We start from the raw sequence: 115,343 nt of genomic DNA on the forward strand, positions 1-115,343 counted from the left end.
TCCACCGGCTCAACGACCATCCAGATTTGTCCAACATGAGCAATCAGTCCAGACATTTCAACAATTCGCCCAGCCATTGCGGCGATATATTCGCCGGCACTTCAAGTGTATGACCGCCTGAACAACGCAGCCTCAAGTAATCTGTAACCGGCACAGCCGGTGTAATCGTCACCGGTACCATTGATCCCGGTTGACTAAGCAATTGCGTTCTCCGATAAACCCGCAGCCAGTTTCCAAAAGTCTTGCTGTTCAGGCCATGCTTGCGACAATAAGACGTCTGCGACAATCCGCTCGACTGCCACGCCCTGATATGACGTAACTGTTGTTCCTGTGTTGTCATCGCTCATCCTCCTTTGAAAATGCCCGAGGATAAACAGATCTGATTCTAATTTATAGATGGCGGGGTCGGACGGTTACTGAGGAATGACATTCACCGTCAAAATTACGCCACGCGTACAACAAGACCTCAAAAATATCGGGCGTTAACACGCTGCAAAAATGGGGTAAAAAGAAACGAGACAGCTATCTACGTGATCTTGACCGACGTTTCCGGTGGTTAGCTGAAAATCCTAAATTAGGTAAACGTAGAATTGATATGAAGAAGACTATTACTGCTATTTGCAAGGATCACACTTGATATTCTATACAATTGGTGAAAATTGTATTCGCATCATCAGCATACCGCACCAAGCCATGGATGTATTAAACTACTTTGATCCAAATTAGCTTTTCATATAAAAATAGCCTGCGGGAACAAAACCAGTATTTTCATTATTTTTCAATATGTTGGGCGATTCAAGCTTTCTTCCCCCAAAAATATTAGGAAGATAATCCAACCAGAACAATAAGTTAATAAATGGTGCCGACACCAAGAATCGAACTCGGGACCTTCTGATTACAAATTCTAAAATATACCATTTTAAGCTGTTTTAACATTTTTGAAATTGTTTTAAAGTCATTGTTTTGTATTGATTTTTACTGTTATATTGTTTTATACTCCATTCCATAGTTTTACGCCTACTGTCTACATAGTGTCTACATGGCGTCTACATGAAAGGAAGCTGAAACAATGACCATACCTCGCGCGCAGCCGCTATCGCATAAAATTACCAAGTCGTATGTAGACAGACTGTCTACACCAGAAACTGGTCAGACATTTGTGCGGGATTCCGAGTTAAAAGGTTTTGCCGTCCGCATTACTTCAACCGGCGCAAAATCATTTATTCTGGAAAAAAGAATTGATGGCAGGGTTAAGCGATTGACGTTAGGTCGCTATCCAGAATTAACCGTCGAGCAGGCCAGAAAAGAAGCGCATAAGTTACTGGGACAAATTGCTATAGGGCGCAACCCTCTCGCTGAAAAGAAATCCGAAGCATTACAGGGCACAACATTGCAACAGGCTTTTGATGATTTCGTTGCCGTTAGAAAAAAACTGAAAGCCCGCACGCTCTATGATTATCAGCGCATCATGAAAACCGTGTTTGCCGACTGGCAAAAAAAGGCCATGTTGAAGATTAATAAAGACATGGTTGCCAAACGTCACAGTAAAATCGGCGCTGAACATGGTGAAGCCTATGCCAATTTATCCATGCGTTTTTTACGCGCTTTGTTCAATTTTGCCATTGCACAGTATGAAGACGGCAACGGTCATTCAATTTTGCGAGAAAACCCCGTGATACGACTCACCCAGACCCGCGCCTGGTATCGCGTGGAGCGCCGCCAGACCGTTATCAAACCGCATGAACTTGAACCCTGGTTTAACACGGTCATGAATCAAAAAAATGATGTCACCAGCCAAAACCGCGAAACCATTCGAGATTATCTTTTACTGGTACTTTTTACCGGATTAAGGCGCGAAGAAGCCGCACGGATGACCTGGAACAATATCGATCTGAAAGCCAGAACTTTAAAAGTGACCGATACCAAAAACCATCAGGATCATACCCTGCCCTTATCCGATTTTCTTTTTGATCTGCTGCAACAACGAAAAAATAACGCTATCAACGAATTCGTATTTCAGAGAGCCAATGGAACCGGCTATATTTCTGAACAACGCAAGCAGCTTGCCAAAATCATCAAAGAATCCGGTGTATCGTTCACGATTCATGATTTGCGCCGGACGTTTGTAACCGTTGCCGAAAGTCTGGATATTTCAGCTTATGCAGTGAAGCGCCTGGTCAACCACAAAATGAGCAGCGATATTACAGCCGGTTACATCGTAACTGACGTAGAACGATTAAGACAGCCGATGCAAAAAATCACTGATTATATGCTTAAATGTGCTGGTTATAAGCCATCTGCAACCGTAACCGATTTAAACCAAATACAATCCAACAAAATATCTTGACTTCATACGGCAATGCCGTATTATTAAAAGCTAATGTACACCATTGCAGAAACGGAAATCTTCAGTCGTTATGTCAGTGATTACTGGACTGAGGAAGAACGCGCCGCATTTGCTGCCTGGATTGCAGAACATTATGATGCAGGAGATATTATTCGCGGCTCTGGAGGTTGCCGGAAAGTACGCTGGTCACGCAAAGGAAAAGGCAAAAGCGGCGGTATACGCGTAATCTATTACAACACGCTTGAAGATGGCACGATCTGGCTGTTGCTGATTTACGCCAAAAACAAATACGAAAATGTTCCTGCACATTTACTGAAAGCAATTAAGGAAAAGATAACATGCCCATGACTGAAAAAGAATTAAAGAAACGCGATGAAGAACGCGACCTTGGGGCGGAACTGCTGGAATCAGTTAAACAAATGAAAGCAGGACGCGCCAGCCGAATTCACAAGGTTGAGGTTTCACCCATTGTTTCCGCACGCATAAAATCCGGTTTGTCACAAACAGACTTTGCAAAACTCCTAGGCGTATCGGTAAGAACCCTGCAAGACTGGGAACAGGGCCGCCGACAACCCAGTGGCGCAGCTAAAACATTGATTGCCATCGCCGAGCGTCGCCCAGATGTTTTAAAGGAAATTTCGGTTTAACTGTCCATTGCCTGGAAACAGCACAAAGCTTTAATATTCCAAAAGACATGAAACCCACAAAACCATTGACCACCCCAGAACTGGAAGCCTGGGAAAACAGCCGAAACCTTGAAGCCGAATTGCTGGAATCCGTGCGTCAAATGATCGCAAGAAAAGGTCGTGTCGTCTTCTCACCCAACACATCTATAAAAAAGAAATCGACCAATAACAATAGCGTTGCGTAGGCTAAACGCCAGCTTAATCCATAATTTCATTCAAACCAGTTGCCACCGCGAAGCGGCTTGCCCTTGACAGGCTGCCGCCGCTCAAGATAATGAGCCGTACAGGAAGGATTGAAGCGCCGCCTTTGCTGTTTGCACAACCGACAAAACAAGAAATACAGTTATTTTTCCCAGCATCCAATCACACAACTTCAATCCTTCATGCAAAACAACGCTTTGGAGCGGCGGCAGCCTGTCAAGGGTGGCATTTAATACGAAATACCAGAAATGATTTCTTCTTAAGAGTGACATGCATTGGCCGTCAATTATTCTATCGACTAATAACGCGATTAATTGGCTATGTCTATTAAAGATAATCCAGATTTTAAAACTGTCTGGCAACTGGCGCATGACTGGACAGGTGAAGAATCCGACAAAACCGATCCCAATGCAATTTCGCCCGAACTGAGAATTGCAATTGATCGCCTGATACGTGCAATCGGCGGCAAAGAAATTTCTGGCAGGTGGAAAGGTTATCGAATTTTCTTCGATAATTCTATTTTTTCATTTATTTTTGAAATCAGGCATGTCATACAGTTTTATCGGTTCCTTATACACAACAATATCAGCAGGAATTACCTGGATAATCTGTATGTAAAGCGAAATGAGGTAATCAATTGGTGTGAGAATATAGCCCTGCTTGATCCTCCACCTTGCTGGGCGTTAAAGAAACTTTCCGATTCAGAAAATTCAAATAGTATTCCAGAAGATGAAAATATTACGGGCTGGTATGATCGATTGACTGAACAAAGAAAGATGAAAGTTGCGTGCCTTGAATTGGCTAAAATGCTATGGAAAGAAAATCCAAACCAGACTTATGAAGAAATTCGCACCCATCCCGTTATGCGACAATACGGAAACCCCTCTGTTTTTACTCCTGAATCATTCCGAAATTGGGCAAAAAATGTTTCATCTGAATATGCCAAAAAAGGTGGAAGGAGAAAATAATCAGGCTGTTAGTAAAAATAAAAACCTTTTTAAAAAAATAAATACCTTTCTATTTTTTTAGCATCTTTTTTTAACTGCCAAATTCCCGCAAATTGCTTCCATTTGATTAATTCACTGGAGGCAATTTATGCAAACCCAATTACTCACCACTAAAGAAGCTGCACAGATTTTAGGCGTCAGTGTCGCATTCCTTGAACGTGACCGCTGGGCAGGTGCGCGTGTGCCATTTATCAAAGTCGGCAGCCGGGCAGTTCGCTATCGTTATAGCGATCTGCTCGCCTATATAGAGTCGTGTGCCTTTCATTCAACCAGTCAGTACTGAGGTGAGCTATGCACACGTCAGTACGCTGCAACGGAAAACTGCTCACACCCAGCGAACTCATTGCTGAAAATATCCTTGAATTACTCGATGAACCCGATTCCAGCGATCGGAACTGGCGTTTGCCGATATTCCGCCAATTGCCGGTACGTATTGCTGAGAATGCAGCCTATGAGTATAAAGAAACCTATATTTTCGATGGCAGGCGTATTGCCAATATTTTTCTGCTTGAAACTTTTGGCAGGCCGACAAAGCACAGCATACCGCTGAATGCTTCCGATGATGACCTGCAAGCATTGGCCAAGCGTATCGTTCTGGAAATAAAAAGTTTTCATAACGTTTTGCTGAACCAAAAGAGCAAGATAGCCAGTCTGCTGCATTTCGCACAAAAATATGCAGTCAGACTGCCCGATCTGGACGATCCCAGTAAGACAGAAAAAGGCATTTATGGACGCCTGACCGATGAAAACTGGTGGCTGCCTCGTTTGCGTAAAATACACGCAAAGAAACTGGAAAAGGAAGCCATCCGTTCCGGCCTGGTGCATCAACGCAAAGGCAAATACGTCAGCGATGAAACCCTGCAACGGCGCAGAGAACAGAAAAAACGTAACCGGCGTATCCTGGATGGGTTTTATGCCATCAACGAACTGGGAGAAGGTTTTACACTCAGCGAACTGGCTGAACATGGTCTGGCCAATCCACGTGTACGCCGCAGTGAGTTAATGGTGCGTATTTTTGGCTTTGAATACATAGCCAATGAATTAGGTCATGCCGGTGAATTCTATACCATTACCTGTCCATCAAGAATGCATGCGCGGTTATTAAAAAGCTGCAAACCCAATCCAAAATATGACGGCACCACGCCGGAACAAGCACAAGAATATCTCAATAAAGTCTGGGCCAGAATCCGCGCAAAACTTGATCGTGAAGACATACACACCTATGGCTTCCGAATTGCTGAACCGCAACATGACGGCACTCCACATTGGCACCTGCTGTTATTCATGCCACCAAACCACACCGAAAAAGTCAGAGAAGTCATCGAGCATTATGCACTGGAAACCGATGGCGACGAACTCGGTGCAAAAGGGCATCGTTTTACCGCCGAAACGATTGATAAAAGCAAAGGCACAGCAGTTGGCTATGTCGCCAAATATATTTCAAAGAACATCGATGGTTACGGCCTTGAGCATGATTCTGACGGCAAACCAATAAAAGATGCAGCCGAACGGGTGGAAGCCTGGGCGTCGACCTGGGGAATCCGGCAATTTCAGCAAATTGGTGGTGCGCCGGTCAGTATCTGGCGTGAATTGCGCCGGATCAACGATGCACCTGAAGGCATCCTGCAACAAGCGCAACAGGCGGCCGATCAAGGCCAGTGGTGGCAGTTCATTCAATTAATGGGCGGCACCGCTGCGAAACGCAAAGATAACCCGATCCGGTTAATGAAAGAAAAATGCGCGGATCTGGGTAAGTATGGCGATCCAATTGGAGAAAAAATCTGTGGTGTTAAAACCGACACCATAGAACTGCCGACACGCTTGCATCAATGGCGTATTGAAAGATTTACAGTAAATACTGAATCAGAGAATCGGCATGCCGCAATGCGCCCGAACGGGAGCGGCAGCGACCGTGAGGCCGCATTTGCGGCGCAGCCGCCTTGGAGTTCTGTTAATAACTGTACGTAACGGGAGTACATTATGCGCGAAATACAAACCATACTGAATTGACGCATTTATACTTTAGTATTTCAGGATTGGCTAAGTTAAAATTTAACTGATTCTTAGTTTGTTTAATCGTAGTGCTTTGTGCTGTATGTGTATAGATCAAGATTGTTTTCAGATCCATGTGTCCTAGTAATTCCTGGATTGTGCGAATATCATAATTTCTCTGCAACAATACCTTAATACAAGCACTGTGGGGTTGATAGATGATATTTAAGATGTTCAAAAAAGAACCAAAAGTACATGTCAGTATGGATACTAAGCAATTTGTCAGTAAAGATGATCTTGAACCATATATACAACCAATGGTTTTTCTCTTTGATTTTGAAGAGGATGTTGTAGGAAAGTTAAAGGATTTACGAATCAACTGCTACGAAGGAAGCTTTGGTGCTACTGTAAAGGTAAATAATAAAAAACATGAGGAAAAGCTCCTAAAGCTTAATCATGACTATCCGGCAAACCTTCATGAGTTTGATGTCGTTATGTTGGATTTAACAAACAATCAGTCTGAAAACTATGACCCCAGCAAGCATCAGTTGAGTAACACATCAGGGAATACTGCTCATGCATTATTGAGCACATATCCAGAGCAGATTTTCGATCCTCGTCCTCTCTCTATTGATATTGTCTCTAGGGATCTAATTGAGCTTTCTAAAAAGAAATCGGTAATTATTGCCTTTTGTGGATCTGAAAATATTTCAGAGTACCAATTTGTAGAAATTACGAGGCACGGACCTAGCATAACAAGCCGAAAGGAGTTGTCTAATTTTTTGTTCTACCAAGATTTTCCTGGTCATATATCTCGCAATGGAAGAAAAGTAAAGCTGCCCACAAATGAATCAAAGTTATCACCGCTATTTCTAAAGCATCTGGATAACATTAACTTCAAAACGGTTTTTTACCATCCAACGGAATGGAGAGACAAAAAAAATCAACCTATAGAAGATTTTGTTCCGCTACTGCTTAACGAGAGAGATGAAATAGTTAGTTATGCTCATATTGTTGATAAATCTACTGTTTTTGTTTTTCCTGATATAACGGATAAACCAAATTTCGTATCTGAGCTATTCAAAACCTACCTTCCGGAGGTTGTTCCTGAAATCTTCCCTTTTCACGGAGAGTTTAAGTGGCTTAATGATGGCGACTATCCGCTCCCCGGTGAAAACAAATTATTGCTGGAAAGGGCCGAACTCGAGGACAAATTCAATAAAAATATTGCTGAGATTGAAGAAAAGCTGGCTTCGTTGAAAGTCAAATATAAATTTTTGTCTGATTTGATAACTGAGACTGGAGATACTCTAGTTTCCGCTGTGGAAACATACTTGAATTGGCTAGGTTTCGAATCTGTTGTTAATCTAGATGATACTAACCCGGATATCCTTGAAGAGGATATTCAAGTTGATTGCAAAGACCGTTTTTTAGTTGTTGAAATTAAGGGCATTGGCGGCACGTCGACAGACAAAGATTGCTCACAGATAAGCAAAATCAAATATAGACGTGCTGAGCAACGGGGTAAATTCGATGTGTTTGGCCTATATATTGTCAATCACCAGCGATACATGCCACCAAAATCAAGAGCTACCACCCCGTTCACCGAGAATCAAATCAAAGATGCTGGTCACGACAAGCGGGGGCTTTTAACGACATATGATCTTTATAAAGCATACTTTCTAATTGAAGAAGGCATCATGCAAAAAGCAGATGTTAGAGAGTCACTTTTTAAAGCAGGTTTAATTGTATTAGAACCGGAAAACATAGAATCCATTGGTGTCCCGCATGAGCTCTTCATGGATGGTCAAGTTGCTATTGTAAACTTAAATGGCACAACGTTATCTGTAGGCGACACTTTGATCGTAAAAAAACAAGGAGTTTACTCAAAAGCAACAATCGAATCATTGCAGGTTAATGATAATGGTGTAGATACCTTTAATGGAGGAGAGGTTGGCATAAAGTTAGATAGAAAATTAAAGAAGAATTCTGAGCTGTTTGTTAGAAACAAGGTATAACAAATTGCTGCACATGGAAAATCACTCGCTGCGTTCCTCATTTTCCGGTGAACGAGGCGTTAGATTGAAAAAATGAACGAATTGAATGAGTTTTGGAAAGGGTGTTTTGGAAGTTTCCATTAAACTCTGATGAATTGAAGCACCATTTCAAAGCGAGAGTAGTAATTTTTTAGTTGAAAGAAATCTCGATTTTCTGTCTACATTACGTCTACATGAAAATTTATTAAATACTAAACCAAACGTAACTTATTGAATTTTTGGTGCCGACACCAAGAATCGAACTCGGGACCTTCTGATTACAAATCAGCTGCTCTACCATCTGAGCTATGCCGGCTTTTGATGACATTCACTACAATGCTGTGAATTTATGTTTGTTCGCTATTTTACCAAGTGCAAATTAGCTCTGCCTTTTTTATCAGGCTTCGTTTGGTCTGATGATTTAACCAGTTTATTTTTATTTTTGATATTTAATTTGTCCGTTACTTCCTTTTCTCCAGTCAAATCATTCTCAGGAAATGAAATACCCTGATTAACTTCTCGAGCAAAGATACCATTGACTGCTTCCGTGGGAAATGCAATTTGTTTTGCTACACCCCCAAATCGGGCTGAGAAGCTGATTATATCATTTCCAATAATCAGATTGTGTACTGCACTATCATGAATGTTGAAAATGATTTCACCATTCTGGATTTTATCCGACGGAAAATCTGCCTGGGGAATTGCTTTGACAGATAACAGTGGCGTGTATCCACATTCATTGCACCACTCGTAGATTGCGCGGATTAAATATGGTTTCGTCGATGGCAACTTCATTATTTCCGCATGACCTTTTCGGATGCTGATAACGCATCGATAAACAACGGTCTGCTAAATAAGCGCTCAGAGTATTTTAATAATGGGGCCGCCTGCTTGGGCAGCTTAATACCGTAATGCTCAAGCCGCCAAAGTAAAGGCGCTATCGCCACATCCAGCATGGAAAACTCGTCACCGAGCATAAATTTTTGTTTCTCAAAAATCGGCGCAATAATCGTCAGGTTTTCCGCAACTGCCGTGCGGGCTTTTTCCGCCGATTTTCCATCGGTATCTTCAATGGCGTCTATATAGCAAAACAGCTCCTGTTCAAAGCGGTATAACAATAACCTGGCACGTGCCCGCATGACCGGATCAGCAGGCATGAGCTGCGGATGTGGAAAGCGATCATCTATATATTCATTGATGATATTAGATTCATAGAGCACCAGATCGCGCTCGACCAGAATCGGCGCTTTCCCATACGGACTCATGACCGCGAGATCTTCAGGTTTGTTGTTGGGATCAACGTCAATTACTTCAAAGTCCATGTCCTTCTCGTGCAGAACAATACGGCAGCGATGGCTATACGGACATGTAATTGTTGAATACAAAGTCATCATGGCTATAATTTCACAACATTATCACTAAGAATGAAAATTACTTCATGCTCAATGTATGTCTTTCCAGTACTCGCGATATAATACATAGGTCAATCCCAGCATACCAAACAGAAATATCATTACCAATATACCTAATTGTTTGCGATCATTTGCAGCCGGTTCACTAAGGTAAACCATATAATTTACCAGATCAGCTACATATCGATCATATTCGGATACCGTCATCGTGCCTGGCTTGGCTAGTTCTAGGCTTTTTACTTCTTTACCCGCCACTGTTTCTACAACCAGTTCTTGTTCCCCCTGCAGCTCGTATAAAACATGAGGCATGGCAACACGATCAAAAACAAGATTGTTCCATCCGGATACTGTGGATTCATCTCGGTAAAAGGCACGCAGATAGGTATACAACCAGTCTGCACCTTTTGCGCGCGCAATGACAGACAGATCCGGAGGAGCAACTCCAAACCATTCTTCTCCCTCATATTTACGCATGGCAGACAACATCAAATCGCCCGGTTTTTGTCCCGTTAATATCAATTTCTCGGTAACTTCAGCTTCATTTTCCAAACCTATGTCCCGATGGCGGTTATAACGCATAAAGCTTGCGCCATGGCATGTCAGGCAATAGTTTACAAAAGTCTCTGCACCTCGCTGTAACGACTCGTTATCAGTTTGATTAATTGGCGCACTATCTAATGGCATTCCGGGCTCTGCGGCGAACAAACTCAATGGAGCCAAACACAAGACAATCAGAAATATTTTTATTCTATTCATTTGGTCACTCTTTTAGGCTCAGGTTTTGTTTTATCTATTTTGCTATACCAAGGCATTAAAATGAAGAATGCAAAATAAATAACCGAAAAAATTTGGGCTAATAGCGTGTATAACGGTGTTGGTTGCTGTGTGCCCAACCATCCAAGAACGAAAAAACTGATAACAAAGAGCGTTAAAGCGAATTTGAAAATCGGGCCTTTATAGCGAATGGATTTTACGGGGCTTCTGTCCAGCCACGGCAGAAAACAGAAAATGGCAACACCCGCGACCATTAAGAATACACCCCACAACTTCGCGTCGACCCACAGAAAATTCACAGTTACAGCGCGTAACATTGAATAATATGGTGTGAAATACCAGACCGGTGCAATATGGTCCGGCGTTTTTAAAGTATCTGCTGGTATAAAATTATTGTGTTCGAGGAAATACCCGCCCATCTCCGGCGCAAAGAAAATGATGCCGCAAAAAACTATCAGAAAAACAACAACACCAAAAATATCTTTTACAGTGTAGTAAGGATGAAATGGTATTCCATCAACTGGGATTTTTGTTTCAGGGTTTTTGTTTTCCTTGATTTCAATACCATCCGGGTTATTTGAACCTACCTCATGTAAAGCAATGATATGGACAAACACCAGCACGACAATCAATACCGGCAGTGTCACAACATGATATGCAAAGAAACGGTTCAAGGCCGCATCTGACAGCATGAAATCGCCCAGAATCCAGTTATGCAGCGTCTCGCCAATAAATGGAATCGCTTCGAACATGCTAACAATTACCTGCGCACCCCAGTAAGACATTTGGCCCCATGGCAATATGTATCCGGTAAAGGCCAGGCTCATTAATACAAAAAATATTGCCATACCAATCAGCCATAGCAGCTCACGAGGTTTACGATATGAACCATACATCATTCCACGGAACATATGCAGGTACACAACCACGAAGAACATCGAAGCTCCCGTTGAATGCATGTAGCGAATCAGCCAGCCAAACTCGACATCACGCATGATATATTCAACTGAGGCGAATGCCAGACTTGCGTCAGGCTTATAGCTCATTGTGAGAAAAATTCCCGTAACCAGCTGATTTACCAATACGAGTAACGCTAACGATCCAAAAAAATACCAGAAGTTAAAGTTCTTGGGTGCATAATACTCTGTAAAATGCTCTTTCCAAGTAGAAACCAATGGAAAACGCTTGTCTATCCATTCAAGAAACGAATTATTTTGCTTGCTCATTTATGCTGATTCCTTGCTTTCTGCCCCAATTAAAAGGACGTTATCACTTAAATAAGTATGCGGCGGCACTACCAAATTCGTTGGTGCAGGAACACTTTTGTATACTCGGCCCGCCAGATCAAACTTCGAACCATGACAAGGACAGAAAAAACCACCCAACCAATCGGAACCAAGATCCTCTGGTGCTATATCTTTCCTGAAGACTGGAGAGCAACCCAGATGAGTACAAATACCCTCCACTACTAAAATCTCGGGTTTAATAGAACGCGTTCTGTTTTTTGCGTAATCAGGCTGTTGATTTTTTTCTGAATTTGGATCAGCCAGCTTAGGTTCGAGCTTTTCCAGGGTCGCCAACATAGAAGGCGTTCGTTCGAGAACCCAGACTACTCGTCCACGCCACTCCACCATCAGCAACATGCCTTCTTCGAGCTTCGAAATGTCGACTTCTACTGGCGCACCTGCGGCCTTGGCTCGCTCACTTGGCATCATGCTCAAAACAAAAGGCGTTGCAATGCCTACGCCCGCAACGCCTCCCGCCACAGAAGTCGCAGCAACCAGAAACTTCCTTCTCCCACTCATTTTACTATCAATGCTGAAACTATCTGCCATATCTTAAATTCCACCAATTATTTTTTTCATTAAATATCAATTAGTTGATAGATTACTATCATAAACACAATCGTTAAAGAATCTTTCTCTCTCCTGCCCGTATTTTTTTAATTCCTGCAGAATTTCGAGATAAGAAGCATTTCTCTATACAGCATTTACATAGAGCCGCCTCAAGGAATGAATGCAGTCTTATGAAAAAAGAAAAATATTAGCAATTTGTTTCGCTAAATGCTAATAATCCAATTCATAAGCCAGTGGAATTTAAGCGCGCCAACACGTTCCAGCTCGTTCCAACACGTTCTTTCCAAACCTCATAGGAATACGTGTTTTTTTATTATAAAGACAGCCCGTTGAATAAATGGGTTATTATACCATAATCATGACAGGGAAATACTAAAAAACTTTATGGCATGTAAAATCTGGTTTTTAATGAACGTGAAGCAGCCCAGTGATTAAGATTTCAAAGCAACCATCCATTGCTAGTATTGCAAGAAAAAAGAGGAAGCGGCAGAATCAATATTTTATCGTATCAAGTTTTTGATACGCTTTATAGTGAGATAGGGTATCCAGTGCCTACAAAGCACTACCACAGCAACATCCATAACCAGCAACATTTGCATTTCAGAGTCCGGACAGCGTTGTTCACTCGAAAAATTACAAACCAGCACCCCAAGAAAAACGATTTACAATTGACGTGGTTTTACTGAAGACAGTTTGTGGCTGCTTGCTACCCTGCCTAACTATGATCGAACCTGGCTATCAGCATTCACCTGCTGTCGTAGTCGAAAATTTTTCCTGCCCCCCCCCCAGGAGAATAATCCTATTCCATATTATCGCACACCGGAAAATTTCGCCAGGCATCAAACTTATTTGTCAGCACTCATCTGATCGAGCACTGCACTACTTTATCTTGCCATGACACTGCTTGTATTTCTTACCCGACCCACAAGGGCATGGTTGATTACGCCCGATTTTACTTCCCTGACGCACAAAGGGCTGCGCTTTTTCATCTGGACCCTCGCCACCTTCCATTCCACCTGACGCGCTATCGTGGTGAAATTCCATATTCTCGGGCGTTTTGAGTGTTTCTGTTACTGCCTCTACCTGCTGCTCGTTTTTGATCTGAACGGTAAGCAATATTCTGGTCACCTCAGCCTTAATCTCCTCGAGCATGTTGGTAAACAGTTCAAACGCCTCTCGCTTATACTCCTGTTTCGGATTCTTTTGTGCGTAACCGCGCAGATGTATACCATGACGCAAATGATCGAGCGCCGCCAGATGCTCGCGCCAGTGCGTATCAATTACCTGCAGCATCAGTGCACGCTCATACTGGTGCATGATATCAGCACCAATCTGATCAACTTTGCTTTGGTAATGCTGCGCAGCAATGTCGATGATTCGTTCACACAGCGATTCTTCATGCAAATCGGGCTCTTCCTCCAACCATTGCTGAATTGGCAAATGCAATTGGTATTCAGCGGCCAGCGCTTTTTCCAGGCCCGGCGCATCCCATTGTTCTTCAACACTTTGAGGCGGGATATATTGGCCAAACAGGCCGGTTAATACACTTTCACGTATAGCAGTTATGGTTTCCGCTATATCATGGTCTGTTTCCAGCAGATCGTTACGCTGCTGATATATAACACTGCGCTGGTCATTTGCAACATCATCGTAATCCAACAACTGTTTTCGTATATCAAAATTACGTGCTTCTACTTTTCGCTGCGCATTTTCAATAGCCCGTGTAACCCATGGATGTTCGATTGCCTCACCTTCTGGCATTTTAAGGCGCGTCATGATATTGGCGACCCGGTCAGATGCAAAAATGCGTAACAATGGATCTTCCAGCGACAGATAAAACCGGCTTGAACCGGCATCGCCTTGTCGGCCAGAGCGTCCTCGCAACTGATTATCCACCCGACGCGACTCATGCCGCTCTGTACCGATAATATGCAATCCGCCATTCTTCAATACTTCATCATGCACAACCTGCCATTTTTCGTAGATTTCCTTGATGCGCTTTTCTTTCTCTGCATCATTTAATTTGTCGTCATGACGAATACTTTCAACTTCCGGTTCAGGATTCCCGCCTAATACAATATCCGTTCCACGACCCGCCATATTGGTTGCAATCGTTATCATTTTCGGGCGCCCCGCCTGAACGATAATATTAGCCTCTTTGTCATGTTGTTTTGCATTCAGCACCTGGTGAGGCAGCTTTGCACGGTCCAGCAATTTTGAAAGCAGTAGATTATTTTCGATGGATGTTGTGCCAACAAGGACTGGCTGACCTTTGTCATAGCACTCTTTGATGCCTTCAATAACAGCATTGTTTTTTTCATCCATCGTACGAAACACCAGATCCATGCGGTCATCACGAATCATAGGACGATGCGTTGGTATGATTACGGTCTCGAGACCATAGATTTGCTGGAATTCTGCCGCTTCGGTATCAGCCGTGCCGGTCATGCCCGCCAGCTTCTGGTACATGCGAAAATAATTCTGAAAGGTTATAGAGGCCAGAGTCTGGTTTTCTTTCTGAATTGCAACGCCCTCTTTTGCCTCCACTGCCTGATGCAGTCCATCCGACCAGCGCCTGCCGGGCATCAAACGTCCGGTAAACTCATCGACAATAACAACTTCCCCATTCTGAATGACATAGTGCTGATCAAGGAAGTAAAGGGCATGCGCGCGCAGACCCGCTGTTAAATGATGTATCAGATTGACATTAGCCGGATCGTAGAGACTCGAACCGGATTTGAGCAGACCGGCCTCGGCCAGCAGTTTTTCAGCATGCTCGAAACCCTCCTCACTCAAGATTACCTGATGCGCCTTTTCATCTACACTATAATCACCCGGCGCATCCTCTTTTTCCTGGCGCGTTAATTTTGGAATTAATTTGTTGATACGAACATATATTTCAGTATCACCTTCGGCTTGTCCTGAAATAATTAACGGAGTCCGCGCTTCATCAATCAATATCGAGTCGACCTCATCCACAATAGCGAAGTTAAGATGACGCTGAACACGCTCCGCTTGATGAGTCACCATATTGTCACGCAGGTAATCAAAGCCATATTCATTATTGGTGCCATAAATGATATCCGCCGCATACGCAGTCTTTTTGTCCTCATGCGGCATATGACCGTAAATGACGCCGACACTGACGCCCAGGTATTCATAGATTTTTCCCATCCAGCCCGCATCACGTTTGGCCAGATAATCATTGACAGTCACCACATGCACCCCATGACCGGTCAATGCATTCAGATAAGCCGGCAGCGTTGCCATCAGCGTTTTACCCTCGCCCGTGCGCATTTCTGAAATCTTGCCATCATGCAACACCATGCCGCCGATCAATTGCACGTCAAAATGACGCATACTCAGTACACGTTTACTCGCTTCGCGAACTACGGCAAAAGCTTCGGGCAAAATCGCATCCAAAGTTTCTCCATTTTCAACGCGCTGCTTAAATTCTGCAGTTTTGGCACGTAAATCAGCATCCGTTAATTGCTCGATATCTGCTTCAAGCGAATTAATTTTATTGACTGTTTTTTCATACTGCTTGATGATACGTTCATTACGGCTTCCAAAAACCTTTTTAAGTAGATTACCTAACATAACGAGCTGTTTAAAATTAAAATCCGGAAAAACAAAGAGCGAGACAAGGTGTCTCACTCAATTTCACTCTTGTATAAAAGAAAAAGTAGCGCAAAGACAGCGTTTAGCATGGAGCAGCCAAAATGCAATCAAACGCTTAGCATATTTTGAAGAATAACACTATTACACAAATGGTGTAATAGCGGTGCAAAGCATATTAATGCAGTTGACGCTATTGATCAGTCCGGTTTTTTCAGAAACCGTGATGGATTCTGCGGCACATCCTTATGCCTGATTTCGAAATGCAGATGCGGGCCAGTCGAACGACCGGTACTGCCTACCTCAGCGATCTTCTGCCCTTGCGTAACAACTTGACCCACTTCGACATGCAGCTTTGAGGCATGCGCGTAACGGCTGATCATTTCATCACCATGATCAATTTCAACCATATTACCATACTCGGAATGTCGATCGGAATAAACAACCACACCTCCGGCTGTTGCACGTATGGGTGTACCTGTTTTTGCGGGAAAATCGACTCCCTCATGAAAAGCACGCCTGCCTGTAAATGGATCTCTTCGAAAACCGAACCCCGACGAATACCAGTCAGTTTCAATCGGCATAACCGAAGGCATCACACGTTTTGACAGCCGTTCGCCGCGTAACAGCATTTCGAGCGCGCTCAACTTGTCCGACCGATCCTCCAGCATAACGGACAATGTTTGCAGTTCACGCTCAAATCTGGCAAAAGAAAGGGCCTCGGTGTGCATACCGGTATATGCGCCGCCCTGACCCGGTAACTGATCTAGCATAAAATCGTCCGACTCCAGCTCGGAAATCTCCAGTAGTTGAGCGCTCACGGCATCCAATCGCAACAACTGCGCCTGCATTTCACCGAGTTTAGCGGCCATGACGCTTAAGTTATCATGCAATTGCGATTGTATTTTCTGGTGTCTTTTTTCTTGCGGGCTGACAAGCAGGGCCTTCAGAACCGGTGCTTCGATGCGGTCTGCATAGCGTAATGAGAAGAAATTCAGACTCAGTGCCAGCAACAGCACAATTGTTAATAGTGCACCTGTAAAAATTGCAAGGTGCAGTTTAGTCAATACTATTTTCTTTGCTTGCGCTGATTGACTGGAAATCAAGATAATATTCATAATATTAATTCCGAAGAATGAATCAAAGCAGCCATGGCTTCCAAGAAATTAAACTTATACCTTCACGCCATTGGTAGAAATTCTGAATATACGGCGTTATTCAACCATGCTCTTCAGCTAAACAAAATAAAACATATGTTAGCCGAGTCTGCCGCTATTCCAGAACACCTGGCCAAACACTGCGAACTCGGTCCGTTATCCAGAAGCCGGCTTACATTATTGGCCGCAAATGCCTCAGTTGCTGCCAGGCTGAAGCATATGGCGCCTTCTATTCTGCAAAAAATTCAAAAAAAAGGATGGCAAATTTCCTCGATTAAAGTACAGATACAAAAACCCGCATTTGGCAATTGCGCCGAGTCGATTCCAAAACAAAAAACGCGCTCCTTAAAGCCCAAAATCAGCAGTACGGGTCTTAAAAGTCTGAATCGTCTTGCGCTCTCGTTACCCGATTCCGAGCTTAAAACCAGCATCCGGCGACTGTTAAAAAAATCCAGTGTCGATTGACTATTCTAGGATAACTCAAAATCAATGTCATACGTTTCTTTTAAGTTTTCCGGCATTGTTTGCAACGGGGTTGTGAGCAAACGCCAAGGTTCGCTTTGCCTGCCTGCCTGCCTGCCTGCCAGATCATGCGTCGCCGAAGTGCAAATCGCTTCGAATAACTTTTTCTATTTTTTTCAAGACATTTTCACACACCTGCAACTCTTATTTGGCTATGCACAGCCTTTTTTCCCACCGCCAGCCTATCCTCTTCGTATATAATCATCATAACAAACATCAGACAGTTCACAGATCAAATGCATCGATTGCAGACATAAACTACAGCAAACAGTTTTGGGCTGAAGTTTAATGTTAGGCAACTTCTAGATCAATTTTCTATCCAAACAATCGAGTTAGTAAAAGCCATCGCATGGTATGAATGTTTTTTATGAAGAATCCGGCAGCTTTAAGGTAGGCACCGTACTCGCCGACAACACCACTTCCTTGCAGGTCGAAGCAATACATGGCAAGCGTTCAAAAATTAAAGCAGCTTCCGTTCTGCTACGCTTTGAAACACCGGCATTAAACGATTTCATGAACCTGGCCCAGAAAATTGCGGATGAGCTGGATCCCGACTTTCTGTGGGAATGCTGCGCACAGGATACAGAATTTGAAAGCGAATCTCTCGCGACAGATTATTTCGGCCACAAACCCGATCCGGTAGAGGCTGCAGCAACGCTTATTCTGCTGCACAGCGCTCCGATGTATTTTTACAAAAAGGGAAAAGGCCGCTACAAAGCGGCGCCACCTGATGCGCTTAAAGCTGCAATAGCCAGCCAGGAAAAAAAACGGCTTCTGGCGGAGCTTAAAACACGTTATACAGAACAGCTATGCACTGGCAGATTACCGGAAGAATTCAAAGCCAACATTGCTCAATTATTGTATAAACCAGATAAAAACTCCATCGAATGGAAAGCACTCGAAGCCGCGAGCACTCAAGCAAAGCAGTCCGTACTCAGTATTCTGGAAAATTGCGGTGCAATACCATCAACACATGATTACCATTACCATCGATTTCTTTGGGAGCACTTTCCGAACGGTATCGATTTCAGTGAAACCGACAGGCAATTGATACCGGATAACCTGGATGATCTACCAACGGCCGATGTTGCCGCTTTCAGTATCGATGATGCTTCCACGACAGAAATAGACGATGCCTTTTCTATCACACCACTGAAACTGGGCAGTTTTAGAATCGGGATCCATATCGCAGCGCCCGCCCTTGGCATCCAACCGAACACCCCTTTGGATAAAACCGCTGCCGGACGCCTGTCGACCGTCTATATTCCGGGCAAGAAAATCACCATGCTGCCAGACACTGCCATTGACTACTACACACTTGGCGAGAATCGGTTATGCCCGGCAGTTTCGTTGTACCTGGAAGTTGCGGATGACTATACGGTTACACACGTCGAGAATCGAATCGAAAAAATAAATATTGTGAAAAACCTGCGGCATGACACACTGGAAACGTATTTCAATGAAAGGACGCTGAACAAAGAACCTATCAACCAGCCTTTCATCAAGGAGCTACGTATCCTGTGGCACTTTGCCTGTAAAATGGAATCGCTGCGTGGCAAATCCAGCGATACCAACAATGATAAAATTGACTACAGCTTTGATGTAGAAAACGACCATGTTACGATCAAGGCGCGGCGTCGTGGTTCACCAATCGACAAGGTTGTCTCCGAACTTATGATTTTCGCCAATACTGAATGGGGCAGACAGCTTGCGGAAACCAATATTGCCGGCATATACCGCGCTCAGGGTAACAGCAAGGTAAAAATGACCACTTCGCCAGCACCACACCAGGGACTTGGCGTTGCCCAATACGCATGGATCAGTTCGCCCATGCGCCGCTATGTCGATTTAATCAACCAACGGCAGCTGGTTGCAATGATTCGCGGAGAAACACCGCCTTACGCACGCGACAGTGACGGTTTACTGATTGCAATGCAGGATTTTGAAACTGCGCACAGTATTTACAGCGACTTTCAGCGATCCATGGAATACTACTGGTGCCTGCGCTGGTTATTACAGGAAAACATACAAACCATTCATGCGCAGGTAATCAAGGAAAACCTGGTCAGATTCGAACCGATACCGCTAGTAATGCGAATCCCTTCATTACCCAACATCGCGCCCGACACATACGTAAAACTGGATATCCAGAGTATTGATTTGCTCGAGTGCAACATACAGGCGAAATTTGTTGAAAAACTGGCTTCGTAAACGAGGTAAAAAATGGACGCAAACATACCGTTATTGTTATGACAAGTTTTCAGAAGTTGCCTAAAATGAGGTACGTCACTATTATTGTTTAATTTTATTTAAGGTCTAATCGTTGTCGGCAGCAATTAATTTTTTCAACGAACAATCGTCGCTTTCCTACGAGAACAGGCAAACACGCCGTTTGTCGGGCATGATGGTATTTTCCCTGGTTTTGCACCTGACCGTTCTGTTTGGTGTGACATTTGAATTTCCGACACCCGATTTTGAAAGAATCGCTTCATCGCTTGAAGTCGTACTGGTGAACAGCAAATCCCGGTTAACTCCCGTCGATACCGAGCTGCTTGCACAATCAAATCTTGACGGCGGCGGCAATGTCGACGCGGACCAACGTGCAAAAACACCTTTTCCGGTATTGCCTCAGAGCAAACCATCACGACCTTCTCTTGCTGCAGAGGAAAAAGTCAAACAACTGGAACAGGAAACACAAAAACTGATAACCGCCTTGCAAAGCGAGAAAAGCATTGAATCTGTCGAGACCAATCCCGAGCAAATCGAGAAGCAGCTTCCCACTGAGGACCCGGTTTCTTCCGATTTACTGCAGCGCAGTCTCGATATCGCACGCCTGAAAGCACAGATCGCGGAAGATCATAACGCCTATCAAAAACGTCCTAAAAGAAAATTCGTCGGCGCCCGTGCTACAGAATACCGTTTCGCACGCTATGTCGAGGACTGGCGCTTGAAGGTTGAGCGCATTGGCAACCTGAATTATCCAGAAGACGCCAAACGGGAAAAGATATATGGTAATTTGCAATTGACCGTTGGCATCCGCGCCGATGGCAGTCTTGAATCCATCGGCATTAACCGGTCTTCTGGATTTAAAATCCTTGATGATGCCGCTATCCGGATTGTCAGGCTGGCTGGAAAAAACGGTTTTGCACCGTTTCCGCCCGATATCAGCCGCGACACAGACATTCTTCATATAACCCGCACATGGGTTTTTGCGCGATCAGACACATTAACCAGCCGGTAAACGTTACCACATTGACACCATTATGACAGACCGTTATGCCGTTGTCGGCAACCCTATCAGTCACAGCAAATCGCCGCGAATTCACATGGCTTTCGCCAAACAGGCACAGCAAGACATCCACTATGAGGCTATACTCGCGCCGCAAAATGAATTTCACTCAACCGTGAACACTTTTCGTCAACAAGGCGGCAAAGGCATGAATATCACCGTACCATTCAAACAGGAAGCCTGCCAAATTGCCGCCAGTCTAACAGAACGCGCCCGTATTGCCGGTGCTGTCAATACGTTCAAGTTCGAGGATGACCATATTCAGGGGGACAATACAGACGGTGCAGGACTGATCCGCGACATTACGATTAATTTAAAAATCCCGGTAACTGATAAACGCATCCTGCTCATGGGAGCAGGCGGTGCTGCACGCGGAGTCATACTGCCGTTGTTACAACAGCACCCGACCAGGCTTGTAATCGCCAACCGCACACCTCAAAAAGCCCAGCTACTGCAACAACAATTTTCAGAATTTGGTCCTATAATAGCCTGCAGTTATATGGATCTCCCGGGTGAGTGCTTTGATATTATTATCAACGCCACCTCCGCGAGCCTGAATAACGCATTACCGGAACTGCCATCCGGAATTTTCGCCACCGATACGCTGGCCTATGACATGATGTACGGCACTGAACCGACACGATTCCTCAACTATGCGGCGCAACAGGGTGCTCGGCATCTCGCTGACGGTATTGGCATGCTGGTCGAACAGGCAGCCGAATCGTTTTACCTGTGGCGCGGTATCAGACCCGATACCAGAAACATTATCACCAATCTTAAAAAGATCTGACATCTGATACTGTCACATCCATCATTTATAAATCTTCAACCTGTTCATTTTTATCGATTTCCTGGAAATATAAAAAAAGATTGACCCCTTATTTTTATCGGCGTAGAGTGATTAAAAAGACATTTATCATGTTTTTGGTCTTTGATGTTCATACACATCCGTATACCGAATTAGGAGGGTTTTGTAATGACTGAATATCATGCTCTTCCAGCACAACGACTGTCCGGTGTTGTCTGTGTTTTTCAGCCTGCGCCTGCCAAACGCGTCACGCTTCAGTCGCCAGCACTCGATATCATGACTGACCTGCGCCATAGTCATGTAGCAACGATTGGACCGAATGAAAGTATCGATCTGGCAAACCTGTACATGAAACAGCGCGGCGTTCGCTCGCTGTTTGTTATCAGTGGCAATCACACGCTTCAGGGCGTTATTACAGCGACTGATATTCTCGGAGAAAAACCGATGCGTTTTAACCAGGAACGTCACCTGAAACACAGTGAAATTCTGGTTTCAGACATTATGACCCCGCTAAACAGCCTGGAAGCGATCTCCATGGAGGATGTACGGCATGCCAAAGTTGGTCATATTATCACCAGCCTGTGTAATGCCGGGCGCCAACACACGCTGGTGATGGATCATGAGAGCAACGGCAGCGTGATCATTTGCGGCATTTTTTCGCTGACACAAATCGAGAAACAACTGGGCAAAACCATTCCACTTGCCGAAGTCGCCAAAACTTTCGCAGAAATTGAAGCAACAGTCATTTCAAATTAAACCGCGCTGCATAATGCGATTAAATCAGCAGTTTGTCGCAGCCTGGCAAATAAAAAAGCCTTCTTCCAGTGAAGAAGGCTGAAATTACAGAAGCTGTTAACAATTCTACAATACGAGTAAGTATAGCCATTCCAGATACATCATCGCCAGAAAAATTACTGGCGCTAAAAAATACGGCAGCGCATCACTGTTGAACAAACTGCGCAAATAAGTCTGCACCCCCCGTTTCATTCTTTGAAACAGCCCGTGCATCTCCGGCCGTGTTTGTTTATCGCTTTTTTTTGCGATAACAATTTTAAAACGTAAGCTCGGCATCTTCAGATAATTGTTCTCAGTGATAAAAAACAGGAAATCATGCTTTTATTATCCACGATAAAAAATTCGAGCTAAGCAGAATAAAAACAACTAAAACACGCCAATTCAATCGATTGGCCGCTGCCTGGTCATCACAACCGCATTACCTGCCAGCCGGCACATCATTGGGAATTACTGCGACACAGCCAGTTCTATATATTCTTTTAGCGCAACGGCGTGATTATGCTCCGGATCCTTTGCTGCGTATAAAAGCACCACATCGGATTGATTGATATAGCCCAGCAGTTCACCAACGGCTTCTGTCCCGGCATCCAGTTCGGCAAAATACTTATTCTTGAATACCTTCCATTTCCGAGCGTCATGCTGAAACCAGCGGCGAAGTTCGGTTGACGGCGCTACAGACTTCAGCCAGACGTCAAGGGCTGCATCTTCCTTTGAGAGCCCTCTTGGCCAAAGCCGGTCGACCAGTATTCTCAGACCGTCCTTCGGGTCAGGTTTGTCGTAAACTCGCTTGACTGCCAGTGTCATCAAATCGATCGTTGATTATCGGTTCAGCATTGACGACGTCAGGCCACCATTCAATACATTCATAACCGCTAATCCTGGTTGGCGGATTTTTTTGCTTTTCTCTTTTTGGCATTACCGCCGGAATGTTTCCCGATGCTCTGCGGCTTGCCCTGTTTCCCGCCATTAAGTCTCTGTAGAAACGCCTGTTTATCAACGGGCGATACAAGAATCGCTTTATTCGTACCGTATTTTATTTCCAGACGATCCAGCGACAATGCCGGACTTGCGCCGGCCCGACGGGTTTCCTGAACAGAGGTAATCGAATCAATCGGTATAGTCCATGAAAACGGCCCGCTGGTTATTTTAAGATTATTGTCATTGACGATATATTGTGTAGATACCAGTATCCACACCGGAAAACACGCACCGATCAACAATGTGACAGCGGCCAGAACGTTATTGAACATACCGCCGACTTCCAGCATCACAGATGCGCCCATCAGGCATGCGATCACTGAAAATACCAGCAGGAATACCAGCGATTTGTCGATTTTAGATTTAAATGCATACATAAATTTAAAGCCGTTATTTTTTGTAGTTTACATTCCGCACAACAATCGATTACACATTGCTGCCCAACTGCCTGACACATTATGTCATACCGGAAATTACAAAAAAATATTAATAAGCAGTATAAACTGCATTGCAAATTTATTTGCAGTTTGCAACCAATACTGGTTAGATAACAATTGCGTGCTTCGCACTCCTCCAATTAGAGAGGAAAAACGTTTCATGTAGATGCATTTATGTTCACTGCCAGCCGTTGAGGAATGATGTCAGACGGCCGGATACGTTGACTGGAGGTGGAACTATGCAACCTATTGGCGCTAATGCACAGCTTCTTTCTAATGATGCGCTGGCAAAATGGCTGGTCGAGGATTTTCCGTTTCGTATACAGCTTTCATCTATTTTTCCGTTCATTCCCGTTTCAGGTCATTCACTCCGTTATGCCACGACAGACGCCTTGATGCCGGGCAACGCTATCGGGCAGAACAGTCCAATCCCCGAAGACACCAAACAGCCGAACGATCCGAATCGCGTTTACCGGTTTGCCGAAATTGCCACTCACTTCCGCGTCAGCTATAAAGCGCAGGATATTTTCTCATCCAATGCAAATGACCAGGTTGCCGTTCAGATGGCGCTTGCTGTCAGGGAACTGTTATACAGGTTCTGGATATTGTTTGAGAGGGGCGATGCTTCCACTAATCCGGAAGAATTTGACGGATTGCTCAGCCTGGTCAATCCAGGCAACACAATTGACCTTCAGGGGCGCCCGCTTACACTGGAAGACCTGGACAGAACCAAAGAGCTGGTGCGCGCCAATGACGGGCGCTGCGTGGTCATATTTACCAGCAGCATTGGCAAACGCGCCATCAATGCATCCCACTATGTCAGAGGGCTCAGGCCGGACAGTGAAGAAATGGAGTTTGCCTGTCCTGATGGCACAACAAAATTTGAGCATGTACTCAAGTTTGACGGCGCACCGGTGTATATCAATGATTTGAATCAGGTATACGAGTGCGGTCACAATCATGTCGGGGCAGCCATATCTCCGGAGAACGTTCTTGAGCTCAATGGCATGGAGCCGCCTTTGGCAACGAATATCTGGTTTTTATCGCTGGGACCGGGCAACCTGCACGGTATTAAGCCGGAAAAAGCGCAAAACATTATTACGCGTTCAACGATTCTGGCCGATGCGTCCACGCTGGTCTACCACTTGTCGATGCCAGCTGGCATTGCATTGGGCAGCTCAGCCGCATTGTCGGTAATCAGGAATGCGACCATTCCGGTTTGCGGCAAATAATCCTGTCAGTGCCTGAACACAGCGCATCACGGTAAAGTCAAAGAGTGAATCGTTATGGTTAAAGAAAGAGAAGAATGTCAGTGTTCTGAAGCGGACGTCGACACGCCTCATTCTTTGGAGAACCCCCTGGGCATTTCTCCCGGAACGCGAAAACTGTTACGATCGGCAAATATTCCGCTCGAATTCAGAAACAGTGTCCAGACAACTGACTGGCCAGCCACAATGCATCCCATTGAAGACGAAGATCTGGCGATTCTTTCCGGCGCAGAGGACGCTTACAGCGAGCCGACAACAGCAGCAACATTCGCAGAATTCGAATGGCGGAAACCTGACGAAATTCTGCATGAAACCTGGCCGCCACCGGAGACTGACACAGACCGCGTGGACGAAACAGAATGGGAACCGCCGCCCGAGGATGTCGATGTTGCATCATCGAAAATCAGTTATCTGTCAGACTTAACGCTGAATATGACCGGTGTAACCCACATGACGCCGGGTTTACAGAGTCTGGCCGACATCCCGATCGGCGGCCTGGTCAGCGCCAGCTATTCGGCATTCTGGCTGCCGCCCGGCAATGGCATGCTATATACCGATACCGATGATTACGGCAGAACGGTTGTACGCAACAAATGCGAAATGACCGTTTTCTTTCAGATCGAAATTCTAAAGGAAGGCAAAGTCCACGTACTAAGAACCCGGTTCAGTGATTTCAGACCGGAACTGAGGCTCTATAAAGGCGCCAGTCTTCGTATGCATATATCGGCAAGAGACATTAAAGGGTTGCCGGGAAAACTGATCATCGAATGGCAGCGAAATGGCAGGCCCGTCAAGTTCGTTAATATCAAGAAGCCCGGTCAGCAGGCTCAAGAACAGGATCAATTGGAAATCAGCGCGAAAGATAAAGAAGACCTGGAAGCGAAGATCAAAAAAATAGAGAAGGAAGGCTGGGTATTTCTGGTACCGCCACCGCAACCGTTACCCAAACACCCCGCAACAACTCAGGAAATGCTTGTCGGTACTATCAAGCTTATTCCCGACAACGACCCACAGAACCCCTGCGAAGACAGCGACAGGCTGAGCGTAATCTGGAGCGCAGCCGAAAAATCCGGCAGTTCTTCTCACGAAGGCCCTCGTTCCTTTTATGCCGGAAGCAATTTGATACAGATAGCGGAGCAGCCCAGAGATTACACACGCGAAGGAACGCAGTATAAGATTTTTGATCTGGAGCTTTACTGGGCTGTCAAGAATCCACTCAATTGCTGCAAGACCGGACATCCCTATGCGGTGATCCAATTTGCCTGGGCCAGGGCGCTGATTAAGCAACAAGGCAAATTCAGAAAACAGGTGCTCGGTCATGACTGGACGCTGGACATTCTGGACTCGGAAAAAAGTCTGGCCCGCAACGGAAACGCATACGACCCCAGGTTCACCAACAACCCCCGGAATACACGGCCACAGACCAAACCCGACATCAGGCCCGGCAAAACACCCAACCGATCCGGCAATAAAAAAAATTCCAAACCAGCCATCGTGCAGCAGGACTCTCCGGGTATTTCCTTCAGTCATTTCTTTGGCGAAAGGGGCGAAGACAGTAAATTCATTCCAGGGCTTTCAGGCAGGGGCGGATGCGTGATTATAGATTTCGTCGCGTTTCTCGTTTGCGACAATCCGGCATTCCAGCAGGGCAATCCTGCCGAAAACTATAAACGCGCCACGGTCGAGAAAAGGATACAGTACAGAATTATTTTCAAATTCAATGGAAACGCTCAGGCACCGAATGTCATTCCTAAAATCATCAGTGTATATGATAAGAAAGGGTGCAAAAAACCATTAGAATATTATTTAAAAAAAGTTAGAGAATTGCAACAAGCTTACAGCAGACCACTGGAAAGCCTGCTGGAAGAAGATGAAAAATACAAAAAAGAAAACGAAAAGGTTACGTTCGAAGGCTGTTGAATCACAACACCTCTGTTTTGGTTGATGAGGTGCAGTAGCGCCTATTTATTTGGCGATCCGATATTGACGATCTGATATTGTCCGCTCTATACGGTACGCTAAGGCTTAACCCCGGTAACAATACTATGATAACCAAACGCTTTATAAATCTGAATCTCCTGGAAACCAATTTTATCGAGCATTTCTGTCAATTCTTGCCCAGTATACTGTTTGCCTTCCGTCCATCCCATCATCACCATACTATAGGCGGCAGCAGTAAACGGGCCCGTTTTATCATCATCATAGAGCATCTCATGAATCACAATCCTTCCGCCGGGCTCAAGGCTTGTGAAGCTTTTAGCTGTTAAAAAATGGCATTTATCGGGCATCCAGTCATGATACATGTTTGAGAAAAAATGAAGATCAGCCGCTGGCCAATGATCCTGCCATATGTTGGCTGCATGTGTTTTAACACGATCCTGCACGCCAAACTGGACAATATATTCTTCCGCCACTTCGCAGACCTGTGAGAAATCCAGTATCAACGTCTGTTTCAGATTTGGCAGCTTCAATACCGCGCCAATCGAATGTGCTCCGGAGCCCCCACCGATATCGAGCATAATGCGGTGTTTGGAAAAATCCAGCAGCGTTGGCCATACCAGCGCTGATGTAATGCTGATACTGTGCATACCCGCTGTAAACCGGCGCAGCAATTCAATCTGCTCCTCATGTGTTTTAAAAATATCGCCGCCGCCATACGCCTGCGGCGCATCAGTGAGTACAGCTTTTTCAAGACCTGCAATTGAGGCGATCTGATAATTATCTATCATCATGTCCCAGAAAAAACCGAAGTAATTCGGGCTATCCTCAAGCAAATACGTTTCGGTAACCGCTGTCAGACTGTAACGTCCATTCTCAAGCGTCAAAAAACCCAGCGCGGTTGCTGTTGTCAGCATAGCTTCTGCAGGACGCTGTTTCAGGTTAAGTGCATCACAGATTTCAGGCAACGTACGTGCTTTTTCAGCAAGAATGGAAAAAATCTTGAGACGATGCGCCAAAAGCAGCGCCGGATAACCATATATTCCAAAAATAACATCCCACAGCGGGCGATCATCCACCTGGGGTATTTGAAGATCGGAAATTTTATCTTGTGCCATCACACTTTTCCTTTTGACTGGTTCATCTGATAATTTAGCGGGTTGCCGCCGATGAATGTATTATCTCATTCAAGCGCGATAGCTACTTTTACTTATCGTTTTATCCCGCTGATAGAATTATTTAAAATTAGTTTGTTAGTTAGCCAGATTTAAGTTTCTCAGCCTCAGCCAACCGTTTGATATTCTGAACCGTTCTTCCAACGCCATCCTTAATGGTTGCTCTCACCAGTCCTTCCAATGGACGCATAATCGCCAGCAATTCAAGCAACTCAAATGTAAACGTCAACTTCGTTGCAGTTTCAACATCGATTGTCTGCAGCTCATACGAACAACGATAAGGATCGGATACACCGATAAACGTTAACCGTTCTCCTGCAGAAAAATCGGATATTTTAAAGCGCGATTCTGAACGCCGTCCCTGATCGACACGAACCTGGCGCCCGATCGTTCCCAGTTGTACCGGGCCAGGTGTAATTTGTTCAAGCTCCTTGACCTCGGGGGACCATTTGGGATAATTCTGGAACAGGTCTTCTCCTATGTATCGAAACAGTTTGCTGGACGAGCACCTGACAACGATAGAAGCGCTGCCTATGACAGGTTCTGTAGAACCCAGATTCAACATGGAGCCTAAATTGAACATTATATTTATCCTTATTCCGGAATATTAACCGGCTTTGCAAAGAAGCTGTAATGTATATTTATTCGCTTTGCCGCTGGAAAAGCATACATCATTCACCTCCTGTTATGTTTGTTCGCCACCAGCATTGGTGCATAAACCATAGCCGAGTCGTCAACACAGTGCAAGCAAGGCGGCATTCAATCTTCATAAAGTTCCATTATAAACAATCCCAAACCGTGACAGACAATCATATAAACTGTAATATCAACCGGTTTCAGATTGATTAAGTTAAATTGCTGGCAAACAGCCGCAGGAAAGCAGGTACGCTTCATTCATCACCCCAATATCGTATACATTGAAACAATCCATGCCAAATGAAAATCTTCAGGACCGGGCCAAAGGTGCCATTTTGGGCGCTTTTATCGGCGATGCATTGGCCCTTGGTCCACACTGGTACTATAACCTAGATGAGCTTCGTCGTGATTACGGAGACTGGATCGACGGTTATACCGACCCCAGACCTGAACGTTATCATGCCGGAATGAAAGCCGGGCAGCTGTCACAAGCCGGTTTTATACTGAATCTGATGATCCGTTCACTTATCAAGTGCAATGGCTACGACAAGACCGATTTCTGCCAGCGTATGGATGAAACGCTGTTTCCGCTGCTGGACGGAACGCCCGTCTGCGGCCCTGGAAAATATACCAGCCAATCCATTCGAGAAGTCTGGCGGCAGCGCATACAACAGAATTTATCCTGGGAACAGACCGGCAGCCACGCGGACACCACTGAAGCCATAGAGCGCACGCTTGCCATTGCCGTGCGCTATGCACTGCAGCCGGGGCTGCTCGCTTCGGCCATCACCGAGAACACCCTGCTCACCCAATCCGATGAAACCGTCGTATCAATGACTGTCGCATACGGCGCCGTGCTGAGTTTACTGGTCCAGGGGCATACGCTGGATACAGAGCTTTCGAACAAGCTGCTGAAACTGGTCAAAAACGGCAAGCTGCCCTTTCATGTTGTGACGCGCGATAATCTGCAGAATCCACGACCCGGCGACCCCGACCCGCCCCGCGCAGGGCGCTTTGCCTCACCCGATGCTCTGCTCACCCCATCCTATATGGCAGCTGCGGCAGCGGACCCTGATATTCATATTGAACCGGCATGGAAGGTATCGATGGTTTACGGCATGCCCTGCGCTATTTATCATCAACTGCCAGCAGCCTACTACCTTGCTGCCCGCTTCAATAACAACTTCGAATCGGCCGTATTGCATGCCGTCAACGGAGGTGGACAAAACCAGGCGCGTGCGATTCTGACTGGCGCACTGGCTGGTGCCCAGACTGGTCTGTCAAATATTCCCTGGCGTTTCATTCATGAACTGGAACAATCAACTATACTGGTGAAACTGGCTACCGATCTGGCCGTTGCAATCGAGTAATTGTATATTCCATATGCCGTTTAAAATTTGCCGACCGAACATCGTTATTTTGTCTGATACAATGACTTTCAGCTGCTTTCAAGCAGATAACCGAAATAAAGGTCAATGCATCTGTAGCTGCTGTGCACTGGACCACCGATCGATACAATAGATATGAAGGAAGTTACAGAAATAAAACAATACCACCGTATCAGCGAAACGATCATCAACATCGCCCGGCGTCTGCATCAAAAAAACATGCTTGCAGCCGCCGACGGCAATATATCCTGCCGCGTAAACGAGAATGAAATACTCATCACACCTTCCGGCATCTCGAAAGCGTTTATGACGCCTGAAGAAATGGCGTTAATCAGTCTGGATAATCAGACCATACAGGGAGAACCATCTTCAGAAAAGATAATGCACCTGACGGTATACAGGCAAAACCCGCTGGCAAAAGCAGTGGTTCACGCACACCCGCCCACCGCAATTGCCTGGTCTGTTGCCCGACCCGATTTGAAATACTTACCATCACACGCTGTCAGCGAGACCATTCTGGCCTGTGGCGACATTCCCTTTGTTCCGTACGCGCGCCCCGGAACTCAGGCTATGGGCGATAATTTAAAACAATTTCTGCCCCATTGCAGAGCACTGATTTTATCACGACGCGGTGCGCTGAGCTGGGGTGAAACACTTGAGGAAGCATGGATGGGAATGGAACGTATCGAGCACTCCTCGGAAATATTATGGAAAGCGCATGCACTCGGTGGACTCACCTTTCTGCCTGACGAAGAGATCGCAGAACTCAGAGCCTTGCGGCAGCGTATTGGCAATCGATTACTGTAACAATATTATTTGGTGAAGCAGCCTGAACAGCAATGAAAGCAAACGAAAAAATCACCATACCACACAATACAAAAATTTGCTTTTGCGGTCTTTTAATACTATAGCCAGGAGAACTTTAGGCATGACTCAACTGGAATCGCTGGCACTTCGTTTTACGCGCACACCGCATCAAACAGAACTCTGGATTCTGGACCAGACCCTGTTGCCCCTGAAAGAAGAATGGGTTCAGCTCACTACTGTCGGAGAGACCATTGAAGCCATTAAAACGCTTAAAGTCAGAGGCGCGCCTTTTATCGGCGTAGTGGCAGCGCTGGGTCTGGGGCAATCGGCAATTAAAGGGACACGCCTGGAACAACTCGAAGACGAGGCGCAAGCACTGTATGCAGCCCGCCCGACGGCAGTCAACCTGATGATATGCATGAACCGGATGATTGCCGGCATTCGATCAAATAAATCGCCCGAGGCGTTGCTGAGTATTGCAGTAGATTTGTTTACCGAGGATCTCTCGCTTTGCGAAGCTATCGCTCAAAATGGCGCCGAATTGATAGAAAGCGGCGATCATATTCTCACGCACTGCAATACCGGCGGTCTGGCAACGGCAGGTATTGGCACCGCACTCGGAGTTATCAGAAAATGCCATCAGCAGGGGAAGAAAGTTCACGTGTATGTCGACGAAACACGGCCATTGCTGCAGGGTGCACGATTAACGACTTGGGAATTGAAGAAACTGGATATCCCCTACACTTTGATCACCGACAATATGGCCGGGCACCTGATGCAGCAGAACAAGGTTCAGAAAATTATAGTCGGTTGCGATCGAATAGCCGCAAACGGCGATTTCGCGAATAAAATAGGCACCTATTCACTGGCGGTTCTCGCGCAATATCATACTGTTCCTTTTTATGTTGCCGGCCCTTACACAACTATGGACTGGCATTGCGCAAACGGCGGCCACATACCGATCGAGCAACGCAAAGCAAGCGAGGTATCCGGAGTTGCTGGCGTTTTTGGCCACATTTGCTGGGCCACTGAGGATACACGAATTTACAATCCGGCGTTTGACGTAACACCCGCAGAACTGGTTTCCGGCTGGATACTCGACTGTGGCGTCTTTACCAGAACGGATTTTCAACAGCGAAAAGTCAGACAATGCATGCCACTATTAGCGGAACAGGTTTCATAAACCAGTAGTTTTTATTTCCAGTGCATTACATAGCCATCAGTTAGAAGGAGATTGAACAATTCTGAGACAGTCTTACAGCTTTAAAAACGTAAAAGCAGAAAGACCTTCGTAGTGCGCACTTTATTTTTTCTTAAACCATCAGAATACATGCTAAACAGCCTTATATGATGAGCCTATGTAATGTTTCCGGAGGCGCAAAATGAAAAACTTACCGCCAGAAAAAATTTCCGCGTTTCTAACTCAATCTGAACCGGATTCAGCGGGAATTGTAACAGTTCCCTCAATGGATCTGATTTCTGGCATGGAAACAATTCTGGACCAGAACAGCACCTATATTTTCATAAAAGATATCGCGGGACGCTATATCTTTGTAAACCAGGCTGTTAAGGAGCTTTTCAACAAACCGCTTGAGGAAATTATTGGCTATGATGACAGCCATTTTTTCGATTTGGGGCTGTCAAACGAATTGATGCTCAACGATCGCCATGTCATCGAGCAGGGCGAAACAATAGAGAGGGAAGAAAAAAGTATCGTCAAATCTACCGGTGAGGAAATAATTTACTGGACAGTCAAAAAGCCCGTTCGCAATGATCAGAACGAGATTATCGGCATGTGTGGCATCTCCACCGACATCACTGAACGCAAACGGACAGAAACCGCACTTTGCACACTTAACAAAAGACTGGAATTTCTTCTCTCCTCATCACCTGCTGTCATCTACACCTGCAAGGCTGAGCCGCCATATGCTGCCACATTTGTCAGCAACAATCTGACCCAAATGCTGGGTTATACAGCGGAAAAATTTCTCAGTGAGCCAGATTTCTGGGCTGAGCACATCCATCCGCAGGACCGGTATCGCGTGTTGGCCAGTTTATGTGATTTCTCCACGCATAACAAACATATCCTTGAATACCGATTCAAGCATTGTGAAGGCCACTGGTTATGGATGAGAGATGTGATCTATGCAGTGACAAACCCCGAAGGCAATCATACCGAATTAATTGGTTACTTTATTGAAATTACAGATCGCAAAGAGAAAGAACAGGCACTGATAGAATCCCGCAATTTACTCAAAACTGTAATCGATACTGCACCGGTACGTATTTTCTGGAAAGATCTGGAGTCCCGGTTTCTGGGTTGCAATCGCGCCTTTGCACAAGATGCCGGAGAAAATTGCCCTGAAAAAATAATCGGTAAAAAAGATTCCCAGTTAATTTGGAAAGAACAGGCAACACGCTACTGTAACGATGATCAGCAGGTGATCAGAACAGGTATTCCCAAGCTTGACTATGAAGAACCGCAAACGACTCCCAATGGCGATACAATCTGTCTGCGGACATCAAAAGTGCCATTGCGTAACGCCGATGATGAAATAATCGGTGTACTCGGCGTTTACCAGGACATCACCAAGCAAAAAGAAAATGAAGACTGCATGGCGATGGCGGCTACGATTTATAAATTGAGCAATGAAGCCATCATGGTAACGGATGAAAATAATCTTATTATGGCAATCAATCCGGCATTCACACGCATTACCGGTTATGAGCTTGCAGATGTAATAGGGAAAAATCCCAGAATCTTTCAATCCGGGCGTCACAATAATTCCTTTTACAAAAAAATGTGGCAGAAGCTGCAAACAGAGGGTCACTGGCAGGGTGAAATATGGGACTGCCACAAGAACGGTCACGTACATGCGAAATGGCTGAACATAAGCGTCATCCTCAACACTGATAACAGCGTGTATTGTTATGTCGGTCAGTTTTCAGATATTACTGAAAAGAAAAAACAGGACGAACTGCTATTTAAACAGGCAAATTATGACCTGCTTACCGGTCTGCCCAATCGTAATTTTTTTAAAGACCGCCTAACCAGGGAAATCAAAAAATCGCAACGAAATGACCAACAGATGTCATTGCTGTTTCTTGATTTGGACCGTTTTAAGGATATCAATGACACGCTGGGTCATGACAAAGGTGACAAGCTACTCAGGGAAGTCGCCCTGCGTCTTACATCGTGCGTACGGAAAACCGATACCATAGCACGACTGGGAGGGGATGAATTCGCCATTATTCTGCCGGAAATTGATGACAAAGCACGTATCGAGGCAATCGCCAGAAATATCATTCACAAACTGAGTATTCCATTCAAGCTTGATAAAAAACAAGTTAATTATTATATTTCAACCAGTATCGGCATTGCCGTCTATCCGGGTGATGGAATTGATATGAAGACTTTGATGAAGCACGCAGATCAGGCGATGTACGCAGCAAAACTGGCCGGACGCAACCGTTTCAATTACTTTACCCGTTCAATGCAGCAGGCAGCATATGAAAAAATGGTGCTGACTCATGATCTGCGGCAGGCGTTATCACGCAACGAATTACAAGTCTACTACCAGCCTATTCTGGACCTCAGACATGGCCTGATCTGTAAAGCTGAAGCACTGCTGCGCTGGAAACATCCTGAACGCGGCATGATCAGCCCTCATACCTTCATTCCCCTGGCTGAAGAAAGCGGGTTAATTCAACAAATCGGTGAAATGGTGTTTACTACAACGGTTGCCAACATCAAACAATGGCAAAACCAGTTCGGTTATCTCCTGCAAGTCAGCATCAATATGTCTGTCACACAACTCAGTTCATTAAAAAAGAATCAGTTGACGGATTATCTGATTCAACAGGAAATGCCAGGCAACTGCATAAACGTGGAAATTACCGAAAGCCTGCTGCTGAAAAACACACCTGTCGTTAAAAAACGATTACTGGAATTTCTGAATGATGGAATAGAAGTATCCATTGATGATTTTGGCACCGGTTTTTCTTCGCTTTCCTATCTTAAAAAATTTGATATCGATTACCTTAAAATAGATAAGTCCTTTATTCAGCAACTAGCTGACAATACCACCGATAGCGCGCTGGTCAACGCCATTGTTGTCATGGCGCACAAACTGGATATAAAGACAATTGCTGAAGGCGTGGAAACCGAATTACAACGGGACCTGCTGGTAGATATCGGCTGCGATTTCGAACAGGGTTTCCGTTACTCGCCTGCCGTTACCGTTGAGGAATTTACCCTATTACTTCAAAAGCAACAGAACCAGGCAGAGAAAATACAGGATTTATTTGACCGGCACTGAAACAGATGAAAAATAACTGAAGAACATGCTTTGCATTGTATTTGTTCAGTTCTCAATGTATGTCTGCATAGCATCAACCATGTTGCGGTGACTGCAGTCCAAGCGATATGACGGCAGCAACAAAGCAGGCAACTCCCGCCGGAACGAAAGCCCACAGGTAGCTGCCCGTCATGTCGAAAACACTGCCAGCAAGTATGGGTCCGGCGATGCCGGCAACACCATACGCCGTGAACATGAGCCCGTAGTTAATGCCAACATGTCTGGTTCCAAAAAAATCCGCGGTAGTCGCGGGAAACAGCGCGAGATTTCCGCCAAAATTGAACCCTACCCAAGCGGCAGCAATAGACAGTGTCATTTCGGTTGATCCCATTTTTATCAGGGCGAGCATCATGACACCTTGCAGCAGAAACATAAACATCATCGCATTTTTCCTGCCTATCCTGTCTGATGTCGCGCCCCAGACGATGCGCCCGGCTCCATTAAACAAGGCCAGAACACCGACAGCATGCGCGGCCGCCGTAGCGCTCAACCCGCTGTGGATCCCAAAAGGTTTCAATATCCCGATCACCAGCAACCCGGCGGCCGCACCAAATACAAACATCAGCCAGAGCATCCAGAACTGCCTGTGTCTGACCATGTCCCGCCACTCAAAATCCATCGCCACTGCAGTTGTTGAATTCGACACGGGCGGCTGCCAGCCGGCAGGTATCCAGCCAGCAGGCGGATTGCGGAGCAGTTGCGCACCTGTTACAACCGCCACCATGAATATCACACCCAGATACATAAACGCCGACGACAGACCATAGGCGTCGATAAAACCAGATGCAACTTTTGCAAACAGCCACGCGCCGGCACCAAAACCTGCCACAGCAAAACCGGTTACCATACCACGTTTGTCAGGAAACCACTTGACACAAGCGGCAATAGGACATACGTAAGCAAAACCAATACCAGCACCGCCGATGATACCCACTGATAAGGCAAGCAGCAGAAAATTGTCGCCACTGAACGCAGCCAGCAGATATCCAGCCCCAAGTACGATACCACCCAGCGTTGCTACGGTGCGCGGACCTTTTTTATCCTGCAATTTGCCTGCAAAAATCATTACCAGCGCAAATGCAGCCAGGGCCAGAGAAAAAATCGCCTGAGTCTGTGTGGTCGTAAAAGAAAAAGCGTCTTTGAGTGGATTCACAAATACACTCCAGCTGTAAATAGCACCCAGACAAATTTGAATGATCATCGCGCCTGCCACTACCAGCCAGCGGTTTTCGTGGATTGCCATTTTAAGAACGGGTGTAGGTATTTGAGGTAATTGTCACTGTACAAAATTTAATTGAACGGATAGAACAATCCTGCACGACAAGTTTGAGCGAACTATACGTCAAGCCCGACAACCAGTCAAACGCGTTACCGAACGAACCCGATAATTATTGATCCCGTCTAGCAACATTGACAAACGGCGTCACATCGTCTGTTTGAGCAGCCGGCGTAATGCTTTCAATGAACGTGTATTAAGTACATCGCCTTTCTCCAGCCAGCCGCGTCGCGCCTGCCCGATGCCAAACCGCAGATTGGCAAAATCTTGCGTACTGTGGGCGTCGGAATTGATGCTGATCAGCACACCCTCTTCTTTGGCCATCTGGCAATAAGTATCCAGCAAGTCCAATCGTTCAGGATGCGCGTTGAGTTCCAGAAAACAACCACGGTTTCTGGCTTCACGTATAATACGCGCCATATCCACGTCATACGGTGCGCGTCGCTGAATCAACCGTCCGGTCGGATGTGCCAGCATGGTGAAATGCGGATGTTCCAGCGCACGCAGTATACGCTCTGTCTGCCTGGCGCGGGACAGATCGAATTTACTATGCACCGCCCCGACAACAAGATCGAGTTTGGCAAGCACGTTATCCGGTAAATCGAGGCTTCCATCCTCAAGAATATCCACCTCGATTCCCTTGAGCAGCGTGATTTCATCGATTTCTGCATTTAGTTTGTCAATCTCTGCGCACTGGCGCGAAAGCTGCAGCGGATCAAGACCGTGGGCGACAGTCAGTCGCCGCGAATGTTCTGTGATCGCCAGATATTCGAAACCATACGATTTCGCAGCATGTGCCATTTCCCGCAATGAATTATGTCCATCGGTAGCATTAGTGTGTGCATGCAGGTCGCCGCGCAGATCGCTCTGCTCAACCAGTTGCGGCAGACGCCCAGCCTGCGCCAGCGTAATCTCTCCGCGGTTTTCACGCAATTCAGGCGGAATATATGCCAGACCGATTGCGGCATAGACGGATTCTTCGTTTTGTCCTGAAATCTGCCTATTGCCTTGATAGACCCCATATTCGTTGATCTTGAGTCCTTTTTTCCGGGCAATCCGTCTGACGGCAATATTATGCGACTTGGAACCAGTGAAATAATGCAGCGCCGCACCGAAACTTTTTACTTTGACAACACGCAAATCCACCTGTATGCCGCATTTAAGAATAACACTGGCACGGGTCGCGCCAGCCGACAGGATTTTGGCAACTTCGCGGTATTCGATAAAATGCTGTATTACCGGACGAGAAATCTCGGCCACTACCAGTATATCCAGATCGCCAACCGTTTCACGCATGCGCCGGTAGCTGCCGGCTATCGTCACCCGACTGACACCAGACACTGTTGCAAGCGACTGTTCTAACGCCTCAGCGTACTGAACTGCCGTCATCAGCTTGAAACGCTGCGTCTGATTGGCATGCGCTTCCACGGACTGCAGAATATTCAGTTCAATCTTTTCACCAAAACCGGGCAATTCGCGAATACGACCATCGCGCGCGGCACGGTACAACTGCTCGACGGTCTGCACGGCGAGATCATGATACAACGCTTTTACGCGTTTTGGGCCGATTCCCGGTATTTTCAACAGATCGCCAATCGTAGCGGGCATTTTCTTGTGCAGCCGATCAAGCAGGCTGCAACGGCCGCTGGACACGATTTCCTCAATTTTAGCGGCCAGATCTTTCCCTACCCCCGATAAACGGGTTAAATCCTCGCCTTTCCTCAGTATCGTGGCGACATCCCGGGAATGATCGTTTAATATACGGGTGGCATTGCGGCAGGCACGTACGCGAAACGGATTGGCGTCCTGAATTTCAAGCAGGTTGGCAATTTCTTCAAAGATGGCGGCGATATCGGCATTATGTCGGGGCATAGATACCTCCTGATTGGTTCGTTATTACGCTATCATTTGCTCTTTTCCATTATGCTACAGAAATAAAACGCGCATGACACGCTATCGTCCGCCGCAACCCAAAAGTTCGGCCTATATCACCAAATCGGGGCACGAAGCATTACGCCAGGAGCTCAGGGACTTATGGATAACTCGCCGTGAAGTCACCACGGCATTAGCTGCAGCCGCGGCTGAAGGCGACCGTTCAGAGAATGCCGAATATATTTACCGCAAAAAGCAATTGCGCGAAATTGACCGGCGTATCCGCTATCTGCAAAAACGTCTGGATGAATTGATCGTGGTTGACCAGCCGCCCACGAATCAGGATCAGGTGTTTTTCGGTGCGTGGGTCGAGCTCGAAGATGAAGCAGGCGAATGCGTCACTTACCGTATCGTCGGCCCTGATGAATTTAATGTCGAGAAAGGCTGGATCAGCATGGATTCGCCCGTGGGCCGCGCCCTGATGAGAAAACATCTCGATGACGAAATAACTGTGCAGCGCCCTGCCGGCCGGGCACGATATGCTATTACCGCTATCCGGTATACCGAGAATGATAGCTAAATTGTGGTGTCACAGAAATGTCAGTTGCCACCCTGTTCTCGCAAGCGACAGTCGGAGACACAAACAGTCCGCAACAAAGCACTGCATGCTGGCAACCTCGATCAAGCAGCATTCATTATTATTTCTCAAAACATCAATAATTTGCCGTCAAACCAGGCGTTGGATTTAAAGGATTTCTGACAGCAGGCAAACTCTGCACATAATATAAACAAATACAATTGCAAAATGAAAATCATCAGCCTATTCTTATCAGAATAGCCACCCCCCTCATACCTTATAAGAAAGAAAAGGGATCAGTGTATGAAAGAAAAACTGTTTATTCCAAAACTTTGCTCCGTTGGGCTCGTTTTTATTCTGTCGCACAACATTTCTCATGCGATGCCGGGGATGCATGAGTCAGGCGATAGCGCAGCCACTGAATCACCGCATGCCACAGAAAACCTGGGGGAACCCATCAATTCATCTGGGACGGAACTCGAGATCACCTACAGCGCGGACGGCAAAACGGCCATTTTTGTTTCTACTCGTGAAGGCAGTATCGAATCGCCCGGCAGTCCTTATAACTTCGACATCTGGATGTCTTACTACGAGAATGACGCCTGGAAGCCGCCCATTCATTTAGGGCCTGCGATTGATTCGAGCATGGGACCGAATATCAATACCCCTGCCTGGGAACTGGAACCGAGTTTTTCCGACGACGGCAATGTCATATATTTCACGCGTTACGAGCCGGGCAATATGCTGTCAGGTGACCTCTATGTCGTTCAGAAAATCGATGGCGTCTGGCAAACCGCCAAAAACTGGAACGATGTACCGGAGTTGCCGAATATCAACACGCCAACCGGTGAGGAACACTGCCCGATCATAGCTTCCGACAGCCTGATTTACTACAGTTATCATCAACCGGGAGTCACCCAGGACAGCGATATCTGGAAAGTCGAGAAAAAGGACGGTGTATGGCAGGAGCCAGAAAGCCTGGGACCGAAAATCAACTCTCCCTACCGCGACCATATGCACTGGACAGGACTGTCGAAAGACGGCAAAAGCCTGATCATTACCAGCATGCGGCCTGACCTGGGGTCACGGGGCGGACACGACGAATGGATTGCGCATCAGGATGAAAGCGGCGAATGGCAGGAACCGATAAATCTGGGCGATACAATTAATACAGACGGCGAGGATATGTGCTGGACATTTACGCCGGATGGCAGGAAATTCACCGGAAGTTGGGGGCCCCACGGCACTTACGATATGGATATCCGCTGGGTTTACAAGGATGACATTCCGCTGCTAAGAGATTTCGAACCGATCGGCCCACCGCCAAATCTGCTGATCAACAGCACGGCAAAACCGGTTACAGACTAACCAACGCAACCGTAGATTCAAACGCCGGTTTATTCTTAAACGGACAACTGGGAACAGCTGTCATGTTAATAAACCCGCTTTTTGCGCAGGAAAATGCAATTTACCGACTTATACATTGCGCAAAAATCTGGCCCTCGAACAAGCAATGCAGTGTCGTGTAGAGGCCATGACCAGCACGGAAACCACGCCGCCAGTATTGGTGCTGGCACCGAAGGGTGCAACGAAGGCCTGCCTGAATCAAGCACCAATTTTCTGAGTAACATCAAGGCGATTTATCACAGATCGCAACAGCATCGCCGTAACCAGGCTAGTCAGGATAATCAATAAAAAGGTTGCATCCTTCCAGGCAGGAATTTTTGACAAATTCAAAGTAATCGCACTCATAGCCAAACAAAGCAACAACAGCATTATTTTCACGAAAATACGCACTTGTCTGTATGTTGCCATGCAGAACATGCCATTCATTCCAAAGCGTTTGAATTTAACCAAATCGATCCTTAAATTTACGCGATCATTTGCTTTCATTTATTTTCCAGAACCGTCAAGTTGAATGAAAAGTGTCGAGACAGTTTACAATTCGTTACACCTTCTACTACCAGCAATTATCAATCTACTGATATATATAAAAAATTTGCAGATGGAATAAAAATTGCTTGATTAACAGTATACAGACAGTATTCGATGATCTGTGATGCGATTCACTGATACAAAAAATAGTTTAATTGTACAAAAGAACGGAAAATCAACACGAAACTGTGTCAATAAGGATTTTCGTATCAGAATTGTATTTTCAACGACAGTGATTTCAGGAGTGTGCGGCATCGATCCCTGAATCACACACAACGCATCGCATATATTGTTTGTGACGCTTGCTGCAGTAACCGCATTTTTGCAGTTGCGCTACTGGGATTAATATTTCCAATAATATTTTCCTGGCCAGTAGTTTAATCTTGTGGTGATTTTGCAGGATTTGATTTAACAATCACTGCGCCAGGTAATCATTGCGGAGGGTTTTTATGATGAACAAGGAATATAGTGTTGAAAACAATGATGACGATATAGCTGATGGCTTGGCCCCGGACAGCAGAATTGTCGAAATTATAAATAAAATTGAATTGGCCAAGAACGAGCACGACAATTATGAAATCGTTTTTTTAAAGCAGGTATTGTAACCTGAGAATTTACGGGCTGAGACTAATCATTGCTTGTAGCTGGGTAGATGGCCTTTAAAAGGCTTATCTGCAGCTACAAGCAATGCATATCATTAGGGTCAAGTCTATTTATTAATTTATTCTCTATTTTATGATGTATTTTTACCAAGTAATAAGTTGATATGTTGTGTACGATTTCGATTAAAAATAGGCCAGGGATAAACGAGAATGCGACAACCCCTATAATTAATCAGCAGACTTGACCCTTTATCTTTGATTTATGCGATGCCAGACTTCCAGTTGATCAAATTGACTAAATTGGATCAATCAGACTGATTACAGCCCCAATTTCTCCCACATCGTATCCACCTTCTGCTTAACCGCCTCATCCATCACAATCGGCGTACCCCATTCGCGGTTGGTTTCGCCGGGCCATTTGTTGGTCGCATCAAGTCCCATTTTGCCGCCGAGACCGGAGATCGGGCTGGCGAAATCGAGGTAATCGATAGGGGTGTTTTCGACGATAAGCGTATCTCTGGCCGGATCGACACGGGTGGTGATGGCCCAGATGACTTCTTTCCAGTCGCGGATGTTAACGTCGTCATCGGTGACGATAATGAATTTGGTGTACATGAACTGGCGCAGGAAGCTCCAAATACCGAACATCACGCGCTTGCTGTGTCCGGCATATTGTTTCTTCATGCTGACCACCGCCATACGGTACGAGCAGCCTTCGGGCGGCAAATAGAAATCGGTGATTTCAGGAAATTGTTTTTGCAATAGCGGCACGAACACTTCGTTCAATGCCACCCCGAGAATCGCGGGCTCGTCGGGTGGCTTGCCCGTATAGGTAGAGTGGTATATCGGATCACGACGCAGAGTGATGCGTTCAATCGTGAGCACCGGAAAAGTTTCCTGCTCGTTATAATAGCCGGTATGGTCGCCGTACGGACCTTCGAGCGCGGTTTCATCGGGATAAATCACACCCTCGAGTACAATCTCGGCGCTTGCCGGCACTTGCAGGTCGCTACCAATGCATTTGATCACCTCGGTTTTGGAGCCACGCAGCAGTCCGGCAAACTGGTATTCGCTGAGGGTATCAGGTACGGGTGTTACCGCGCCGAGTATTGTCGCCGGATCAGCACCCAGCGCAACGGCAACAGGATAAGGCTGACCGGGGTTTTTCAGGCAGAATTCACGAAAATCGAGTGCGCCGCCGCGATGCGCGAGCCAGCGCATGATCACTTTATTGGGGGCAATCACTTGCTGGCGATAAATGCCTAGATTCTGTCGAGTTTTGCTGGGTCCACGTGTCACGGTCAACCCCCAGGTAATCAGCGGCGCAATATCACCCGGCCAGCAGGTTTGAATCGGTATTTTGCCAAGATCAACCTGATCGCCTTCCCAGACAATTTCCTGACACGGTGCGCTGCTTAACACTTTTGGTGCCATGTTCAATACCTGCTTAAGTACCGGCAATTTATCCCAGGCGTCTTTCAGTCCTTTCGGTGGATCGGGTTCTTTCAGATAAGCCAGCAGCTTGCCGACTTCACGCAACGCTTCAACCGACGTCTGCCCCATGCCCATCGCAACCCTTTTCGGTGTGCCGAACAGATTGCCGAGAACCGGCATGTCATGACCCTTGGGCCTCTCGAACAATACCGCAGGTCCTTCGGCTTTCAGGATGCGGTCGCAAATTTCGGTCATTTCGAGTTGCGGATCAACTTCTATTGGAATGCGTTTGAGCTCGCCGATGGTTTCGAGTTGTGCGATAAAATCACGCAGGTCTTTATATTTCATAGCATCGTTTACGGAATCAGAAAATCGAGCGCAATACCGATAAACACCGCCATGCCGACATAATTGTTATGCAGAAATGCTTTAAAACACAGTGCCCGATCGCGATTGCGAATCAGCGTATATTGATAACCCATCAAACTCACCGCCACCAGCAAACCAGCGTAATACGCCATGCCCATTGCTTGCAGTTGTCCGATATAAATCATGAGAACAATAAACAAGGCATGGCAAATCATCACGCCGGCCACATCAAAACGCCCGAAGGTAATCGCTGATGTCTGGATGCCGATTTTCAGATCATCGGGCTTGTCGACAATCGCATACGCGGTGTCATACGCAACCACCCAGAACAGGTTGGCCAGCATCAATAACCAGATAATAGCAGGCAGTGAATCGGTTTGCGCGGCAAACGCCATCGGAATGCCGAAGCTGAACGTAATACCGAGGTACGCCTGCGGCATAGCGAAGAACCGTTTTGTGAACGGATACGATGCTGCCAGAAACAGTGCGGGCACGGATAGCGCTATCGTCAGCAGATTAAGCGGCAGAATTAAAATAAAAGCAACCAGGCTTAAGCCCGCTGCCAACAGCAACGCTTCTTTCGAACTGACTTGCCCGGACGCCATCGGGCGGTGTTTAGTGCGCTCAACATGCGGATCTATCTTGCGATCGGCGAAATCATTCATCACGCAGCCGGCTGAGCGCATAAGAATGGTGCCGATGATAAAGATGAACAGAATATGCCAATCAGGAAAACCCTGCGCCGCAAACCATAACCCCCACAGCATCGGCCACAACAACAACAGAATGCCGATCGGCTTGTCCAGTCGCATCAGTCGCGCATAGAGGATAAAACGATTAGGTTGATTCATTAAGTCAGAAGCCATTACTATGTCAAATTCAGAATGTCGGGCAGGAACACCTCTGTCACCAAAATGGATCTGTCCTGTAATGTGAACCGCGAGCGCCTTGCCCAGAAGTGGGACGGATAGTCTGTCAGGCGTAAAACCGCACGGTCATACAAGAAGTGCCCGGCGCTGATTTTTTTAAATTCGAGCGGTGTACGCTTTACCCTGGGGTTGGTAAACAGCATGCTGGCTAACGGCCGGTTGCCCAGATTATTCAACGTACGCCACGCACCGCGCAAATCCTTGTGCGGCACAATCGAATGAGCAAAAACCACCGGCTTATCGCAACAATAAAGATACACTTCCCGTACCAGCGCCAACTCGTGGGGGCGCAGCTTCATTTTGATCCATTCATCCCCGTAGACGCGTGCGAGCTCCTGGAATACCGGCTCCACATAAAACTGAGCACAGCGTTCCTGTATGCGGCGCGTGAGCGAACCGCGGAACTGCAGCCAGTCACGTATTTCAGGAGAAGCGGTAGTTAATGCCGGAAGCCATGCCTGAGGATGCGCAGTGCTAATATTTGCCACGATAATCGATCAGTTGCCGCAAGCGGTATAAAGGTTCAAATGAAACAAAACGGGTTAGTTGGTAAGTGAATTTTATCTGTCCGGCCAGTCAAACGGATAGCTGTCGACAAGCCACGCATTATACAACAGTCTGCACAGGTACTGATAAAAGCTGCGCTCACTCGAAGCCACGCCACAATCTGATATCCAGTTCAGACACGCAAATACTCTGTTTTATCCCCCAACCAGCGCCGAATATGTCGTTGTGCCAGGTCAGGGTAATCGTTCAGCATTTCATCGGCCACGGACTGCGCGTCCGTCAATAACGCACCGTCCTGATCAAGATCAGCAAAACGCAGCATTGGCACACCACTCTGACGCGCCCCCAGAAACTCGCCCGGTCCGCGCAGGCGCAAATCCTGACGCGCAATTTCAAAGCCATCAGTGTGTTCAAAAATAATTTTCAGGCGTTCACGCGCAATTGACGACAGAGGTTGCTGGTACAACAAAATACACACGCTGGCATCAGCTCCCCGGCCTACGCGTCCACGCAGCTGATGCAATTGGGACAGCCCCATACGCTCGGCATTTTCAATTACCATCAGCGATGCATTTGGCACATCAACACCGACCTCTATTACAGTCGTTGCCACCAGTAATTGAATATCGCCCTGCTTAAACAGCGTCATCATGTTCGTCTTTTCCTGCGCAGTCAATCGCCCGTGCACCAGACCAACATTCAGATCCGTAAATATTCTGCACAAGGTTTCGCAAGTCTCCACCGCCGTCTGCAACTGCAATGTTTCGGATTCTTCAATTAACGGGCATACCCAGTAAACCTGCTTTCCCTGTCGACAGGCCTGTTGGATACGCGCAACAACCTCACTGCGCCGGTTGTCGGCGACCAGCTTGGTAATCACGGGAGATCTGCCCGGCGGCAGTTCATCAATAATCGACACATCAAGATCGGCGAAATAGCTCATAGACAGTGTACGCGGAATCGGTGTGGCGCTCATCATCAACTGATGCGGAAAGATCCCCGCATGTTGTTGCATGCCTTTCATACGCAGAGCCAGCCGCTGATGCACCCCAAACCGATGCTGTTCGTCAATGATGGCCAATCCCAACTGATAAAAACTGACTTGCTCCTGAAACAGCGCATGCGTACCTACCGCGAGCATGGCCGTTCCGGATTCGATGGCTGCCAAAGCTGATTGTCTGTCTTTTTTTTTCTGACCACTCGACAACCACCCTACCTGTATTCCCAAAGGTCTAAACCAGGCGGACAATTTCTGGAAATGCTGTTCGGCCAGAATCTCGGTCGGCGCCATTATTGCGGCCTGATAACCGTTTTCTATGGCCTGTAGCGCTGCGATTGCCGCCACAATCGTTTTACCGCTGCCGACATCACCCTGCAACAGTCGCTGCATTGGGTATTTTGACGTCAAATCGCGGCAGATCTCAGCGATCACTTTTTCCTGGGCCATTGTCAGACTGAAATCCATCTGTGCCAGAAAACGGATACGCAATCCATGGTCATGCTTCTGATCCAGCTGAGGTGCTGTGCGGCTGCGCCGCTGGCGGTAATGCAACCGCATCGAAAGCTGTTGCGCCAGCAATTCGTCGAATTTGACTCGTTGCCATGCCGGATGCTTGCGCGACTGGAGCAAATTGATCTGCGTATCAGGCGGCGGGTGATGCAAGGTGAAAACACTGTCTTTAAATCCCGGCAACCGGTATCGGCAAATGATTCCATCGGGAAGTGTTTCATCAAACAATCCAGGCTGCTTCGGATGGCGCAATATCTGATGAATCAGCCTTGCCAGCGTTTTTTGCGGCAATCCCGCGGTAACCGCGTAAACGGGCGTCATGGCTGTCGCTAACGGCTCGTGTTCCTTAACGATGCGGCATTTTGGATGCACCATTTCCGCACCAAAAAAACCTTGGCGGATTTCGCCGAGTAAACGCACTCTTTTACCAACGGCATACGCTTTGACCTGGCTGCCGTAAAAATTCAACAAACGCATGCACAGAGAGCCGCTACAATCCTCTATTCGGCAGACCAGCTGACGCCTTGGCTTCGCAACGATTTCGTTATGAACGATCACACCCTCTATCTGCACAACCATGCCGTGTGGTGCATGAGCGATAGGAAATACATGCGTTTCGTCTTCGTAACGGATCGGCAAATGCAGCGCCAGATCCATTTCGTTGTTAATACCCAGCCTCGTCAGCTTTTCCTGCACCTTCGAACTGACTGCCAGCGCAGCCGCATCCGACACGGAAGCATCGCTATCCATATTTGGTTTTTAGCCAGAAAGCGGCAGCCTGAGCGTGGTGCGTCTGCATTATGCGCCGATCACCATGACACCATCCATTTCAACCAGTGCGCCGCGCGGCAGCGCCTTGACACCAATGGCTGCTCGTGCCGGATAAGGCTGCTCGAAATAAGTAGCCATAATTTCATTCACCAGAGAAAAGTGTTCCAGGTCAGTCAAAAAAATATTCAATTTGACAATATCGCTCAGGCTGCCACCGCTGGCTGAAGCGACCGCTTTCAGATTTAGAAAGACCTGTTGTATCTGCGCTTCGATACCGTTGACCATCTGCATAGTTGCCGCATCCAGCCCGATCTGCCCCGACAGATAAACCGTCGCTCCACCACTGATTTTTACCGCCTGCGAATAGGTTCCTATCGCCTCTGGCGCCTGCGATGTTTGAATCACTTCTTTGCTCATTGCCATCTCCTGTTGCTTGAAAATATGCGAGTATAATTGATTGACGCCAGCTTTCCATCATCAAAACGCGCGCACCTGCAAATGACTGCCTCTACCCGGTTGCTGAACGTTATTTCATGTAAAACCACTCGCACGTACGAATCCGGCTGAAAGACATGCATTGACAGGAGCCTGCTCGGATATAATGAGATTTTTCAGTCGACGCGCACTAAACCGTTTTCATGCATGAATCAAAACCCAAACTAATCATTCAGGGCGGCAATCCGCTTCGTGGGGAAATCCGCATTTCAGGCGCCAAAAATGCCGCTTTACCATTGCTTTGCGCTGCGTTGCTGACGGAAGATACCGTCCGAATCAGCAACGTGCCCCGGTTGATGGATATCACAACCATGCTATCGCTACTCAAACAGATCGGGGTTAACGTAGAATGCACCGAATCATCGGAATTTGTCTTGTGCGCGACAAACCTTACACAGCTGACAGCGCCTTATGACATGGTAAAAACAATGCGCGCTGCCATACTGGTATTAGGGCCGCTGCTCGCTCGTGCTGGTGAAGCGTATATATCCCTGCCCGGCGGCTGCGCTATTGGCCTGAGGCCAGTCGATCAGCATATCAAAGGACTGGAAGCCATGGGCGCCAGAATCTCCATAGAACATGGCTACATTCACGCCGTAGCCAGGCAGCTGCACGGTGCCCGGATTGTGATGGACATTGTAACAGTAACAGGTACGGAGAATCTGATGATGGCCGCAACACTCGCGCATGGCACCACAGTGATTGAAAACGCCGCGCGCGAACCGGAGATAGTTGATCTGGCCAACTGCCTGACTGCCATGGGCGCCAGAATTCACGGTGCGGGCAGCGACGTTATTACAGTTGAGGGAGTACCAGCGTTGCGGGGCGCAGAACATGCTGTCATGCCCGATCGCATCGAAACAGGCACATTTCTGGCAGCGGCCTGCGCAACCAGTGGCAATATCCGTCTAACAGAAACGGATCCGCAACAGCTGGATGCCGTACTGGACAAGCTGACAGAATGCGGCGCCAGAATCGATACCGGAAGCCGCTGGATTCACTTGGAAATGCAGCACAGACCCCAATCAATCACACTGAGAACTGCTCCATATCCAGCCTTTCCAACCGACATGCAGGCCCAGTTCATGTCATTGAACTGCATCGCTGAAGGCACTGCGATCATCACCGAAACCATCTTTGAAAACCGTCTGATGCATGTTCAGGAGTTAAAGCGCATGAATGCAGATATACGGGTTGAAGGCAATACGGCTATCGTTCGCGGCAAATCAAGGCTCGACGGAGCCCATGTAATGGCGACCGATTTACGCGCATCGGCCAGCCTGGTTATCGCAGGGCTTGTTGCACGTGGCGAAACAGTCATTGACCGTATTTATCATCTTGACCGGGGTTATGAATCAATCGAGGAAAAACTCTCGCTACTGGGTGCCAGCATTCGGCGTTCAACTGCTCCATGACATATTTCAAGTGGATATTGCCGGAATTCAGGCACAAAAAAACCCCTGCTTAAGACAGGGGCAAGACAATCTCACAATTCATTGAGGCAAAACTGCAAAACTGCGCATTCACTGATTACACGGCCTGCCGTTTGCCCAAGTTACCTTATCCAGAGTCTGCCAATCAGCTGATTTTACCCTGATTGTAGCTGATGACGAGAACGGCGACACGTTTGTTAAAATCAGAGATCGGTGCTATCAACAGTTTCTTGCCATCGACATCAGATTTAATGGTTATACTGTGCACGTTAATTACATCTTTGGAATACAGCTCGCTGCCTTTTACATCTTCAAGGCGCTTGTCGGTAGATACCAGCAATTCGCCATCTTCACTGATCAGTACGATACGATCCGCATCAATCTGCTTGACAATATCGTTAAGATACAGCCCGATCTGGTCAATATTGTTACGGATCAGCTCGCTGCGCACCGCCCACGCCAGTACCTGTCCAAACCGTTCTTCTTCTTCTTTATACTGCTTGTCAGCATGTTCACGCGCCTGCTGGGTAATCAGTGTACGTTCCTTTTCAAGCATTTTGTTCATATCCGATTCGATTTTGCTGACAGCAATCAATTTCCAGGCAAAAACGAAGATAATGATACCCACCAATACAAAAGCATATTTCATGGGCAATTGCTTCTGTGGAAGTTTTTCCAGCACTTCAAACCGTTGACCCAGCATTGAAAAAAATGTCGTTGCTTTAGATTGAAATGATTCATTATTCTGATCCGTCATCAATAGCTCCTTGTTTAGGTGACAGGTAAAAAAAATCCAATTATCCACTAATCCAATCTGAAGTGAAAGCGGATGATTTCAAAATTTAAATTCAGGACAACTTCAATATGAACAAGTGTTACACCAATGTTTTACAAAGGTTCGGCCGCCGTCCGGCGTCGAAAATCCTGCAACCGGAGTATAGCAAATAACACCCGGTGCATTTTGATTTATAATTTAAAACTGAAGCCAGTCATCAAGAATACAACACTTGACATAATAACGATTTACTCAAAAGGAAACATACGTCTTGGCTGATAACAACGACAGCGACACAAAAAAATGGTCCGGCAGATTCGAAGAGCCCGTCTCGGCACTGGTAGAGCGTTATACCGCCTCGATAGGTTTTGATCACCGACTGGCCGCATACGATATACAGGGCTCTCTGGCGCATGCCCGAATGCTGTCCGCCCAGGGCATCATTACGCAAGATGATTTATCGGCCATAGAGCAGGGACTGAAACAAGTCAGCGACGAAATACATGATGGCCGTCTCGAATGGTCATTGCAACTGGAAGATGTGCATCTGAATATCGAAAAGCGGCTGACCGAATTAATCGGGGATGCCGGAAAACGTCTTCACACTGGCCGCTCTAGAAACGACCAGGTGGCCACGGATATCAGGCTTTACTTGCGCGCATCCATTGACGAAATCAGTCAACTGACGCGTTCTTTGCAATGGTCCATCGTCAATCTCGCCGAGAACCATGCAGCCACGGTGATGCCTGGATTTACGCATTTACAGGTTGCCCAACCGGTTACATTCGGCCACCACCTGATGGCCTATTTCGAAATGTTCAAGCGTGATGTCACACGATTATCCGACTGCAGAAAGCGCGTCAATCAATCGCCTCTGGGCGCTGCCGCGCTGGCAGGAACAAGCTATCCGATTGATCGCAGACACGTAGCGCAGTCGCTGTCGTTTGACGGCATCTGCGAAAACTCGCTGGACGCGGTATCAGACAGAGATTTTGCCATTGAATTCTGCGCCTGTGCCGCATTGATGATGACGCATCTGTCGCGTTTCTCGGAAGAACTGATTTTGTGGATGAGCCCCGCAGTCGGGTTTGTCTCGTTGGCAGACCGGTTTTGTACCGGTTCATCCATCATGCCACAAAAAAAGAATCCCGACGTGCCCGAACTGGTGCGCGGCAAAACCGGCCGTATCAACGGTCACCTGATTGCATTGCTGACCCTGATGAAAGCACAGCCACTGGCTTACAACAAGGACAACCAGGAAGACAAAGAACCGCTGTTTGATACTGTCGACACCTTGATCGATACACTACGCATATACGCCGATATGCTTTCAGGCATTCGGGTGAACCCGGAGGCTATGCGTAAAGCCGCAATGCAGGGTTTCTCTACAGCGACCGATCTTGCGGACTATCTGGTAAAAAAAGGTATACCATTTCGCGATGCGCATGAGATTGTCGCCCGTTCCGTTCGTTATGCCGAACACAAAATGTGTGATCTGAGTGATCTGACAATCTCCGATCTGCAGCAGTTTTCTTCAGCTATTGAAGACGATGTATTTGCCGTGCTGACCCTGCAGGGATCGCTGAACAGCCGCAACCATCCTGGGGGCACTGCGCCCGAACAGGTACGTGCGGCCATTGTTCGCGCAAAAGACTGGTTATCGGGGGAAAAGCGCGATTAAACTTCGGACCAACATCTTCCAACAGCTTTCCTGATCAAACCATGAATGACTGGCCTGATATTGCAAAACACATCACCGACACAATACAGCATGCTTTTACACCAGAAAAAATCACCGCAATCGGGGGCGGTTGTATCAATCAGAGTTTCTGCGTTGCCGACGACAAACGGCGCTTTTTTGTCAAAACCAATCATGCTGATGGACTGTCCATGTTCGAAGCCGAGGCTGCAGGGCTCGATGAAATCAGCCAATCCGACACCCTGCGCGTTCCGCAACCGGTTTGCTGGGGCAAAAACGCGCATACCGCCTGGCTGGTACTTGAATATCTCGAGTTGAAGCATCGCGGCAACGGTGACAATCAAGCATTGGGGGTTAAGCTCGCCGCCATGCACCGCATTCAACGACGCCAGTTTGGCTGGGTTCGTAACAACACCATTGGCAGCACTCCCCAGATCAACACTCAGGATTCGGATTGGCTATCGTTCTGGCGGACTCACCGGCTTGGTTATCAGCTCAATCTTGCCAAAAAAAACGGATATCACGGCAAACTGCAAAAGCTCGGAGAGCGTTTGCTGGCGGACTGCGAGCATCTTTTCAGCAATTATACGCCCACTCCTTCGTTGCTCCATGGCGACTTGTGGAGTGGCAATTTTTCCCATGACATTACCGGTTTCCCCGTTGTGTTTGATCCCGCCGTATACTATGGTGACCGTGAAACCGATATCGCCATGACTGAATTGTTTGGTGGCTTTTCTGATCATTTTTATTCTGCTTATCGGCATGAATATCCGCTGGAAATTGGGTATAATAACCGTAGGGTTTTTTATAATCTTTATCATATCCTGAATCACTTGAACTTGTTTGGCAGTAGCTATCGCCATCAGGCTGAACAAATGATGGATTATTTACTTGCTGAGATTCGCTGACAAATCATGATACCCCAGACTATTGGTCGTGCACATGTCCAATCGAAATAAACACATTTATTGTATTCATATTCAGATTTCAAATAATATCCGCGCCCGATGACCAAATACGTTTTTGTAACGGGCGGCGTTGTATCATCACTGGGCAAAGGTATTGCCGCAGCATCACTTGCCGCCCTGCTGGAAACACGGGGAATCAGGGTAACCATGCTTAAACTGGATCCGTATATCAACGTTGATCCCGGCACCATGAGCCCATTTCAACACGGCGAGGTATTTGTTACCGAAGATGGTGCAGAAACCGATCTTGATCTCGGTCATTATGAGCGCTTCATCAGCACCAAAATGACCCGCCACAACAACTTCACCACAGGTCAGATCTACGAAAGCGTTATCCGCAAGGAAAGGCGTGGTGATTATCTGGGAGGGACCGTCCAGGTGATTCCGCACATCACCGACGAAATCAAGCGGTATATTCAAGCAGGTGTTGGCGATGCCGACGTCGCCATCATCGAAATCGGCGGCACTGTCGGCGATATCGAATCGCTGCCGTTTCTTGAAGCTATCCGTCAAATGGCCACGCAATTGCGCACTGATGACACCTGTTTTATTCATCTGACCCTGCTGCCCTACATTGGTTCGGCAGGTGAGTTGAAAACCAAACCAACACAACACTCTGTCAAGGAATTACGCGAGATAGGCATACAACCAGATGTATTGCTCTGCCGCTCGGACCGTGAAGTACCCAAGGAAGAACGCCGCAAGATCGCATTATTCACAAATGTCAAGGAACAGGCGGTCATCTCTGCCGTTGATGTCGACAGTATTTATAAAATTCCGGCTTTATTGCACGAGCAAATGCTCGATGAAATCATTTGCCATAAACTTGACATACTCGCCAAACCTGCAGATCTTAGCGTCTGGAAAAAACTGGTTCATGCGCTTGAACACCCTGCTTATATCGTAACAATTGCACTGGTCGGCAAGTATGTTGATCTCACCGAATCGTACAAATCGTTATCAGAAGCGCTGGTTCATGCCGGCATCCATACATGCTGCAAAATCAACATCAGTTATGTTGACTCGGAACAAATCGAAAAGGAAGGTATCGACTGTCTGAGAGATGTGCATGCCATTCTGGTACCGGGAGGCTTTGGCAAGCGCGGCGTGGAGGGTAAAATACAGGCCATCAACTACGCACGTATCAACCGTATTCCATATCTGGGTATTTGCCTGGGCATGCAACTTGCGGTTGTAGAATATGCGCGTAACAAAACCGGTATGAAAGGAGCCCACAGCACCGAATTTAATCCGGACACACCTTATCCCGTGATCGCACTGATTACCGAGTGGCGTAATCGCGACGGACGGCTAGAGACACGCGACGAGAATTCGGATATCGGTGGCAGTATGCGTCTGGGTGGACAGGAATGCATGCTGAAAAAGAACACACTTGCCCGGGAAACCTACGAAGCGGATCAAATCATTGAGCGACACCGACACCGCTATGAAGTCAACAGCGACTATTTATCCGAACTGGAACAAACCGGATTATGTGTCAGCGGCGTTTCACGCGAAGAGAATCTGTGCGAAATTATTGAATTGTCCAGAACCGAACATCCCTGGTTTCTCGGCTGCCAGTTTCACCCTGAATTTACGTCTACCCCCAAAACGGGGCATCCGCTGTTCAAATCCTTTATCAAAGCGGCCATTGACTATTCCAGGCATCAACAATCTTCCGGAGGAACGCAAATCAAACAGGTTGCGTCTACAAAAACATGATACCGGCACCGTCTGTTTGACAACATGCAACACAGACTATGGAAACCACATGAAAAAAATAATAATTTCACCAAACAGTCACTTGAAATTATTAGTATTACATTAACAATATAGCCAATCAGATAACACAGGGAAAACGTAAGCATGAGTGCAATAGTAGAAGTCATCGCCCGCGAAATTCTGGATTCTCGCGGTAATCCAACCATAGAAGCAGATGTTCTGCTTGAATCAGGCGTTCTGGGACGCGCCTCGGTTCCGTCCGGAGCATCGGTTGGCACCCGAGAAGCCGTTGAGCTCAGGGACGGCGATGAACAGCGTTATCTTGGCAAGGGCGTTCTCAAAGCAGTTGAAAATATCAACACCGAGGTGTCGGAAACACTGATCGGCCTGGATGCGGTAGACCAGAGCTTTATTGATCAGGCGTTGATCGACCTGGACGGGTCTGACAATAAATCACGTATCGGCGCCAACGCTTTGCTGGCTGTTTCGCTGGCAGTGGCCAAAGCTGCTGCGGACGAATCCGGACTTCCCTTGTACCGCTATTTGGGTGGCGCAGGACTGATGTCGATGCCGGTCCCGCTGATGAATCTCGTCAACGGCGGAGCACACGCTAACAACAATATCGATATGCAGGAATTTATGATCGTCCCGTTTGGGATTGATAACTTTCGCGATGCCATACGCTGCGGCGCTGAAGTTTTTCATGCACTGAAAAAACTGCTGAATGAAAAACAGATGCCGACCACAGTAGGCGACGAAGGTGGTTTCGCCCCGAATCTGAACACTAACGAAGAGGCACTACAGCTGATTGTCAACGCCATTGATCTGGCCGGATACCAGCCTGGCACCGACGTCGCGATCGGCGTAGACTGTGCGAGTTCTGAATTTTTTTCCGATGGAAAATACCATCTTGCATCCGATGGACTAAGCCTCACTTCGTCACAGTTCGCAGACTATCTTGCCGCTTGGGTAGATAAATATCCCATTATCAGCATTGAAGACGGCATGAGCGAGCATGACTGGGACGGCTGGGAGTTGCTTACCAGCAGACTTGGCAAAGCCGTTCAACTGGTTGGGGATGACATATTTGTAACCAATGCTAAAATTCTACAGGAAGGGATTCTGCGCAATATAGCCAATTCCATTCTGATAAAAGTTAATCAGATCGGCACGCTCACTGAAACCCTCGCAGCCATTGAAATGGCCAAATGTGCAGGCTATACTGCTGTCATATCGCACCGCTCTGGTGAAACCGAAGATACAACAATCGCTGATATCGCGGTTGCAACCAATGCACTGCAAATCAAAACCGGTTCGCTGTCGCGTTCAGACCGGCTGGCGAAATACAATCAGTTACTGCGTATTGAGGAAGATTTGGGTGATACCGTTAGATATGCCGGCCGCCGAGCCTTTTACCAACTAAAGTAATTATCAAACCATGAAATATCTGGCCGCCGCTCTTTTGTCTTTGATTATCATGCTGCAATATCCACTGTGGTTTGGCAAAGCCGGCTGGCTTAATGTGCAACAGCTCAAACAGAATGTAGCTGCTGCACATGACAGAAATATTGAACTGCAAGATCGCAATGCAATACTTTATGCTGAAATCAATGATCTCAAACAGGGGACCGATGCAATTGAAGAACGTGCACGCAGCGATCTCGGCATGGTCAAAGAAAATGAAGTTTTTTTTCAAATCATCGAGAGCAGCCCGTCAACCACAGTGCCACCTACCAATTTTGCACATATTAATCGCGCACAATAAAACAATCCTGTCGGCCAACAACCTACCCGGTTTCCAGTTCACATAGCCGTTACTTGAAAACTCTCAATAAATCCGCATATTGTTTAGCGCAATATACATTATGATTTGATTTTAATTCGGAGTAATTGAATGAAAAGAATTTTTCTTTTTCTCGCTACAAACCTGGCAATCATTGTTGTTTTGAGCATTACATTACGTCTGCTTGGGTTTGAAAGGATACTGGATGAGCAGGGAGTCGGCCTGGACATGAACTCCCTGTTATTGTTTGCTGCTGTATTTGGTTTTGGCGGCTCATTTATATCACTTGCCATGTCCAAATGGACAGCCAAACGACTTACAGGCGCCCAAGTCATTGAAGTGCCTCGCAATGCACAAGAACACTGGCTAATCACTACCGTACAACAACAGGCAAAAGCAGCAGGTATAGGTATGCCGGAAGTTGCCATTTATCACGCACCGGATATCAACGCTTTTGCTACCGGGATGTCAAAAAACGATGCGCTGGTTGCCGTCAGTACCGGCTTGCTGAACAGCATGAGTCAGGATGAGGCCGAGGCGGTGCTTGCCCATGAAGTCAGTCATGTCGCCAATGGCGATATGGTTACACTTGCGCTTATTCAAGGCGTTGTCAACACATTTGTTATTTTCATTTCACGCGTTATAGGACATACAGTTGACCGGGTGATCTTTAAAACCGAGCATGGGCATGGACCGGCATTTTGGATCACCGCCATTATTGCTGAAATAATTCTGGGCATTCTGGCAACAATTATTGTCATGTGGTTCAGCCGTCAGCGAGAATACCGCGCAGATGCAGGTGGCGCCAGTCTTGCCGGCCGGGAAAAAATGATTGCTGCCTTGCAACGTCTGCAGATGACTGCGAAACAGCCGCACCTGCCGGATCAGCTTGCTGCATTTGGAATTGCAGGCGGGCTCGGCTCAGGACTCAAAAGTCTGTTCATGTCACATCCACCCCTTGAAGACAGAATTGCTGCATTGCGCGAATCGCGCTATTAAATACATTCTCGACCACAGTCGATAAATACGCGACAGCCACAGGAAACACCGTATTGTCTGAATGATAATATGACGTTTCCTGCTGTCTGGAACTCGAAACCACGCCGCAATCTTGCAGTCGTGCGACTTACTTGTTAGTAAGAGGATTCTACTGAGAAATCCTGCCAAACAAAAGTTGGTTGTATCGAAGGAGGGGTTGGAATAAGAAATGTTGCCACATCAAACACGCCAATCACGGTACGTGCAACCGTGTGCATGATCCCGGATACCAGACCAATAGTCATCCCATGCACAACTGAATCTCTTTGTGTTCTCAAAATAATATTTTTTGGCAGTTCAACGAATCCCGTTGCCGTATTGGCTATACCGGTCACAAATTTTTCACTCGTCGTACCGATATAACCCTGTCCATAACCCAGACCATAGCCATAGCTGCTGGTTGCAACCGCCTGAGATGACACCAGATAAAGCAACAGCATCCAAAACAGTTTGGTCATTTTTTTCATCAGGAACTCCTTATGTCAAAGTAAATATAAAAACGTTCAATGAGATGATTATTTCCCGGCAGTGTAACCGCATCAGACACTGAGAGACAATTGTCTTATAACGGCAAATTCTTATGAATATTCAACTTGCTGTTTCCTCCATTGTACCAGTCAAATATGACCCTGTTTAAAAGCCACAATCTTTGAAGAATTAAAACCACGGTTACAATGACTCGCAGTATAAAAAATGCCGCAACCGCTGGAAATCCAGAATATCAGAACATCTTCGATTGTCTTTATCGTCAGAATCTAAAGATATTTTCTGCGCTTACAGCGTTAATTTTGTTTTGGAATCCATTCGGTTTAACGGGTAGCGCCAGGTCAAAACACGGTTTTAGTTGCCCGAAGAAATAGGACAATTAAATTCAAGCGTTCGCATGCCGTTCTTGCAAGACAGTATCCGAATGATCGAGAGGAAATAATTATGTACCGGCTTGCATTAATCACCATTCTTTTTATGTTTACACTGCCCGTCCAGGCCTCGCTAAACAAATGTAAGGACGATGAAGGTCGATTTCACTATTACACTCACATTAAACCACCAGAATGTCAGGACAAAGCAACTGTCGAAATGAACAAACGTGGTGTCGTAATTCGAACGCATACTGTCGAGCGCAACACAGAGCCAGAAACCGACCCGGTACAGCAGGCAGCTATCGAACAGAAGCGCCTCGAGAAAGAAAGGCGTGATGCGGTCTTGCTCAATACCTATACCAGCGAAGAAGAAATAGACTGGGCGCTAGACAGGAATATACATCCAATTGAACTGGCAATTGCAGGTATTGAGAAACGTCTGGAAATCGCCACAGAACAATTAAAAAATCTGCTGAAACAAGCTAATGAAGCCAAACAATCCGGAAACACGGCACTGTCATCGATCCAGAAAGATATACTACCTGTCAGACGTTATGTCGTGCAGCTACAGGATGAGTTGAAAAAAAACCATGAGCGTATCGACGAGCTTAGAGAAAAATTTGATACCGACAGAAAACGGTTCCGGACGCTGAAGCAGCAGCAACTCTGAATCAAACCATCTGAATACAGGAACCAGAAACAACGGGCTTTGGGAATTCAAAGCGGCCGGCTTTGAACTATTCGCCGGCTGCGGCCACCTGTTCAGGTAGTGTCAAACGTTCCATCAGATAGCACAGGCAATCCTGATGGATTACCTGAATATTGCGCGTCAACATAGATGGCATGACCGGCCGGCTGATTCTGAGCGTATCACCATCCAGATGGAAATATCGATCGGATACTTCCCGGTCCCGTTCGTCCGCCGTTCTTAACACAAGTTCACTCTGATTCTTTTGCCATCCAATCAGTGTATTGTGTGGTAATTCCCTGAAGTTCAAATGATCAATGTTGTCAATCAAACGCAAATCCGGTTCGTCTTCTTGAAACCCTACAGTTTTGCCTGGTGCGATACGTACCACTGCAACCGTATGGAACAATTCAATATCATTCCTGGAAACTTCGTGTGTGGGTATTTCAGCCAGATTCATACAGGCTGTCAGATACTCTATGGCGTGCGCCTCTCCAAGCGGGTTGTCTGGTTGCCCGCATTCCAGCGTGACTGAAGGCACATGCCTGGAAAATGCCAGGGACAAAACCCCCTGCGGGCGTGTAAAGTATATTACCGTTCGACTAAACAGAACGGCCAGGTGCAAAAATGGTGTTTCCAACCTGTTCACACAGGCATAGTGCGGATTCAGGCCTGTATTATTGTGCACATCGACGCTGGCAAACAAACCTTCCGCAGTCGTCGTTTCATAGACCTGATGGGCCATGCGATATTCGGGCATACTGCTGATAGTATTCGATAAATGGTCGGTATCAAACAGCCAGATACGATTGAAATCAGGTTGATGCTCCAGGTGTCTTTGACGAAAACGGGCCGCCTCGATATTTCCTATAAACAGTGACAGCGCTCGCGGCAATTCCCTGTTCTGAAAGCGGTACAGGATATCGCGAATTGCATTCCAGCCGACAGGTTCGTTGCCGTGTAATAATACCGAAATGAAAATTGGCGGCGTACGCCTCCCCGGCAACTGGAATAAGGTTGGTCCGTCCAGCTGCTTATATAGCTCATGAGCCTGCAGACTCAGTAAGCCTTCGGGTATGTCCTGCCGTATCGTTAACATTGTTATTTTTCTGCTGATACGCCATGAGTATCAGCAACTTTTTAATGATAGCTACTATTAACTGTAAAGCGTTACTGGCATGCCAGGTCCTATTGAAAAGCGTAATATTTTTCAATCAAGGATCTTGACAGGCCGGCAACATCGAATAATTGAAAGCTGTTTAAACTGGCCACTCGTGCACCGGCATTCCGCTTTGCTGCAGTTTTGCATATACAGCCGTCATTGCCTGCATATCGTAATGGTGGCTGGCGGCATAGCGATGTTGCCAATTGGTGCCTGTCTGTTTGCTTTTTACGCGCTGTTCAATAATGTCCAGATAATATTGAATATCCTGTTTGTTGATATCGAGTTGCTCCAGACCGGAACGCGCCAATGGTAACAGCTGCTCCAATATGAGCGTTTGCGCATCGATCTGCTTATCGCCGAACCAGTACAAATCCGCCAATAATCCAAGACGCGCCGCCCGATAAAAGTTTTGCCGGGCATGATTAAACAACAATTCAAGCTCGGGAGGCTGCTGTTGGTCAATCAGGCTTTTTACAGCGCCAGCGAAAAGCGCTGCATTGGCCACAATGTCGACAACACTGGGTCCTGCCGAGATGACGCGGTGTTCGATTCGCAAGTGCGGCTCTCCCTGCTCATCAAAACCGACCAATGGACGGTTCCAGCGCCAGATGGTTCCGTTATGCAATCGTAAATGTGACATTTTTTCCGGTGGATCCTCAAACAAAACCGGCAGAATGGCAGGAAAATGTTCAAAATTCTCCTGAAAACACTCCATCAAAGAATTTCTGGCATAGCCGGTACCAAAAAAAACACGTTTTAAATCACCTTCGACATCGACACGCTGCCCATGCCCACCAACAGACACTGCCTGTTCAAATAAAGGAATCCGCGTCTCCTCCCAAAGGCGTTTTCCAAACAGAAACGGCGCGTTTCCGGTTGCTGCAACCATGGGTCCGGATAAAATAATGGCTGCATTGTAATATCGCGTTGCATGGCTCAATGGCACCTGCAAATGCAACTGAAAGGAAGTTGCGGCAGCCTCCAGCATGACGTCATCATGTTGCAGGCGAAGAAGTTCGTCGCCTTTAATATTAATATGCAACGGTCGACCCTGTCGCAACCGCAATACCTGTTCATTCAAGGCGCGATAGCGCGGTGAATTGGACATATTTTTCAATGACAGATCTGTCTCCCTGACTGTTGGCAGAATACCAATAGCCAGCATGTCCGAACCAAGTATTTGGGCTTGCTTGCGGCACAAATCAAAAATCTGATCCAGATTATGCTGCATTTCACTGAACACATTCCCACTCAAATGCTGCGGCAGACTGTTTAATTCAACATTAAAACTGGCCAGTTCCGGTACGACAAGAGGATGATTCAGCATCTTCAGAAACTGTTCGTTGACCGGTGCAGGCATAGTGTCTTCATCGATCAGCCAGGTCTCGAGTTCATACCCGAACATTCTCTGCTCATGAGCGAATCTCTGTTGCGAAAACCATTTACCCATGATGTTCGTCTCGCGTTCCAACTGTGCGTCAAACAATTTCAGGTCTTCAAAGTTGAAATGGTCTGATGGTATTTCGTTACCCATAATTACTTGCCACCCATTCACCAAGAACTAATGATCAATGCATCATTACAAAGCAGAATTCGTTGCATATCTGCGCTATTCAGAACGTTAAACCTGCCACTGCTGTAACAGTCGATCAAAATACACAATCTTCTTGATATATTCCATTTTCGACGAAAGTCGAGATTAACAAAAGAAAAGGAAGCTGTCTGTCCGTCATCATACAACTTTCGATACAGCTTTGTCGAAATCGGAAAAATAATTTTTTCTGATTGGTTGAAGCTGCCCGCCACATTCATCACGCGCAGTCAATGTATCACCTATACGACTGCCGTGTTTCTGAAATCGATATTCGGGAGTTATACGCCTGCTTTTTCTGAAAGATGCCGGGCGATATCAATAAACCGTCTGTATCTGAAGCTATTTTCTGTTTCAACGTGAAATTCCAGAATATACCTCGCATGACGATAAGCTTCCTGTCTTTTCCCCAGTTCAAACAACAGTTCTGCATAAAAGGCATGGGCGATTATATCGTTTGGAAATAGCTTGAGCGCACGCTTGAGATGGAATAGCGACTTTTCTTTATTGCCAAAACTGATCGGAAATCGTGGCAGCTTATGATACATGCGTCCCAGCGCCTTGTGTGCGCCTGCATAATCGTACTGTTCGTCCAGTTCTATAACGCGCAAAAACAACTTTTCCATCGGGCGCATAAGCCGCAGCGCATTTAATATGCCGCTTTCTTCGCTTAGTTTACCCATTGCCACGGCTTTCCAGTATATCGCCACAACCTCATCCGAATGGATAGCGAGTGCGCGATCAGCAATCTCCATACAACTTTTGTAAAGCTCAATTCGTTTATTGCGCCCCTTTTCTACCTCGGCATTGGCGCATTGTAATCGCGCAAGCTCAGCGATTACCTCTGGAGCCTGTGTCGTCTGGGCCAGTTGTTTTATCCATGCGATCGTTGCCAATAGTGCAGACCGGTCAATTGCGTTTCGCTGAACCGCGCGATCGATTTTCTGTTGATAGGTATCCGGCAAATATTCACTTGCAGCACGCGCAAAACCGGCATGGGTAATGCCGCCCATAACTACCAGCAATGAATAATTAAGAAAAAGAGTTTGCCAGCGCCACATATTGGTCACCACTAAAAAATTGCAGCATCAACCACATGATCCAAATCACGGAAAAAGCGTTTCGCGCGCATTTGAATCTTCCAAATTTCAGCGGATTATTCGGCTAAACCCACGGTTCGTCAAGCGGAAAATCAAGGGTATTTAACGTGCAATTCCGGTTTTCGACAATAATTTAACAGAAACACAGAAATATCCTATATTTCAGATAATTGGATAACATTCACAAATTGGCTTCAGACAGCCTGCTGTAATCAAATAACCACAATACTATCGATGAAATTAATTCCGTCTGATAAAATTCATTGTTGAGCCAAAACAAGCGCAGTAAAGGATGTTGATACGATGCTGATACGTTACGTGTTGTTGTCGATAATTTTTACACTCATTACTCTTTTCCAACAGTAACTGGCAACAATTAACTGACAAATAATAGCTTTTTTATATGGCATAATTCTTGCTTCTAATCTATAAAGAATAAAAATAACGCTAAGAACATATAAATTTATCTGTGTTTTTTCTGTGCGACGGCGCAAATGTCAACAGACAATTATCGTAAACATCGCCCGCATATCGTGCAGCATAAAAGTTGTCTGCACCATCTTGAAACGACGGCGGCACAGCCGGTTCCTGTCTGATTCAGCCAGGAAAATATGCGCCAACACGGCCAATACGCCGCACAACTTAATTCTGTAAAAGGCAAACAATTAAAAATTATGCATTTACACAAACTGATACTACTTATAATGATTACCGGCGGGTTCGCGTTATGGGGAACTGCAAACGCTAATAATGTTCCACCGGTTTTAAAAAAACATCTGTCAAAAGAACCGATTAACAAAGCCAAAGTTCTGGTTGCGATGGCAAAACAGCATGAGCATGCGGAAGGCGTGCCTCGTAATTATAACCGTGCGATGGAACTATACTGCAAAGCTGCCGAGCAGGGTTATGACGAAGCCTTGTATTCGTTGGGATGGATGTATGCCAATGGACGCGGTGTCAGCCGGAATGACAGCATCGCCGTACAGCTATTCATCCTGGCTGCCGAAAAGGGACATTCGCATGCCAATACGATGGTCCGCTACCTGGATACAGACCAGGAAGCGGAATTGCCTGACTGCCTGCAATCAATAGCGAATAGCAGCACGGTCGACTATTCAGACAAGCCTTTTTTCGATCTTGTCCAGAAACTGGCTCCCGAATACAACCTGGATCCCAATCTGGTCATGGCCATCATAGCTGTTGAATCCGCATTTAACGAACAGGCGGTCTCGCACAAAAATGCACAGGGTCTGATGCAACTCATTCCGGCAACAGCCGAGCGCTTTGCAGTTAAGAACATATTTGATGCCGAAGAAAACATCAGGGGAGGCATGGCGTATCTACGCTGGTTGCTTGCTTTCTTTAAAGGTGATGTCACATTAGCCGTTGCCGCCTATAATGCCGGAGAAGGTGCGGTTGAAAAATACCAGGGCATTCCGCCTTTTCCAGAAACACAAGACTATGTCAAAAAAATACAGGCGCAATATGCAAAATTGACACATCCCTATGAAGCCGACATTGTTCACAGGCACGCTGTCATAGCCCTGTCCGAATACAAATAAGCCTTTGAAAACGTCCAGACCGTCTATAACCATACAATTTCAATTATATGGCTACACCCTGACAGACCGGACTTTATTCAGCAAATTATGTTCTCAGCCCGGAACCAGCGGAACTTCTATCCGCCAAGCGTGATCAACTATGGCATGAATTGGATACTACGTACCTACAAAACATTCTCACATCCCATTTGGTCTGACAATAATGCGCCGTTTCCAGTTTGACAATCGATGGCTCATTGCCGCGGCATTTTCCGTTCTAATGTGTGTAATGGTCGTTTCATACGACGCCAGGGGAAACTGGCGCACAGCCAGCCGCGCTTCTATCGGCATCGCACCTGATCCGGTTTCAATACGCGAAGCGGTGGTACAGGTTTATGGTGCGCGCGCTTATAGCTGGCGCGGGTATTTTGGCATTCATACCTGGATTGCCGTCAAGCCTACCAATGCCGAATCGTTCACGATCTACGAAGTATTGGGTTGGCGTCAACGCAGACAATTACCGGTCCTGGCCATTTATGATCAGCAACCGGACCGACGCTGGTTTGGCAACGCTCCCGAAATTTTTGCCGACAAGCGCGGGGATGGCGTAGATGCGCTGATCGAACGTATTGAGCAGGCAGTCGAGAGCTACCCTTACACACGGCAATATACGTTATGGCCGGGCCCGAATTCCAACACGTTCACCGCCTGGATTGCGCGCGCCGTACCCGAACTGGAACTGAGTTTACCAGCGACAGCCATCGGAAAAGATTATCTGGGATACCGTTTGTTTGCCACACCACCGAGCGGCAGCGGTTTTCAATTTTCGCTTTTTGGGTTACTGGGTTTTATAATCAGCAGTATAGAAGGCGTCGAGCTTAATTTTCTGGGGTTGACTTTCGGTATCAATTTCGACCCATTTGCAGTCAAGCTGCCTATTGTTGGAGACATCCAGTTGCCATCCCAGCACACCATCGACATGCCAGAAATGAGCTGAAGCAATCCATGCACCGTATCGAACGGCTGCCAGCTTACAGTACTCAGCATGAAAGTGATGCCTTTCATACAAAACTGGTGCGAGCACATCGTTTTTTCATAATCTGCTGACAGTCATCATCGCTAATTTTTCACAACGCGAATTCTGTTTCCGGTTAAATTCAGGCTGACATATTGCAGAATTACGCTATCATTTTCCGAATATATTTTGAAAAATTGACACTACCAGGTTTTTGATTTGAAGAACTTCCAGACAGTACCGGTCACAGATATTCAGGACATTTTCGGCAAGAAAAACTACATACGCGGTCAGCACTATTTTCTCCAGAACAGAGTCGTTGACCTGCATATATCCACAGAAACCGCAAACACGCTGATACTCAATTCATGCGTCATCGGCAGCGCTAATCAGCGCTATAACCAGGTCATTGCCCTCAATAAGGCTGGATTTTTTTTACAGATTAACGGGCAATGCAGCTGCCCTGTAGGTTATAACTGCAAGCATGTTGTCGCCGCATACCTGGCCTTCAAACAAACGAAGCCGCAACACAAAAATGAAACGGACAAGGCATATATCAACTGGTTAACCAGTTTTGACGAAAACATAGAAAAAACCGATACATCACAAGAAATCATAGTCTGCGTGCTTCGCAAACATGACGTCAACACAGAGTTCTCATTGTCGCTGCAGTCGACACGCGAAAAAAAACAAGGCGGTTTAACGGTTGGCAGGCACATTGCGCACACCAATATACGCTATGGGTATTTCTCCAGCCGACAATACACACCGGAAGAACAGGAATTCTTCCGGCTCGTTGCAGGTCTGGACAGCAACCACCAGGACAACGCTCTGATTACCGGTGCTTTGGGTCATCTTGTTTTAAAAAGGGCTCTGCAAAATGGCCGTCTATTCTGGAATTCGCATCAGCATGCGTCATTGCGCGAAGGTGAGCCAAGGCCGCTGCAAATAACATGGCACGCACACAAGGATAACACTTACAGGCTCGATATCACTGTGGCCAACCGATCAATTCTGCTACCGACAGAACCGCCGTTATATCTCGACCTGCAAAATTTGATTATGGGAACAGTGGATTGCGCGAACCTGACGCACCGACAGTATCAAAAAATCCTGACCGCTCCGCCAGTGCCGGCTGAACATGTAGATGACTTCAGTCTGCGTCTGCTGACGGAGCATCCGGAATTGCCGGTGCCACCACCCAGGCCGGTTGAACTGATCGAATTGAGTGGATTATCGCCACGCCCTCGACTGAGTCTGTTGGGCCAGCAACTCGATAACGAGCGATATATCCACCTGCTCAAGCTGTGCTTTAAATATGGTGACCATACGATCTCTGCATTTCACGACAAAGCGGTGAGCATCGTTAAGACAAACCAGGGTTTCTTCAGAATTAGCCGGGATCAAGACCTAGAACACTGTGCCGTCCAGACACTACTTGAATTTGGCTTTCGTCGCTTTGAGCTTAATACACAGCAAGATTTGTTTTTTTACAGTCCGGCAGAAAACAGCGTCATGGACAGCGCCGTTCGCTGGTCGCATTTTATCGATCACCAGGTGCCGTTATTGACGGAACAGGGATGGCTAATCGAAACCGATGACAGCTTTCAGCTACAGTTCCAGCGACCGCAAAACTGGGATGCTGAAATTGAACAAAGCGGCAATGACTGGTTCAGAATGCACTTCAACATCACTCTCAACAATCAGTCATTGCCACTGCTGCCGTTGATCATGCCGGTACTGGAAAGCTACGATCGCAATCACTTACCCGAATTGCTGAGCATTCCATTAGGAGAGCATCAATATGTCAATATTGCTGCAGAGCAGTTAAGACCTTTTCTGGACACCCTGTACGAATTGTATGACAGCGCACATTTCGACGGTAATGGTGCCCGCATTTCCCGCTACAACGCGGCCATACTGGCAGATCTGGAGCATCGCAGTTATGGTTTGTTCAGTATAACAGGCGGCAGGGAACTGATTGAAACAGGCAAGAAGCTAAGAAATTTTCAAGGAATAGCCAATGTATCACCACCAGCTGCCTTGCACACCCGGTTAAGGGAATATCAGCAAAAAGGATTAAGCTGGCTGCAGTTTCTACGTGAATACCGCTTTGGCGGCATTCTGGCTGACGACATGGGACTCGGAAAAACCGTGCAAACCCTGGCGCACCTGCTGCTGGAAAAAGAATCCGGCCGCATGGACAAGCCATGCCTGATCGTAGCACCCACCAGTTTAATGAGCAACTGGCGCCGCGAAGCAGAACGCTTTACGCCTGATCTGACCGTACTGATATTGCAGGGCAGCGACCGCAAGCAACATTTTGACAGAATCACACAATTCGACCTGATATTGACCACCTACCCGCTGTTGTACAGAGACGAACAACATTTGCTGGCAAACGCATACTACTATCTGATTCTGGATGAAGCGCAGACCATCAAAAACCCGAAAGCCCGTGCGGCGCACGTAGCCCGCTGTATTAATACACAACATCGTTTGTGCCTGACCGGAACTCCAATGGAAAATCATCTGGGCGAACTCTGGGCACAGTACGATTTTTTGATGCCGGATTTTCTGGGTGATCAGGCCTGGTTTAAAAAAATATATCGCACACCGATTGAAATGCACGGCGACATCGAAATGAAAGAACGGCTTTCCAGACGCCTGGAGCCCTTCATGTTACGCCGCGCCAAACGCGATGTTGCAGATGAACTGCCGGAAAAAACGGAAATTATCCGTTCCGTTGCGCTACAAGAAAAACAGGCCGCCTTATACGAAAGCATTCGTGTCAGTATGGAAAAGCGAGTGCGTGACGCTATTGCCGAAAAAGGTCTGGCGCGCAGTCATATAACTATTCTTGACGCATTGCTGAAGCTACGGCAGACCTGTTGCGACCCCAGAACGTTGCGGCTGAAAGAAGCGCAGAAATTCAAGCACTCCGCCAAGCTCGACCTGTTGATGGAAATGTTGCCGGAATTACTTGAGGAAGAAAGGCGCATTCTGATCTTTTCGCAATTTACCCGCATGCTGGGACTGATCGAAGCCGAATTAAATCGTCGAGAAATAGGTTACAGCAAACTGACCGGGCAAACACGCCGTCGCGACGAAGCAATCGAGCTATTCAAAAGCGGCCAGGTGAATGTATTTCTGATCAGTCTGAAAGCGGGTGGCGTCGGACTCAATCTTACTGAAGCCGACACAGTCATCATTTACGACCCATGGTGGAACCCGGCGGTAGAAAACCAGGCCGCAGACCGCGCCCACCGCATTGGCCAGGATAAAGCGGTATTTGTATACAAACTGATTACGGAAAATACCGTCGAGGAAAAAATTCTGGAAATGCAACAAAGAAAACGTCTGCTGGCCGAAAGTGTCTACCAAAGCGGCAAAAAAGAGAAAGCCCTGCAGCTGTCAGCCGAGGATCTGACAGAATTGTTCAAGCCGCTGGCAGATTAATGGTTCAACAAGCAACCCTGAATCTACCCTTGCCTGTACAGCCACCCCAAGGTTCGGCGGCTTTGCCGTGGCATTACTGGCTGTATTTTGACCCACCCAAATCTCCCGATTGAAAAAGCACTGAAACCAAATCGGCAGTCTGCGCTTTGACCGTAATGGTTAAGCGTGTTTCTTGTATAATGACCCTACAATAAAAACAAGAAAATATCGGAACATGCTGAACGCATGGTTGCGTTTTAACTTCAGGCAAATCACTTACAGTTCGATTTTCCTGATCAGGTTTTAGGACTGGCGTTTCATTAGCCGGTTGAAACGTAATGCATTTAATGTAAAACTGCCATTTTTTTATTTCAACGGGCATGTGCCCAAAGGGAGGTAATATGAAGCTTTTTTTTATTCTGGCGCTGATTTTCAGTGCGCAAGCGTATGCAGAGAATGGCTCTCGACAGATCGATGCAGACGATTTAAAACGATTCTTTGAACCGCTGCCGGAATCGATCATTGATGAAGAAAAAAATGCCGCATTGATTAAGCTCGGCAAGACGCTTTACCTGGACCCAAGACTTTCAGTCAACGACAAAATTTCCTGTAATTCGTGTCACAAACTGGACAGCTATGGCGTTGATAACGAACCGACATCACCGGGTCATGACAATAAACGCGGCGACAGAAACTCCCCCACCACCATGAATGCCGCACTGCATATTGCACAGTTCTGGGACGGACGCGCCAGTGACGTGGAAGAGCAGGCATTGGGACCCATACTCAATCCAATTGAAATGGGCATGCCAAACAAAGGCGCCGTGGTGGCCAAGCTGAAAGCCATCGACGAATATCAGAAATTATTTTCGGAAGCATTTCCGAATACCAAGTTTCCATTTAATTATAATAATATAGGTGTGGCAATCGGCGCCTTTGAACGAACGCTGCTGACACCATCCCGCTTTGATGACTATCTCAAAGGCGATGCGGACGCCCTGAGCCAGCAAGAGCTGAACGGTTTGAACAAATTTATCAACGCTGGCTGTACAACCTGCCACAATGGCGTTGTCATCGGCGGCAATTCCTACAGAAAAATAGGCCTCGTGGAACCTTACGAAACGGATGATTTGGGACGATACGAAGTGACAGGCATGGAAAGCGATAAAAAAGTGTTTAAGGTACCGAGTTTGAGAAATATCACCCAAACAGCACCGTATTTTCATGATGGCTCAGTCGAAACACTTGATGAAGCTATCCGTTTGATGGCCAAACATCAGCTTGGACAAGATGTAGATTCTGAATTTGTCGAAGACGTCAAAGCATTTCTGGGATCATTGACAGGTAAAGACTGACCATCCAGCCATTAAAGATGTAACTATTTCCTGGGCTGGCCGCACCAGCCCGGGTTTTTCACGATACAACGCTGGCTATCGTATGTATGTTCACCTGGGCCAGGTGCTGGCAATTTATCTTTCCATACTCTCATCAAAAAATTTCTCATCGAGACGCCAGCGCGATAGACTGATACGACCGTGACGATCAGGTAACTACTTCGCCAGCCGTAGGGATGGCAGCAAAGGGAATGACATATGAATGATAAACGCCTTATCCTGTCTGCAATGATCATGCTGATCGCCCTGGCCGGCTGTGCAACCGGAAAGCAGGACAATGACACATCGCTTCCTGAATCGCACAATATCGACCCTTCGAACCAGCCGTTTTTCAAAGCCGTGCGTAAAGTCGGATTCGAAGATGCCGGCAGATTCATCATGGTTGAAGGCAGTCAATGCACCGAACAAGCGAATGGACCCGAACCGGCAAGCATGCTGATTACGCATGATATGCCCGCTTATGTCAACAACGGCACTGTAATACTCAATGGCTGGGATTTACGTTATCTGCACAGAGACCATGAGGTGCGTACACTGCGCGCCGACATTACACACAGCAAACTGGTGACTGGCGGTGGCGGCCCGCCCATGCTTGTTTTTGAGGTGGCTGGTGAATTGAGCGACCAGAACTGGGATGATCCCTACGAATTTTGTGTCTATTACACAGGTTTGGGCTTCAACTCGGCATGGATAAATGCACGTATTGAAGGCGATTACAACGGCATCAGTACCCAGGCTTTACAAATACACTCCGAAGGACCGATTGCCACACTCGAAAGTCTATGGGACAGCGGCACGCTGAAAGGCCATGATTCGATGGTCGTTATTCCTCGCGGATTTGATTTTCAATACGACAATCAATTTGAATGCGAATTCCGTTTTCCGCCCTGCCGCTGGAATGATCCTGCCGATCATCATCTGCGTCAGGTTGCTTACAGCCTTTTCCAGACAGACGCATCTCCCAACCCGGACGGAAATCCGCACTGGGTTACACAAACCATTTTCAAGGACAGCGGTACGCGCACGCACTGGGTCAAAACGCGTGCTGCGCTCATCGGTGGGGAGAGCGTAAAACTGCGCGCCAGTTTCCTGCCGCTTAATCCACGTTCGGGAAGAACCAACATCTGCCATAACGGCACAGATGGCATCGTGCACACTGAAACATTCCGCATTTATGATCTTCCCTATGACTATGCTGTTCCCATGTTGACAGGATGGAATCTCGACTATGAATGTGATCACCAGCATGTGCAGCGTGCGGGCATCTGGATACACGATATCCGTTTCGATCCTGACACCAACGGACTTGAATATAAATTATCGTCCATTCTCAGGGACAAAAACGGCGCGCCGGGATTTAATGCATCACACAGAATCAGTGTGCTGGGCTTTAACCGGTCGTCAGTACCGCCGGTAGTCGTCGATGACCGTCCGGCTCCCGATATTCAGATCAGACTACGGAATCAGCACCCCAACCCCTGATTTTTGAATATACACCCGTGCTGATTCTTTAATTGTCGCCGCCGGCATACCGTGGCAAGCATCGCGTCCTTCATGCAGTAACGGACCGGCGGGCATACAATTGTCATACCCCACGCGAAAAACAGCCAACGCAGAGACCATTTGACCCTTAAATATCAATTTATGACTTGATCTTATTAATCAATTGCATCTTGTTCAATTTTAAAATAATACATTAAGAAATCATATTCTCAATTCTGTCAGCAACATAATCATTGAATCGAAACCCGGAGTTGAGCTAGAGCAATCGTCCAGCTACAGGTAACGTTCATAGATAATTTCGAATACAATCCCGTTCCAAACACAGCGCATACTGATGCAGCCACTGATTAATTTCGAAGTATTTTTTCTGCGTTACTACGCACACTATTTCTTTAAATTATTTTAGCAACCAAACTCAATGGAGGTCATGTTATGTCTCAAGCTAACGCCTATGAGCAGTATATCCTGGAAACAATCAATGCCGAGCGCGCCAAAACTGGCGCTCAACCACTTGCATTCAATGGCAGTCTGAACAGTGCAGCCGAGAATCACAGCGCGTGGATGGATGCAACCGATACTCTATCCCATACAGGCGCAGGCGGCTCCAGCCCATATGACCGCATGGTGGATGCTGGTTATGTGTTCTCGAGCTCATACTGGGCATATGGCGAGAATATTGCGGGCCTGAGTCTGCGCTCTCCGGCCGGTTACACCGACGAAATCGATCTTGTGCACTCTTTTTTCATGGGTTCATCCGCGCACCGTTCCAACATACTGAACGACATATTCAGAGAAATTGGAATTGGCTTCACAGTCGGTCATTACTCGAATTACGACAGTATTTTCGTCACCCAGGATTTTGCCGCCACCACCACCAATCCTTTCCTGACTGGTGTTGCATTTGATGATCACGACGGCGATAAACGCTATGATATCAATGAAGGACTGGGCAGCTTCACGGTCAGCGCACAAAACAACGCAACCGGCGCGATCTTTACCACTCAGACAGGGCTTGCCGGCGGTTACTCGCTGGAACTTGCTTCGGGAAATTACACAGTCAGCTTCTCAGGCAGCGGTTATAGCACACAGACACAGCAAATCAGCATTGGCAGCAAAAATGTCAAGATTGACCTGATTGATCCGGACACCGAGGCAAACGCACCGGACCCGGAACCTGTTCCTGTGCCACCACAAGAACCTGAGCCTTCACCAGACCCCGAACCGTCACCAGAACCCGAGCCGTCACAAAATATCATCACGGGAAGCGCAAGTTCGGATCATTTATACGGAACACCTGAAAACGATATAATGCTTGGACTTGACGGTCATGACAGACTATTCGGCAATGCCGGCAGCGATCAACTCAACGGTGGGGATGGTCACGACACGCTATCGGGTGGTCCCGGCGCGGATATTTTGACCGGAGACTCGGGCAGAAATACGTTCATATTCGATGCGCCTTTTGTCAATGGCGACATCGATATAATCACGGATTTTTTTCCTAAAAAAGATACGATCTACCTGGACGATGCCATTTTTGCAGGCCTCAATACAGGCCGTGTCAAATCTTCCGCCTTTCACACCGGAACAGCAGCGCATGACGCCACCGACAGGATAATCTATAACGCACAGACAGGCGATCTCTACTATGACGCCGACGGCAGCGGCGGCGCGAGCGCTCAGCAGTTTGCCGAGCTGACGGCCGGCCTTGATCTGACCTACGCGGATTTTTATATCTTCTGACACGGTTCAAAGCAATCTGGATTCAAACCACATCCGTTTGTTCAGGCCAAATACCCGGCCTGAACAAATATGTGTCGAAATATTTTACACTCTTCCCGGGAGCCCCCAATAAATTGGCCATTAACTGATGGCCAATTTATTGCATTTGTGTCTGTACTTGCAATTGATACCTCGGATACCCTCAAAAACAACAGAATTCTGGCGCAAATTGTCGATTTTTTTTACACGACAGAACAAGAGGTGCGGGGGGGGGGGAGCAATTCTTATTTTAATAATAAAAATCAAATAATTACATTATTTTAGAAAAACTGGCACAGATTATGCTTATATAAGGATAGAAGAATGAGCAAATAACCTGTGTGAGGGACCTTAAAATGAAAAACAATTCAGTGACAAACAAAGCAAAACGTATCAAGGCCGCTTTAGTGGCGGGAGTTTTCGGCCTGTCCGCAACAGCGGGGGGAGTACATGCATACTTCGAACAACAGGATTTCTGGGGTGCCGGAACACAGTCGGGCGGTATTCTGACATTTGAAGATACCGCGGCCAATCAGCTGACGATTACTATCGACAACACATCGAATTTCAGCGGCATTATCACCGGCGCGGTTTTCAATATCTCGCAGGATATTCTTGCAGCATCGCTTGTTTCATTGACTGACGGCAACGGAAATGACATTTCATCATCATGGCAAGTGCTGCTTGATGTCAATAACAACATAACGCCCGGCAATACCAAATTTGACGTTGGATTTAACACGACAACCGGCATTAACGGCGGAATCTATAACGACGGCACCGCTTCGAACACAAATAATGCATTTCCGGATATCGCGACGATGGTGTTGAGCATTACGTCACCGAATCCCTGGACATTTACGGACGTTTTAAACGACTCGATCCTGCGCACACAACGTACTGGCGCAAATGGCAACGGGAGTGACAAAATTGTCACAAGCAGCAGCAGCGGCGGCAGCACAACCAGCGGCGGGTCAAGCACCAGCACCAGCGGTGGTCAGGTCTCAGAACCGGGCATTCTGATTTTGCTGGCTATTGGTTTGCTCGGTCAGGCGTTTGTTTTAATGAGAAGACGTCGCCTTGGTCTATAAGCATGAAATGAAAAGCGCCAGCAACGACAACCGGTTATTGTACCTGGAAATCAAAGCTGGCTCTCTAGAATAATAGCGTCAAGCAATCAATAATAATAAAGCCGCTGACGGCTGAGCCTGGCGATCCTGACTAAAAGGTCAGAGATTGGAAAATGCGCGAAAGCGCATTTTCTTTTTTTATGCGATACAATACCGTCGATTAAAGAACCATAGTCGTTCACCGGTATGCCTATTATCAGCACCTATAGCTACAACTTTTCCCAGCGCGTCAAAAACCTGTCTGCAACATTGCTGATAATCGCAGCGACTAGCGGATTTTATGCAATCATCCCGTATTATCAAAGCTATTTTTCGGTACCTACACATTACTTTGGTAAAGACTATATGCACTGGCAGGTATTAGTCGTTACCACTCTCTTTTATACGTTTACCTTATTTGTATTTTATTTGACAGAGCCCGCTCCGCGGGTTTCAAAATCCATTTACTGCTTACGCGCACTGCATAAAATAGCCACTTCTCCGGCGACCGTATGGAAAACGGGACTGCCTTTTGATGAAAGACTCGGTTTGCTCAGTATCCTGTTAAAAGCATTTTTTGCGCCGTTAATGATCGTCTGGCTGTTTTCACATACAGGGCATATGCTGGAACATGGCAATCAATTGCTTCAGACAATCGGAGATCACAATATTGGCTGGCTGGCGTTATTTAACACCAGTGGTTTCTGGTTTGTTTTCAAACTGATTCTTTTTCTTGACGTTCTTTTTTTTACTATCGGCTATCTGGTTGAATTACCGTCACTCAATAATGAAATCCGTTCCGTCGACCCCACCCTGCTTGGCTGGGCTGTCGCGTTGGCCAGCTATCCGCCTTTTAATGGCCTGACAAGTATGCTATTTGGAGGATATTTCACAGACTTCCCACAATTTTCCGATCCAGCGGTGCACGTCATTATGAATGTAACGCTATTGATTCTGATGGCCATTTATACTTCCGCCTCGGTCGCGTTGAATTTCAAAGCAAGCAACTTAACACACCGCGGAATTATTATGCATGGCCCTTATCGTTATATCAGGCATCCGGCATATGTCTGTAAGAACCTGGCATGGTGGATCGGCCTGATGCCGGCCGTAGCCGTCGCATGGCAGACGTCATTAACCGCCACGCTGGTTACGATCGGTTCCATGGTCGGTTGGTCGATGATTTACATCATGCGCGCGCTCACTGAAGAGAGACATTTGCGCAGCATTGACAGCGAATACGACCAATATTGCGCCAGCGTCAAATACAGATTTATCCCGGGACTTGTATAGCGCAGCGAACAGAAACGGCGTGTAACGTTTCAATGTGATAATTACAGCCACATTTACCACTCAATCGCCGGACAGATGGAAGAAGACCATCACATCACTGCAATCTGCCAGTCCTGTTTCCGCCAGATCTAGTCTGTATCAATTGTCTCGACAAGACGCCGAAACGAGAAACCGTTAGTCGCCTGAAGTGATCACAACCTGGTTGCGGCCTTTTTTCTTGGCCTGATAAAGCGCTTTGTCTGCGGCTTCACTGACACTTTTTACATCTGGAAAATGCTTGATATCTGCTATTCCACAACTAAACGTGACTTTGAATTCCTTGTTGTCGCTCATATGCAGCAGGCGCGAAAACACTTTACGGATTTCATCGATCACCTTGGCAGCCTCAGGCGCGTTAGTATCGGTCATAATGACTGCAAATTCCTCACCACCATAACGCCCGACTATATCGGTACCGCGCAAGCGCTGTTTGAGAAGCCGCGCAAGACTTTTTAGCACACGATCACCCGCCGCATTACCGAAGTTGTCGTTAACTTTCTTGAAAAAATCAACATCCACCATCGCAAGCGACAGCGGCGTTTTTAACCGGTTTGAACGCACGATCTCGCGTCCAAGCTGTTCTCTGATTGCGGTGTAATTGAATAAACCGGTCAGGCCGTCGCGCACCATTAATCCACGCAGTTGACGCGCGCGCAGAACACGTCTGGTAACGGCGGAAACCAGCCGTTTTGGATCAATCGGCTTGGCCAGAAAGTCGTCACCTGCCAGAAGCATGGCTTCCTGCTGGGTATTAAAGTCATTTTCCGAAGATAAATACACAACCGTAACATTGAACAGACCGTCAAGCTGACGAATGACTTTTGCCAGTTCAATACCGCTACACTCGGGCAAATAAACATCAATCAAAATAACGTCCGGATTAAATTCCAGCAATGTTCGCATCACCGTATTCATTTTCTCGACCGTTCTCACAATCATGCCGGACTGCTCGAGAACAGCAGCATGAAACGCCAGATCAGTGGCGCAATCGTCAACAATCAGCACCCGAAAAGGTTCCTGCGTTTGCGGTACCGCAAACGAATCAAGTTGTTCGATCAGCTCTGATGAGTTGATCGGTTTTGTCAGATACGCAATCCCGCCCGCACGCACAGCCTCCAGCCGCGCAGCAAAATCATCATTTGAAGAAAGAAATACAACCAGCACAGGCTCTGTCATTTCCTGCTGAATTTCTTTCATGGTACGTATACCGGCCATTGCATCATCGGAAAACTCGACATTCATCAGCACAATGGCCCCGGGGGTTCTTTTAATTGCTTCGCGAAAATCCTCCAGACGCCCGAAAACTTCAACTTCATAGCCATAATAGCTGACCTGTAACGCCAGCTCCTGCGCTGCCTCCTGGTCATCATCTACGACAAAAACCTGACTTACTTCATCCATATCCACCAGATAGTCATTGAACTGTTTGGCGAATGTTTTGGGAAAATCCGATGCCTGATTAACCGCCAGCCGTCCTACTTCCTGTAACTGCGCGAATATCTCCGCACGTTGTTGCTCATCCAGCTGCGCTTCATTCTGCAGCGCCGCCTTCAATGTCTCTTCCAGAGAATCTGCCAGCCCGCTCAACTCACTCAAACCAAATGTTTTGCTCGTACCGGCCAGCTCATGCGCCTTGCGATGCACAATTTGCAATTTTTCTGCATGCCATTCATTCTGAAGCTGCTGCCACAACGTTTCTAAATCTTCAATTTTTCCCGGCAGTCCCTTGATAAACGTATCTGCCAAATGCTGCATCGTTTCTTGAAAATCTGCTACAGAATTATTCATAGTAGGTTACCTTATCAGTAAATAAAGATTTATTCGCTGTCCTGGCATTAAAGATTAACAACGCTGGTCGAGTGTGAGCTTATATTTTCGTCAGTAAAAAAACAACTGCTCACTCAACAGCCTGTTTCCCTTAATAACTGGACAGGGCTTCTACAGTCTGAGCATCAACTGCAAATCGAAACAGACAGTTTTATATTCTCTGCTTGACTTTTAAATTGTAACATTAAGGCCTTACTAATCAGAACGATTAAAACGAACATGATTAAACGTATTTGGATTTATCTGGTCGGAGTAATAGCGATTTTTGTCGCACTCAGTTTTTTGGTTGGCGAAGTGGTTACCGGGTCTGCAGCAACTGCTACTGAAACCTTGTTGACAGATCTTCCTGTTGAATCTGTAAACATTCCGTCCACGGACGAAGAAAGTGTTCGCGGCTGGCTCGTCAATGGTCAAGGTGGCAATGGCGCAATTCTGCTGGTACATTCCATTCGCAGCAATCGCGTTGAAATGCTGAGCCGCGCCCGTTTTCTGACTGCCCAGGGTTATCATGTGCTGATGATTGATATGCAGGCACATGGCGAAACACCGGGTTCCCGTATTACATTTGGCACTCGGGAATCGAAGAATGTTGAATCGGCCATTACGTTCTTACGCCACAGGTTCCCAAATGAACGGATCGGTGCAATCGGCGTATCTCTGGGTGCGGCAGCCATCGTACTTGCCCGGCAAGACATGCGACTAAACGCTGTAATTCTCGAGTCGCTGCACCCGACGCTAGAAGAAGCCGTAGAAAACCGGCTGAGACTTTTCCTCGGAGAACCTGGAACTTTGTTTCTGCCGATACTGCTCGCTCAAATTGCTTTTTTTACCGACACGAAGACCGACCAGCTAAGCCCGATTCAACATATTAACAATCTGAATTCACCGATACTATTTATTTCCGGTACAAACGACAGACATACCACCCCATTTGAAACTGAACGCTTGTTCGCGGCTGCACGTGAGCCCAAGGAACTCTGGATAGTTCCTGGTGCCGGGCATTTTAATATGCATGAATATGCGGGCAGAACATACGAACAGGAGGTACTGGAATTTCTGGCCCATTATCTCAAACAGCCGGTATACGATGAATGACATATACCTTTGATCGGTAACGGTATATAATAGAACCGTAAAGAAAAACAATCGAGTGCCGGGTAGTCAGCAGAAAAACCTGTCCGCGCTATGTGCACCAATATGCTATGCAAAATTACAAAAAAGTTCTAGTAGCGGTTGATTTTTCCGACTACGGCAACCTGGTTGCCAAACAGGCTAGATATATAGCCGATACTTTCCATGCTGATCTGCATGTTATTCATGTTCTGGATAATATTCCGATGCCGGACACACCCTATGGCACCATCATTTCTCTGGACAATTCCTCTGAGGACTTACTGTTGCAGGCTGAAAAAAACAAGTTTATGCAGATCTGCGATGCATTGCAGGTCGCACCCGCTTGTCGCTGCCTGATATGGGGAGCACCTCAAGAAGAAATCACCCGCTTCGCACTGCGGGAAAAATTCGACTTGATAGTTGTCGGTTCACACGGCCGTCACGGACTCGCTGCCCTCATAGGATCAACCGCCAAGAATGTTATTTTCCATGCAGAATGTGATGTAATGACCGTACACTTACGCGACGATCAATAAACCCGATAGAGCGGTCACCAGATTTTCCACCAGGGCGGGTTCTCGGTTTCATGGATATCCTCGAGAAATTCACTATCGGGAAAGTTTTGCTTTAAAACACGTTCGGCATCGTCGCTCAGATCGTGCATGCCCAGAGCGTTATACGCCTGCGCCATAATGTAGAGCGCTTCTTCGGTTGCTGGTGTACGCGGGTATTCCCGCACCGCGAATTGCGCCCTGTTTGCTGCAGCGACATAAGCCTTGCGTTTCATGTAATAACGCGCCACGTGAACTTCGTTCATGGCAATCACATTTAATAAATGCGCCATACGCTGCCGCGAATCCGCAGCATACTTGCTGTCCGGAAAACGCTTGACCAGTTCCCTGAAGTTGTCGAAGGATTCGCGTGAAGCCTTGGAGTCACGCTCGCTCATATCCTGCTTGAGAAAACCGCGCATCATAAAACTCATTATTCCCCAGTTATCATGATAATTGGCCAATCCCTTGATATAATAGGCATAGTCAACGTTGGGATGGTTCGGATGCAGTTTAATAAAGCGATCGGCTGCGGCGATAGCAGAAGCCGGCTCCAGATCCTTGTAATGCGCATATGCGGTTTCAAGCTGTGCCTGCTGGGCGTAGCGACCATAGGGATATCGCGCTTCCAGTCCTTCAAACAGCTTGATCGCCGCTTCATAATTACCATTGTTCAGCTTTTCTTTCGCCTCGGTATAAAATTTGTTGGCAGACCAGTTATGTGTATCTTCACTTTGCTCAGGCAGCAAACCACATGCGGACAGTACCGAAATTACCATCAAGACTAAAGTTACGTGATGCAACATGATATCCTTCGTCAAAAACATGAAACCTGGCGATCATTATAGCGCAAAACCATTGCCCACCTCATGGGACAGAAACTGCGAGTCCATCATCGATTTGCTGATACCGATGAATTGCGCTGGTATGCGCCTGGACCAGGCCCTGGCCAGACTGCTGCCGGACTGGTCGCGTAGCCGCATTCAGACCTGGATTGCGCAAGAACGCGTCAAACTGGACAATCAATTGTGCACGGCAAAACAAAAAGTATGGGGCAATGAACATGTCCTGGTTTGTCCGGACTTAACCGAATCGCCGACAGTTCACAGCGCCGAGGCGATTGCTTTAAATATCATTCATGAAGACGATACGATTTTAGTCGTCGACAAACCCGCTGGCATGGTAGTGCATCCCGGCAATGGTAACCGGCAGGGCACACTGCTGAATGCTTTGCTGCACCATGCACCGCAACTGGAAAATGTACCGCGGGCGGGCATTGTTCACCGACTGGATAAAGACACCAGCGGACTGCTGATCATTGCCAAAACGGTAGAAGCGCAATTCCAGCTGGTGCGCCAGTTACAACAGCGTACAGTCAAACGTGATTACCTCGCCCTGGTACTGGGTCAGGTAAATTCAAATGGCACTGTCGATGCCCCCGTAGGCCGTCATCCGGTCCATCGCACCAAAATGGCGATAACATCACGCGGAAAGACCGCCCGAACACACTATAAACTGGTTGAATCACTGGCAGGCTGTTCATTGCTGCAGTGTAGTCTGGAAACCGGGCGCACGCATCAGATTCGTGTTCATATGCACTCCATTCATCATCCATTGGTGGGTGATCCCGTTTATAGCGGCAAGCCTCGTAAAATATCCGCAGAAATCGGACAATTGCTGACAGCATTTCCCAGACAGGCGTTACATGCCTGGCAACTGGCGTTGATCCACCCTGGAAACGCACATGAGATGCGCTGGCAGTCGGAGCTGCCGAACGATCTGGCAGCCCTGCTCAATCAACTAAGGCATTACCGTCCCTGACACGTTCCTGCACCAGAAACCGGTTTGCGCAAGTTCATTCAGGCATCTTTATCCCAGTAGGGTACAGTGCCGATACGCATCAGCAGAAAATCGATAAAAGAGCGCACCTTGGCCGGAACGTGTCGGCTGGGAAGATAACACGCATAAACATAGCGCTCCACCGCGATATACTCCGACAGCACTGCCTGCAGTTTACCGCTTTGCAGATCCTTGCCAACTGTAAAAGTAGGTAATAACGCGATACCAAGGCCGCCCAGTACCGCCTGGGACAGGGCGTCGTCATCGTTGATGCGCAAGTTTCCCGAAACGGGCACTGCAATCACACCCTCCGGCCCGGTAAAATTCCAGTATCCCTGCTCACCGGAAAGGGTATAGTCCAGGCAATTATGTTCAATTAAATCCTCTGGTGTTTGTGGGACGCCGTTTTTCTCGAAATACTCAGGCGTCGCACATAATTTTCGACGAACGGGCGCCAGCTTGCGCGCAACCAGATTAAGATCCGGCTCATTGGTAACCCGGATAATCACGTCATAACCTTCACCAATCAGGTCAACGGGACGATCAGTAATCGTCAGATCAATCCGTATTTCGGGATATCTGGACAAAAAATCCGCCAGCGCAGGCGCTACATGAAGCGTGCCAAAAGCCACAGACGCGCTGACTTTGAGCATACCACGCGGCTCGGCCTGCAAGCTGTTGACTACACGTTCCGCCTGCTCTGCTTCATCAAGAATATGTGCTGAATGCTCTGCCAGAACAGCGCCTGCCTCGGTCAAGCTGAGATCACGGGTACTTCTATTCAACAACTGGGCGCCAAGATTTTTTTCCAGCTTTGATATTGCCTTGCTGACTGCCGAGCGCGAAATACGCATTCTGCGTGCAGCTTCAGCAAAACTGCCTGATTCAACGACGCGCGCGAAAATCACAAAAAGATTAAGATCCTGCATCACAAACTATCACCAGTTTATTGTCAACCAAAAGGAAACAATATAATTCAATATTTGGTACTTATCGTGTTGAATTTATGTCTGTATGATTCGCTCTAAATAAAAGATAAGATAAAGTAAAGCTGATAACAGTCATTTGAACTGATATATAAAATGTATTTATTACAAATGGATATTGGCAATTATAAATCTGTTGTAATTATTTAAACGACAGCTTATCTAATCGAGTAGTTCATTCATTTCGTTCGCATTGTCAACCTAATAGAACGAGAGGATGATAAGGTTATTATCAACTCTATACAGAGTTACGTTGTTATGAGGAATAATCAGATGAGAGTAAACAAAGAATCAGATATGGCTTTAATCAAAATTATTGGTGTAGTTGCACTCATTACAGTGCTTTCTTACACATTCTTTCTGCCGGCGGGTACTGTTTTATAAGGTTGCCAGCAAACTGCCGCAGTATCCGTGAACACTCAAGAGCCTGAGTGTCCGGACAAACGAATTACGATTAAGAAATTAAACAGCTCTAAATATCGTAATTAAAGGCCGAAAGGCCAGAAAGCAGCAAATCAGGAAGAAAGAAATTATTATTGCCATAATTCCTTTTCTTCCTGGTATCTTACAAAAAACGATTGAACTCAGAAGCGGAAAATTCCACTGACTGATAACATGATTTGATCGTTATCCCTGAAGTTATCAAAAGCATTGTTCTCCGTCGTACGGTCATATCTGACTTCCGGTCGGATAGTAAAGCCCGCTATAGGTGTGTAGTTCAGTCCGCCCGTCACACCAATATAATTTTCAGCAAAACTGTTTACACGAGTGCCATCATCATCGCGAAACCATTCCATACGCAAACCTGCTGCCAGATTGTGCATGATATCGTAAAACAGATATTGATTGACGCCGTACCATTCTGCAGAACTGTTCGTTGACGTACCACTCTCTACACCCAGATCATGCTGCAATACGTAATGCAACCGGTCGGTGATGTCATGCTCCAGCACAATACTGTACATGGTGCGGTTATGGTCGTCGTGCGGGCTTCCGGTTTCTACGCTACCCGTAATCAACGATGCAGTCAGCGAAGTTCTTTCATCGTCAGTCGCATAAGCAACACTACCCAGGAAATTTACTGGCTGATTGAAATGCGCATCCCATCCAGTTACAGCACCACCTCTCAGTGTAATGTTATCGGTTAGCTGATAAGTCAAATAACCACCCGAATGCGTGAAAGGTTCACCATATTGCATGGTATAAGCATGCGAGAAAAAGAAATTGCCAGCCGCAGGCACCACTTCATATCCAATCAGCGTATAAAAATGGCCCATTGTTGCAGTCAGTCCATTACCCACAGGCAGAAACACGTTCACATAAGCCTGAGGAAACGCCAGCTTACGCTGGTTCGTATCATTCAGAATGTTGGTATCAAAATTTGATGCTGTTGTAAAACGCGCATCGGTACCGTACAAAAGATCCGCACGGAAACCAAAACTGATTGACTTCGATGTGGTATCAACTTCCCGCTCGATATAACCATAGACCTGATGCAATTTGAATTCATTCGGCCCATCATTAAATGTAACCGGACCATTGCCATGAGAACTCTTTGAAGTGCCGGTATTACCTGCAAAACCGATTTCCGTCCAGCCACCGAATTTTACACCCAAAGCCTGCATGAATGATGATTCGTTATATTTATAGCCTGTCAGGCTCTCCACCAATCCCACATCTTCATCCCCGGCGATTTCGTCTACCAAATCGGCATAACTCTGATGTCCATAGGGCTTAGTTGTGCTGGTCGTGCTTGTATCAGCATGGGCCAGCGATGAAACAAGAAACGCGCCGCAAACAGCGAGCGTCAGTTCCTTCATTCTCATTTTAGTTTGCGTAACCAAAGCGTAATCCTCCCTAATTTTGAAATTCTGATTCATTATTATTTAAGGACAAAATTCGCATTCCATCCTTGAAAGATTGCGGCACGAAGAGAAAATCCATACCCTGCGCAAGGTTTAGCTTACTTAACGGCAAGTTAACACGCAAACATTTTCAACGTTTCTTTCACACAATTACAACAACCTGTTGTCAAAAGTTCCCACTTTATTATTCTATTGAACATTATTTCCCGCACACGCAAGCATTTTTCCCTTACAGCAACAATTTATGACGTTACTATTTTCCCAAAGTATCATTAATTTGCATTTTGTATTTGATGTCAGCAAAGAAACATATATTGTTAATAAATAGATTTGACCCCTAATTACCGTATTTACTATCTTTATTCCGATCAGATTCCGGTAAAGCTCAACTGTTATGTCACCCTATTCAGATGAACCGGAACCGGAACCGGATTCGTCGTCCAGATCCTGCATGTCCGACTGCAATTGCTGGTAATTTGCCCGTACGCCACTTGTATTCGGGTGGTTCTCTCCCAGAATTTTCTCAAAAATCTTCAGCGCCTGCTCCAAGTGATCATGGGAATTTTCATAGTCGCCCAGCGCATGCCAGGCACCGGCCAGATTATTGTGGTATGTGGCAATCTGGAGATGGTCTTTTCCGTAGGTTCTGATGTCGCTGGCCAGTGCCTGTTCGAGATAGACAATGGCCTTTCTATATTCACCCAGCGCATACCAGGCCATTCCCAGATTATTGCGGTCTATCGCCACATCGGGGTGGTGCTCCCCGTGGGCTTTGATATCGCTGGCCAGTGCCTGTTCATAGTAGCCGATGGCTTTTTTATACTCACCCAGCGCGTCCCAGATCGTGCCCAGATTATTGCGACTCACCGCAACGACGGGATGGTCTTCCCCATGCGTTTTGAGATAGCTGGTCAGTGCCTGCTCATAATACCCGGCTGCCTGTTCGTAGTCGCCCAGCGTTTGCGCCAGACCAGCCAGCTCTGAAAGGTAATCCGCCCTGTCAGGCGCGAGATGTGCGGCACGCTGGCACAAGGTAAGCGCCTGGGGATAGCGCATGGCATCCTTGGCGATCTGGCAGCGCTGGTAGTTTGTTTCTGCGGTAACGCGATTGACACCAGCCGACTGGACCTCGATCTGATACAACCATTGTGCGGCCTGCCGGCGATCGCCGCCGGCCAGTGCCTGCTGGACCCGATTCAGCAGCTGACCGGATATCTGGCCGCGAACGGATTCCAGCTGTTCGATACGATTTCGCAAGTCTTCGATATGCGACCGGTAGCTTTGTTCGATATTCTGCAAACGGGTTTGGATAACATGCAGTTGCGCTTCTGCTTCCGAGTGTTGTTGATTATTGGCAAGTGCATTGACATAACGTGTTTCAGCCTCTTTTTCCAGGCGTTTTAACCCTGCCTCGTATTGTTGCAGGGTCAATTCGATACGCACATGACTGGAATCAATGTGTAACCCTCCATCGCTGTTATTGCTTGCAGTCTGTGTAACGCCGCCGCCCGTTGTCTCACTGTGACCTGATGAGATAACCAGGCTCAGCACGCAGCAACTGAACAGATTCCGCAATTGTGTCATTATATTTTTTGCCGGATTCAATCGGGTACGGGCGGCAATATCCGCGATTTTAACCCAGTCACTTAATCCGAAAAAAATTCGCGAGCTTTATCCATCCATGATTTGGCGCGTGGACTGTGACGGGAGTTGTCCTTCTGGCTGATAGACTCGAGTTCTTCCAACAGCTCTTTTTGCCGCGCAGTCAGTTTCACAGGGGTTTCGACAATCACATGACACAGCAGGTCTCCCTTGTCGTGGCTTCGCACACCCTTGATGCCCTTGCTCCGTAAGCGGAAAATTTTACCGGTTTGAGTTTCGGCAGGCACCTTGATTCGCGCATGCCCCTCAAGCGTCGGCACTTCGATTTCTCCACCCAAAGCGGCTGTTGTAAAACTGATGGGAATCTCGCAATGCAGATGATCGCCATCGCGTTGAAAAACCGGGTGTGACGCCAGATGAATCACAACATAAAGATCACCTGGCGGTCCACCATTAACACCTGCTTCACCCTCTCCTGATACACGTATGCGATCGCCCTCATCAACACCTGCCGGTATTTTCACGTTCAATGTCTTATGCCGTTTCACCCGTCCGGTACCATGACAGGTACTGCACGGGTCCGTGATAATTTTGCCGTTGCCATGACACTTCGGACAGGTTTGTTGAATCGAAAAAAACCCCTGCTGCATTCTGACCTGGCCGTGACCGTGGCAGGTCGGACAGGTCTGGGGCTTGCTACCCGGCTTGCTGCCTTCTCCATGACAGGCGCTACAGGTATCCATGGTCGGGATACGAATTTTTGTTTCAGTGCCACGGGCTGCCTGTTCCAGAGAAATCTCCAGGCTGTAACGTAAATCGGAGCCTCTGTGTACACTGGAACGCCCGCCACGCCCGCCAAAAATATCGCCGAATGCCTCCGCAAAACCCTGGGCACTGCCTGCTCCGGCACCGGCTGCGCTGGTATCCACGCCGGCATGGCCGAACTGATCATAGGCGGCACGCTTATTCGGATCAGAGAGAATTTCGTAGGCCTCTTTGGCTTCCTTGAATAATTCTTCCGATTTCACATTACCCGCATTACGGTCAGGGTGGTGCTTCATCGCCAGCCTGCGATAGGCCTTTTTTATCGTACTGTCGTCAGCATCACGGTTGACACCAAGTATTTCGTAATAATCGCGCTTAGCCATGTCTAGTTTCTATTATCATATTGGTTCTGATATGTTGTTTCGAATTCATATCACTTTCTGAACAAGCACCAAAACGCAGAGCGCGACAAGGAATTTTTTCCTTTTCTCGCGCTCTGCGCCTAGGATACGGGATCAGCAGTTATTTTTTGTCTTTCACTTCCTCAAACTCAGCATCGACAACATCTCCTTCTACAGATTTCTCGTCTTTTCCTGAAGACGATGCTCCTGCATCGGATTGCTGCGATTGCGGTTCCTGGCTCTGGTACATTTTTTCAGCCAGCTTGTGCGAAGCTTCTGTCAGCGCCTGTGTTTTTGCATCGATCTCATCCTTGTCGTCAGACTTCAACGCTTCCTCTGCATCCTTTAGCGCATCTTCTATTTTGGATTTCTCCGTTTCATCCAACTGGTCGCCATGTTCGCTCAGTGATTTTTTTACGGAATGAATAATAGCGTCACACTGGTTGCGGCTGGAGACCAGCTCCAGGATTTTGTGATCCTCTTCTGCATGCGCCTCGGCGTCCTTAACCATGCGTTCGATTTCTTCCTCAGACAATCCTGAGCTGGCCTGAATCTTGATTTTGTTCTCCTTGCCAGTGGCCTTGTCTTTCGCCGACACATGCAATATCCCGTTGGCGTCGATGTCAAAGGCAACTTCAATCTGCGGCATACCACGCGGTGAAGGTGGAATATCCGTCAGATTGAACTGACCCAGGCTCTTGTTACCGGAAGCCATCTCGCGCTCACCCTGCAACACATGTATGGTAACTGCAGTCTGATTGTCTTCAGCAGTCGAGAAGACCTGTTGCGCTTTGGTCGGAATCGTCGTATTTTTCGGGATCAGCTTGGTCATCACACCGCCGAGCGTCTCAATACCGAGCGACAATGGAGTAACATCAAGCAACAGTACATCCTTGACATCACCCTGCAGCACACCGCCCTGAATTGCGGCGCCTACTGCAACTGCCTCATCCGGATTGACGTCCTTGCGGGGATCTTTGCCAAAAATCTCTTTGACTTTTTCCTGGACTTTCGGCATCCGGGTCTGGCCACCAACCAGGATAACATCGTCAATTTCCGACGCTGTCACACCTGCGTCTTTCATGGCAACGCGGCAGGGCTCTACTGTGCGTTCAATCAATTCTTCAACCAGGCTTTCAAGTTTGGCGCGCGTAATTTTGATCGCCATATGCTTGGGTCCGCTTGAATCCGCAGTTATATATGGCAGATTTACTTCGGTCTGTTGGCTTGAGGACAGTTCAATTTTGGTCTTCTCCGCTGCGTCTTTCAGGCGCTGCAGCGCCAGCATGTCCTGCTTCAGATCAATGCCGGTCTCTTTTTTAAACTCTTCAACCAGATATTCGATAACGCGCGAATCAAAATCCTCACCGCCCAGGAAAGTATCGCCATTGGTCGCCAGCACTTCAAACTGATGCTCACCCTCAACTTCGGCAATTTCGATTATCGAAATATCAAACGTGCCGCCACCGAGATCGTAAACTGCGATCTTACGGTCGCCTTCTTTTTTATCCAGACCAAATGCCAATGCAGCAGCTGTCGGCTCATTAATAATCCGCTTAACTTCCAGACCGGCAATTTTACCGGCGTCCTTGGTGGCCTGACGCTGTGAATCATTAAAATACGCAGGGACAGTAATCACCGCCTCCGTTATCGTTTCACCCAGATAATCTTCTGCGGTTTTCTTCATTTTCTTCAGCACCTGCGCAGATACCTCAGGCGGCGCTATTTTTTTGTCGCGCACTTCAACCCACGCATCGTTATTATTGGCCTTAATGATTTTATAGGGCACCATTTTGATATCTTTTTGTACCATTTTCTCGTCAAAACGACGTCCGATAAGCCGCTTTACTGCGAACAAGGTATTTTTGGGATTCGTAACGGCCTGGCGCTTTGCAGAGGCACCGACCAGAATCTCGTTGTCTTCAGTATAGGCAACGATTGACGGCGTCGTCCGTGCACCTTCCGAATTTTCTATCACCTTGGGCTTGCCGCTTTCCATTATCGCCACACAGGAATTGGTCGTACCGAGATCGATACCAATAATTTTTGCCATGTTTAAATCCTTATAAAAAACTGTCTATGAATTAATCAGATAAATGGAGATACATTATTAAATTTCAAGGCTAATCAGGCATCCTTTGCCTTGGAAACCATCACAAGCGCGGGACGGATAACCCTGTCATGCAGCTTGTAACCCTTTTGCATCACTTGTACCACTGTATTTGGCTCCTGCTCGGAATCGACGGTGCACATCGCCTGATGCTGATGTGGATCGAATTTCTCGCCCGCCGGATCAATCACTGTGATATTGAACTTATTAAACACGGCCGTTAATTGTTTCTGTGTCAATTCCATACCGTTTTTGTAGTTTTCGACGCTGGCATTCTCAACTGCCAGTGCGGCTTCCAGACTATCCATGACAGTCAGCAATTCAGTAGAAAAATTCTCAACAGCATATTTGTGGGCATTCGCAACATCACTCTGCGCACGCTTGCGGATATTTTCCGTTTCTGCTTTCGCACGCATCCAGGCATCATGATGCTCTGCAACTTTGAGTTCAGCCGCTTTCAATAACTGCTCCAGATCAGGCTGTGCGTCTGCCTTCGCCTCTGCCTGCACCTCGCCCTCACCGGCAACATGTGCTACCTGTATCGTTTCATCAACAGCTTCGGACCCATCAACATTATGATTATCTGTCGCATTTTCAGACTCATTTGGTTGTGTATCTTGCGGATTCTGTGAATTTTGCATCGTTCCTCCTAATGATTATCAGGGGGTTATTGGGACTATTTCGTGGATTTCAAGGTTTTTAGCAAAAAAAATCACCTGTCCGGCCAAAACAGTTTCTGGCCGGATTGTTCTGCTGTTTTTTACCGCCTAGTCGGTCGTTATTTTCCGTGCCAGTTCGCTGGCCTTGCCCGTATAGTTCTGCGGTGTCATGGCAAGCAAATGATTTTTTTCTGCTTCGGGAATTGGCAAATCACGTATAAACTGATGCAGCACCTCCCGGGTAATATCACGCCTGCCACGCGTCAACGCCTTTAACTGTTCGTAGGGGTTCGCTATCGCATAGCGTCGCATGACTGTCTGGATCGGCTCGGCCAGAACCTCCCAGGCATTGTTTAGATCGTGCGACAACTGCTCCGGATTGGCTTCCAGCTTGTGCAGGCCTTTAATACAGGAATCATAAGCAAGCAACGTATGACCCAGCGCGACACCCATGTTGCGCAACACAGTGGAATCCGTCAGGTCACGTTGCCAGCGGGATACCGGCAGTTTTTCACTCAAGTGTCTCAACAGAGCATTGGCAATACCCAGATTTCCTTCGGCATTCTCAAAGTCAATGGGGTTTACTTTGTGCGGCATGGTCGAGGAGCCGACTTCATTTGCCTTTGTTTTCTGTTTGAAATAACCGAGTGAGATATATCCCCAGATATCGCGATTCATATCCAGCAAGATCGTGTTTATGCGCACATATCCGTCAAACAGCTCCGCGATCGTGTCATGCGGTTCGATCTGGGTCGTATAAGGATTGAATGTCAGACCAAGCGATTCCACAAACGTACGTGCGAAATGTTCCCAGTCCAGTTCCGGGTACGCAGACAAATGCGCATTGTAATTTCCAACCGCTCCATTGATCTTGCCCAGTATGGCCACGTCTGAAAGCTGTTTTTTTGTACGTTGCAGGCGATATACAAAATTGGCGATTTCCTTACCCAGCGTTGTCGGCGTCGCAGGTTGGCCATGTGTGCGCGCCAGCATCGGCATATCCGCCAGTTGATGCGCCAGCATGACCAGCTTGGCAATAATTGCATCCAAGGCGGGCAGCATGACCTGCTCAAGACTGCTCTTAAGCATCAAACCGTGCGACAGATTGTTGATGTCCTCAGATGTACAGGCAAAATGGATAAATCCGGCCGCATTCGATACGTCGTTATTATCAGCCAGCGTCTGCTTCAACCAGTACTCCACCGCCTTAACATCATGATTGGTTGTCGCCTCGATCAACTTTATTGCCTCCGCATCTGACACCGAAAATTCCGCCACAAGTTGATCGAGCCGGTTGCGGGTTTCATTTGAAAACAGTGGCACCTCCGCGATCTTCGGTTCATTGCTCAAAGCCATGATCCAGGCCACTTCCACCTGGACGCGAAAACGTATTAATGCGAACTCGCTAAAATACGATTGCAAAGAAACAACTTTTTGCCGGTATCTGCCATCCAATGGCGACAAAGCGGTAATCGGGGAACAGTGCATAACATCCTCATATCAGTCATTAGCTATGAAAATGCTGATTTTAACATGGCACACTCTTCCACATGCCGCAAACCGACGCTGACCTCACAGACGTTCAATCTTCATCGGCACTGTATATCCACAGCTCATACTATATAAAAAGCTGCAGGACATGCCGGATTTGAAGAAAACCTGTTTTAAAGCTGACACATGGCGGCACGTAACAATCAGAAGCCGGCACCCAAATCCGTGCTCGGTACAAAACTGCCGTTGACATTGACCCAGGTTTCACCCGTATACGCATCCGTAATAAACGAAGCTGCAGTCGCAAAGCAATCTGATACACGCTGGCTGGTACTCGAAGAAACTGTTGAAACCGTCACCGGCGGATTGACACTTATACCCGGCACACTGGGTAAAGAAGCAAGCTGATTAGTCACATCAAAGCAGATGTCGCTGTTTACTACCAGATTGTCCGCGTCTTCCTGAGCATTGATGATACAACTGGATGAATCCTGCGCGAACGTATCCAGCGGATTCGGAAAACCAGGCAAATCGATTGTAATACCGGTCGTTTGAAATGACGTAATATTAACGGTGCTCAAAACAGAAATTCCTGTCGGCTGCGGAGGCGCGGGGGGTTCACAAAAATTGGTATTTTCAGAAGAGTCCGGCAGCGTAATACACTGTCCATTCGTCGTGATATTGACGATATTGCCATTCTGGGTAATCACCATACCCTGAGGAAGTTCAGCGGTGCTGTCACATGCAGGTACGCTGCCATTACCACCGGTTCCCTGTATCTGGGACAACAAGCCGGGAAGAGTGGCAATAAACGTCGGACTGTCCGTACCCCATGGCCCTCCCAGTACATATACCTCATCATTTTTGATCCCCGTGTAAATGCCTGTTGATGGATAAAACCTGAATGCCCAGGGATCTATCATCTGGGTCGTTCGATGCTCTGGAAAAAGTTCGGGGAAATTATTTTCAGCCCAGTTGAAAACTGTTTCAATTTCGTTGGTCGTCGCGGCGGCAACCGGATTGACGCTAAAAAGCAGCCCCAGCAAACACACTGCTGAGACCCAGACCCTTATGCATAGTTTCATCATACTCTCCTTTTAGAAACTCTATAAAAAACAAACGGTATAGTATCAATTCACAGGACATTGGTACTGAATGGTTTTATTTAACCGCATAGTCGGCAACCCGCCAGACAACATCCTTTTCTTTTGCGAGGGTGACCGTCTCCAATGCCAGCGTCCGTTCCTTGAATGTCGTATAGAACTGGAGCACAACATATTCTCCTTCCGGCAGACCGGACAGCTTTTTTGCCTGGCCAGCGGTCGCAATATATCTGGCTTCCATTGCACCAAGCGGTTTCCTGATCTCACCAGCTTTCTTGATCCAGGCGGATTCGGTCATTTTATTCCGAAAATGCTCAGAAGAATTTTTCCAGCTTTCAACGTAACGCCCCTCATCATTCAAACCCAGCCATGCACGTGCGCTACTTTCAATTTCTTCGAGAAAATCCTGTTCCGCTGCCGTGACTGTGCTTACAATCAACATCAACAACCACAGCATCACCATTTGCTTCAGCATTCGATACCTCAATGAGTCGTTCAATAATAAAAGGATACATAATATTTCCGATTCAAAACAAAACCAATATCGGAGGAGCTATTCGACTATGATGCCGCCCCCCAAACATATATTGCTTTCATAGACCACCACAGACTGCCCGGGTGTAACTGCCCATTGATCCTGCGCAAAGTCAATCCGGCATTCTGCACCATTGAATTCAGCAATGGTGCAGGGCGCATCTTTCTGGCGGTAACGGGTTTTGGCGGCATAGACCCAGTCACAGTGCGGTCTTTCACCGCTAACCCAGGTCAAATCTGTTGCCGCAAGAGACGGTTGCAATAAACTGGGGTGCTCGTGGCCCTGGACGACGATCAGTGCATTTTTTTCCATGTTCTTGCCGCAGACAAACCAGGGTTCATCAGTACCGTTGCGCGTCCCGCCGATGCCCAGCCCCTGTCTTTGCCCAATTGTATAGTACATGAGACCAAGATGTTTACCGACGATATCACCTTCGGGTGTCTGAATATCGCCCGGCTCGTGCGGCAAATAACGGCTCAGAAACTCCCGGAATGGCCGCTCTCCAATAAAACAGATACCTGTGCTGTCTTTTTTGGCGCTATTTGGCAATTTCAGGCTGCCGGCAATCCTGCGCACTTCACGCTTATATAAATGGCCAATCGGAAACAATGTCCTGGCCAGCTGTTGCTGGTTCAGACGGTGCAGGAAATAACTCTGGTCTTTGGTGCCGTCTTCTCCTTTAAGTAATTGAAATGTGCCGCCAAATGCCCTTACCTGTGCATAGTGGCCTGTGGCTATATAATCAGCACCCAATTGATGCGCATGATCCAGAAAAGCCTTGAATTTGATCTCGGCATTACATAGCACATCAGGATTGGGGGTGCGCCCGGCTTTGTACTCGGCCAGAAAATTTGAAAACACCCTGTCCTTATACTCATCTGAGAAATTCACCGTTTCAATAGGAATATCCAGTATATCCGCTACGGAGACTGCATCCAGAAGATCCTGCCGCGAAGAGCAGTATGTGTCCGTATCATCCTCTTCCCAGTTTTTCATAAACAAACCGGTAACTGCATATCCCTGCTGCTTGAGCAGGTAGGCCGCAACCGACGAATCAACACCACCCGACAAACCCACAATGACTTGCTTCTTTTTCATCACATCAAATCAGTTGTAATGCATCAATATTTCGAGTGGATAGCGATTTCCTGCAGAAAAATCCTGAATACACTGTTTTACGAGCGGGCTTCGATGACGCATGATCAATTCATCAATCTGCGACATTGCATACCAGCCCGCATTCACTATACATGCTTCACGCACGTAATCCGGGTCGAAATCCGAGACAAACCCTGAAAATGCAAAGCGCAGGTAAGTCGTATTATTGTCGCTGGAATGCCAGTGATATATACCTACCAGCCATTCGGGCGTAAACGTATAGCCCGTCTCCTCAAGTGTTTCTCTGGCAACAGCTTGAACCAGCGATTCACCTGCTTCCAGATGACCGGCTGGTTGGTTCAGTAATGGAACAGTCTCTGGTAACACGGTTTCTTCTACCAGCAGGAATTTGCCTTCTTGCTCAACTACAGCGGCAACGGTTACATTCGGTTTCCAAATCATTTTAGAGTAATGTGTAGTTAGTAATCTGTATACGTGTAGACGCTTAATTCTATCGGTATTTTTCGATTATCCGTCAAGTGTATCGTTTTTTGACACTCGGGACGGAATTTCTCGCTGACACACATATCAACATTCCGCCCGCAAATTCAACAAAGAACAACAGCCTAGACTGCAATTATATGGAGTGTTAATATTGCAAACGCAAAATAAAAAAGTAAAATAGTAAAGTGATATTTTATATCTGTCATATTGTCGTGGCCTTTATGTTACGGTCATGATTAAGGTATTCAAGCTTTAGTTATGGCATATCGCATTACCTGGGCGCAACCAGACAGGGTAAAGTGATTTTAAAAAATTAATTAAGGAGAGAGGAACTAAAATGAAAAAAATGGTAATTGCTGCGTTAGCCGCATTGTTTATTTTTGGCTCAACAACCACAATGGCCAGTGGAAATCTGGAATCTGAACTGACCCCGGTTTCAGCTGAAGATATTTTGAACTGGATGAACTGCAAAGACAAAAAGCCCACCGAAACGGTTAAAAGCATGACAAAAACGAAGGATGGAAAAATCGTTCGTGTAAATTGCGGGAAGGCACAGAAAATCGTTGCTGATGCCGATATACCTGTTAGTGAATATTGATTTTCACCCGGGTCTATATTTCCAGATATAGGCCCGATTCAGAATCTTTATCTGAATACTCGTATTTTCTTTCTCAAACTGCTTTTACCAGAAAATCCGCCCGAAAAATTTATTTTTCCTTTTCAGCATAGCAGTTGACCGGGTATGAGAACCATCAGATATATCACAAGTGTTTTTTTACTTGGTTTGACTGGCCTGGCCATAGCATGCGCGGTTTCATCATCAGTGTTCCTGAAAACTGCATACGCGCTGGTAGCAGTCCAATTCGGCGACATTCCCACCATTTCCAATAAATCGCTGTACCCGTTATTAGACAAAACAAATTCTGAACTTGTGCTCGTTGATGTTCGCACACCGGAAGAACGCCGCATTTCCGTAATACCGGGTGCTATCACCAAGGACGATTTCGAAGACAAACCCGCCAAATACCAAAACCGGACGATTGTTGTCTATTGCACGATTGGTTACCGCAGTGGCCAGTACACCCGTCAGTTGCGACAGCAGGGGCTTGATGCTTACAACCTGAGCGAGGGAATTCTGGGCTGGACACATATCGATGGCCAGTTAGTCAATGATCAACAACAGACCACCCGACAGGTTCACGTGTATAGCCGGCCCTGGAATCTGGCTGTAAAAAACCATACCGTAATTTTTTAGTGCATCAGGCATTGAGTGTTTAGTTACCTGACTTTACTATGATACAGACACTGTCTCTGTTGTTTTATAAAGTATCAACATAAAGCGGATTCTATTCACCTGTTTTAAACTAAAAATATCAGTTATTATTCGGCCTGTAACGATCTACTTCGAATAACAGGCAAAATAACGACATGGTTAGAATCTTTTTACTGTTTTTCACCTTTTTTATCTATTTTGCGTATACAACCGCGCGTGCTGAAACGTGGGTTCTGCCTCCTGAGGATATCGATATTTTTGGCCAGATACGCACAACTCAGGCTGGCCGCACGGACACGCTGCTTGATATTGCGCGCATGTATGACATTGGTCAAACCGAGATCGTACAGGCCAACCCCGATGTCGACCGCTGGATGCCTGAAGATGGTTCGACAGTGGTTTTACCCAGCAGGCATATATTCCCCATGGCTGATCGCAAAGGACTCGTCCTGAATCTACCGGAAATGCGTTTATATTATTTCCCGACGCCTGGAAAAGGTGAAAAGCCTGTGGTCATGACATTTCCGATCGGTATTGGCAGAATGGATTGGGAAACGCCGCTTGGTATATCACGAATTACCGAGAAAAAAAAGGATCCAACCTGGACACCTCCGGAATCCATCAAGAAAGACCGGATTGCCAATGGCGAACCGCCACTTCCCAATGTCGTGCCCCCTGGGCCTGACAATCCCCTGGGCCGCTACGCCATGCGGCTGAGCATTGGCTCTGGCAGTTACCTGATTCACGGCACGGTAAAACCTTACGGAGTTGGTATGCGTGTATCGTCAGGCTGCATCCGCTTGTATCCGGAAGACATCGAACACCTGTTTGGCAATGTTCCGGTCGGAACCCAGGTGAATATTGTCAATCAGCCAATCAAATTGGGCTGGCTTCTCAACCAGCTATATATCGAGCTGCATCCGCCGCTGGAAGAAGACGAAGCAAAGTATTCCGACTATCAGCAAAGCGTCTTTGATGCCGTCAATGAATTTCTGGCAAACAAAAAAAGCCAAAAGAATCTCTCCAGCAATTTTGAAATCGATTATGAAACATTAAAGCAGGCAATTCGGGAAAAAAAGGGTATTCCTGTTCTGATTTCTCGCACTCAGGCTTAATCTGGTAGATAGCCACACCAAAATACAGTTACAAAACAAGAACGATCAACGCCAGTCCGATACCTGCAGCGGTGGCGAGCATGCCGGTTGCGCAACGCCAGACAATGAATGAGTTGCCGATAAAAGCGATCAGGCCAATCTTAAAAGCAATATTAGATATGATACCCAGAGAAATAGCGGTTACCGTTTCGGCTGCTTCAAGCTTACCCAGTTCAAACAAGCGCAGGCTAGTCAGTGTAATGGCATCGACATCTGTCAAACCGGAAACGAGTGCAACAGCATACAAGCCGTGAACGCCGGCCACATCGGATAACCATGCCGCGAGAAACAACACAATGGCATACAATACCCCGAACCCTGCAGCCGTGCGCAACTCTGTCGGGTTATTGATTTCCGGTACGGGCATATCACTATGTTCACGAAGCCGATACCACCAGTATAGCGCAACACCAGTACCGAACAATAAACCGGCCCCCAGTACCGGCAGCAGTTGCGGCAATATATTGACCGAAACGACTGAACTGACGAACGTCAGACGAATCAAAACGGTCAGGTTGGCAATTAAAATAACTACAATTGCCAATTGCACGAAAGATTGACTGTTACTGCTCAATCTTGTGTATACGAGGGTGGTTGCCGTACTGGAGACCAGACCACCAAGCAAACCCAGCAATACCGCACCGTGACGTTCTCCTACCAATCGCAACGCCACATAACCTGACAGACTGACACCAGAAATCAATACCACCATCAGCCATATCTGATACGGATTTAAAGCCTGGTAGGGACCATATTCTTCATCGGGCAATACAGGAAGAATAATAAACGTCAGTACTGCAAACTGCAAAATAGAAACCAGATCACGCCGCCCCAGATTCTGGGTAATGCCATGCAGTTCCGCTTTGAAATACAACAATATTGTAGCAATAATGGCCAGCATGACTGCCAGAGTTGTATCGCCATACCAGACAATGGCCCCCAAACCGTAACATATTGCAATTGCAACAACAGTCGTTGTGCCCGGATCAGTAGCGCTTTCGGAGTTCGTGCGAATATAAGCAGTAATAGTCATTATTCCCACAATCAGCAACCCGCCTACCAGGAACCAGGGTGCGCCCGTTTTTTCCGACAACATGGCGGCGAGTGTGCCAAACATCGCAACCAGTGCGAATGTCCTCACTCCCGCTTTTGCAGCTGAACTGCGCTCTCGTTCAATACCGATCAGCAAACCTATTGCCAGGCTTGTTACAAAATGTGGCAGATGAAATAATTCACTGTCCTGAAATAATTCTTCTAAATTCATGCCATGTCATATTAACCGATTGGCTTTGTTTCCACTTGTGACCAGTGTTCAAGCAATAATTGAAGCATCGCTCTACCATTAAATTCATTAATCTGTAACCGGTACACTGCGTCGATCACATCGGGCAGCAAATCATTATGAAAAAATAAAATTGCATCATAACTGGAAGCGCTGTTTAAATCCTGTGCAGGCATGCTGCTTGAGGGTATTTTTCTAAGCTTTAATTTCAAATGCTTTTCTCCTACTACCCGTTGATTCTCAACATAAAAGCTAGCATTAAAAGTCGGTTGGGGAAACCCCTGCCCCCAAACCTGACGAGTCAGGTGTTGTGCCAGTTCCATATTCATGTCCGATTCATCCAGTTCGCCATCCGTTTCAATGACACGTGTCAGGTCTGCTTCGGTCAGCAAGGACTGGGCAGTTGCTTCGAAAGCTTCGCAGAACTGCACAAAACGTTCTGCGACAATCGTCAGGCCGGCAGCCGCAGCATGACCACCAAATTTTACAATGACTTCAGGATAACGTTTAGAAACCAGATCCAGTGCGTCGCGTAAATGAAATCCCGGTATCGAACGACCGGAACCTTTCATCTCGCCGTCATTTCCCGGCGCAAAAATTATAACCGGTCGATGGTATCTGTCTTTTATACGAGACGCCAGAATACCGATGACACCCTGGTGCCAGCTTTGATCAAACAGGCATACGCTGTAAGCAGACTGAATCCGCGCACTCTCGGCGTGCAGTGAACTTTCAAGCTTAGACAATGCGCTATCCTGCATATTCGACTCGATTTCACGGCGCCGTACATTGAGCGTATCCAGTTGCCGCGCCATTTGTTCAGCAGCACCGGCATCGTCTGTAATCAGACATTCGATTCCCAGTGACATGTCATCGAGTCGCCCGGCAGCATTAAGTCTGGGCCCGAGGATGAATCCCAGATCATACGTAGATGTCTGCTGTATTTTGCGTCCTGCAATTTTTAGCAGCGCATTAATTCCTGAGCAGGCAAGACCGGCCTGTATCCGCCTCAAACCCTGCTGAACGAGGATGCGATTATTATCATCGAGTTTGACAACGTCAGCCACCGTACCAAGCGCAACCAAATCCAGAAAGCTGGCAAGATTGGGTTCCTTGCCTGTGTCGAAAGCGCCCCGCTGTCGAAATTCGGCGCGCAGTGCCAGCATTAGATAAAAAATCACACCCACACCGGCGATATGTTTACTTGGAAATGGACATCCGGGTTGATTGGGATTGATAATGGCGGTCGCTTCAGGGAGCTCATCGCCGGGTAAATGGTGGTCGGTAATAAATACCTGCATTCCCAGCGCTTTTGCCGCCTGTACGCCATCGATACTGGCTATCCCGTTATCCACGGTGATCAGTATGTCAGGCCGCGAAGTGGTATATGCAAGATCAACAATCTCGGGCGTCAGGCCATAACCATATTCAAACCGGTTCGGCACCAGATAACCGACATCGGCCCCCATCATGCGCAATATCCTGATTCCAACGGCGCAGGCAGTTGCGCCATCAGAATCATAATCGGCAATTATGAGCAGACGCTTTCGGGCTTCGATCGCGTCAGCCAGCAAACCAGCCATCAAGTGAATATTTCTAATTTGATCAAATGGAAGCAGACGCGCAAGCGCCATTTCAAGTTGTGCAGAATTAACGATGCCACGCGCTGCGTAAATTCGCGCCATAACCGGTGGCAATCCACCACGGTGCAGTGACTCAAACGCCAGGGAATCATAGGTACGTGTAGTAATTTTTGGCATTGACCAGTCTTCATCATTCACGCTTCAGGAAAGCGTTGATCGCGTTTCAAAAAACGGGGAGCATGAACTCCCTAAGCAACCGACTCAGATTCTGGCGGCAATTTTTCGACTTTCAGGATATGCAGTCTGCGACTGTCTGCACGCAGCACCGTAAATTTAATATTTTCGATGACAACAAATTCACTCCGGCTTGGCAAACGCCCGAATTTACTAAGAACGAGCCCGCCGACCGTATCAAAATCATCATCGCTGAAATTGGCCCCCACGATCTCGTTGAAATTGTCTATCTCCGTGATCGCCTTGATCCGGTAACTGCCAGTCTGCTCCTGTACGATATTATCTTCGTCTTCATCAAAATCATATTCATCTTCGATTTCACCGACGATCTGCTCGAGCACGTCTTCGATAGTAATCAATCCCGCAACACCTCCGTACTCATTGACGACAATTGCAATATGATTCCGGTTTTTACGAAAATCTTTGAGCAATATATTGAGTCGCTTTGATTCGGGAATGAAAACAGCCGGACGCAGCATATCGCGCAGATTGAATTCTTCTTCGCCTGCATAGTAGCGCAGCAAATCCTTGGCCAGCATGATACCGATAACATTGCCCTCGCTTCCCTCGGTGACGGGAAACCGCGAATGCGCAGTTTCTATCACAAACGGAATAATTTCTTCGGGTGTCTGGCTGATATCGATGACATCCATTTGAGAGCGTGGAATCATGATATCCCGTGCCTGCATTTCTGACACCTGCATGACGCCCTCGATCATGCTGAGCGCATCCGAGTCAAGCAAATTTCGTTCAAAAGCTGAATGCAATAATGCTATCAACTGTTTCCGGTCTTCAGGTTCACGCATGAGCATTGCGCCAACACGCTCAAGCCAACCCGTTTTAGGCCAGGGATCATCCATATTTGATTGCTATCTGATTGTTAAAGTATATATTACAGGTTGCCGGAAAATTAGTCGCGTTTATCGCTACCACCATAAAACAGATTCAGACAATTTATTTGTCCGGTACGAATATCGTTCCTTGTGTATCACTTGTACGAATCAATCCTTGTAACAGTATTCGAAAATCAATTTGAAACAGCCATCTCGCTTGATACTACATAGGGATTCTGTAAACCCAGCGTTGCGAGGATATCGATTTCCCTGCTTTCCATGTGCTGTGCATCATTCTCATCAATATGATCATAACCTTGCAGATGTAATACGCCATGAACGGTCATATGCGCATAATGCGCCATCAACGGTTTATGCTGTTCCAGCGCCTCCCGCTCAATCACTGGCGCGCACAACACAATGTCGCCGGACAGTGGATCGGTATCGTCATAAACGAAGGTTAATACGTTAGTCGCGTAATCTTTGCCGCGATAACGGCAATTCAAATCACGACCTTCAGCAATATCCACCACACGGATTGTAATCTCTGCTTCCTGCTCAAGCGCAAGCTTCGTCCAGCGTCTGAACTGTGTCCGTGCTGGTAATGTTCCCACAATCGATCGCTCGACTGCGAATTGCACATCAAGTTGGAAAGATTGCTGCATCGTCAATTGAATAATACGTAATTACTCGGCATCTTTATGTTTTAAATCATGCATCTCATATGCATTAACGATGCGTTGAACGAGCGGGTGCCTGACAACATCCTCTGAATCAAATTGGGTAAATGCAATGCCCCGTATATCCTTCAACACTTGCCTGACTTCCGACAGACCACTTTTCTGATGCTTGGGCAGATCAATTTGGGTAACATCGCCGGTGATCACGGCTTTGGAGCCGAAACCTATACGCGTCAAAAACATTTTCATTTGTTCCGGCGTGGTATTCTGCGCCTCATCCAGAATGATAAATGACTGATTCAGTGTACGGCCACGCATAAAAGCCAACGGCGCTATTTCAATCACCTGACGATCAAATTGCTTGCTGGTTTTGTCAAACCCCATCAGATCATACAGTGCATCATACAGCGGGCGAAGATAGGGATCCACTTTCTGCGTCATATCACCTGGAAGAAAGCCCAGTCGTTCACCGGCTTCGACTGCGGGTCTGACCAGAACCAGACGCGACACCTGTTCCCGCTCCAGTGCATCGACCGCGCTGGCAACTGCCAGATAAGTTTTTCCGGTACCCGCCGGCCCGATGGCGAAAGTTATATCGTGATTCTGAATTTGCTGAAGATATTGCGTCTGCCGCTGCGTGCGCCCATATAAACCAGTCCGCCGGGTCTTCAGCGCCGGTGACGCCTTTTCCATATCGGAAGTATCGTCTTCGCTGATTCGGGTATGGTTCCTCCAGGGATTCTTGGCCTCAATCAGACCGAGTTGAATCTGTTCACGACTCAGATGCTGGCGGGATTGATTGTAAAAACGACGCAGTACCTGTGCTGCCAATTGTGTCTGGTCAGAGGCACCTTGTAAGCTGAAATGCTCGCCACGCCGGGAAATGGTTACATCAAGCGCGGTTTCAAGCTGTTTCAGGTTCTCGTCAAGCGCTCCGCACAAGTTTGCCAGCCGTTGATTGTCTGCGGGGGTAAATGAAATTTCTATGGGTTTTTGTTTCAATGTCAGGTACTGCTGTTAAGACAATACAATTCTCTCAGCAGAATGCAAACTTTGCAAGTAAAATGCACGCGTTCTAACCATCCAATACTTCACCACGCAGGGAATGTGACAATGCATCGGTAATCCGAACATCGATAAACTGGCCGATCAGCGCTTTATTACCGGCAAAATTTACAACGCGGTTATTATCCGTTCTGCCAAAAATTTCACTGCTATCCTTCTTGGAAACGCCTTCAACCAAAATGCGTTGTTTACTGCCGACCATACGCTGACTGATTTTCCGGGATTGTTGATGGATTTGCGACTGCAGACGCTGAAGTCGTTCAAGCTTGACTGAATGCGGCGTGTCATCAGGCAAATCAGCAGCAGGCGTACCCGGACGGGCACTGTAAACAAAACTGAATGAATCGTCAAAATTGACTTCCTCAACCAGACTCATCGTCGCTTCGAAGTCACTTTCTGTTTCACCGGGAAAGCCGATGATAAAATCGGATGACAGTGAAATTTCCGGCCGCACCGTCCTCAGCCGACGAATAATTGACTTATATTCAAGCACACTGTACCCGCGCTTCATTGCAGCCAGCACACGATCAGAACCGGACTGCACCGGCAGATGCAAATGGCTGACCAGTTTGGGCAACGCGCTGTATGCTTCGATCAAGCGCGCAGTAAATTCCTTTGGATGTGAAGTGGTATACCGAATACGTTCAATACCGGGAATATCGTGGATACATTCAAGCAGCAAGGTAAAATCTGCGATATCGCCGTCATCCATCACGCCTAGATAAGCATTGACATTCTGTCCGAGCAGTGTAATTTCCTTGACGCCCTGGTCTGCAAGCACGGCAATTTCGGTCAATACGTCAATTAGCGGTCTGGACACTTCTTCGCCGCGCGTATACGGCACAACGCAGAAACTGCAGTACTTGCTGCAACCTTCCATAATGGATACAAAAGCTGTCGCACCTTCAGTGCGTGCCGGCGGCAGATGGTCGAATTTCTCAATTTCCGGAAACGTAATATCCACCTGGGACAGTCCGGTTGTTTTGCGCTGTTCTATCATCTCCGGCAGCCTGTGCAATGTCTGCGGACCAAAAACAACATCAACAAACGGCGCCCGGTTGATAATTGCTTTTCCTTCCTGGCTGGCAACACAACCGCCGACGCCGATGAGAAGATCCGGATTCTTCGCTTTCAAATGCTTGACGCGTCCAAGATCGTGAAAAACCTTTTCCTGTGCTTTTTCTCTTACCGAACAGGTATTAAACAGGATCAGATCCGCCTGTGCCGGATCGTCGGTTGGCTCCATGCCATGTGCAGCATACAGCACATCGGCCATCTTGTCCGAGTCGTACTCGTTCATCTGGCAGCCAAAAGTTTTGATATAAAGTTTGTTGCTCACTGAAAGAATGGAATAGAAAATTTTTTTTGTGGATTTTGTTTCTTAAGCAGCTTTTCCTCATCCTGCGCCAGTTTAGTCTCATCCGGCGTCAAGAACCAGACACGATGCAATAACCCCATATTGTCCATCTGATACCGAATATAGCCTTTATGATCTTTTTTCGTCAGCATCGGCGGCATGACCAGCAGGTTATGACGGTCCCGGATTTGTCCGCCAGCGCCCATTATCAAAGTTACCTTGTCGATCTTGAATTCGGGATACGAATGGGACTTCAGCTTGCCAAATCTACTGTCTATGGGAAAGCTTCTGGCAACTTGCGCATAGCCATCACTGATCACAAAAACCAGCCCAATCATGAGAATGCACTCCAGCGCGCGCTTTTTGTTCATGCTGTTCAGAACACTCAATCCAAGACGTTCAAGCGTTTAAAATTCAAAAAGATAGTACCGGATGGTGGCGAATCAGGGATTTGAACCCCGGACCAACGGATTATGATTCCGCTGCTCTAACCACTGAGCTAATTCGCCACACGTAAAGACAAGAGGCAGCATTTTGCCTATGAGCAGTTAGCTTGTCAAGACCAAACACGTGAAATGACAAGGGCTTATCTGCCACGTACTTCCAGCTTAACAAGTTTTCCGTACACAATTCGGACTCGTGTGTTTCGAATTGGTTCCTCAGGCAGCCGCACGTGATGCACGTTTGCGTTCATGCTCAAGCAGTAATTTCTTGCGGATACGTATGGTTTTTGGTGTAATTTCAACAAGTTCATCATCAGCAATAAACTCAATAGCCGATTCCAGCGTCAACTGTATTGGTGGCGTCAACACAACGGCCTCGTCACTGCCCGACGCACGGAAATTAGTCAGCTGCTTGCCCTTGATGGGGTTTACAACCAGATCATTGTCCCGGCTGTGAATGCCAATCACCATACCCTCATACAAACGATCACCCGGATTGACAAACATTCGGCCGCGGTCCTGAAGCTTCCAGAGCGCATAAGCTACCGCCTCTCCATGCTCGCCTGAAATCAGCACGCCGTTACGGCGTGGCGGAATCTCTGAACGCATCGGCGCGAATTCATCGAAAACATGACTGATCAAACCGGTGCCACGCGTCATTGTCATGAACTCCGACTGAAAACCGATCATGCCGCGCGCGGGAATGCGGTAATCAAGGCGCACACGCCCTTTACCATCCGAAACCATATCCTGTAACTCACCGCGCCGTTCGCCGAGTGCTTCCATCACAGCACCCTGGTGCCCCTCCTCGACATCGACCGTCAACATCTCAAACGGCTCACACTTTTCACCGTCGATTTCGCGCACCACCACCCGCGGGCGTGATACCGCCAGTTCATAACCTTCACGCCGCATATTCTCGAGCAAAATCGTCAAATGCAGCTCGCCCCGGCCCGAGATCAGAAAAGCATCGGTATCGCCCGTTTCTTCCATGCGCATGGCGACGTTGGTCAGCAATTCTTTTTCCAGCCTTTCGCGCAGTTGCCGGCTGGTCACAAATTTTCCTTCCTGTCCGGCAAATGGCGATGTGTTGACCTGAAACGTCATTGATATTGTGGGCTCATCCACCATACTGATCGGCAGCGCCTCGGGTTGATCAATATCGGCAATGGTTGTCCCGATACTGAGTTCTTCAATGCCGTTGATCAGCACAATATCGCCCGCCAGCGCCTCGCTCACCTGCTCACGTTCAAGTCCCCGGAAACATAGCACCTGGTTGATTTTCTTTTTCGCTTTGTTGTCACCGGTCATCACCAGGACCTCCTGACCGGGCCTCAATCTTCCGCGCCGAATGCGCCCGACACCGATACGCCCGACAAAACTGGAATAATCCAGCGTACTGATCTGTAACTGCAGCGGTCCGTCCGGATCGCCCTCGGGGGCGCTGACATGTTTAACGATAGTGTCAAACAATGGGCGCATATTATCACCCGGTTCGGCACCATCCAACGAGGCATAGCCGTTCAATGCCGAGGCATATACCACCGGGAAATCAAGCTGAACATCGTTGGCACCCAGTTTATCGAACAGATCAAATGTCTGATCAATGACCCAGTCCGGACGAGCGCCCGGTCGATCCACCTTGTTAACGACCACAATAGGATTCAATCCAAGCGCGAGGGCTTTTTTGGTCACAAAACGCGTCTGCGGCATTGGCCCTTCCACGGCATCAACCAGCAACAATACACCATCGACCATCGACAACACGCGCTCGACTTCACCGCCAAAATCCGCATGTCCTGGTGTATCGACAATATTGATATGACATCCCTCGTAATCAATCGCGCAGTTCTTGGACAGAATTGTTATTCCGCGTTCACGCTCCAGATCGTTCGAATCCATCACCCGCTCGGAAACCTGTTGATGCGCAGCAAATGTCCCTGCCTGATGCAATAGCTTGTCAACCAGTGTTGTTTTGCCATGATCCACGTGGGCAATGATCGCGATATTACGGATAGAGCGAGACATACAATAATTCCTCAAAAATAAAGCTGTTACAGATGATTTACTGGGGTGAAATTATACCAGTCGAAGACAGGTGAGGCCAATGTGTATTAAATTCTAATGGCGAGACACAACGAAATTACCGAAGATATATCTGGAAAAGTATACAGGCAAAACCAAGCTAGCAGTACAAGCCTTGCCCTTTACTCTTTCACTGGTTGTCACAGAGCTCCACATGGAATACCTGGCGTGATTTATCACAGACTTCTTCTGCGTCAGTATCCAGTAACCACCTCCTGTCATTTTTTCACTCAATTCATAATTAATTGAGTCAGGACCGAGCCTCTTTGCAAGATGCGCTTTTTTTACTTGATATTAGTTAAAACAGAAAGTTCTTGAAAACAATTAATGCCTCCAGCGCCACCCATACCAATAAATAAAAACCCTTTAAGTACTTTGACTTCGAATTCAACAAACATGGCATTATTCATATGCAAAATTAGTAACATGAATGATTCATAGTGCAGCCAGAACTCACCGATGGTGTGTACCAATTTGACGATGAATTATTATTCATCGGCCAGTTATCGATTTCATATAGCAATTGATCAAACCTCGAGCCAGGTTATTGATTGGTGCATGGAACAGCGGTCAGTTCAAAACTTACCCATACAATTTGAATTTTCTTTTTTTTGTTTAAAACCGATCATTCAATACCATAGATTTTTCATAAATTACCTGGGCTGCAGCCATTTCATACGAACATCGATATCAGTTAATAAATAGTATGTGCATTACAAGCAGTGATAAAATTCAATCATTTTCTTTATTTCCAAATCAGGATTAAGCCTCGCATGATCGGAATACTTGTGGTAACCCATGAACAGCTTTGCGAACATCTGATACGCTGCGCCTGTCACGTTCTGGGAGAACGGCCTGCGCAATTGCAGTCTTTGGGCGTTTTTGTCGAAAACGACCCGGACGACGTATTGATCAACATGCGCACGCTGATACAAAAACTAGATACAGGGGAAGGCGTTTTGATTCTTTGCGATATCCTGGGTGCAACACCGTGCAATATTGCAAGCCGGCTGATACAGCGCGACCATGTTGCCTGTATTACGGGAATCAACCTGCCGATGCTGGTAAGGGCATTGACTTATCGTCATGAAACCCTGGCGGCCACAGTCAACAAAGCGCTGGATGGCGGCAAAAATGGTGTTGTTGAAATTTCTGCAGGAAACGGTCATGCAGCTTAAAGAAGTCGAGATAGTGAACAAACTGGGATTGCATGCGCGCGCATCCGCAAAACTGACCAAGCTTGCCAGTCAATACCCTTGTGAAGTCTGGATAAGCGGCAACAATCGCCGCGTCAATGCAAAAAGCATTATGGGCGTAATGACACTGGCTGCCAGTAAAGGAACACTCATCCAGATAGAAACCTCGGGCGAGAAAGAATCCGAAGCTTTGAACGCACTTGTGGCATTGGTCGAGAACTATTTCGGGGAAGGGGAATGAGCTTTATCCTGCATGGCATCGGCGTGTCCGGCGGCATTGCGATCGGACATGCCCATTTAACGGCTCCCACTACGCTTGAAGTGATACATTACCTGATTCCCAAAAGCCAGATCAACAAGGAAATCAAGCGGCTTGACCAGGCTTTCTCTACCGTGCGGGCGGAGTTCGAGGCGTTACAATCGTCCGTTACCGATGGGCCGGCGCTGGCCGAATTCAGCGCGTTTCTGGAATTGCATCACATGATTCTGGACGATCCGACACTCACGGACGCAACACGCGATATCATTGAACAGACACAGTGTAATGCGGAATGGGCGTTGACCCAGCAAAAAGAAGTACTGCTCGCACAGTTTGAAGCGATCGACGATGCTTATTTGCGTGAACGCAAAACCGACGTCGAGCAGGTGGTGGAACGGATACTCAAGGCGTTGCTCGGATACCCCGGTTATCGTCCGCCGCCATCCAAACATCTCGGCGACCACGTTCTGGTGGCGTATGACTTGAGCCCGGCGGATATTATGCAGTACAAACCGCACCAGTTCATTGCCTTTTTAACGGACATGGGCAGTCTGACGTCACACACCGCCATCGTTGCCCGCAGCCTGAATATTCCCTCGGTGGTTGCCCTGCACCATGCGCATCAGCTGATTCTGGAAGGCGACTGCCTGATTGTCGACGGCAGCCAGGGGGTCATTATTGTCAATCCGGACAAATACGTTCTGGATGAATACCGCTTGCGGCAAAGCCAGCTGGAACTGGAAAAACAGAAACTCAAGCGGCTCAAAAGTATTAAGGCAGTTACTATTGACGGTACCGGAGTCGACCTGCTCGCAAATATCGAACTGCCGAGTGATCTGGAACAGGTCAAGGAAAATGGTGCAGCCGGTATCGGCCTTTTCCGGAGTGAATTTTTGTTTCTGAACCGGAATGATCTGCCTGATGAAGATGAACAATTTGAGGCCTACCGTGCCGTAGCCACTGAAATGGATGGAAAACCGGTAACGATACGCACTTTTGATCTTGGCGCAGACAAAAATCTGAAACATTGCGTGCCGACTGCAGTCAATCCCGCGCTGGGATTGCGCGCCATTCGTCTGAGCCTGTCAGAAACGCAGATGTTTCATACGCAGTTAAGGGCAATTTTACGTGCCTCCAAATACGGACAGATAAAGATTCTCATCCCCATGCTGTCCAACGCCACAGAAGTTTTTCAGACACTGCACCTGATAGAGCACGCGAAACAATCGCTGCACAACGACGGCATCGATTTCGACGAGCACATTCAGGTTGGCGGCATGATCGAAATCCCTGCAGCCGCACTGAGCCCCGAAATTTTCCTGCAGAAGCTTGACTTCCTGTCGATAGGCACGAATGATCTGATTCAGTACACGCTGGCGGTGGACCGGGTCGATGATGCTGTCGCATATTTGTATGACCCATTTCATCCGGCAGTGTTATGGCTGATTTCGCGTGTCATCCAGACCGCCAACCGGTCTAAAAAACCCGTGTCGATCTGTGGCGAAATGGCTGGTGACATACAGTTTACACGTTTGCTGCTGGGTATCGGTTTAACGCAGTTTTCTATGTATCCCGCGCAACTTTTGCTGGTTAAAAACCAGATTCTCAAAAGCAATCTTCCCGACATCAGGCCGCTCGCGCATAAAATTATCCGCACTACTCATCCGGAAAAAATGCACGACCTCCTGACCAGACTGAATAGCTGATACACAGTCGCCGCACTCACTTTACCCCTTCTGCAAATATTATTAACGTCCCGTATTTCTAAGCAGAGATTTCTGGTGTTACGCGGCCAATGCAGGCCTGAACACTAGTCTATTCGCATTTATTGGCGCTATAATGTTCAGTTCTAATCTGGTCGTCCCTTTTTGAATTTTTGTATTTTTTGTTTATAAATAAATGCCCGAATCAAACTCAGTCGGTATCGTAACGCCACAGTATGTGCATATCGACAAACCACTCGAATTGAAAAGTGGTACGGTAATCAGCAGCTACAATCTGGTATACGAAACCTACGGCACGCTCAATGCCGAGCGCTCAAATGCTGTTCTGGTATGCCACGCGCTTTCCGGTAACCATCATGTGGCCGGTGTCTATGAAGACAAGCCAAAAAGTACAGGATGGTGGGACAATATGGTCGGACCGGGCAAACCCATTGATACCGACAAGTTCTTTGTCATCGGCATGAATAATCTGGGCGGCTGTCACGGTTCTACCGGACCAGCCAGTATTGACGCCAGAACAGGCAAACATTACGGCGCAAATTTTCCGATTGTCACCGTTGAAGACTGGGTCGAAACCCAGGCGCAGCTCGCAGAGCACCTCGGCATTCATCAATTTGCCGCTGTTGTTGGCGGCAGTCTGGGTGGTATGCAGGCGCTGCAGTGGACGCTCGATTATCCTGATAAAGTACGCCATGCACTGGTTATCGCAGCCGCAGCAAAACTCACCGCCCAGAATATCGCATTTAACGATGTCGCCCGCCAGGCGATACTGACAGACCAGGATTATTACGGCGGCGACTATTATTCCTACAACACCCTGCCCCGACGTGGATTGCGGCTGGCACGCATGCTGGGACACATTACTTATCTTTCGGATCATTCAATGGCGTCCAAATTCGGGCGCGAACTCAGGGACGGAAAATTCTCATTCGGATATGATGTCGAATTCGAAATCGAATCATATTTGCGTTACCAGGGAGACAAATTTACCGATCTGTTCGACGCCAACAGCTATCTGTTAATGACCAAGGCACTGGATTATTTTGATCCCGCCAACGCCTATAACGGTGATCTGATAGCAGCATTCAAAGCAGCCCGGGCCAGCTTCCTGGTACTGTCATTCACTACAGACTGGCGTTTTTCACCTGAGCGTTCACGGGATATCGTCGAGGCACTGCTGGATAACAATATCAATGTCAGTTACGGCGAAATCACATCGACGCACGGGCATGATTCCTTTTTAATGAACGATGCCTACTATCACCAGCTGGTGCGCACATACATGAAAAATATCGAGGTTTAACCGCAGGAAATCATGGCTATCAACGAAACAACACTTCCCGCAGCAGTCGCATGGCGGCCTGATTTCGCTGCCATTGCAAACTGGATCAAACCGGGAGCCAAAATTCTCGATCTGGGTTGTGGCGACGGCTCGCTGCTTAAATATTTGCATCAGGAGCGCAATATTTTCGGCTATGGCGTTGAAATTGACGACCAAAATGTCCTGGGCTGTTTACAAAACGGTATTAATGTAATCCAGAACGACCTGGAGTCCGGGCTGTCCAGCTTCGCTAACGATTCATTCGATTATGTTATTCTGTCGCAAACACTGCAGGCCATGAAACATACCGCCGAAATTATTCAGGAAATGCTGCGCGTCGGCAGGGAAGGCATTGTATCGTTCCCGAATTTTGGCTACTGGAAAAACCGTATGCAGGTAATCCGCGGCCATATGCCCGTCTCGGAGTCTCTGCCTTACCGCTGGTATGACACCCCCAACATTCATCTTTGCACGCTAGGCGACTTTGAAGAACTGTGTCACCAGTGCAATGCAAAAATCCTTGAACGCCGCGTCATGAACGGTGACCGCCAGATCGAACTGCTGCCGAATCTGCTTGGCAAGCTGGCGTTTTACCGGTTTGAACGAGGGTGAGCGATCACGAATCGCTTTGTCCAGTTGAACAAAGTCATAGGCCACACTTATGATTTATTCGTCTGCCGGGACACCGGTATTTCCGGTGGCGCTTCCACCTGCGGCTCAAACCGCGCTTTTCCGGCCAGCCTGACCAGCACCAGCACGGGCACACCGAGTAACGCGGTTGTAATAAAAAAAGCCTCGTAACCGAACGCATCGACAAACTGGCCACTGAATCCTGCAACAAATTTAGGCAACAACAGCATAACCGAACTGAACAAGGCATATTGCGTAGCCGAATAAGCAGTATTCGTCAGACCCGAAAGATAGGCGATAAATGCGCTGGAAGCGATACCGGCTGACAGATTATCCGCTGAAATAGTGAACACCAGCCCGCTGACATCATGGCCGCGTCCGGCGAGCCAGACAAACAGCAGATTGGTTACCGCCGACAACACTGCGCCGATAAACAGCGTGCGCATGATCCCGATTCGCGCAATCAGTAACCCGCCCACAGCTGCGCCCAGAATAGTCATCAACACGCCGTAAACTTTTGACACCGTGGCCACTTCATCCTTGGTATACCCCATGTCGACATAAAACGGATTACTCATCACACCCATGACGACATCAGAAATTCGGTACAGCGCAATCAGCGCGAGAATCAGCAGTGCCTGCCTGCCGTGACGCACTATGAAATCCCTGAACGGTGCGATTAAGGCGCCATACAGCCACACCAGCATGCGTGCCAGCCGGATATTAAGATCCCAGCCGGCAATGATTCGCTGTGCGTACTGCTCATTTTCAGACAACAGCGTGTTTACCGGCACGTCCGGTTCCCGGATAATCAAAGTCGTTACGATGCCGACGCTCATACAGCAGGCCATGACCAGATAAGCAAAACGCCAGGGCATATAATCATAACTGGCTGCAGAAGAGTCCACGGCCGCGGCTATCCACAAAACACCGGCGGATGCCAGAATCATCGCCACCCGATAACCGGCCTGATAAGTTGCGGCCATGGCACCCTGCAGCTCCAGCGCAACCGCTTCGATGCGATACGCGTCGAGCGCAATGTCCTGAGTCGCTGACGCAAATGCAACCGCCAATGCAAAAAAAACCATGTGAGACAGATTGACGACAGGATCGGTCAACGCCATTCCGACCAGCGCCAGCATAATAACGCACTGCGACAACAACAGCCAGGCGCGTCGCCGACCCAGCATACGGGACAACAGCGGCAGCGGCATACGGTCAACCAGAGGCGACCACAGCCATTTGAAACTGTAAGCCAGCCCGACCCAGCTCAGGTGACCGATTGTCGTACGGTCAATGCCCGCTTCGCGCAGCCAGAACGACAGGGTGCCGAGTATCAGCAGCAACGGCAGTCCGGCTGAGAAACCCAGCGACAGCATGCCCAGCACACGCGGGCGAGTATAAATACTGAGTGTATCGATCCAGCTTGGTTTTCCGGCGGATTTCATCACAGTGCGTCGTAACGGATAATCAATGGCGCATGGTCCGAGAAGCGGGACTCCTTATATATGTCGGCTTCAATTGCTTTTCCGGCGACAGCAGGCGTGGCGATCTGATAATCGATACGCCAGCCGACATTGTTGGCCCAGGCCTGACCGCGGTTCGACCACCAGGTATACTGATCCGGCGCAGGGTTCAGTCTGCGAAATACATCTACATAACCGATTTCGTCGAAAACGCGCGACAACCATTCCCGTTCTTCGGGCAGAAACCCTGAATTTTTCTTATTGGCGCGCCAGTTTTTCAAATCAATTTCTTTATGCGCAATATTCCAGTCCCCGCACAAAATAATATCGCGTCCGCTATTGATCATTTCCTGCAAAATTGGAAAAAAAGTGTCCAGAAAGAAAAACTTCGAGGCCTGTCGGTGATCGCCGCTCGAGCCGGACGGCAGGTATAGCGAGATAACACTTAAGTTTCCAAAATCGGCCTGCAGATAACGGCCTTCCTGGTCAATCTCCTCAACCCCGATACCTTCGACCACCCTGTCAGGCTCAAAACGGCTATAGATGCCTACGCCGCTATACCCCTTTTTCAGTGCACAATGAAAAAAACCGTGATAACCATCCGGCGCGAGAATATCATCGCTTAAATCCTGTAGCTGCGCCTTGAGCTCCTGTATACAAACAATGTCTGCCGACTGTTGTGGCAGCCATTGATAAAAACCTTTTCTGGCAGCGGCACGCACACCATTAACATTCAGCGTTATAATCTGCATTTTATATACTGTATTGAATTATGTCCGATTTCAGACAAGCATTTATCGAATTCGCTATTGAACGCAAGGTATTATGCTTTGGCGAATATAAAACCAAGGCAGGTCGTCTCTCCCCGTATTTTTTTAATGCCGGCCTGTTTAACGACGGCGACGCCTTGCGCCAGTTGGGGCAATTTTACGCGAAAGCTATCCTTGCTGCTGAAGTACCTTTTGATATGCTGTTCGGACCCGCCTACAAAGGCATTCCACTGGTCAGCGCCATCTCCATCGCTCTTGCCGAGATGGGATATACTTATCCGTACTGTTTTAACCGCAAAGAGATCAAAGATCATGGTGAAGGCGGCGACTTGATCGGCGCGCCGCTCAAAGGCCGTGTCCTGATAGTCGACGATGTCATTTCCGCCGGCACATCGGTACGTGAATCTGTCGACCTGATTTCTATGGCGCGCGCCAAACCCTGCGGTGTAGCCATTGCACTCGACCGCATGGAGCGCGGCACAAACGAATTGTCCGCTGCACAGGAAGTCCGGCAGACGCACGACATTCCGGTCATCAGTATCATCAGTCTAAATGATCTGACCGATTTTCTTCAAACAAACTCCGAATATAGCTGTTATCTGGAACCCATACTGCAGTACCGGCAACGATATGGCATGGCATGAGATGCATTTCTCGATATCGGTACACCGGTTATTGCACACAGACAGACAAGAAACTACTTGCACCCCAGCTTAAGACCAATCCTGGAAAATTTTCCAGGTAGGTATTTGTCGTAACTACAACTTCGGTCGCAGACATACACCTTAATTGTACATACAGGATCATGAAACGTTTTCCTGCTTATGAAACATTACCGCTAATTGTTTTGCTTAACCCGAAGATATCATTCTTTGGCACGCGCTAACGGTTCAGATCCATAACAAAACGGAACTCGGCTACAACTTTCTCGATTTTCAATTTTTTAAGGTAAATGTTTCATATAAAAAAACCGCCCTGATTCTTATCAGGGCGGTTTTTTGTCATATCAGATTTCGGATGGACACACTTACGTGCCCACCTTCTGGATTTACTTAGGCTACGATATCAACATCGGCTGCTACCAGACCCGTACCGCCTACAATCGTTGCTACCAGTACCTGCGCACCTGCACCGTTACCGTCAGCATCGAAATAGATGTTGGTATCAGCAAGATCATCTTCAAAGATGATGCGATCCGTTGGAGCCAGCGCCACTGCACCGGCACCGCCGAACAGGATGTTCGTGCCGTCAACGTTGTTGTCGGTACCCGCGATAAAGCCGATGTCGTCAGCGTCCAGCGTCAGACCAAATTCGCTGACTGACAGTTGAACTCTGTCTTCACCACCGATCACAAAATTGTTAACCGTCAACAGGCCTTGACCAATCTTAATCGTGTCTGTAACAGCAAAGCCTGCATCTAGTGTTACATTTGCCGCTGTTTTACCAGACATGCCTGTTGCATCCAGCGTCAGCCCCATGCCTGCAACTGGCGCAGCGATATCTGCCGCTGCATTCAGACGGACGTTAACTGTCTCAACTTCCAGTGTCGTTGCCGTGTGATAGCTGTCTACCAGTGAATCAATAACAGCGTCGGTCAGTTCGAGATCCAGCGTTTGCGCTACGGCCTGGTCGTTCACACCGGCAATATTACCGATATTGGACAGGCCTTGCATATCGCCAGCCGTAACCGTCGCGGTATTGCGTACTTCCATGATGTCGCCGTTAGCAGCACTGTTGGTGTCGGACAGATTGTCGACCGCGCCACCATCGATGGTGTTGCCACCGTTGATGTTGGCATCGGTGAACATGAAGCGGTCAGCTGTTCTGGTCGCACCTTCTTCACCGTTGTAGGTAAAGTGGTT

At 47.3% G+C, this 115,343-nt stretch carries 101 protein-coding genes and 2 tRNA genes (1 of these 103 running past the window's edge); 50 read left to right on the plus strand and 53 right to left on the minus strand.

Features of this window, described 5'->3' with window-relative positions; genetic code table 11:
- Nucleotides 1–43 precede the first annotated feature (43 nt).
- Nucleotides 44–340 (minus strand): IS66 family insertion sequence element accessory protein TnpA, encoded by a 297-nt coding sequence (gene tnpA / locus BMX44_RS05510; RefSeq protein ID WP_090629166.1) that lies wholly within the window; start codon nt 338–340, stop codon nt 44–46.
- A 729-nt stretch (nt 341–1,069) separates the two neighbouring features.
- Between tnpA and BMX44_RS05520 the strand changes: the two genes are divergently transcribed.
- From BMX44_RS05520 to BMX44_RS05550, 8 genes are all read left to right on the plus strand, one after another.
- Entirely contained in the window at nt 1,070–2,347 is a 1,278-nt protein-coding gene (locus BMX44_RS05520; protein ID WP_090629168.1) for a tyrosine-type recombinase/integrase, read from the plus strand.
- 33 nt (nt 2,348–2,380) lie between these two features.
- The gene (locus tag BMX44_RS05525) at nt 2,381–2,695 is read left to right on the plus strand and encodes a transcriptional regulator (protein WP_090629171.1); all 315 of its coding nucleotides are present in this window, start codon (nt 2,381–2,383) and stop codon (nt 2,693–2,695) included.
- A complete protein-coding gene (locus BMX44_RS05530) occupies nt 2,692–2,994 on the plus strand; it encodes a helix-turn-helix domain-containing protein (protein WP_245738842.1) in 303 nt (100 codons plus the stop codon). The genes BMX44_RS05525 and BMX44_RS05530 overlap by 4 nt, the downstream gene beginning before the upstream one ends.
- A gap of 47 nt (nt 2,995–3,041) precedes the next feature.
- A complete protein-coding gene (locus BMX44_RS16750) occupies nt 3,042–3,218 on the plus strand; it encodes a hypothetical protein (RefSeq protein ID WP_177167685.1) in 177 nt (58 codons plus the stop codon).
- Between the two features lie 336 nt (nt 3,219–3,554).
- Nucleotides 3,555–4,202 (plus strand): hypothetical protein, encoded by a 648-nt coding sequence (locus tag BMX44_RS05535; protein WP_090629176.1) that lies wholly within the window; start codon nt 3,555–3,557, stop codon nt 4,200–4,202.
- Between the two features lie 127 nt (nt 4,203–4,329).
- Nucleotides 4,330–4,524 (plus strand): helix-turn-helix transcriptional regulator, encoded by a 195-nt coding sequence (locus BMX44_RS05540; RefSeq protein ID WP_090629178.1) that lies wholly within the window; start codon nt 4,330–4,332, stop codon nt 4,522–4,524.
- A gap of 8 nt (nt 4,525–4,532) precedes the next feature.
- Nucleotides 4,533–6,209, plus strand: coding sequence for a replication endonuclease (locus BMX44_RS05545; RefSeq protein WP_090629184.1), 1,677 nt, complete (start codon nt 4,533–4,535; stop codon nt 6,207–6,209).
- Between the two features lie 254 nt (nt 6,210–6,463).
- Nucleotides 6,464–8,251 carry a hypothetical protein gene (locus BMX44_RS05550; RefSeq protein WP_177167686.1) on the plus strand — a complete coding sequence of 596 codons (1,788 nt, stop codon included), beginning with the start codon at nt 6,464–6,466 and terminating at the stop codon, nt 8,249–8,251.
- 258 nt (nt 8,252–8,509) lie between these two features.
- On the opposite strand, the gene BMX44_RS05555 is transcribed toward BMX44_RS05550, so the two are convergent.
- The 8 genes from BMX44_RS05555 to BMX44_RS05590 all read right to left on the minus strand — a co-directional run bounded on the left by BMX44_RS05555 (nt 8,510) and on the right by BMX44_RS05590 (nt 17,047).
- Nucleotides 8,510–8,585 (minus strand) — tRNA-Thr (locus BMX44_RS05555).
- A 44-nt stretch (nt 8,586–8,629) separates the two neighbouring features.
- Nucleotides 8,630–9,064: a ClpXP protease specificity-enhancing factor gene (locus BMX44_RS05560; protein ID WP_090629189.1), complete on the minus strand. Its 435-nt coding sequence runs from the start codon at nt 9,062–9,064 to the stop codon at nt 8,630–8,632.
- Nucleotides 9,064–9,663: a glutathione S-transferase N-terminal domain-containing protein gene (locus BMX44_RS05565; RefSeq protein WP_090629192.1), complete on the minus strand. Its 600-nt coding sequence runs from the start codon at nt 9,661–9,663 to the stop codon at nt 9,064–9,066. The genes BMX44_RS05560 and BMX44_RS05565 overlap by 1 nt, the downstream gene beginning before the upstream one ends.
- Before the next feature lie 48 nt (nt 9,664–9,711).
- Entirely contained in the window at nt 9,712–10,437 is a 726-nt protein-coding gene (locus BMX44_RS05570; protein ID WP_090629194.1) for a cytochrome c1, read from the minus strand.
- Nucleotides 10,434–11,681: a cytochrome b gene (locus BMX44_RS05575; protein WP_090629197.1), complete on the minus strand. Its 1,248-nt coding sequence runs from the start codon at nt 11,679–11,681 to the stop codon at nt 10,434–10,436. Before BMX44_RS05575 ends, BMX44_RS05570 begins: the two co-directional genes overlap by 4 nt.
- Nucleotides 11,682–12,260, minus strand: a complete 579-nt coding sequence (petA, locus tag BMX44_RS05580; protein ID WP_425433710.1) for a ubiquinol-cytochrome c reductase iron-sulfur subunit — start codon at nt 12,258–12,260, stop codon at nt 11,682–11,684.
- Between the two features lie 930 nt (nt 12,261–13,190).
- Nucleotides 13,191–15,911, minus strand: a complete 2,721-nt coding sequence (gene secA, locus BMX44_RS05585) for a preprotein translocase subunit SecA (RefSeq protein WP_090629202.1) — start codon at nt 15,909–15,911, stop codon at nt 13,191–13,193.
- Between the two features lie 218 nt (nt 15,912–16,129).
- Nucleotides 16,130–17,047, minus strand: coding sequence for a M23 family metallopeptidase (locus BMX44_RS05590; RefSeq protein WP_090629204.1), 918 nt, complete (start codon nt 17,045–17,047; stop codon nt 16,130–16,132).
- Between the two features lie 33 nt (nt 17,048–17,080).
- Here BMX44_RS05590 and BMX44_RS05595 point away from each other — a divergent pair, with 33 nt between their 5' ends.
- The 5 genes from BMX44_RS05595 (at nt 17,081) to BMX44_RS05615 (ending at nt 22,461) form a co-directional block, all read left to right on the plus strand.
- Nucleotides 17,081–17,551: a DciA family protein gene (locus BMX44_RS05595; RefSeq protein WP_090629206.1), complete on the plus strand. Its 471-nt coding sequence runs from the start codon at nt 17,081–17,083 to the stop codon at nt 17,549–17,551.
- Between the two features lie 411 nt (nt 17,552–17,962).
- Nucleotides 17,963–19,819: a ribonuclease catalytic domain-containing protein gene (locus BMX44_RS05600; RefSeq protein ID WP_090629209.1), complete on the plus strand. Its 1,857-nt coding sequence runs from the start codon at nt 17,963–17,965 to the stop codon at nt 19,817–19,819.
- Between the two features lie 112 nt (nt 19,820–19,931).
- The gene (locus BMX44_RS05605) at nt 19,932–20,849 is read left to right on the plus strand and encodes an energy transducer TonB (RefSeq protein WP_245738844.1); all 918 of its coding nucleotides are present in this window, start codon (nt 19,932–19,934) and stop codon (nt 20,847–20,849) included.
- 22 nt (nt 20,850–20,871) lie between these two features.
- Nucleotides 20,872–21,687, plus strand: a complete 816-nt coding sequence (gene aroE, locus BMX44_RS05610; protein WP_090629214.1) for a shikimate dehydrogenase — start codon at nt 20,872–20,874, stop codon at nt 21,685–21,687.
- A 186-nt stretch (nt 21,688–21,873) separates the two neighbouring features.
- Complete coding sequence (locus BMX44_RS05615) at nt 21,874–22,461, plus strand: CBS domain-containing protein (RefSeq protein ID WP_090629216.1); 588 nt, start codon at nt 21,874–21,876, stop codon at nt 22,459–22,461.
- A 105-nt stretch (nt 22,462–22,566) separates the two neighbouring features.
- Here the strand turns inward: BMX44_RS05615 and BMX44_RS16760 are convergent, their stop codons facing one another.
- The 3 genes from BMX44_RS16760 to BMX44_RS05630 all read right to left on the minus strand — a co-directional run bounded on the left by BMX44_RS16760 (nt 22,567) and on the right by BMX44_RS05630 (nt 23,855).
- A complete protein-coding gene (locus BMX44_RS16760) occupies nt 22,567–22,776 on the minus strand; it encodes a hypothetical protein (RefSeq protein ID WP_090629219.1) in 210 nt (69 codons plus the stop codon).
- A gap of 171 nt (nt 22,777–22,947) precedes the next feature.
- Nucleotides 22,948–23,304 (minus strand): DUF488 domain-containing protein, encoded by a 357-nt coding sequence (locus BMX44_RS05625; protein WP_090629222.1) that lies wholly within the window; start codon nt 23,302–23,304, stop codon nt 22,948–22,950.
- 68 nt (nt 23,305–23,372) lie between these two features.
- Entirely contained in the window at nt 23,373–23,855 is a 483-nt protein-coding gene (locus BMX44_RS05630; protein WP_090629225.1) for a PH domain-containing protein, read from the minus strand.
- A 299-nt stretch (nt 23,856–24,154) separates the two neighbouring features.
- On the opposite strand from BMX44_RS05630, the gene BMX44_RS05635 reads away from it, so the two are divergent.
- Entirely contained in the window at nt 24,155–25,147 is a 993-nt protein-coding gene (locus tag BMX44_RS05635) for a hypothetical protein (RefSeq protein WP_090629228.1), read from the plus strand.
- Nucleotides 25,148–25,201: 54 nt separating this feature from the next.
- On the plus strand, nt 25,202–27,103 hold the full coding sequence (locus BMX44_RS05640) for a hypothetical protein (RefSeq protein WP_090629230.1): 1,902 nt from the start codon (nt 25,202–25,204) through the stop codon (nt 27,101–27,103).
- Nucleotides 27,104–27,201: 98 nt separating this feature from the next.
- On the opposite strand, the gene BMX44_RS05645 is transcribed toward BMX44_RS05640, so the two are convergent.
- Both BMX44_RS05645 and BMX44_RS05650 read right to left on the minus strand, forming a co-directional pair.
- A complete protein-coding gene (locus tag BMX44_RS05645; protein ID WP_090629233.1) occupies nt 27,202–28,239 on the minus strand; it encodes a methyltransferase in 1,038 nt (345 codons plus the stop codon).
- Between the two features lie 139 nt (nt 28,240–28,378).
- Nucleotides 28,379–28,879 carry an SRPBCC family protein gene (locus BMX44_RS05650; RefSeq protein ID WP_090629236.1) on the minus strand — a complete coding sequence of 167 codons (501 nt, stop codon included), beginning with the start codon at nt 28,877–28,879 and terminating at the stop codon, nt 28,379–28,381.
- A gap of 346 nt (nt 28,880–29,225) precedes the next feature.
- On the opposite strand from BMX44_RS05650, the gene BMX44_RS05655 reads away from it, so the two are divergent.
- The 4 genes from BMX44_RS05655 (at nt 29,226) to BMX44_RS05670 (ending at nt 35,446) form a co-directional block, all read left to right on the plus strand.
- Nucleotides 29,226–30,302: an ADP-ribosylglycohydrolase family protein gene (locus tag BMX44_RS05655; protein WP_090629239.1), complete on the plus strand. Its 1,077-nt coding sequence runs from the start codon at nt 29,226–29,228 to the stop codon at nt 30,300–30,302.
- A gap of 153 nt (nt 30,303–30,455) precedes the next feature.
- Nucleotides 30,456–31,127 (plus strand): class II aldolase/adducin family protein, encoded by a 672-nt coding sequence (locus BMX44_RS05660; protein WP_090629241.1) that lies wholly within the window; start codon nt 30,456–30,458, stop codon nt 31,125–31,127.
- Between the two features lie 121 nt (nt 31,128–31,248).
- Entirely contained in the window at nt 31,249–32,310 is a 1,062-nt protein-coding gene (mtnA, locus tag BMX44_RS05665; protein WP_090629244.1) for an S-methyl-5-thioribose-1-phosphate isomerase, read from the plus strand.
- Nucleotides 32,311–32,509: 199 nt separating this feature from the next.
- Nucleotides 32,510–35,446, plus strand: coding sequence for a sensor domain-containing protein (locus BMX44_RS05670; RefSeq protein ID WP_090629247.1), 2,937 nt, complete (start codon nt 32,510–32,512; stop codon nt 35,444–35,446).
- A 73-nt stretch (nt 35,447–35,519) separates the two neighbouring features.
- Here BMX44_RS05670 and BMX44_RS05675 read toward each other — a convergent pair whose 3' ends face one another.
- Both BMX44_RS05675 and polX read right to left on the minus strand, forming a co-directional pair.
- A complete protein-coding gene (locus tag BMX44_RS05675; RefSeq protein ID WP_090629249.1) occupies nt 35,520–36,728 on the minus strand; it encodes an L-lactate MFS transporter in 1,209 nt (402 codons plus the stop codon).
- A 180-nt stretch (nt 36,729–36,908) separates the two neighbouring features.
- Nucleotides 36,909–38,633 (minus strand): DNA polymerase/3'-5' exonuclease PolX, encoded by a 1,725-nt coding sequence (polX, locus tag BMX44_RS05680; protein WP_090629252.1) that lies wholly within the window; start codon nt 38,631–38,633, stop codon nt 36,909–36,911.
- Between the two features lie 73 nt (nt 38,634–38,706).
- Between polX and greB the strand changes: the two genes are divergently transcribed.
- Nucleotides 38,707–39,213: a transcription elongation factor GreB gene (gene greB / locus BMX44_RS05685; protein ID WP_090629254.1), complete on the plus strand. Its 507-nt coding sequence runs from the start codon at nt 38,707–38,709 to the stop codon at nt 39,211–39,213.
- Nucleotides 39,214–39,513: 300 nt separating this feature from the next.
- On the plus strand, nt 39,514–40,578 hold the full coding sequence (locus tag BMX44_RS05690; protein WP_090629257.1) for a PD40 domain-containing protein: 1,065 nt from the start codon (nt 39,514–39,516) through the stop codon (nt 40,576–40,578).
- A 237-nt stretch (nt 40,579–40,815) separates the two neighbouring features.
- On the opposite strand, the gene BMX44_RS05695 is transcribed toward BMX44_RS05690, so the two are convergent.
- Nucleotides 40,816–41,103, minus strand: coding sequence for a hypothetical protein (locus tag BMX44_RS05695; RefSeq protein ID WP_090629262.1), 288 nt, complete (start codon nt 41,101–41,103; stop codon nt 40,816–40,818).
- A 491-nt stretch (nt 41,104–41,594) separates the two neighbouring features.
- Between BMX44_RS05695 and BMX44_RS16765 the strand changes: the two genes are divergently transcribed.
- The gene (locus BMX44_RS16765; protein WP_177167687.1) at nt 41,595–41,750 is read left to right on the plus strand and encodes a hypothetical protein; all 156 of its coding nucleotides are present in this window, start codon (nt 41,595–41,597) and stop codon (nt 41,748–41,750) included.
- 315 nt (nt 41,751–42,065) lie between these two features.
- Here BMX44_RS16765 and ubiD read toward each other — a convergent pair whose 3' ends face one another.
- The 5 genes from ubiD to BMX44_RS05720 form a co-directional block, all read right to left on the minus strand.
- On the minus strand, nt 42,066–43,529 hold the full coding sequence (gene ubiD, locus BMX44_RS05700; protein ID WP_090629265.1) for a 4-hydroxy-3-polyprenylbenzoate decarboxylase: 1,464 nt from the start codon (nt 43,527–43,529) through the stop codon (nt 42,066–42,068).
- Nucleotides 43,530–43,537: 8 nt separating this feature from the next.
- Nucleotides 43,538–44,401 (minus strand): 4-hydroxybenzoate octaprenyltransferase, encoded by an 864-nt coding sequence (ubiA, locus tag BMX44_RS05705; RefSeq protein ID WP_090629268.1) that lies wholly within the window; start codon nt 44,399–44,401, stop codon nt 43,538–43,540.
- A gap of 17 nt (nt 44,402–44,418) precedes the next feature.
- Nucleotides 44,419–44,967 carry a chorismate--pyruvate lyase family protein gene (locus BMX44_RS05710; protein ID WP_342708021.1) on the minus strand — a complete coding sequence of 183 codons (549 nt, stop codon included), beginning with the start codon at nt 44,965–44,967 and terminating at the stop codon, nt 44,419–44,421.
- A gap of 191 nt (nt 44,968–45,158) precedes the next feature.
- Nucleotides 45,159–47,246, minus strand: coding sequence for an ATP-dependent DNA helicase RecG (gene recG / locus BMX44_RS05715; protein ID WP_090629272.1), 2,088 nt, complete (start codon nt 47,244–47,246; stop codon nt 45,159–45,161).
- A gap of 48 nt (nt 47,247–47,294) precedes the next feature.
- On the minus strand, nt 47,295–47,684 hold the full coding sequence (locus BMX44_RS05720) for a Rid family detoxifying hydrolase (RefSeq protein ID WP_090629276.1): 390 nt from the start codon (nt 47,682–47,684) through the stop codon (nt 47,295–47,297).
- Between the two features lie 221 nt (nt 47,685–47,905).
- On the opposite strand from BMX44_RS05720, the gene murA reads away from it, so the two are divergent.
- Nucleotides 47,906–49,177 (plus strand): UDP-N-acetylglucosamine 1-carboxyvinyltransferase, encoded by a 1,272-nt coding sequence (murA, locus tag BMX44_RS05725; RefSeq protein WP_090629280.1) that lies wholly within the window; start codon nt 47,906–47,908, stop codon nt 49,175–49,177.
- 163 nt (nt 49,178–49,340) lie between these two features.
- On the opposite strand, the gene BMX44_RS05730 is transcribed toward murA, so the two are convergent.
- Nucleotides 49,341–49,952: a hypothetical protein gene (locus BMX44_RS05730; protein WP_090629285.1), complete on the minus strand. Its 612-nt coding sequence runs from the start codon at nt 49,950–49,952 to the stop codon at nt 49,341–49,343.
- A gap of 289 nt (nt 49,953–50,241) precedes the next feature.
- On the opposite strand from BMX44_RS05730, the gene argH reads away from it, so the two are divergent.
- The 6 genes from argH (at nt 50,242) to htpX (ending at nt 57,141) form a co-directional block, all read left to right on the plus strand.
- On the plus strand, nt 50,242–51,651 hold the full coding sequence (argH, locus tag BMX44_RS05735) for an argininosuccinate lyase (protein WP_090629289.1): 1,410 nt from the start codon (nt 50,242–50,244) through the stop codon (nt 51,649–51,651).
- A 41-nt stretch (nt 51,652–51,692) separates the two neighbouring features.
- Nucleotides 51,693–52,577 (plus strand): fructosamine kinase family protein, encoded by an 885-nt coding sequence (locus BMX44_RS05740; protein WP_090629293.1) that lies wholly within the window; start codon nt 51,693–51,695, stop codon nt 52,575–52,577.
- Between the two features lie 99 nt (nt 52,578–52,676).
- Nucleotides 52,677–54,359: a CTP synthase gene (locus BMX44_RS05745; protein WP_090629298.1), complete on the plus strand. Its 1,683-nt coding sequence runs from the start codon at nt 52,677–52,679 to the stop codon at nt 54,357–54,359.
- Between the two features lie 144 nt (nt 54,360–54,503).
- Nucleotides 54,504–55,787, plus strand: a complete 1,284-nt coding sequence (eno, locus tag BMX44_RS05750) for a phosphopyruvate hydratase (RefSeq protein ID WP_090629303.1) — start codon at nt 54,504–54,506, stop codon at nt 55,785–55,787.
- Nucleotides 55,788–55,797: 10 nt separating this feature from the next.
- On the plus strand, nt 55,798–56,124 hold the full coding sequence (gene ftsB / locus BMX44_RS05755) for a cell division protein FtsB (protein WP_090629306.1): 327 nt from the start codon (nt 55,798–55,800) through the stop codon (nt 56,122–56,124).
- Between the two features lie 129 nt (nt 56,125–56,253).
- Nucleotides 56,254–57,141 (plus strand): protease HtpX, encoded by an 888-nt coding sequence (gene htpX / locus BMX44_RS05760; protein ID WP_090629310.1) that lies wholly within the window; start codon nt 56,254–56,256, stop codon nt 57,139–57,141.
- A 134-nt stretch (nt 57,142–57,275) separates the two neighbouring features.
- Here htpX and BMX44_RS05765 read toward each other — a convergent pair whose 3' ends face one another.
- Nucleotides 57,276–57,647 (minus strand): exosortase system-associated protein, TIGR04073 family, encoded by a 372-nt coding sequence (locus BMX44_RS05765; RefSeq protein ID WP_090629315.1) that lies wholly within the window; start codon nt 57,645–57,647, stop codon nt 57,276–57,278.
- A 463-nt stretch (nt 57,648–58,110) separates the two neighbouring features.
- On the opposite strand from BMX44_RS05765, the gene BMX44_RS05770 reads away from it, so the two are divergent.
- On the plus strand, nt 58,111–58,710 hold the full coding sequence (locus BMX44_RS05770) for a hypothetical protein (protein ID WP_090629318.1): 600 nt from the start codon (nt 58,111–58,113) through the stop codon (nt 58,708–58,710).
- Nucleotides 58,711–58,777: 67 nt separating this feature from the next.
- Here BMX44_RS05770 and BMX44_RS05775 read toward each other — a convergent pair whose 3' ends face one another.
- From BMX44_RS05775 to BMX44_RS05790, 3 genes are all read right to left on the minus strand, one after another.
- Nucleotides 58,778–59,827, minus strand: coding sequence for a M14 family metallopeptidase (locus BMX44_RS05775; protein WP_090629322.1), 1,050 nt, complete (start codon nt 59,825–59,827; stop codon nt 58,778–58,780).
- Between the two features lie 160 nt (nt 59,828–59,987).
- Nucleotides 59,988–61,427 (minus strand): glutamate-cysteine ligase family protein, encoded by a 1,440-nt coding sequence (locus BMX44_RS05780; RefSeq protein WP_090629325.1) that lies wholly within the window; start codon nt 61,425–61,427, stop codon nt 59,988–59,990.
- A gap of 338 nt (nt 61,428–61,765) precedes the next feature.
- Nucleotides 61,766–62,545 carry a TRAP transporter TatT component family protein gene (locus tag BMX44_RS05790; RefSeq protein ID WP_090629334.1) on the minus strand — a complete coding sequence of 260 codons (780 nt, stop codon included), beginning with the start codon at nt 62,543–62,545 and terminating at the stop codon, nt 61,766–61,768.
- Between the two features lie 713 nt (nt 62,546–63,258).
- Between BMX44_RS05790 and BMX44_RS05795 the strand changes: the two genes are divergently transcribed.
- The 8 genes from BMX44_RS05795 to BMX44_RS05840 all read left to right on the plus strand — a co-directional run bounded on the left by BMX44_RS05795 (nt 63,259) and on the right by BMX44_RS05840 (nt 75,638).
- The gene (locus tag BMX44_RS05795) at nt 63,259–64,146 is read left to right on the plus strand and encodes a transglycosylase SLT domain-containing protein (RefSeq protein WP_245738845.1); all 888 of its coding nucleotides are present in this window, start codon (nt 63,259–63,261) and stop codon (nt 64,144–64,146) included.
- 202 nt (nt 64,147–64,348) lie between these two features.
- Nucleotides 64,349–65,122, plus strand: coding sequence for a DUF3750 domain-containing protein (locus BMX44_RS05800; RefSeq protein ID WP_245738846.1), 774 nt, complete (start codon nt 64,349–64,351; stop codon nt 65,120–65,122).
- Nucleotides 65,123–65,359: 237 nt separating this feature from the next.
- On the plus strand, nt 65,360–68,599 hold the full coding sequence (locus BMX44_RS05805) for a DEAD/DEAH box helicase (protein WP_090629338.1): 3,240 nt from the start codon (nt 65,360–65,362) through the stop codon (nt 68,597–68,599).
- Between the two features lie 380 nt (nt 68,600–68,979).
- Nucleotides 68,980–69,933 (plus strand): cytochrome-c peroxidase, encoded by a 954-nt coding sequence (locus BMX44_RS05815; RefSeq protein WP_090629347.1) that lies wholly within the window; start codon nt 68,980–68,982, stop codon nt 69,931–69,933.
- Between the two features lie 237 nt (nt 69,934–70,170).
- A complete protein-coding gene (locus tag BMX44_RS05820) occupies nt 70,171–71,454 on the plus strand; it encodes a hypothetical protein (RefSeq protein WP_177167688.1) in 1,284 nt (427 codons plus the stop codon).
- A 453-nt stretch (nt 71,455–71,907) separates the two neighbouring features.
- Entirely contained in the window at nt 71,908–73,218 is a 1,311-nt protein-coding gene (locus tag BMX44_RS05825) for a CAP domain-containing protein (RefSeq protein WP_090629352.1), read from the plus strand.
- 374 nt (nt 73,219–73,592) lie between these two features.
- Nucleotides 73,593–74,327: a PEP-CTERM sorting domain-containing protein gene (locus BMX44_RS17095; protein WP_090629362.1), complete on the plus strand. Its 735-nt coding sequence runs from the start codon at nt 73,593–73,595 to the stop codon at nt 74,325–74,327.
- A gap of 225 nt (nt 74,328–74,552) precedes the next feature.
- Nucleotides 74,553–75,638 carry a methyltransferase family protein gene (locus BMX44_RS05840; RefSeq protein WP_090629365.1) on the plus strand — a complete coding sequence of 362 codons (1,086 nt, stop codon included), beginning with the start codon at nt 74,553–74,555 and terminating at the stop codon, nt 75,636–75,638.
- 174 nt (nt 75,639–75,812) lie between these two features.
- Here the strand turns inward: BMX44_RS05840 and BMX44_RS05845 are convergent, their stop codons facing one another.
- Complete coding sequence (locus BMX44_RS05845; RefSeq protein WP_090629368.1) at nt 75,813–77,465, minus strand: diguanylate cyclase; 1,653 nt, start codon at nt 77,463–77,465, stop codon at nt 75,813–75,815.
- Nucleotides 77,466–77,723: 258 nt separating this feature from the next.
- Here BMX44_RS05845 and BMX44_RS05850 point away from each other — a divergent pair, with 258 nt between their 5' ends.
- Both BMX44_RS05850 and BMX44_RS05855 read left to right on the plus strand, forming a co-directional pair.
- Nucleotides 77,724–78,599 carry an alpha/beta hydrolase gene (locus BMX44_RS05850; RefSeq protein ID WP_090629370.1) on the plus strand — a complete coding sequence of 292 codons (876 nt, stop codon included), beginning with the start codon at nt 77,724–77,726 and terminating at the stop codon, nt 78,597–78,599.
- Between the two features lie 107 nt (nt 78,600–78,706).
- Nucleotides 78,707–79,153 carry a universal stress protein gene (locus BMX44_RS05855; RefSeq protein ID WP_090629374.1) on the plus strand — a complete coding sequence of 149 codons (447 nt, stop codon included), beginning with the start codon at nt 78,707–78,709 and terminating at the stop codon, nt 79,151–79,153.
- A 14-nt stretch (nt 79,154–79,167) separates the two neighbouring features.
- On the opposite strand, the gene BMX44_RS05860 is transcribed toward BMX44_RS05855, so the two are convergent.
- Nucleotides 79,168–79,974: an outer membrane protein assembly factor BamD gene (locus BMX44_RS05860; protein ID WP_090629381.1), complete on the minus strand. Its 807-nt coding sequence runs from the start codon at nt 79,972–79,974 to the stop codon at nt 79,168–79,170.
- Between the two features lie 19 nt (nt 79,975–79,993).
- Between BMX44_RS05860 and rluD the strand changes: the two genes are divergently transcribed.
- Nucleotides 79,994–80,989 (plus strand): 23S rRNA pseudouridine(1911/1915/1917) synthase RluD, encoded by a 996-nt coding sequence (gene rluD / locus BMX44_RS05865; RefSeq protein ID WP_245738847.1) that lies wholly within the window; start codon nt 79,994–79,996, stop codon nt 80,987–80,989.
- Nucleotides 80,990–81,027: 38 nt separating this feature from the next.
- Here rluD and BMX44_RS05870 read toward each other — a convergent pair whose 3' ends face one another.
- The 11 genes from BMX44_RS05870 to BMX44_RS05920 form a co-directional block, all read right to left on the minus strand.
- On the minus strand, nt 81,028–81,936 hold the full coding sequence (locus BMX44_RS05870) for a LysR family transcriptional regulator (protein ID WP_090629386.1): 909 nt from the start codon (nt 81,934–81,936) through the stop codon (nt 81,028–81,030).
- Between the two features lie 641 nt (nt 81,937–82,577).
- On the minus strand, nt 82,578–83,819 hold the full coding sequence (locus BMX44_RS05875; RefSeq protein WP_090629732.1) for a porin: 1,242 nt from the start codon (nt 83,817–83,819) through the stop codon (nt 82,578–82,580).
- 441 nt (nt 83,820–84,260) lie between these two features.
- Nucleotides 84,261–85,442: a tetratricopeptide repeat protein gene (locus tag BMX44_RS05880; protein ID WP_090629391.1), complete on the minus strand. Its 1,182-nt coding sequence runs from the start codon at nt 85,440–85,442 to the stop codon at nt 84,261–84,263.
- Nucleotides 85,443–85,504: 62 nt separating this feature from the next.
- Nucleotides 85,505–86,608 (minus strand): molecular chaperone DnaJ, encoded by a 1,104-nt coding sequence (gene dnaJ, locus BMX44_RS05885; RefSeq protein ID WP_090629395.1) that lies wholly within the window; start codon nt 86,606–86,608, stop codon nt 85,505–85,507.
- Between the two features lie 139 nt (nt 86,609–86,747).
- Entirely contained in the window at nt 86,748–88,679 is a 1,932-nt protein-coding gene (dnaK, locus tag BMX44_RS05890) for a molecular chaperone DnaK (RefSeq protein ID WP_090629400.1), read from the minus strand.
- A gap of 74 nt (nt 88,680–88,753) precedes the next feature.
- Complete coding sequence (gene grpE, locus BMX44_RS05895) at nt 88,754–89,377, minus strand: nucleotide exchange factor GrpE (RefSeq protein WP_090629403.1); 624 nt, start codon at nt 89,375–89,377, stop codon at nt 88,754–88,756.
- Nucleotides 89,378–89,503: 126 nt separating this feature from the next.
- Nucleotides 89,504–90,883 (minus strand): adenylosuccinate lyase, encoded by a 1,380-nt coding sequence (gene purB, locus BMX44_RS05900; protein WP_090629407.1) that lies wholly within the window; start codon nt 90,881–90,883, stop codon nt 89,504–89,506.
- 206 nt (nt 90,884–91,089) lie between these two features.
- Nucleotides 91,090–91,971, minus strand: a complete 882-nt coding sequence (locus BMX44_RS05905) for a hypothetical protein (protein ID WP_090629410.1) — start codon at nt 91,969–91,971, stop codon at nt 91,090–91,092.
- A 76-nt stretch (nt 91,972–92,047) separates the two neighbouring features.
- Nucleotides 92,048–92,464, minus strand: a complete 417-nt coding sequence (locus BMX44_RS05910) for a DUF4019 domain-containing protein (protein ID WP_090629414.1) — start codon at nt 92,462–92,464, stop codon at nt 92,048–92,050.
- A gap of 78 nt (nt 92,465–92,542) precedes the next feature.
- Nucleotides 92,543–93,622 (minus strand): tRNA 2-thiouridine(34) synthase MnmA, encoded by a 1,080-nt coding sequence (gene mnmA / locus BMX44_RS05915; protein WP_090629419.1) that lies wholly within the window; start codon nt 93,620–93,622, stop codon nt 92,543–92,545.
- Between the two features lie 9 nt (nt 93,623–93,631).
- Nucleotides 93,632–94,084 (minus strand): NUDIX hydrolase, encoded by a 453-nt coding sequence (locus BMX44_RS05920; protein WP_090629424.1) that lies wholly within the window; start codon nt 94,082–94,084, stop codon nt 93,632–93,634.
- Between the two features lie 379 nt (nt 94,085–94,463).
- Here BMX44_RS05920 and BMX44_RS05925 point away from each other — a divergent pair, with 379 nt between their 5' ends.
- The 3 genes from BMX44_RS05925 to BMX44_RS05935 all read left to right on the plus strand — a co-directional run bounded on the left by BMX44_RS05925 (nt 94,464) and on the right by BMX44_RS05935 (nt 96,514).
- Complete coding sequence (locus BMX44_RS05925; protein ID WP_090629429.1) at nt 94,464–94,724, plus strand: hypothetical protein; 261 nt, start codon at nt 94,464–94,466, stop codon at nt 94,722–94,724.
- Between the two features lie 144 nt (nt 94,725–94,868).
- Nucleotides 94,869–95,381 (plus strand): rhodanese-like domain-containing protein, encoded by a 513-nt coding sequence (locus BMX44_RS05930; RefSeq protein ID WP_090629434.1) that lies wholly within the window; start codon nt 94,869–94,871, stop codon nt 95,379–95,381.
- Nucleotides 95,382–95,554: 173 nt separating this feature from the next.
- Entirely contained in the window at nt 95,555–96,514 is a 960-nt protein-coding gene (locus tag BMX44_RS05935) for a L,D-transpeptidase family protein (RefSeq protein WP_090629438.1), read from the plus strand.
- A 28-nt stretch (nt 96,515–96,542) separates the two neighbouring features.
- Here BMX44_RS05935 and BMX44_RS05940 read toward each other — a convergent pair whose 3' ends face one another.
- From BMX44_RS05940 to BMX44_RS17405, 10 genes are all read right to left on the minus strand, one after another.
- On the minus strand, nt 96,543–97,817 hold the full coding sequence (locus BMX44_RS05940; protein ID WP_090629442.1) for an MgtC/SapB family protein: 1,275 nt from the start codon (nt 97,815–97,817) through the stop codon (nt 96,543–96,545).
- 11 nt (nt 97,818–97,828) lie between these two features.
- Entirely contained in the window at nt 97,829–99,595 is a 1,767-nt protein-coding gene (gene recJ / locus BMX44_RS05945) for a single-stranded-DNA-specific exonuclease RecJ (RefSeq protein WP_090629447.1), read from the minus strand.
- A gap of 71 nt (nt 99,596–99,666) precedes the next feature.
- Nucleotides 99,667–100,512: a CorC family transporter gene (locus tag BMX44_RS05950; protein WP_090629451.1), complete on the minus strand. Its 846-nt coding sequence runs from the start codon at nt 100,510–100,512 to the stop codon at nt 99,667–99,669.
- Nucleotides 100,513–100,679: 167 nt separating this feature from the next.
- Nucleotides 100,680–101,150, minus strand: coding sequence for an rRNA maturation RNase YbeY (gene ybeY, locus BMX44_RS05955; protein WP_090629455.1), 471 nt, complete (start codon nt 101,148–101,150; stop codon nt 100,680–100,682).
- 21 nt (nt 101,151–101,171) lie between these two features.
- A complete protein-coding gene (locus tag BMX44_RS05960) occupies nt 101,172–102,167 on the minus strand; it encodes a PhoH family protein (protein WP_090629459.1) in 996 nt (331 codons plus the stop codon).
- 73 nt (nt 102,168–102,240) lie between these two features.
- Complete coding sequence (gene miaB, locus BMX44_RS05965) at nt 102,241–103,569, minus strand: tRNA (N6-isopentenyl adenosine(37)-C2)-methylthiotransferase MiaB (protein WP_090629464.1); 1,329 nt, start codon at nt 103,567–103,569, stop codon at nt 102,241–102,243.
- Nucleotides 103,566–103,958, minus strand: coding sequence for a hypothetical protein (locus tag BMX44_RS05970; protein WP_090629468.1), 393 nt, complete (start codon nt 103,956–103,958; stop codon nt 103,566–103,568). The genes miaB and BMX44_RS05970 overlap by 4 nt, the downstream gene beginning before the upstream one ends.
- Before the next feature lie 62 nt (nt 103,959–104,020).
- Nucleotides 104,021–104,096: transfer RNA gene (locus BMX44_RS05975), tRNA-Met, on the minus strand.
- A 150-nt stretch (nt 104,097–104,246) separates the two neighbouring features.
- On the minus strand, nt 104,247–106,058 hold the full coding sequence (gene typA / locus BMX44_RS05980; protein ID WP_090629472.1) for a translational GTPase TypA: 1,812 nt from the start codon (nt 106,056–106,058) through the stop codon (nt 104,247–104,249).
- Between the two features lie 341 nt (nt 106,059–106,399).
- A complete protein-coding gene (locus tag BMX44_RS17405; RefSeq protein WP_281246242.1) occupies nt 106,400–106,525 on the minus strand; it encodes a hypothetical protein in 126 nt (41 codons plus the stop codon).
- Between the two features lie 363 nt (nt 106,526–106,888).
- Here BMX44_RS17405 and BMX44_RS05985 point away from each other — a divergent pair, with 363 nt between their 5' ends.
- The 5 genes from BMX44_RS05985 (at nt 106,889) to metW (ending at nt 111,227) form a co-directional block, all read left to right on the plus strand.
- Nucleotides 106,889–107,293 carry a PTS sugar transporter subunit IIA gene (locus BMX44_RS05985; RefSeq protein WP_090629476.1) on the plus strand — a complete coding sequence of 135 codons (405 nt, stop codon included), beginning with the start codon at nt 106,889–106,891 and terminating at the stop codon, nt 107,291–107,293.
- Nucleotides 107,283–107,552, plus strand: a complete 270-nt coding sequence (locus BMX44_RS05990; protein WP_090629480.1) for an HPr family phosphocarrier protein — start codon at nt 107,283–107,285, stop codon at nt 107,550–107,552. The genes BMX44_RS05985 and BMX44_RS05990 overlap by 11 nt, the downstream gene beginning before the upstream one ends.
- Nucleotides 107,549–109,276 (plus strand): phosphoenolpyruvate--protein phosphotransferase, encoded by a 1,728-nt coding sequence (gene ptsP, locus BMX44_RS05995; protein ID WP_090629486.1) that lies wholly within the window; start codon nt 107,549–107,551, stop codon nt 109,274–109,276. Before BMX44_RS05990 ends, ptsP begins: the two co-directional genes overlap by 4 nt.
- Nucleotides 109,277–109,469: 193 nt before the next feature.
- The gene (gene metX, locus BMX44_RS06000; protein ID WP_090629491.1) at nt 109,470–110,597 is read left to right on the plus strand and encodes a homoserine O-succinyltransferase MetX; all 1,128 of its coding nucleotides are present in this window, start codon (nt 109,470–109,472) and stop codon (nt 110,595–110,597) included.
- Between the two features lie 12 nt (nt 110,598–110,609).
- The gene (metW, locus tag BMX44_RS06005; protein WP_090629494.1) at nt 110,610–111,227 is read left to right on the plus strand and encodes a methionine biosynthesis protein MetW; all 618 of its coding nucleotides are present in this window, start codon (nt 110,610–110,612) and stop codon (nt 111,225–111,227) included.
- Nucleotides 111,228–111,274: 47 nt separating this feature from the next.
- Here the strand turns inward: metW and BMX44_RS06010 are convergent, their stop codons facing one another.
- Both BMX44_RS06010 and BMX44_RS06015 read right to left on the minus strand, forming a co-directional pair.
- Nucleotides 111,275–112,693 carry an AmpG family muropeptide MFS transporter gene (locus BMX44_RS06010; protein WP_090629497.1) on the minus strand — a complete coding sequence of 473 codons (1,419 nt, stop codon included), beginning with the start codon at nt 112,691–112,693 and terminating at the stop codon, nt 111,275–111,277.
- Nucleotides 112,693–113,463 carry an exodeoxyribonuclease III gene (locus BMX44_RS06015; RefSeq protein ID WP_090629500.1) on the minus strand — a complete coding sequence of 257 codons (771 nt, stop codon included), beginning with the start codon at nt 113,461–113,463 and terminating at the stop codon, nt 112,693–112,695. The genes BMX44_RS06010 and BMX44_RS06015 overlap by 1 nt, the downstream gene beginning before the upstream one ends.
- Before the next feature lie 20 nt (nt 113,464–113,483).
- Between BMX44_RS06015 and pyrE the strand changes: the two genes are divergently transcribed.
- On the plus strand, nt 113,484–114,125 hold the full coding sequence (pyrE, locus tag BMX44_RS06020; RefSeq protein WP_090629504.1) for an orotate phosphoribosyltransferase: 642 nt from the start codon (nt 113,484–113,486) through the stop codon (nt 114,123–114,125).
- 408 nt (nt 114,126–114,533) lie between these two features.
- On the opposite strand, the gene BMX44_RS06025 is transcribed toward pyrE, so the two are convergent.
- Nucleotides 114,534–115,343, minus strand: partial view of a beta strand repeat-containing protein gene (locus tag BMX44_RS06025; protein ID WP_143056894.1) — the final stretch only. 2,799 nt of this gene lie beyond the right edge of the window; 810 of the gene's 3,609 nt are visible here — the last part of the coding sequence; its start codon lies off the right edge, out of view; the stop codon is at nt 114,534–114,536.

Source organism: Nitrosomonas marina, assembly GCF_900110145.1.
GTDB classification, from domain to species: domain Bacteria; phylum Pseudomonadota; class Gammaproteobacteria; order Burkholderiales; family Nitrosomonadaceae; genus Nitrosomonas; species Nitrosomonas marina.

Coding starts and splice junctions, on each gene's coding strand:
- tnpA (WP_090629166.1), bottom strand. CDS start 340: ATGACAACACAGGAACAACAGTTACGTCATATCAGGGCGTGGCAGTCG.
- BMX44_RS05520 (WP_090629168.1), top strand. CDS start 1,070: ATGACCATACCTCGCGCGCAGCCGCTATCGCATAAAATTACCAAGTCG.
- BMX44_RS05525 (WP_090629171.1), top strand. CDS start 2,381: ATGTACACCATTGCAGAAACGGAAATCTTCAGTCGTTATGTCAGTGAT.
- BMX44_RS05530 (WP_245738842.1), top strand. CDS start 2,692: ATGACTGAAAAAGAATTAAAGAAACGCGATGAAGAACGCGACCTTGGG.
- BMX44_RS16750 (WP_177167685.1), top strand. CDS start 3,042: ATGAAACCCACAAAACCATTGACCACCCCAGAACTGGAAGCCTGGGAA.
- BMX44_RS05535 (WP_090629176.1), top strand. CDS start 3,555: ATGTCTATTAAAGATAATCCAGATTTTAAAACTGTCTGGCAACTGGCG.
- BMX44_RS05540 (WP_090629178.1), top strand. CDS start 4,330: ATGCAAACCCAATTACTCACCACTAAAGAAGCTGCACAGATTTTAGGC.
- BMX44_RS05545 (WP_090629184.1), top strand. CDS start 4,533: ATGCACACGTCAGTACGCTGCAACGGAAAACTGCTCACACCCAGCGAA.
- BMX44_RS05550 (WP_177167686.1), top strand. CDS start 6,464: ATGTTCAAAAAAGAACCAAAAGTACATGTCAGTATGGATACTAAGCAA.
- BMX44_RS05560 (WP_090629189.1), bottom strand. CDS start 9,064: ATGAAGTTGCCATCGACGAAACCATATTTAATCCGCGCAATCTACGAG.
- BMX44_RS05565 (WP_090629192.1), bottom strand. CDS start 9,663: ATGATGACTTTGTATTCAACAATTACATGTCCGTATAGCCATCGCTGC.
- BMX44_RS05570 (WP_090629194.1), bottom strand. CDS start 10,437: ATGAATAGAATAAAAATATTTCTGATTGTCTTGTGTTTGGCTCCATTG.
- BMX44_RS05575 (WP_090629197.1), bottom strand. CDS start 11,681: ATGAGCAAGCAAAATAATTCGTTTCTTGAATGGATAGACAAGCGTTTT.
- petA (WP_425433710.1), bottom strand. CDS start 12,260: ATGAGTGGGAGAAGGAAGTTTCTGGTTGCTGCGACTTCTGTGGCGGGA.
- secA (WP_090629202.1), bottom strand. CDS start 15,911: ATGTTAGGTAATCTACTTAAAAAGGTTTTTGGAAGCCGTAATGAACGT.
- BMX44_RS05590 (WP_090629204.1), bottom strand. CDS start 17,047: ATGAATATTATCTTGATTTCCAGTCAATCAGCGCAAGCAAAGAAAATA.
- BMX44_RS05595 (WP_090629206.1), top strand. CDS start 17,081: ATGGCTTCCAAGAAATTAAACTTATACCTTCACGCCATTGGTAGAAAT.
- BMX44_RS05600 (WP_090629209.1), top strand. CDS start 17,963: ATGAATGTTTTTTATGAAGAATCCGGCAGCTTTAAGGTAGGCACCGTA.
- aroE (WP_090629214.1), top strand. CDS start 20,872: ATGACAGACCGTTATGCCGTTGTCGGCAACCCTATCAGTCACAGCAAA.
- BMX44_RS05615 (WP_090629216.1), top strand. CDS start 21,874: ATGACTGAATATCATGCTCTTCCAGCACAACGACTGTCCGGTGTTGTC.
- BMX44_RS16760 (WP_090629219.1), bottom strand. CDS start 22,776: ATGCCGAGCTTACGTTTTAAAATTGTTATCGCAAAAAAAAGCGATAAA.
- BMX44_RS05625 (WP_090629222.1), bottom strand. CDS start 23,304: ATGACACTGGCAGTCAAGCGAGTTTACGACAAACCTGACCCGAAGGAC.
- BMX44_RS05630 (WP_090629225.1), bottom strand. CDS start 23,855: ATGTATGCATTTAAATCTAAAATCGACAAATCGCTGGTATTCCTGCTG.
- BMX44_RS05635 (WP_090629228.1), top strand. CDS start 24,155: ATGCAACCTATTGGCGCTAATGCACAGCTTCTTTCTAATGATGCGCTG.
- BMX44_RS05640 (WP_090629230.1), top strand. CDS start 25,202: ATGGTTAAAGAAAGAGAAGAATGTCAGTGTTCTGAAGCGGACGTCGAC.
- BMX44_RS05645 (WP_090629233.1), bottom strand. CDS start 28,239: ATGGCACAAGATAAAATTTCCGATCTTCAAATACCCCAGGTGGATGAT.
- BMX44_RS05650 (WP_090629236.1), bottom strand. CDS start 28,879: ATGTTCAATTTAGGCTCCATGTTGAATCTGGGTTCTACAGAACCTGTC.
- BMX44_RS05655 (WP_090629239.1), top strand. CDS start 29,226: ATGCCAAATGAAAATCTTCAGGACCGGGCCAAAGGTGCCATTTTGGGC.
- BMX44_RS05660 (WP_090629241.1), top strand. CDS start 30,456: ATGAAGGAAGTTACAGAAATAAAACAATACCACCGTATCAGCGAAACG.
- mtnA (WP_090629244.1), top strand. CDS start 31,249: ATGACTCAACTGGAATCGCTGGCACTTCGTTTTACGCGCACACCGCAT.
- BMX44_RS05670 (WP_090629247.1), top strand. CDS start 32,510: ATGAAAAACTTACCGCCAGAAAAAATTTCCGCGTTTCTAACTCAATCT.
- BMX44_RS05675 (WP_090629249.1), bottom strand. CDS start 36,728: ATGGCAATCCACGAAAACCGCTGGCTGGTAGTGGCAGGCGCGATGATC.
- polX (WP_090629252.1), bottom strand. CDS start 38,633: ATGCCCCGACATAATGCCGATATCGCCGCCATCTTTGAAGAAATTGCC.
- greB (WP_090629254.1), top strand. CDS start 38,707: ATGACACGCTATCGTCCGCCGCAACCCAAAAGTTCGGCCTATATCACC.
- BMX44_RS05690 (WP_090629257.1), top strand. CDS start 39,514: ATGAAAGAAAAACTGTTTATTCCAAAACTTTGCTCCGTTGGGCTCGTT.
- BMX44_RS05695 (WP_090629262.1), bottom strand. CDS start 41,103: ATGAAAGCAAATGATCGCGTAAATTTAAGGATCGATTTGGTTAAATTC.
- BMX44_RS16765 (WP_177167687.1), top strand. CDS start 41,595: ATGATGAACAAGGAATATAGTGTTGAAAACAATGATGACGATATAGCT.
- ubiD (WP_090629265.1), bottom strand. CDS start 43,529: ATGAAATATAAAGACCTGCGTGATTTTATCGCACAACTCGAAACCATC.
- ubiA (WP_090629268.1), bottom strand. CDS start 44,401: ATGAATCAACCTAATCGTTTTATCCTCTATGCGCGACTGATGCGACTG.
- recG (WP_090629272.1), bottom strand. CDS start 47,246: ATGGATAGCGATGCTTCCGTGTCGGATGCGGCTGCGCTGGCAGTCAGT.
- BMX44_RS05720 (WP_090629276.1), bottom strand. CDS start 47,684: ATGAGCAAAGAAGTGATTCAAACATCGCAGGCGCCAGAGGCGATAGGA.
- murA (WP_090629280.1), top strand. CDS start 47,906: ATGCATGAATCAAAACCCAAACTAATCATTCAGGGCGGCAATCCGCTT.
- BMX44_RS05730 (WP_090629285.1), bottom strand. CDS start 49,952: ATGACGGATCAGAATAATGAATCATTTCAATCTAAAGCAACGACATTT.
- BMX44_RS05740 (WP_090629293.1), top strand. CDS start 51,693: ATGAATGACTGGCCTGATATTGCAAAACACATCACCGACACAATACAG.
- BMX44_RS05745 (WP_090629298.1), top strand. CDS start 52,677: ATGACCAAATACGTTTTTGTAACGGGCGGCGTTGTATCATCACTGGGC.
- eno (WP_090629303.1), top strand. CDS start 54,504: ATGAGTGCAATAGTAGAAGTCATCGCCCGCGAAATTCTGGATTCTCGC.
- ftsB (WP_090629306.1), top strand. CDS start 55,798: ATGAAATATCTGGCCGCCGCTCTTTTGTCTTTGATTATCATGCTGCAA.
- htpX (WP_090629310.1), top strand. CDS start 56,254: ATGAAAAGAATTTTTCTTTTTCTCGCTACAAACCTGGCAATCATTGTT.
- BMX44_RS05765 (WP_090629315.1), bottom strand. CDS start 57,647: ATGAAAAAAATGACCAAACTGTTTTGGATGCTGTTGCTTTATCTGGTG.
- BMX44_RS05770 (WP_090629318.1), top strand. CDS start 58,111: ATGTACCGGCTTGCATTAATCACCATTCTTTTTATGTTTACACTGCCC.
- BMX44_RS05775 (WP_090629322.1), bottom strand. CDS start 59,827: ATGTTAACGATACGGCAGGACATACCCGAAGGCTTACTGAGTCTGCAG.
- BMX44_RS05780 (WP_090629325.1), bottom strand. CDS start 61,427: ATGGGTAACGAAATACCATCAGACCATTTCAACTTTGAAGACCTGAAA.
- BMX44_RS05790 (WP_090629334.1), bottom strand. CDS start 62,545: ATGTGGCGCTGGCAAACTCTTTTTCTTAATTATTCATTGCTGGTAGTT.
- BMX44_RS05795 (WP_245738845.1), top strand. CDS start 63,259: ATGCATTTACACAAACTGATACTACTTATAATGATTACCGGCGGGTTC.
- BMX44_RS05800 (WP_245738846.1), top strand. CDS start 64,349: ATGCGCCGTTTCCAGTTTGACAATCGATGGCTCATTGCCGCGGCATTT.
- BMX44_RS05815 (WP_090629347.1), top strand. CDS start 68,980: ATGAAGCTTTTTTTTATTCTGGCGCTGATTTTCAGTGCGCAAGCGTAT.
- BMX44_RS05820 (WP_177167688.1), top strand. CDS start 70,171: ATGAATGATAAACGCCTTATCCTGTCTGCAATGATCATGCTGATCGCC.
- BMX44_RS05825 (WP_090629352.1), top strand. CDS start 71,908: ATGTCTCAAGCTAACGCCTATGAGCAGTATATCCTGGAAACAATCAAT.
- BMX44_RS17095 (WP_090629362.1), top strand. CDS start 73,593: ATGAAAAACAATTCAGTGACAAACAAAGCAAAACGTATCAAGGCCGCT.
- BMX44_RS05840 (WP_090629365.1), top strand. CDS start 74,553: ATGCCTATTATCAGCACCTATAGCTACAACTTTTCCCAGCGCGTCAAA.
- BMX44_RS05845 (WP_090629368.1), bottom strand. CDS start 77,465: ATGAATAATTCTGTAGCAGATTTTCAAGAAACGATGCAGCATTTGGCA.
- BMX44_RS05850 (WP_090629370.1), top strand. CDS start 77,724: ATGATTAAACGTATTTGGATTTATCTGGTCGGAGTAATAGCGATTTTT.
- BMX44_RS05855 (WP_090629374.1), top strand. CDS start 78,707: ATGCAAAATTACAAAAAAGTTCTAGTAGCGGTTGATTTTTCCGACTAC.
- BMX44_RS05860 (WP_090629381.1), bottom strand. CDS start 79,974: ATGTTGCATCACGTAACTTTAGTCTTGATGGTAATTTCGGTACTGTCC.
- rluD (WP_245738847.1), top strand. CDS start 79,994: ATGAAACCTGGCGATCATTATAGCGCAAAACCATTGCCCACCTCATGG.
- BMX44_RS05870 (WP_090629386.1), bottom strand. CDS start 81,936: ATGCAGGATCTTAATCTTTTTGTGATTTTCGCGCGCGTCGTTGAATCA.
- BMX44_RS05875 (WP_090629732.1), bottom strand. CDS start 83,819: ATGAGAATGAAGGAACTGACGCTCGCTGTTTGCGGCGCGTTTCTTGTT.
- BMX44_RS05880 (WP_090629391.1), bottom strand. CDS start 85,442: ATGACACAATTGCGGAATCTGTTCAGTTGCTGCGTGCTGAGCCTGGTT.
- dnaJ (WP_090629395.1), bottom strand. CDS start 86,608: ATGGCTAAGCGCGATTATTACGAAATACTTGGTGTCAACCGTGATGCT.
- dnaK (WP_090629400.1), bottom strand. CDS start 88,679: ATGGCAAAAATTATTGGTATCGATCTCGGTACGACCAATTCCTGTGTG.
- grpE (WP_090629403.1), bottom strand. CDS start 89,377: ATGCAAAATTCACAGAATCCGCAAGATACACAACCAAATGAGTCTGAA.
- purB (WP_090629407.1), bottom strand. CDS start 90,883: ATGCACTGTTCCCCGATTACCGCTTTGTCGCCATTGGATGGCAGATAC.
- BMX44_RS05905 (WP_090629410.1), bottom strand. CDS start 91,971: ATGAAACTATGCATAAGGGTCTGGGTCTCAGCAGTGTGTTTGCTGGGG.
- BMX44_RS05910 (WP_090629414.1), bottom strand. CDS start 92,464: ATGCTGAAGCAAATGGTGATGCTGTGGTTGTTGATGTTGATTGTAAGC.
- mnmA (WP_090629419.1), bottom strand. CDS start 93,622: ATGAAAAAGAAGCAAGTCATTGTGGGTTTGTCGGGTGGTGTTGATTCG.
- BMX44_RS05920 (WP_090629424.1), bottom strand. CDS start 94,084: ATGATTTGGAAACCGAATGTAACCGTTGCCGCTGTAGTTGAGCAAGAA.
- BMX44_RS05925 (WP_090629429.1), top strand. CDS start 94,464: ATGAAAAAAATGGTAATTGCTGCGTTAGCCGCATTGTTTATTTTTGGC.
- BMX44_RS05930 (WP_090629434.1), top strand. CDS start 94,869: ATGAGAACCATCAGATATATCACAAGTGTTTTTTTACTTGGTTTGACT.
- BMX44_RS05935 (WP_090629438.1), top strand. CDS start 95,555: ATGGTTAGAATCTTTTTACTGTTTTTCACCTTTTTTATCTATTTTGCG.
- BMX44_RS05940 (WP_090629442.1), bottom strand. CDS start 97,817: ATGAATTTAGAAGAATTATTTCAGGACAGTGAATTATTTCATCTGCCA.
- recJ (WP_090629447.1), bottom strand. CDS start 99,595: ATGCCAAAAATTACTACACGTACCTATGATTCCCTGGCGTTTGAGTCA.
- BMX44_RS05950 (WP_090629451.1), bottom strand. CDS start 100,512: ATGGATGATCCCTGGCCTAAAACGGGTTGGCTTGAGCGTGTTGGCGCA.
- ybeY (WP_090629455.1), bottom strand. CDS start 101,150: ATGCAGCAATCTTTCCAACTTGATGTGCAATTCGCAGTCGAGCGATCG.
- BMX44_RS05970 (WP_090629468.1), bottom strand. CDS start 103,958: ATGAACAAAAAGCGCGCGCTGGAGTGCATTCTCATGATTGGGCTGGTT.
- typA (WP_090629472.1), bottom strand. CDS start 106,058: ATGTCTCGCTCTATCCGTAATATCGCGATCATTGCCCACGTGGATCAT.
- BMX44_RS17405 (WP_281246242.1), bottom strand. CDS start 106,525: ATGAATAATGCCATGTTTGTTGAATTCGAAGTCAAAGTACTTAAAGGG.
- BMX44_RS05985 (WP_090629476.1), top strand. CDS start 106,889: ATGATCGGAATACTTGTGGTAACCCATGAACAGCTTTGCGAACATCTG.
- BMX44_RS05990 (WP_090629480.1), top strand. CDS start 107,283: ATGCAGCTTAAAGAAGTCGAGATAGTGAACAAACTGGGATTGCATGCG.
- ptsP (WP_090629486.1), top strand. CDS start 107,549: ATGAGCTTTATCCTGCATGGCATCGGCGTGTCCGGCGGCATTGCGATC.
- metX (WP_090629491.1), top strand. CDS start 109,470: ATGCCCGAATCAAACTCAGTCGGTATCGTAACGCCACAGTATGTGCAT.
- metW (WP_090629494.1), top strand. CDS start 110,610: ATGGCTATCAACGAAACAACACTTCCCGCAGCAGTCGCATGGCGGCCT.
- BMX44_RS06010 (WP_090629497.1), bottom strand. CDS start 112,693: ATGAAATCCGCCGGAAAACCAAGCTGGATCGATACACTCAGTATTTAT.
- BMX44_RS06015 (WP_090629500.1), bottom strand. CDS start 113,463: ATGCAGATTATAACGCTGAATGTTAATGGTGTGCGTGCCGCTGCCAGA.
- pyrE (WP_090629504.1), top strand. CDS start 113,484: ATGTCCGATTTCAGACAAGCATTTATCGAATTCGCTATTGAACGCAAG.